Origin of the sequence: Paenibacillus sp. EKM10P (assembly GCF_011800655.1) — a bacterium.
In the GTDB taxonomy this organism is placed as follows: Bacteria; Bacillota; Bacilli; order Paenibacillales; family Paenibacillaceae; genus Paenibacillus; species Paenibacillus polymyxa.
This window is the reverse complement of sequence record NZ_JAALET010000008.1, coordinates 115343-217124: the sequence shown is the minus strand read 5'-3', so window position 1 is coordinate 217124 and position 101782 is coordinate 115343. Positions and strand designations below refer to the sequence as shown.

Genomic DNA, 101782 nt, shown 5'->3' with positions numbered 1-101782 from the left:
CCTACTATAGCAAATGGATTCTGGGGAAAGTGTATACAAGCGCACGTCAAATAGTACATTCCGGCAGCCGATTAGAGCTGATCCAAAACTTGCTGACAACATCGAAAACCATGGTTCATGCCTATCAACAGGTACCTAAAAGTGTTAAAGATAGAATGCTGAGGGAATATAAAGAACAAGAAAAAGCTAGGGCTGAAGCTGCTCTTAAAGCAGAAAAAGAAGCTAGAGCTAAAGCCCTTAAAGCGAAAAAAGAAGCTGCACCACCAGAGCTTACAGATGAAGAATATGAGAAAATTCAAAGAGATTATGTCTATTGGTCTTCATTAGAAAATCGCAGACCTGAAATTCCGCTAGGAAGCTACCGTGCTGAGGACGGGGTTGTTCGTACAGCGAATGGAAATCCAGATTTTAAATACTACGATGACTGGAAACAAAACTATCAAGGAGATTTTTTGATTCTATCTAATCAAGAGGGCATCACACCGGAAGAACAACGATGGATGAGCCATGCAAACATATTTGCAGAGCCAGTGCCACTTGACGGTCGAGGTGGTGAAGGTAGAGCCCTTAAAAATGAATTCTCCAAAATGAGTAAAGAAGGGGCACTTGAGAACGCTAGGCTCGCAAGAGAAAATGTGAGGAGAATCCAACAGCGAATAGATCAGAAGAGCATCACCACAAAAAATGCATCCGAACCTTTTAAGAATACACCAGAAACTGTACCTTCAAAACCTAAATGGTGGCACGCTGGATATGTGGATGACTTAACGGATTCGCAAATTATTCTTGGAGTTAAACAATCACCAAAAGGATTATCCACCCTTGGAAGTTCTACTCGTTCAGAGGCAATGAGCGCTGGTAAAGCATGGGTAGGTGAGAAGGCTGAAAGTATTATTGATAAAACAACAGGTGAAATTATAGGTTTTAAAAGTGCAGATGGAATGAGAGCTTTTAGAATTCAATTTAAGCCAGGAGAAAATATGGTAAGAGCAAACTTCCAAGAAAACACTATGATTAGGACAGAACGAAATTATAACGACTATAATAAGACATGGGCATCAAAGCAGATAAGAAATGTTCATATTGATATTCTAGAATAGGAGGATAATTAAATGCTTATAATAAAGGCCTTAACAAAGATGTATGAGGATTGGGGGGAAGATATAGACGACTTCTATATTACTTATAATGTAGATATCGGACCTGTTGAAATAAATGGAGCATCAGACATGTTTTCATTTGAACTAATAAGTCCTAAAAGGTTAGATAGGATGGCAGGTCAAAATGATATTATTATCGGGCATGGTCATTTTATAGCAAGAGACTTTAATGAAAACATACTTGAAGCAACATTAAATCGTATTATAAATAAGTGCACAGATGATGATATTAATAAGGCATACAAAAACCTATCTGCATATTTTCGTTGGGAGATGGATGAATAATTAAAACAATATTGCGTATATTTCTGTTCTAAGTAAAACCAAAATTAACAATATCACTGATTGGTTTTTCATACCATTCGGGGGGATTCTTTTTTTAATAGGGCTCGTTAATGTCGATTGGACTAAATATTTAAACTAATAACATATAACACATGACCATCCTTGTAGTTTTTATAATTTGTTAATATATACCTCAAAAGACGCTATTCTGCTACAATGAGCCTTGTTTTTCACGTAAAACAATGACTTGCCATCCCTCCCCATCAGAATTAACATACACACACTTCAACCACGGGAGGGAAATATGCGATGTTAAACTGGCCAGATTGGTTTCTGGAAGCATTACGCCAGAGATTTTATCAATTAGAACTCGCCAGTGAACAACAAGCTTCATGTTCATCTGAGGCAACAATCTATCCACTCAAATGAATCAATTCAAAACCAACCAAAACGAGGATATCCAATGTCTGCTATCCGAATGGGAAGAAGCCATAGGCTATCAGCTAAGTCAGGACAAACAGTCCATCTATATGGAAGGAGTTAAAGATGGGATTCGATTGATCCTTCTCATCATACAACCCACAAATATTCGTTAGCACATTGATCGTATTAGCCTATAGTTTCTCTAGCCCCTAAATTCATTTAACAATGATCTATTAATTTTCTATAATTTCATCTTGATTAGTTTAAGTGTACCTAAACATTAAACTTTCAAAAGCTTATTCCAACTTTAATCTATGAGTTGGGATAAGCTTTTTTTCTAAAGATCTAGCTGATTTATATATACATACAGTTAGCCCTATAACAGATTCCACAAAAATATTGTCGTGATCACGATCACGGTTTAGACTGTAAATTTAAGTTAAAATACAAACAATTTTAAATTTATTTTATCTAAAACCAAAGATACTCTGATGGATCACAAAGAAAAAACAAGGAAGTGTACAAAGATGAAAAGAACTGATTTACCTCTTGTCTATTCTTGTTCTGGATGTTCCTCCGCAGCACAAACCGCTAACATGATCGCTATACAAATGGATCGAGAAAAAGTCGCTGAAATGTCCTGCATAGCTGGTGTTGGTGGTGATGTCAAACCACTTGTCAGAACAGCAAAATCGGGACGTGACATCATTGCAATTGACGGCTGTCCCTTGTCCTGTTGCAAGAGTTGCTTAGCAAGACATGAAGTTCAACCCAAACACCATTTCCTGCTGTCTGACTTTGATGTACCCAAAATAATAGGAGAAGATCCTAACCCCGATCATTATAGGAATGCTTACACACAAATCTTAGAACAAATTGGACAATAATTCTTATCAAAATGAAGGTGTGTATCGAAAAATGGCTCACCTTTGTTTTAAGTGTTGGTACAGTATACAGTAAAAGTATAGCTGGCTCATATTATGTAACAATAACGTAAAATAGTTTGTACTGGTGGCTCCTAACACATCTTTAGGGGCCACCAGTATTTTTTTCTCCCAGTTGAATCATTGGATATAAAAATCCTCAAGAATTTGGAGCTCTAATTGGAGTCATTTTTTAAATCATTAAATAGCTCAGTTGCAACATCTGGCAAAGCGTTTTCGAACAATTTTCTTACAAGTACTATATATTTATTCTTGTATTAAATTATTTTCAGATAACTAAGGTTCCCCCCCTATATTACAATATCCCTCGTCTCCTTAGCTGTCTTGTAAAATTACTCGTCGTTACCATCCAAGCAACACAGCACTATATAGCTGCTTACCAGCCTTGAACTGGAGTACTATCTCATTCCCAACATCACGTTTCCTGCATTTGCACTGAACGGGGATTTTATAGCCCTCTTTGCCTTTGAGAATTACTTTGCGTAATAGCGAAGAGCCTAAAAACAAACATAATGATGAAATCGGTGAATATCACAATATGACAACAGATGTTATATTATACTTTGGTTGAAGTTAAACAAAGGAGATGGAGATGCTTATGATGAATCAAGAACCAAATCAGCAATTAGGTGAAATTATTGAGCAGTTCATACATTCATACATGGCAGAAAATAACAATATCCGCTCTCAAAAAGTAATCAACACTGCAGATGAGGATACCATAGCTCATTTACGGGAAATTGGTTTTCCCAAAAAAGGAAGACCGATAAAAGAAGTTGTCAATGAAATGAGGAAAAACGTCTATTCTTATCAAACGTTTATGCAACACCCTCGCTTTTTCGCATTGGTTCCTAGTCCAATGTCTCTTTACTCTTGGCTAGGAGATATCATGACCAGCGCTTATAATACCCACGCCGGAAGCTGGATGCTGAGTTCGAGCGCAAGCCTTCTAGAGGGGGAAGTAATCCGGTGGATGTGTGACCAAGCAGGATATCCCGATACGGCTGGAGGCTTATTTCTGTCCGGCGGATCGTTGTCCAATTTGACCGCTTTGGCAGCTGCACGCAATGCAAAGTTATCTGAGCAGGAATATGCCCTTGGAACTGCTTATGTTTCAGACCAAACTCATTCATCGGTCGCCAAAGGGTTACGCATTCTCGGATTCCGTGGTGATCAGATCAGAAAGATTCCAAGTGATAAAAATTTTCGTATGGATGTTTCAGCCTTAGAAAAAAAAGTAATGGATGATCAGGCAGCTGGCATGAAGCCTTTTGCCATCATTGCCACGGCAGGCACAACCAATACAGGAAGCATTGACCCGCTAAACGAAATTGCTGACCTATGTGAAAAACATAATATTTGGTTACATGTGGATGGAGCTTACGGTGCGTCAATTTTGGCTTCTTCGAAATATAAGTCCCTTTTGAGCGGAATATCGCGTTCAGATAGCATTACCTGGGATGCACATAAATGGTTAATGCAGACCTATTCCTGTAGCGTAGTTTTAGCCAAAGAAAATCAACAGCTCAGAGACTGCTTCAGCACACATCCAGAATATTTGAAAGATGCTGAGACTAATGAAGAACATATTAATTATTGGGATCTGGGCCCTGAATTAACGCGGCCTGCTCGAAGTTTGAAACTATGGGTGACACTGCAAGCTTTAGGAACTAATGCTGTCAGTGAAGCCATAGAGCATGGTGTTCAACTCGCAGAATGGGCTGAAGATGAAATCAAAAAACATAATCATTGGGAAATTGTATCCCCCGCACAGTTAGCGATTGTTAATTTTCGATATGCACCAACTGGATTATCTGAGCAAGAATTAGATTCGCTCAATAAAAGGATTTCCCAAGAAATGGTGACCAATGGATACGCTTCGGTGCTTACGACACAACTTAATGGAAAAACGGTTCTCCGAATCTGTGCAATTCACCCAGATACTACGGAACATGAAATCAGGAATACAATTCAGCTTTTATCGAACATAGCACGCTCATTGAATGAGAAAAAAGCTCTTTTATGATGTTAAATTATGAAAATGAAGTGCTACGCTTTCTGTAAATGAATAAAAATATTCAGCATCACACAAATAAGAGGGGCACGCCACCCCTCTTTGGCCCACTCTCTGTGAAGCAGGTCAAAATATATTTTTGAAATTTTATGTGTATGATGGCTAGTTTCTCAATCGTATTGTATTCGTTCTTCTTAGACAAAGGAAAACTCCCCTTCAAGTAGCAGTTTATTTATTAAACCTGTCTACTTGAAGGGGAGCATGTCAAAATCGGCAGCCTGTTCCGTAATTTATAATAGCGAGGTTACGAACTTCACCTCTGGAAAGCGGCTATCCGGTCCTTTCATTAAGATTCCGCCTTGATTTTTCAGATACATATCAAAGAAATCCAGCATGTAGGCATTGATAACGGAATTCGCTCTTTCGGGTGCAATCTGTCCTGTAATGCCCAGCATTTTAAAAATCGGAGAAATGAACTGTACGTCGGTAAAATTCAAATGCTCCGTATTTTCGATATAGAGGACTTGTCCCCCTTCGTCGACCGTTTCGCGCATCCGTTCAAGCTCCAACTTTTTATCTTCCGTTACTTGATCCTCCCACTCTCTTGTTGATCCCATACGCTTAAGCTCTGCATCCGTGTAGACCCGGTTATCCATCACCATTTTTAATTTTTCGAAATAGCTTTCCGAGTTGATGAACAAAAACGGCTTTCGCAGCCCCTCTCTGTCACGCAGTCGATAAAGCCCTCCATCAAAGTCTATTCCAACCGTGATTCGCGGATCGTAAGAAGCGTCATAGGCCGTTGCTCCACCGATGGAATGGCCGAACACCCCGACATGACCGAGATCAATCTTCCCTTTTAGATGACTTGGAATCTGCCCCGATTGGATGAGCTCGAGTTGGTCCAGCGTAAACGCCACATCACCGGTTAAAACTTTTCCCAACTTGTCACGATTTTCGCTTTCCTTCCGGTAATCATGGTCGGGTGAGAACAAGTCATCGGTTGTACTGGTCGTGATTCGACCGTCCGGAAACTCGGTTGCAAATGTATTGTAGGTGTGGTCGATCACTGCCACGATATATCCGTGACTCGCGAGATTTTCGGCTTGCGACGTGTGGAGGAACCTGGACGAGCCGTTGCCGGGATTCGCAAGGATCAGCGGGTATGAAGTCTGTACCGAAGAGACTTCGGCTCCCGAATAAGCATGACTGGATACGTACTTCAGGTGTTGAAACGTAAACCCGGGAAGCCCATAGTTCTCAGCCATATAACGTAAAATCTCGGGATCGGGAATAAATGGAGCGTACTTGCCGGTGCTAGCTTGAGTCGGATACCAGACCTGAACCATCAATTCCCTCTTGCCTGTCTCAGTTTTGCCAAATGTCTCCCCACGGCTTGGATCGATGAAATGAAAGACTTGTGTGCCTACCTTCAACTCGCCGGTTGGCGCCGGAAAGTTGAATACGGGAAACACATAGAGGAAGCACCCTGTTACGATTAGCCCAATCACGATAAAAAGGCGGCCTAGCATCCTACGGATTCGCGAGGCAGTCCGAACGACTTTCGGCGTTATGAAAACGTCTATGAGCGAAAGCGAAAGTATCAGGATCGTAAATCCGTATAAAAATAAAAGCTGAATCCTATATCCTTCGACAAGCAAATGTATCACTAAAAAAATGGAGCTTGCTCCACTTGTCAGGAGCAAAGCTGATCTTCGGATACGTTGATTGGTAATGAACAGGAGTGCCAACAAACAAGCGCTTGAAAAGAATAGCAGCATTTCAAAAAACCTCACGCCAACTCCCCCTTAACAAATAATCCTATCAATGGATTAGTATAGAGGAGCAACTAGGTTGATACCATTGATCTAGATGACAATTGCCTAACACTCTTGTAAGGTCGCGTGACGATGGCGCAGAAAACGGCATGTAATGTGCTGATTAATACGTTTTACCAAAAAGTGATCGCATGCATTTATTCTCCACTAAAGCTTTTGGCCCATTCAGCAACCCTACGACTGCTTTCTTCTTCGGACAAATCCTCGATCCTGGTCATAATAGACCATCTTACTCCACAAGGATCCAATATACTTGCGAATCGATCCCCTGAAACAAAGTTTGTAACGGGTTCCCTTACTTTCGCTCCTCTTGCTACTGCCTTTTCAATGATCTGATCCACATTCATAACGTAAATTCCGAAAGAATAACACGCATTATCTCCATCTGGCGGCAAAACCAATTGATATGTCGGATTCGCTGCTCCCAGCTGCAAAAAACCATTTCCAAAATCTAATTCCGCATGAACAATGATTGTATTGCCATTCTCATCAGGATATTCAGTAATGTCCTTAACCCTCGCATTGAAAACTGTTTTATAAAACTCTATCGCTTCCGAAGGATTCTTCACGGTAATAAACGGGGTAATAGATGTAAAGCCGTTGGGTATACCCTTACTTGTATATTTACCTGACACTCCCACATATTCTCTGCTTTCAGTCATTTTAACTCCTCCTTTAAATGATCTTAACAGTTCAATTTAATGCGCATACCTTCATTGGATGGAATTCATCAACTCATAGTAATATTTGGATGCACGTGTCTTATTTAGACTATACCAGGCTTCTAATGTTTTAGAAGAAAACACACCCAGAGCTTTCAAAACGTGTACGGTGAATTCCAACGGAGCTGTTCCAGATGCAGTGATTAGTTTTCCATCCGTTACAGCAGACTCCATTTTGTAATACTTTTCGCCCGTGTAGGTGGGACAGGTCATTTGGAGGTATTCCAGATCATTGCTTGTATGTGAACGTGAATTCAGCAATCCTGCCTGGGCAAGTCCGATAGTAGCGCCACAAATCGCTGCAACCCATATACCTTCCTCTAAACACCTCTCAACCATTTTTAAGATCGGTTGGTGAATGGTTTCTGTCCATGTATTTCCACCAGGTAAAATCAATGCATCTGTGCTCTTAATGCTGCACTCATCCAGTTTGATGTCAGGCAGGATTGTCAATCCACCCATGGTAGTGACAGGAGTCCTTTCCATTCCCACAGTAACTATTTTGGATGGGCCCAGCCCCTTTTTATAATATCTTCCTGAGTTCAGTTCGGCAGTTAAGTAACCGATTTCCCAGTCTGCCATGGTGTCAAATACATAAAGATATACCGTACTATTCATTCACAGGTTCTCCTTATTTTATAATTGATCAAGTGATACCAACCCTCAGTGATCCATGATTATCCTCATTATAAAAAAGCTTCACTGACATCTGCTGTCAGTGAAGCTTTTAACGTTGATAATATTCCATTAACTCCGACGCAACCGCAACAAGTTTTTCCTTCAAGCTCTGTGGTTCGATGATCTGAATGGATTTCCCGTAGGGTAGGAGTAAATAAGGGACATATGTATGAAGTGATTTTTCCTCAAGCAAAAAAAATGCTTGATTAGCGCTTCGCTCTTTCAGATGATGCCCCAAAAACCAATGCAGACATAAGTCATCCAATGCCTCTGATCTGCCTTCGATCATTAAAGAAATTAAACCGTCCTTGCCCACTAAATCAGGTAACAGATTTTGCATAAAAAATTCACGAGCTGAAAAAGCCTCAGGACGCTTAAATAGGATTGGAGTGCGTTTGATCTGTAAAATCCGTTCTGCCCGAAAGCTACGGATCTCATTTCTTAGGTGACAAAATGCAACAGTATACCATTTGTTGTTCCAGTAAACCATTCCATAGGGGTCTATCACTCTATTCTTGGGTTGTTCTTCATGGCTCGTGCGATAATCCATTTCGACAGAGAATTGGTTGGCTACAGCCTGCTCCAATTCTGCCAATATCGGCTGAAGAGAAGGATCTCCTATGCGATTTATCACTTCAAATCCGGCTAAATGACGGCTAAGTATACTTTCTTGCTCTTGATTCGAATACATTTTCAATTTTGAGGTCGCACTGCTTAATGCCTCACTTAAAGGAGATCCAGCTTCTTTTGCAAAAACAGCAGCATGAAGGAGTGCCTTTTTTTCCTCCATATCAAATAGTAAGGGTGCTCTAATAAAATTATTCAGCAAGCTATACCCGCCATGATGACCCGTGTCGGATATTATTGGCACTCCACTGGCGCATAGAGCGTCAATATACCGATAAACTGTTCTTATATTTATTTCTAACTTTTCGGATATTTGTTTCGCCGTCATTTTTACACCTGAATTCAGCATCCATAAAATGGCCAGCATATTATCGTTTTTTGGCATAACCTGCCCCCCCTCTCTCATTAAAGCTCAATCTTTTATAAATATCACTTTATACTCCCTCATACCACCTATTATATGCTTTTTTCCATCTTATACTTCCCTCTCATATCTTCTAATTCCAGATTTACACATAGTAAATACCATAATGAATGGGTCATTCTGTAAACTAACTCTCTCTTTTAACCGATAAATACATATGCTGGATTTATAATTCCTCTTTTTAAACACAACTACAGAAGGAGACACCTATGGAAAATATCGTGACATACGGTCATATCGAAATCATGCCTTATGAGTTCGTCCGCCTTCATGAACTTAAAATCTTAAAAACAGTCAATGACCATGCCCGAATGATCTGTACAGGCATCATCTCAGAGAAAAAGCGAGAGCTGTATGTACGTGCTTCTGACGAAGAAACCCAAGTCAAAGCTTTTGTTACAGACAAAAATGGCAATCGACAGCCCCTTTTTCGAGGCATTGCCTTGGATGTGGAGGAAAAAGTCGTCCACGGGGTCCATTACCTGACCGTCGAAGCCATCTCTCATACCTACGAGTTAGATATTAAGCGCCATCAACGCTCTTTCCAGAATCCTAACCTCACCTATACAGGACTGATTGAAAGTATTGTATCGGACTATTCCAAAGCAGAAGCGATGGATGTTGTGTCCCAAAAAAAAACCATCGGCACTTTTATCATGCAATATGATGAAACCGATTGGCAATTTCTGAAACGGATGGCCTCCCACTTTTACTCTCCGCTCATTCCTGCGGTGGGCTACGGAGTTCCCAAGTTTTATTTTGGCCTACCTATGGGACTCAGTAAGGGCGAAATACAATCTACCAATTATAAAGTCACCAAACGGGTCGCGGATTTTCAAACCGCCTCGGAGAACCATATCCCCGGCGTACGTGATGCGGATTTTATCCAGTATGAGGTCGAGACGGAGAAATTGCTGGAGCCTGGCTACGAAGTGACCTTTCAAGGTCATAAACTGATCGTAGCTGAGGTGCTAACGGAGATGAAGGACGGAGTACTGACCCATACAGCCAAGCTGTCACCACGAAGCGGTTTACGTCCGATCAAAGACTACAATCGCTCCATTATCGGCGCTTCCATTCAAGGCAAGGTACTGAGCGTTCGTCGGGACAAAGTACGCGCCCAGCTCGATATGGACGATCAGCAAGATCCAAACACGGATTACTGGTTTCCCTACTCTACCATTTATGCCTCTGCGGATAACACGGGCTGGTATTGCATGCCTGAAGATGGAGACAGCATCCGCATTTATTTTCCCAGTTATAAGGAAGAAGAGGGATATGCGATCAGCTCGGTTAAAAGAGAACCACAACCTTCCGGGGGAAAATCTACTACTTCTGGACATACCACAGCTTCTGCTTCGTCTGCTGGATCAAAGTCTTCTTCGTCACTGTCCGCGGCAGCTCCTGCGCCAGATCGAATGGCTGATCCTGCCATTAAGACGCTGCGAACCAAATACGGCAAAGAAATCATGCTCGCCCCAGATCAAATCGTTATTTCTGGCAATGGCATGTCCATTGTCATTAACGATAAAACGGGCATTGATATTGTAAGCGGAAAAAATGTGAGTATTAGCGCGGCTTCAGATATTGTAATGAGTTCCGGTAACATCCAGCTTTCCGCCGGAAAAATTGAGCTGTCTGGTAAAGGCAATACGATCACGTTGGATGACAAAACCACCTTCTCCGGCACGGAAATTAAGATGAACTAACGGAAGGTGAGAACTAGCAGATGAATAAACAAGCGGCATTACACCATTTTAAAGAGCATCATTTTACACCTTTGCTGGACATTCAGTTGGACAGGCTGGAAGCCATATTTCACCGCTACCAAGCTCAACTGATCTCCGACTTCAAAGAATCGTTCAGGGATTTGTGTATACACATTTTGAACATGCAGCAACAAGGTCAAAAAGAACCCATTGGATATATTCACTATTCGTTCTTACGCACTCAGATGCTGGAGCAATCCTACCTGTATATGGTCGAGGCTTATTCTGCTGAATGGTACGAAGATGATTCCGATTGCAAGTTAACCTATGATGCATCATGGGCTTATGGACCGATGAGTACCATGTTGGAAGCCTTGGAGCAGGAACGAAAAATATATATGGGGACGATCACTTCAGTGGACGTTGAACGATTGATACTGGAATCCGCTCCTTTGTTTCACCAGTTTGTGAACTCCCTCCTGCGCTTAGGCATGGCAGAAGTGGTTCAAATGCCTGAGTATCTCGCTATTCATAAAGCTGATCGTGTAGTCATCCGAACGGGCGAATACAAGGATATCAGCGAGAATCTATACGTCGAAGATCAGGAAGCACTTCTTGCAGATCATGTGAGAGAGCAATTGATTCACTCCAGTGAAGAAGAACCCTTTGTTTACGAAAACCTAAAGCGGCTCTCTCTTCCCCATCTTCAGCTGATGCAAAAAGATTTGCGTTATAACGATTTTAACCATAGTGACTTACGGGAAAGCCAGTTCCATACCTGTATATTAATCGGGAGCAGCTGGCAACGAGCAAATATAGAAGGAGCTAGCTTTCAGGGATGTTTACTGACCGACGCAGATTTTAGATATAGCAATCTAAAGGGTGTCCATTTCTGCGGTGCCAGCGGACAGCCTTATCGGGAACATGGAGTTCGGGTTCCGGGGTTATGTGGCCTTCATTTTGAACACTCCATCCTGGATGGGGCCGATTTTACGAATGTACATTCGTTTGAACATGCGTATTTTGAGGGGGCTTCGATGCAAGGAACCCTTGTCCCGCGAAGGTACCAACAACATTGGAAACTAAGCGAAGCACAGTGTCAATCCATTATGTGGGCGGAATAAGGAGGAATATGTATGCGCCATTATTATGTGCTGGTCGATGATCATCGTGTATCCCGAAACATGGAACCGATGAATTTAGACCTTTTTAAAACGCCATTCGTTGGTATGCCTCCAGCTCAGGTTTTAGATATTCATGCGACAGAAGATGCCGAGTATACGGACTGGCTCCCGTTTTCAACCTCCCAACCACTATTTTCCGATCCTATGAAACAAATTCTAGAATTATACAATACACAAGCTCGTTTTAAGCAGGTGTATATCGTGAACCGGGAACCTAGCCGTCAGGAATTATATTGGATTTTATCCATTTCCTCTGTGGATGGCATTTCAGAGCAGACTGAATTTTATCCGCACGACCAAACCCTAAAACGACTTGTGCTGGATAGTCAAAAGGTGAATGGACACCATTTTTTCCGACTTTCCAACGTGAGAGAACCTTATTTCATCGTTAGCTTGGAAGCGGCTGAAAGCTTGCTGCGGCGGAGCTTGAGTGGTTTTCAGCTACAAAAGCTAGAACTCTTATAAGGAGGTTCAACCTTGACGGAGCATTGGGATGAATTTTTTTTAAAACTGCATCACCAACAAATATTGAAAGAGCAATTAAGTACAGCAGAAAACGATGAAAGCTGGATGATGATATCTATTGAAGAAGCGATGAAGGGAATTTCGAAAGGCTCACTAACGCTGGCAGATGGACAGGAAATTCGGTTTCAAACCCTTCCTGTCTTTGAAAATCAACTCACCATTTCTCTGCCTGACTCTCTTATTCCAGAAGTTCGAGCAGGACAGACGGTAGCTTCGTCGAAAAGCTTCGTTGTTCAGGACAAGCTGGGGGGAATCCTGTTCGGTCTGCACCAAAGCGGGCAAGCACTTGACCCTACGCAAATAGAAATCTATCAACAACAGCTGATTGAGCAAACGAGTCGCGCACAACCAAGTATGAAGCTTGTGGATGAAAAGGCTCTTTCTATTCAAGATACCATCATTGGCTGCTATGAAGCTATTTTTCTAGTTTCCCCCTCTCCCTATTATCAGATTGTCTTTGTGCGTTCCTGGCGTGGCAAAGCTGTGATCGGGAGTTACCAATTTAAGCTGGAGGATGCTCCGCTCTGGGTCCCGTTAACCTATGCCATGCTGCACACTGCGACATGGTCGGAGCTTACTTGATTCTATACCTTTATCCAAGGAGGTACTTATATGTTTTTACCTTTACTTATTAAAGCTTTGGCCCAGGGGGCTCTCAGCGGAGAACATTCCTATGTGGTGAGAGGAGCCAAGTTACAGTGCAGTCAAGGTACAGACCCTGGTGTGCTTAATATGATGTACAGCCATGGTGTCTTCATTAAAGATAAGCCCGTTCTGAACGTGGACGATGCCATTTGTGGAGCCAATATTAGCAAAATCAATGCTTTTGGTCTGTGTAAATTGAAGCATGGTCTTCCTTGCGAACCTGAGATTGCATTTGGGTCCAAGTGGACCGGTGGGAAAGAAGACGTATTGATCGAGGGGGCACCCGCCTTACTCAACAATTCGACCTTAATGTGTAGCTGCCAAGATGTTCTGACTAATACGTTCAATTTCATGATAGACCCCAGTGATGATGGTACCCTCTCTTCTGCGATAGGACCTAGTGGTGGGGGCATCATCTCGATCATCGATGACGGGCAAGACAGTTGACTTTATCAAGCAAGGAGATTCAGGAATGAACATCGTAGCGAAAGACCGTTTTACCTATCAGCATCTACATGTTACCTGGCCCTATGGCAAGCTGCGTCTTCGTAATGTCCATATAAATCACGAGTTCGGAGAACATGCCAGACTGAAGATCACGGGCGTCTTGGAGGGCAATCAAGCAGACACGATCATTACTAAAGCAAGTAGCGACGACGAAGTTGAGCTATGGTATTCCGATGCCAAAGATCAGAAGCATCCCTTATTCATAGGGCAACTATACTGCGTAGATGTGGAGCACACGCACCAGGAGGTCTTGGTGACCCTCGACATCATATCTCATAGTTTCAAGCTGGATACGCAGCTCAAAAACCGTTCCTTTCAACATATCAATCAAAAATATGTGGGGATTGTAGATGCAGTACTGGCCGATTATAAAGGCTCGGATAAGATCGATGAAGCTTTTGAGAAAAAAGCGACAGGCCAGTTTATCATGCAATATCAGGAGACGGATTGGACTTTTTTAAAACGGCTGGCTTCGCATGTGGGAGCCCTGCTCGTCCCCAATATCGTTTCACACCATGCGCAAATTTGGATCGGAATCCCGCAAGCCAGGCAGCATATTCATTTGAAAGAGGTTCCTTTTTCGTTACAACGCAAGATCGCTCCCTATCTGGATCAGGAGGCGAACGGCTGGAGATCTGCAAACATCGGAGATTACACTCGGTATACCTTTGAGTGGGATCAAATGCTGCAATTGGGAGATGAAGTTGAACGCAATCACGAAACTTACGTCATCACCAAACGTGAGGGTCAATTGATTCGTGGCTTGATGACTTGGTCGTATGAATGTGCCCTGTCGGCGGGCTTGAAGGTCCCTAAAATCTATAATCGAACGATCATTGGCGCGGCTATCGAAGGAAAAATACTGGAGGTCAGCCGGAATCAGGTTCGGTTGCATCTGGATATAGACGGTCATCAAAATCCAAGGGATGCCCAGTGGTTCCCCTATTCTGCAGAAGGGAATCAGGTGTGGTATCTGATGCCGGAAAAGGGTGCACAGGTGAAGCTGTATTTTCCAAGTGCAGACGAAGACGATGCGATGGTCATACAATCGGTCCGAACGAAACCATCTAGTGTTGCTGTCTCCTCATCTCACGTAGCTCAAGGTGCCGTGATCGAATCACCTACAGAACGTCACCAGCGTAAAACAGCCGATCCTGGGGTTAAATCCTTTGCAAATCCACAAGGAAAAGAAATTTCCTTAGGGAACTCCGAGCTTTCGATGAGTGCGCAGGAAGGATCACTATACATCTCCATGAATACCCATAACGGTGTCAGCCTGAACAGCACCCAACGTGTACAAATTCAAGCCGCAGGCAGTCTTAGTCTTTCGGCAGGTAGTATTCTGCTGCAAGGAACCAACGGCTTACATTTGAATACAACAACGGATACGCTTGATTTGGAACAGGAAGTCAACAGCGTGAGTTCGGAAATCCAGCTTAAAGCTTCCCTCCATCAATACTACCCAGATCCGATCTTATCTGACTTTGAGAAACAAGTCGCTGAAAAGGGAATCCAAGGTGTAATGGGAGCTCGTGCTAAAGAAAACGTAGGTGCCACCCTCAAGGGAGAATGGGATGCGGGTTTGGAATTTATAGGCGGTGTATGGGACTCGGTTGTCGATATAGTGGATATGGGGACCATGGTAATGACCCCTCTTGTTATGCCGGGAAATTACACTGGTAAAGGTTTTCTGGAGCGCAATGAGACGCTCGAGGGCATTAAGAACGGTGCGAAGTTTGGCTGGAACTATATTGCCGATTCATTCCAAGGGAAGAAAACAAAGAAAGATGTGGTTCACGACCTTGAAACTGTATGGGATGGCATAAAAAGCATACCCGATCCGATTGAGCGAAAATTGAATAATTTCTTCCCTAATCCATTGACCGATACCAAACAGGAAAGTTACGATGCAGGATACGACAGCATCAAGGCCGTTGAACGTGTTGCAGACATTTATGCGTTTGTTAAAGGCGGTACAAAGTTAGTTAGAAAGCTGGGAAAGTTGGGGAAAGAAGAAGCCTCCTTATCTAAGGGACTCAAGGAAACTGAAGAAAAGAAAGCCGGTAAAGGTGGCGCGCCGGGTTTATTCGGAGATTCAGCAAAGGCCGACTCTGCTCTGGCGAAGATTGGAGATGGAAAATTCAAAACAAATGCCATCCGTTTTCCAACCAATTTTGAATCCTTGGGTAGTTACTTGCAAAGTGTATCTAGAAAGATGAATATTCGTTTAACTAAAAGGTCACCCATCTTCGCAACTGCTGGTGGTCATTATCGGTTTCATGATCCTGGTCCTGACATCCCACATTCTAAAGGTTCCGGTGCAAAGATTTCGCCTGAGAGACAAAAGCAGATTGATGCGTTAGAATCAGGAGAGTACACAGGTGGTAAGAGCACTAAAGGCACGGGAGAAGGTGGCAGTGGTAGTAGTAAGCAACCATATTTAAAAAACATTGATGGTTTCTTGTCAGGTAATAAGAATTTTGATGAAGTATTAGATGACTTTGCTACAGTTTATGCAGAGAAAGTTAACTCAAACGTCCCCTGGAAGTGGAGAAATGTACCAGGGGGAGATACTCTAACACAAAAGCAAATTAAGTTAATTAGAGAACGAGCGAAAGAACTAGAGAAAATACCTGATGTACCTATGAAGCCTGGTACAAGACATCCTGATTTTGAGAAAGCTGATTTAATCATAAAGTTAGAGGGGAAACCTGTTATTTTACAGTTGCCGAAAGACTATTGGAAGAAATCTGATCCTAAACAGTTCCAATGGCTTGATTCACAACTTCCAGGTGGAACACGCCCACCTGGAACAACATGGCATCATTCTGAAATTGACGGTAGAATGGAATTAGTACCTTTTGGAATACATAATTCCATAAATCATAAGGGTGGAAGGGCTCCAGGTGGTTGGGCACATGCTAAAAGATAAGAATAGGGAGTGAAAACAGTGAGATTGGATGTTAATACAATTGTTTTTCCATTACCAACCGACGAATTATTGAATGTAGTTGAGCGAAGCTTGAGAGTCTCATTTCCTGAAACTTATAGGAATTTTATTAAGGAAAGTAATGGAGTTGTACCTATCACGAATGTGTTTAGTTTTGGTCATCATGAATATATAATTGAAAAATTTCTTTGTATATTGAATGATAGTGAAGCTGATCCTATTAGTGGATGGTATGATATTGAAGTTATTATTACTCAGATAGGTGATAGATTAACTGATAACGAAGATTTAGTGGGGATGAATGTAGTTCCTATTGCGGCGCTTTTTTCAGGGGATTTTATTTGTTTGGATTTTAGAGAAACGGAAGAGCCTACTGTAGTTATTTGGTTTCATGAAGAGTCGGAGGAGTTTTCTCCTGTGACACAAAGGGTCGCCCCAAATATATCTGAATTTTTTGGAATGCTAAAAGAGTAGTGTTTTTCTAGTTCATGTTAGCACGTGATGAATAGACTACACCCAGCCCAAATAAGTCGGGCGTCTAAGTCCAAGTGGACCTAATTTTGCAGGGGCTGGAAGTGTTGAAGGTGCTACTGATGATATAATGGAATGTTTTATAAAACTTCCTCAAATAAATTGAGAGATGAAATGTACACACGAAAGTGCTAAAAAAGGATATCCTATTTAACAAATACACTGAACAGGTCATTATGGTTAGATACTACCATCATTGGCTTGTTTTTGTTATTGTCTTAGCCCTAGTCCAGTTAGGTATTTCATAACATCACCAAGCATAATGGGGGAAGAACAAAAGGAAACTGGGCAGACGATCCACGACATTAATTTGAGAGGTGAAATATTTTAAAAATACAGAATGAAAGTATAATTTTCCCTCTTCCAGATAGAAATTTAATTATGCGTGTGGAAGAGAATTTCAAAATTAGGTTTCCTAAAGATTTCAAAGAATTTATATCAAAAAAGAATGGTGCTATTCCAATAACTAGATTCTTTGAATATAAATCTAATAGGTATGTAGTTGATCGTTTTCTTTGTTTATTGGACAATCCAGGCGAGCATGACAAAGGGATGTATGACATCAAGGTTGTTTTCAGTCAGTTAGATGAAAGGATACTTTCCGATGGAGACATAACAGGTGCTGAATTAGTACCATTTGCAGCCCTATTTGCAGGTGATTTCATTTGTCTAGATTTTAGCGAAAGTAAGACCGACCCAGTAATTTGTATTTGGTACAATGAGGAGTCAGACGAATATGATCCAGTTACAGAAAAAATCGCTGATAATGTAAATAGTTTTCTTGATATGTTAGAAGAATAATTGAGATGGACATATTATGAAGTTATCACTTGCGTCTAATAATATTATGGTGTAAAAATGTATGCGACCCCAGCGACAAGATCATACATGACTACCGTTAAAACAAACACAAATTAACTTGACTATGAGTTAGGAATAGCCTCTTCCAGCTAAAAATAATGCTTGCCCCCAACAGAGTTAGCATACACACACTAAAACTACGGGATGGAAAATGCGCTACGTCAGATCGGTCACCAAACTCGATGCCTTAATATTTCATATCTACATTTGGTCTAAAATTAAAAGTGATTAAAAACAAAAACCCGCTCAATGAGCGGGTTTCAGTATAAAGACGTGGGGAATTTCCCCTCTGTTCCAAACTTTTTTTACCAGACATTAAAATTTATTATTGTTCCTCAAACTCTACAACAAGACTTTAAGAGCAATTGATTTGTTACCCATTAAACTATCAAGCATTATTTCTTAATGTCAACATGTAATGTTCCATTGATCGTAGTTGAATTTACTGTAGCTCCTAGAACTTCCGAAACAAATCTAAGAGGAACCATAACCCGATTTGGATATTCCGGCATATCGGGAGCACTTGGCATCATCTTTTCTTCATCGTTCACGTATGCAATTTTGCTACCCACGGTTAATCGTATAATTGTACCATTCTTCGATTTAATTGTAACTTCTTGTTTAAGTCTGTTCCACGAGACAGACTCTCCCAAGCCCTCAGATATGAATTTAATAGGGACATATACTGTGTTGGTGGCTCTCTCTATATACGGACTGACGTCTGTTGTCAAAATGCTATTATTTTCGTTTGTGGATTTCTCTCTAAATGGATCTAATGTCAAAGTGCTGTTATTTACAGAAACTTCAACATTATAACTAAATTTAGATCCCGCATGTGCGCTCTCAACTGAGACAGAAGAAAGGAACACAAAGATAAAAGCTAAGGGCAAAATTATACGTTTTAACATAGTGTATCACCTCTCTCCATTCATTAACCAGAACCTCTTCGATTTTTTTGGATCAACTGCCCAATAAACTAAATTTCCAATTATTACATTTAGAATGTTGTAATATTATATTTTATCGGGCATAGAATGAGTACTTCTCGACACTATTACTATTCGTATAATCAATTCTTCCACCATGATCCCACACATCATCATTTAAATTGGTTACATTTTGGGGATATTTCGCGCTAGCGCTGTTATTTACTAAAAGGCGCATATTATTCCAAATAGCAGATGTGAATCCATGCTTAAAAGAAGTAGCACTATTTGATACTCCATTCATAGCTATAGCAGTCACTCTCTTAACAGACCGTCCAGTCGTACCCAGTCCATTAAATTTAACCACATAGATATTGGAATAATTAATTTGCTCTCTAATGGTTAAAGTAGGCTCATCAGATTTTCCAGCATAGTAAAATACTTTGTATCCATTTATAGTAGCACCATTATCAAATCTTTTAGATCTATAAACATAGGTTATATCTCTAGAATTCGGCTGGCTATAGCCGTTGTCATCTCCTTCGTTGACAGTATGGAGTACCTTTGCATGGAAAACAGGATACCACCCGGCTGGAGTAGTCTTAGATCTCAAACCCTCAAACCCAACTTCCGCGACTCCATCTATTCCTGTATACATATAAGCAGCTTCATTATCATCATCGGCATTTGCAATATCGTAAGTTGGTAGGGTGATAGAATCTGCCATTACACCATTATACACGATGGATGAATTGCTAGCTGGCGTTTGAAGTCGATGAAATGCTCCTGTCTCCTTTCCAACAGTATTGCCTCTATTCGATAAAGTAGATTGAAGGGTAATTTTATGGTCGCTCACTTTACACTCACCCAGCTCATCGCTTTTATAAGTTGCATCGGTAACTTTCTTTTCAAATTGGTCTTTAATATCTCCTTGTTTGGAAGAAGTAGCATCAACCAGATCGCCAGTTTCGTCAATATTCAATATAACCACTTCGGCATCCTGCAACTTTTCGATTTTTTGAATTGTATCCTGTTTAAGTACTCCTTTTTCCATAAGGCTATCAACAGAATGATCAAAATCTTTGTTGCTTAATGTTGATATCCCTTTTGCAGCCGCAGGAGCCGCCAGTTGGATTTCTTGCTCAATAGCGTCTTTAATGTATTGGTTAAACTCATTCGACGAAGGTTCTTGACCTTGAGCATTTGCAGCCAAGCTTGGAATGGAAACAGCCATAAGTAGAATAGAAAGAGTAATCTTAGTTTTTTTAACATAATATAAACTCACTCTCCACATTTTAATATAATGCTATAATCGAAAGCTGGCCAGCGAACAACAGGCTTCATGTTTATTAGGAGATAAAGATCTACTTACCAAAATTAACATAGCCTCATCCCCTTCTTGTTTGCTCACTATTTATTTTCTAAGAAGGTCCTTAAGCATCAGCATTCTAATTGTAGCAATTACGCCTACTGCACTTTAAACGTGCACTGATTCATTTATGTATTCCCTTCACCACAAACTAAACTCACAAAAAAATGCCCCCTAGCATTCACCGGACAAACCAAGAGGCTTGTTCCAATGTCTACACTAGGGGGTACTCTTCTAATCAGGGGAATTTGCTTTACCCTTTAACCGACCCGGCTGCGATCCCTTCCACAATCCGGTCACTCATGATGAGGAACACGAGCAAAATGGGCAAAATGCTGATCATCAGCGTGGCTCCGATTGCTCCCCAGTCGGTCGTATATTGTCCGATAAAGTTCTGAACGCCGACGGTCAGTGTTTTATTTTCGTCAGAGCTAATGAACGTATTGACGAAAATAAACTCGTTCCAGTTGTAGATCATATTAATAATAGACGTCGTTGCCATGACGGGGGTGGTCATGGGCAGCACAATCCGGAAGAACATCCGGTTGACGGAGCAGCCGTCCATAACGGCCGCTTCTTCCACTTCACGGGGCAGGGCGTAATAAAATCCCAGCAAGATCATCATCGTTGTTGGCAGATTAAAAGCGACATACGACAGGATGATGGATACTGAAGTATCTGTTAGATGCAGTTTGAGAAACATACTGAATAGCGGGATCAAGGTGGAATGGACCGGAATCATGAGTCCGACCATAAAGAGCCCGAGAACCAGCTGACTCCCTTTCCACCGCATACGTGTAATGGCAAACGTAACAAAGCTGGCAAGCAGCACGGTCAGCGCCACAGATATGACCGTAATCCACACACTATTGAAGAAATACCGTCCGATATTGCCGCTGGTCCACACATTCATATAGTTTTCCCAATGCGGCTGGGACGGGAGTGCAAACGGTGGAAGGTTAAACACTTCCTGATTATTTTTAAGCGAAAAAAGCATCAGCCACACCAGCGGTAAAAGCTGCGTCACCGCTAAGATGATCAAAAGTATATACAAAGCGGCATAACCGACCCGAGTTAACATTTTGCCGCGAGTAGCGACTCCAAGCGGATAGTTGGCGGCTGCCTGGGTTTTCATATCCTTTCCTCCCTCTTCCTGTCCTTTGTTACCCATGATCTAATTGCATGAATGTTCTATGAATACTGGATGGTGTCACTAGTAGCGGTCACCTTGCGAATCACCCACGTAGCAACCAGACAGATGAGCAGCAGGGCAAAGGCTGTAGCGCTGCCATATCCGAAATCGAAGCTGCGGAACGCCTGGTGGTACATGTACGAAGCCATCACTTCACTGGCCCCGTTCGGCCCACCGTCCGTCATAACGTAGATCAGGTCAAAATATTTGAGCGAGCCGACAATCGACAATATGATCGTCACGTTAATCACCTCGCGCAGCAGAGGCAATTTGATACGCGTCGCAATCTGCCAGGCACTGGCTCCGTCGATGCGGGCAGCCTCCATCAGCGTTTCGGGAATGTTTTTCAGCCCAGCATAATAAATCAGGATATAAAAGCCTGCATATTGCCAAATAATCGGGATGAACAAGGCGAGCAGCACCAGCGACGGATTAGCTAACCACTCGGGCGGGTTGTGAACTCCGACTGATGCCAGCAAAGAATTCAGCACGCCGTTGGTCGGATGATACATTTTGAGCCACAATTGAGCGATCGCTACAGAAGACAGCAGCATGGGAATCAGATAAATTTTCCGCAGCAGGTTCGCTCCCTTGATTTTTCCTGACAAAATCATTGCAACGACCAGATAACCGATCAGACTGATGCCTGAAAACAAGGCCAGCAGCAGCGAATGCCAAGCACTTTGCCAGAATGCCGCGTCTGTGAACAAATGTTGATAGTTATCCAGCCCTACGAAAGTCATAGGGCCGATTCCATTCCACTGATTCAGGCCGTAATAGCCGGTCAGTACGATGGGCACATAAATCACGGCAAATAACAGCAGCAGGGAAGGCAACACATAGAGAGCAATGACGAGCTTATTGGACATGACCTTTTCCACGGTCAGACCTCCTTAGGTGGTCAATTTCAATTTCCTTTCTCGATGGCAGCCTTATGCTGGTCGGCAAATTGTTGCGGTGTCACCGCTTTACCAAACAACGCCTGAATCATATTCAAATGTACCTGCGCTGCATTCGGCTTCATTTGTACATCAGCGAACAATGTAATGTTGCTGGCTTGGTTCAGTCCATTCAGCAGGTCGACATACAGCTTGGGCAATTTTTCTTTAGAGGTGTCCACCTTCGTCGCCGGAATAACGCCCGCCTGTGTAACCGATTGCTCTCCCCATTTTTCTACGAAGTATTCCACGAACGCTTTGGCTTCTTCTTTTACTTTGGAATTTTCCGAAACAAACAAGCCGACTCCCGGACCTCCTACCCAACTATTCTCGTTGCCCTTGCCGCCTGCAACCATCGGGAATTTAAAGAAGCCGACTTGATCTTTAAACGCTTGCGGGATTTCGGGATTAGTCGTAAAATTCGGCAGCTCCCAAGTAGCCATCAAATACATCGCCGCTTTGTCGTTCATAAACTCGGATTTTCCTTCATCATTGGACAAGCCGTTAAATCCTTTGTTAAAGGCGTTCATATCCACCAGCGTCTGAATTTCGGAGGCCGCCTGAATTAAACCAGGGTCATCGAATGATCCTGAGCCGTCAATTGCTTTTTTCAGCGTTTCGCTACCTGCTATACGGTCTGCCAGATACATGTACCAAAGCGAACCCGTCCAGCGGTCTTTATTGCCCAATGCAATCGGTGCAACTCCATGATCTACAAGTGTTTTCACCACCTGCTTAAATTCATCAAATGTCGCAGGTACCTTCAAGTTGTATTTTTGGAATATGGCTTTATTGTAATAAATAGGTGTTATGTTCAATTCGATCGGAAGCGCATACGTTTTACCATCCAGCGCATAGGCATCGGTCGTTCCCGGTACGAATTTGTCCTTCAGCTTGGAACCTTGCAGCAGGTCATCCATCGGTGTAAATAATCCACCTTTAACGTAAGGCTCCATGAAGCCCGCTGCCCAAGTGATGCCGATATCTGGCAATTCATTGGAAGCTGACAGCACTTTGAGTTTGTTTTTGTATTGTTCATTTTCCAGCACTTCCTGCTGAATGACGACATTCGGATGATCCTTTTGGTATTGATCTATAATCTGAGTTACAAGCTTGCTTTGCTGTGCCGAGCTTCCCTCTGGCCACAGGTGCATCATTTTGAGCGTAACCTTGCCCCCAGCTCCACTGGAACCGCCTTGCCCATCCTTACCAACACCACAACCGGACAGCACTAGCATGAATGACAGCAGCAGGGTCAACCCAGCAACCCATTTTCGATGTGAACGCTTACGAACTGAATACTCGTTGGACATCGTTAGACCTCCGTTATTGTAATTATATTTTTTGTAACCGTTATCATTTGTAAGTTTAGCACTCTATTTCTGCTTCCAACAGGGTACGCTCATTGGGTATAATTCCACTTTTATTGGGTTGTGAGCAGCCTATATGTCAGTCAATATTCTCCGGTCCTTTACGCATCTGCTGCCTATAGCGGCTGGGACTTACCCCCTCGGTCGCTTTGAATACTTTAATAAAATATTTATCTGTCCGGTAGCCTGAGCGCTCACCGATTTGGGCAATCGTCAACTGGGTATGCAGCAGCAGCTCCTTAGCCCGTTGTATCCGTAGCCTGTGTAGATATTCGCTGAAGGACAAACCACTTTGCTCCTTAAATAAAACACTAAAATAGCTCGCATTCAGGTGTGAATGCGCCGCAGTCTGTGCCATCGTAATAGGGTCGTGAAGATGCTCCGCCATATAGGCGAAGGCTCGCCGTACCGGATCGCTAAGCGTAGTCGCTTGGAGGTCAAGCTCCAGCAGAACAGGGTCAGCCAGCTTGTCCAGCTTCTTGTATCGCTGCCGTTCCTCTTCCAGCTGAAGTGCTTCATTTACCGCATTCAGTAGCTCCTGCTTATCAATCGGCTTGAGCAAGTAATTAACGGCTCCGAGACGAAGCGCCTGCTGGACATAATCAAATTCCGCATATCCCGAGATCACAATAATCGCCGGACGATATGACTCCCGTTCCAGAGAGCGAATTAAATCCAGCCCGCTGAATTCCGGCAAACGAACATCTGTAATGAGCAGATGAACCCTCTCCGCTTGCAGCATATGTAATGCCTCCAGGCCATTCCCCGATGTCATAATTCGGTATTTCCCGGAGGCCCACTGCTCCAGTGTCTGATGTATCCCCTGACGTGTTCTTTGTTCATCGTCCACAATAACAATGGTCTTGGATGAAAAACTCATTCCTACCGCCCCCCGTATTCATCAGGAATTTCAAAAGCGACCACAGTTCCTTCCTGCACAGCACTGTGGATCAGCACGCCGTCCGTTCGATAAGATGCGCTATCATAATAGAGAGCAAGCCTGCGCTGCACATTAACCAGTCCCATACCAGTTCCCTTGCTCTGACAAGCAGATCCCTCCATCAACGCTGTACGCACAGCTGCAAGTTCCTCCTGTGTCATTCCAGGTCCGTTATCTACAACCTCGATCTTAGTCCAGCCCAACCTCGCCGAAGGAGTGATTCGAATTTCAACACGGCCATTGCCGATGCGATTTTCGACACCATGTAAGATTGCATTTTCTAAAATGGGCTGGATCAGCAGCTTAGGAAGCGGAATTCTTGCTGCCTCTGGTGGCATATGAATTTGCCAGCTCAGGCGTTCGCCCAGGCGCATCTCCATCAGTTCCAGATAACGACGGACTTGTGCTATTTCTTCTCCAAGTGTCACCCAAGAGTCATGGTGAGCCGGTTCGATCACATAACGAAACAGCCGCGACATGGACACCATCAGCCCGGCAAGTTCTTCCTCTCCCTTCTCCTGTAGCGACCAGTTAAAAGCATCCAGCGTGTTAAAAAGAAAATGCGGGTTGATCTGCGCTTGCAGTGCTTTAAGCTCGGTCTGGCTTTGTAAAGCCTCCTTCTCGCAAATGACATGGATCAATTCATTGATATCGACAATCATCGTGTTGTACTCTGCATTTAATTCCCGTAGTTCAACCGCTGCTGCCGGTTCTGGATTCAGGGCCAATGCCCCTTCCCGTGAACGACGCATGGCCTGAATCAAGTGACCTATCGGTCTGGTAATCAATGTTGACAACATAAAAGACATGAACAGGAACAATACGGCACCAAGAGACGCCGAAATAATAAGTGTCGTCCGTAAAACCGTAATTCCGTCTGTGACGACGCTAACTGGAATGAGGATCAGCAGCGACCAGCCGGTCCGTTCCGATTGCTGAACTGCCTTCACATACTCGCGCTCTCCAATATGAACCGTCTGTGTCTTGCTGTGCAATACATCTAATAAATTAGTCTGATTCATAGGCTCACCCGATAGCAACTCGCCTCCACGATCTACAAGCAGCATGGTCTCATTTGCTTCTTCATTGGTCGCTGACGTACCATTTAGCCCAAAATAACTTCGGTCCATGCGGGTAATCAGATATCCTCCGCGTGAAAACCAGCGATCTACCAGGCTCACCTGCCGAATCGCCAGCAGCGACTGGGGATTTTCAGGATCTATGCCGATCCAGACCAGCCTGCCTTTCATCTCATTTGCTTCCCGAATGTCCGCCTGTCCGATACGGTCCTCCAGACTGCCTTCTCTAATTGGAAACAACATCTTCCCTTCGGCAGTATACAGCTCCAGCGAGCCAACGCTCGGCATATAGGCCTGATAGCTATGCATCACTTGCAGTAGCGATTGACGCTGTCCGAAAGTCACCTTGCCCCCATTGCGCTCCTCCAGCAAAATATGCTGAACAGATGGATGATTCGCCACTTGTTCCGTCAGGCTGTCCATCTGGCCGATTAATGCATCCAGTCTGCCACTTGCTTGTACTGCGGTCTGACCAATATGCCGCTCGGCGCTGTCTTTTAACAGGTCAGAGACATTGAGGTAAATGAACGCCCCCGCCACACTCATCATAATGAGCATCACCAATATAAAGCCGATAAAAATCTGATTACGCAATGTGTTTAATGGTTGGAACCTTGAACGCATAAGCCTTCTCCCCCTGAATCATTGCAGAAAAGTTGATAATGATAGCGCTTTCTATTTTCTATTCTAGCGCATCGTTCCCCTTTGTTGGCATCTTTTTAACAGAGATTAATGAAAACGACCAGCACTCTTTGGAATCATTACGTTTGAAAATAACACGTAATAACGATATATATTAAAAAAGCCTTAACAAAGATAACACCTTATCCTTGTTAAGACTTCGTTTGCATTACCAATAATAATCCTCAGCATTACATTCAATGACAGGGTTCAGACATTATCTTGTGGATAACGAAGCCCATTTTTGCTCCAGCCACTGATCAAATTCAGCACCCTTATCGCCTTCATATGCGTCATAAATATCAACTCTCATCTTGTGCAGCTTCTCGCGAAAATCGTTATAGGTATGGTCGGCTGGCAGGCTTTTTTTAATCCGCACCAGAATCTTCGTCAGCCCCTTAACAAGCTCACCCTCTTTGCGCACAGGCGGCTGTACGTTTTCTCCCCATTCCTGAAGCTTGTGGTAAGCGGCTTCCTGAACAGCATATACCATATCATTATTCATTCGGTGCGTCAGCAAGTCAATTGTCTGCTGGTTCTTCCATGCACCCAGATCATTCACCGCAGCTAGACGCGCTTTCCAATCGGAGGTTCGGTTTGCAGCCACCTTAAGCTGCTCATATACTTCTGCAAATTCCTGCTGAGTTTCGTTGTTTTCCAAAATAATCTCATCCTTTTCTAAAAATCACTACACTGCTGTTTATCACGATTGCCGTTTGTTAAATATAACATACTTGCAGGTCTTCTTCTAAAAAAGATCAGAATGAAATGTAGCGGATTCCAATTTAATAAGAGCCGTGCTTAGTAAGGAGATTTATAAGAAGTCCGCACGTGCTGGTGTAAATGCATCTAGCAGAATTCCGTCATCCTCCAGCGGGATGCAGCCATGAAGAGTGTCAGATGGAAAATGAATGCTGTCTCCTTCTTTAACAATTTGCACATCCTTGGTTTCGCCATGATCGATCATGAACTTAAAGCTTCCCTTCAATACATAAGTGACCTGTTCATGGACATGCTTATGCAACAGGATCTCCCCAGTTTGAGCTTTAGCAAACATCACTTTGACATACATCAACTGGTCACTGTGGGCCAACACTTTCCGGGTCGTATTATTGTCTACTGTGTCCATTTGAATATCTTGATCGTAATAAAACATGAATCATTCCTCCTCATTTAGAACCCAATCTATTTAAGATGAGTTATTTTTAAAGATTCATAAATCGGTTTAGTTTAAAACCAGCGGAAAATAAGCCAAAGTAATCCGGAAAGGGTAGTAAAGTCGGGATCGGCGAATGTCACTCCTTCGGCACCCAAAAAAGAAAAGAGCGGTAAGGTGAGAGCCGGCAGCAGACAGAGCAAAAATCCATTAAGACAACTGGAAATGACTGCTCCTCTAAAACCACCGCTGGAATTGCCAAATATCGCGGCTGCACCGCCAGCGAGAAAACAGGCCATGATCCCCGGTACAATAACAGGCAGTCCGATAAGTGGGAAAAGAAAGACGCAGGCAACACCTGTGAAAAAGCTGACCAAGAAGCCTACCAACGCGGAATTGGGTGATTTGTCGAACAGTACCAGAACATCTACCCCAGGGATTGCTCCAGGTGCAAACACTTGGGAGAAGCCTTTGAAAGCGGGTACAATTTCAGTCGTGAACAGCTTAACACCTGCTTTTGCGATATACAAGCCGGCAGCAAAAATAGCTGATTGTTCGAGGATAAAGACGAGGTATTCTTTGCCGTCAGATAATTTGCTGACATAATCAGAACCAGCAACCAGTCCAGATACCAACAAAAGCACCAGCATCGTCAAGGTCGTTGCCACATTGGGATCACGCAAAAAACTGATGCGGTCATTTATTTTTACATTTTCGGTGTCATGTTCACGATTGCCTAAAACTTTTCCTAGATAGGTACCGAGAATGTAAGAAGTCATGGAAGCATGAGCAATTGTATACTCATCCGATTTAATAATATTTTTGCTGGCATTCCGGAGCAGGTAAGGAAACACCGCCATGTAGCTCCCAATGACCAAAGAACCAACGATGATTGTAGTCAGCGAACTGAGACCCAGACCTTTCATAACGGCTGTAGCGGCAAAGCTCATGAACAGAATCAAGTGAAGAGACAAATAAATGTACTTGAACTTGGTCAGGCGCGCAAGCACGATGTTAAGGATCATGGAAAAGAGTAAAATGAGTGCAGCATCCGCCCCGATCTGATCAATGGTCAGTGCCATGATAGCTTCATTACTTGGTACGACACCTTTAAGGTTGAACGCAAAAGAAAATATTTGGCTGAAGTTTGTGAGCACGCCTCCTAAAATTCCGCCGCCGACCTTGATCATGGTGAAGCCCATGAAAGAAAGGGTGGTTCCCGTTATGATCTCGGATACTTTCTTCCTCTGGAATACGAGACCGAGTAATGTCACAATCGCAATAATGATGGATGGCTCCCTGATAATGCTCATAAACATTTCCATAGTGATCTCCGACCTTCTTTTATTTATTTTTCATTCTTACTAAATCGATTTAGTAATGCTTGAAAAAAAATTTCCCTTCCGGGAATGTAAAAAGAAGTAGAACTGCCTTTTTGTGAATTTTAGTACAAGTTAAATCGTAAATTTCCGTTTAGGGTTCACTCCTCCCTCTTTTAAGTTGCAGTCATCACTACACTCAGCAACATACATACATACATGAAAGGGTATTCATGACTCGAATCATAAGATCATTATAGCTCTTTATTTTCTTTTTACAATAGAATCCATAAAAACGTTTTCAAAAAGAAAAAATACTTATTCCAACTATTCAGTTTAACTTTTGGACAGATTCTCTGTGGTTAATGACCGGATTCAAACGGATGATTTCTGAGGGCTGCTCCTGCTCTTTTTGATCGATTTTATCGAGCAGTAGCCTCGCACTTCTTTTCCCCATTTCAAAACTCGGCTGGGAAACGGTAGTGATCGGCGGATTATAAAAAGATGCAAAGGATACATCATCTATCCCAATCAAGGAAAAATCGTTAGGTATGGTCAGATGATTATTTTTGGCATAGATCAGCACCTGCTCCAAAATCATGTCATTCGTAGCAAGAATTGCGGTAGGCGGGTTCTCCATATGAAATAGTTGTCTAATAAGATCAGGCATTTCATCCAGCCTGCCGCTTTTGATATAGTTTTCATGCACGGATATATCATGTTTGCCGAGTGTATTCCTATAGCCGGATAGCCGCTCACTTCGTGTAGTAATCGCTTTTTTGCCTAGAGGAAACGTGATGATGCCAATGTTTTTGTGACCATGCTCAATCAGTGCTTCAATCGCAAGCTCGCTAGCTTTTTCATTATTCAAAAGCACCGTGTCTACGCTGATTTCATCAATTTTTCGGTCCACAAACACGAACGGATAGCCACTTTTGACAAGGGAAACATATAATTTTTTGTTCTCTTCTGTCGGAAAAATAATAAGTCCATCCACTTGCCGAGCAATCATCGACTGGACGTACTTTTTCTCTTTGAGGGAATCATCATCGGTATTGCAGACAATGACCTGGACATTTTCCATTTGGCATTCATCTTCAATCGCGCGCACAATCTCTGTTGTAAATCTCGACAAAATAGTTGAAGAAATAACCCCCACAATAAAAGTCTTCTTTTGCTTGAGACTGCGCGCCACCTCATTGGGAATATAACTGAGCTCCTCAATCGCTTGCTCAATCTTCTTCTTGGTGCTTTCACTCATATAGTTGTATCTTTTATTCAGAAACTGCGAAACTGTGCTCTTCGACACCCCTGCACGTTCTGCGACTTCTTTCATCGTTGTTACCATGATTCCCCCCCTTTCTATATTTGCGTATTAGGCATGTGCTCATTTTCACTATATCTGTACTCTGCAACCTGTATGTAATGTGAATTTCCTTTATTATATACCTTCTTTTACAGGAGGAAAATATAATAAATATGAGTTGAAACGTGCCTTCACCCCATACCCCTACCCCATAAATGCTGGACTCCTAACCTAAATATACCTTGTTGCAAATCTAATAATTTCGAACAAAATCTTAAAAATATACGAATTTTATGAACTTGTTTGATGGAAGATTTGAACATAAAATGAAAATGTAATCGGTTACAATATCATTTATATAAAGGAGGAAGCAAGAATCATGAAGAAAAAAGGGTTCAAAAAAACATTTTTCGTCATTGCCTCCCTCGTCATGGGCCTCACACTGTATGGGTACACTCCACCTTCGGCAGATGCAGCCAGCGTGAAAGGATATTATCACACCCAAGGAAACAAGATTGTAGATGAATCCGGGAAAGAGGCCGCATTTAACGGTCTGAACTGGTTCGGTCTGGAAACCCCTAATTACACCTTGCATGGACTGTGGAGCCGCTCAATGGACGACATGCTGGATCAGGTGAAAAAGGAAGGCTATAATCTCATCCGTCTGCCTTACAGCAACCAGTTATTTGATTCCAGCTCCCGTGCTGACAGTATTGATTACTACAAAAATCCTGATCTGGTCGGATTGACTCCGATTCAAATTATGGACAAGCTGATCGAAAAAGCTGGACAACGCGGTATTCAGATTATCCTTGACCGTCACCGCCCAGGCTCAGGTGGACAATCCGAGCTATGGTATACCTCTCAGTATCCTGAGTCCCGCTGGATCAGCGACTGGAAGATGTTAGCTGAACGTTATAAAAACAATCCTACCGTCATCGGTGCAGATTTACACAACGAGCCACACGGTCAGGCAAGCTGGGGAACAGGCGATGTCTCCACAGACTGGCGTCTCGCGGCGCAGCGTGCAGGGAATGCCATTCTGTCCGTGAATCCAAATTGGCTGATTCTCGTAGAAGGTGTGGACCATAATGTACAAGGCAACAACAGCCAATATTGGTGGGGCGGCAACCTGACAGGTGTGGCTAATTATCCTGTCGTACTGGACGTGCCGAACCGTGTCGTATATTCACCACATGATTATGGTCCTGGTGTGTCTTCGCAGCCATGGTTCAACGACTCGACCTTCCCGTCCAACCTGCCAGCAATTTGGGATCAAACCTGGGGCTACATTAGTAAGCAAAACATAGCTCCAGTGCTGGTTGGTGAATTCGGCGGTCGCAATGTGGATTCGTCTTCCCCTGAGGGTAAATGGCAAAATGCACTCGTAGACTATATTGGTGCCAACAACCTGTACTTTACGTATTGGTCCCTGAATCCGAATAGCGGCGACACAGGCGGTCTGCTGCTGGATGACTGGGTTACCTGGAATCGTCCAAAGCAGGATATGCTGAGCCGGATTATGAAGCCTGTTGTTTTCGTAGCGGAGCAAGCTAAAGCAGCAGCCGAATAGGCACAGGACTTCAATCCGTTTATTAAAAAAGCTAATTTCCCTCCTTCAGTCCAGTTTGTGCTGGAACTACGAAAGGGTGGAGAAACGAATGAAAACAGGACAACGCTATCGAATAGAAACCCAGCACAGTTTGTTTTTTATCCCTAAGCATTATTGGGGCCCTGCTGGTCTAGTGATCGGAATTGTTTTAATCGTTGCATCTATATTTGTATAACGTGGATTGGAAAACACGAGCGATTCCAAACACCGCAATGCGAGCCAGTCACTCCCATTACGGTGTTTTTTCTTTTTGAAGGTCAATCTAACCTTTTCGTTGCACTCGCCATTCGAGGATCAGCGAAGCGAGCTGATGCCGAGTTGTTAAGGGGAGAGGATCTAGCACTGTGTTTGATTATTTAGCCGAGTCATAGCCTGTTATGGTTTTCGTCTCCAAACATTCCTCCAGCCCATGTAATCCGTATTCTCTGCCGAGACCCGATTGCTTGAATCCCCCAAACGGTGCCTTCATTTCAAAACCTGCCCCGTTAATGAGTACAACACCAGCAGCAATTTGGGTTGCCATTTCATTGGCTTTCTCAATGTCCGAGGAACTCACGTAGGCACCGAGACCATAATCTGTATTGTTAGCCATTTCGATGGCTTCCTCTTCCGTCTCGTAAGTTAAAATGGATAAGACGGGACCGAAGATTTCTTCCTTGGCGATCGTCATGTCTTCTGTCACCTGAGCGAAAACCGTTGGTTTAACAAAATATCCTTGTTCCATCCCCTCTGGATGCCCCAGACCTCCGATGACCAGTTCAGCACCCTCATCAATACCAGACTGAATATATCGCTGAACTTGATTGTATTGCTTCTCTGTTATGATTGGGCCAAGTTCTGTGCCTTCTTCCCAGGGATTACTGACTTTGATGCGTTTCACAGTTTCTTTAGCTATCTGTTTCACTTCTTCCAGCCGTTGCTTGGGAACCAAAAGGCGGGTCCCTGCAACGCAAGCTTGCCCATTATTGTTATAACACTGTCTTACAGCGGTCGGAATTGCCGTGGAAAAATCAGCGTCATCTAAGATGATATTCGGCGATTTGCCGCCTAGTTCCAGCGTGACCCGCTTCATCGAATCTACAGCACCTCTCCGAATTTCTTTCCCTGTTCGAGTGGAACCAGTGAAGGTGATCATTGCAATATCCGGATTGCGGGTCAGTTCGAATCCAACCGTTTGGCCAAGACCATGAACTACATTAATAACACCAGTTGGAATATCAGCCTCATGGAAACATTCAGTGATCAGATGTGCCTGAATCGCGCTAAGTTCACTTGGCTTGATTACCACTGGACAGCCGGCAGCTATGGCAGAAGCAAGCTTTGCAGTAATCTGAGAGTAAGTTGCATTCCAGGGAGTAATAATTCCAATAACTCCAATTGGCTCTGCTACTACTTTCGCTTTCCCGATATACTTAACGAAATTGAATTCCTCAAGTGCTTCTTTCGTGTCCAAAAAATTCGTAGCCGCCAGTTTAACTCGGCCAATGGCAGCGGTCTTCGGAGCACCATATTCATTGATGTTAGCCTCCATCAGTACTTCTAATTTTCTCATAACTGCGTCATGTAGTCTTTGCAGTATTTGTCTGCGCTCTTCCACTGAAGTTCGTGAGAAAGTCTTAAAGGCTTTCTTTGCTGCCGCGATTGCTCGTTTGGCATCCTCTTCGTTCCCTAAAGTGACACGTCCGATGATTTCCCTAGTTGAAGGATTAATAAGTTCTTGTACCTCTGTGCCATAAGGCTTTACAAATTCCCCGTTGATATAAACTCGATTAATTGTTCTCATTTAAATAACTCCTTTTGAATTCATTTAGGAGATGTCCCATTCGTGCTCTTGCTAAAAAGAATGATAGCACACAACAAAAACAAAGTAAACAAAATACATATAAATTGTCTATATTGTATAAATCGTTTATACCCTATTGGAAACGTGTATAATAGAAGGAACAGATAAGGGGGAGCGTAAATGTCAATGGAGAATCAGCAAGATAAAGCAAAAAACAAGCTGCTGAAAAAACTGATTCCGTCCCTCATGAAGGACGGGTTTCAACAAATGAGGATGGACGATATTGCTAAATTCATGGATGTTAGCAGAGCAACGATGTACAAGAATTTTTCTTCAAAAGAAGAAGTCATCGAAGGCGTCGTTCGCATTTTTGTTGACTATATAGAACAGCTAGAGGATCGTACCAATGAGGATGACGATCGATCATTCGGGGTTTGGTTTCAGCAATTGTTTGAACAATCGGTATCGTTAGTTGGCAAAATATCTGATGTGTTTCTGAAGGATTTACAAATGGTATTTCCAGAATTGTACGAAGTTTTGAAGACTGCATTGGATAAAAGGGAGCAGCAGACCCTTAAATTTTATCAAGATGGGAAAGACAAAGGGGTTTTTAATCCGATTAATGAGAAGTTCATTTTACTTCAAGACGATATTTTGCTCCGGGAAATCATGAATGTGAAGTATTTGCTTTATAACCAAATAACCATTCAACAAGTCCTCAATGATTATTATTATTTTAAAAAAATTCAATTGTTCAAACCGGAAAAGATGTCCTTAGTGGACGACTCACGAATTCACCCCGTCATTGAACATTTTGTCGAGAAATTCAATCGTGCTTTATAAGTCAAGGGGCTGTCCCTAACTACTATGACTTAACGGCCGCCACCATGAATGAAAATGAACTGGGCCTGTGAATCTGTATGTTCCATACTGGAACTGTAGGTCACAGGCCGTTACTTTTGGTTAGGACAAACACGCTGGTCCCAAACCGGCAACCTAGCTCATGCTTCGACCTAGCTGCTCGATCTTGCTCAGCCATTCGTTACGCTGTTGATCTGTCCTCTTATTCATAAGATCAATGGTCGTAGAACGCACTGGCTTGACACCGCATAAATGTAGTGTGGAATCCTTCATCATCCGATGCCCAGGCTGTCCCTGGAAAAATCGATAGTACCAGTGCGGACCGTCCATCGTTGTAATGAGGCGGGCTGTTCTTCCTTTTAGAAGCTTGTCAGGCAGGGGTTTTCCTTTTTGATACTTAAACGCAAACCCCGGCATAAAGGTACGGTCAATGAATCCTTTCATTAATGCAGGCAAGCTGCCCCACCAGATTGGAAAGACAAAAACAAGATGTTCTGCCCATTTAATCGACTCCTGTGCTTGGATCAAATCAGGTTCCAACGGCAATTTATTACGGTATCCACCTAATAGATTTGGATTAAAGTCCAACGCGGATAGCTGCAACAAACGAACCTCTGCTCCTGCAGCCTTCGCTCCTTTTACATAGGATTGAGCCAGCACTTCTCCATAACTACCAGCGACCGGATTCCCTTGAATCACCAATATTTTTTTAGACATATAAGCCACTTCCTACCTTCATATTATGACTTTAGTTAGAAAACACTAACTTTATATTTAAAAAGAAAAGGTCACTACAGACCTTTTCTTAATAAAGCAGTTAAACGTTGTTTGACCTCTGCTGCCAATGGAGCCAGTTGCTGTGGAAGTTCCCCTTCCAGGCTGGACACGGACAAGCGTGTAATGGCTCCAATGATGAGCACACCGGATAGCTGAACATCCTGCTTCGGCAGTTCACCTTGTTGAATCCCCTGTTCGATGAATTCAGTCAACGCCTCCAACGGCTGACGCACATTCTGGCTCTGGCTTGCTTCAACATACAGCTCATGATGCTGTGATAGTAGAAGCAATCCATACTGGTCCTCATCATGCATATTCAGCACTTCATCCACCAGTTGATGGAAACGGCTGACGAAGCTCCCACTCTGCTTGCGATAGAAGTCAATTAAGGTGGTGTAGCTATTACAATATTGCCCGAATACCTCCAAGGCCATTGCATCTTTACTCTTAAAATGCTTATAAATCGCGGCATCCGTCACACCGGCAGCCTCTCCAATTTCTTTGACTGAAATCCCGTCAATCCCTTTGGTTGCAAATAAGCACATCGCTGCCTGCAGAATATCTTTCTTTTTGCTGTCTACATGTGTTTTCTTGTTCATAAAATTATAGTAAGTTAATACTAACTAAAATGCAAGTCATGTTTATGCATGCTCATCCTGTCTATGTGCTTAATTTAAAATCCATCGTAATAAACCTAAAATACCATGTTTTTATAAGTGAATGTTCATGAATATGTTAAATGATACGTGTATTGCCTCATTTTATTCCTATAAAATACATATGTAACCGAAATAAGGCGGGCTTTAGAACCGTTAATAAAAAGGAGTGAACCCAATAGAGATTACTGTTTCAACCACTTCAAATACGCGATGTAGAGCTAAAAAATCGGATTATGATGTCTCCCATGGGTACCGTCTCAGCGGCAGAAGACGGAAAAGCAACCGGTTGGCATACGCTGCATTACGGCGCTTGGGCGCTAGGACAAGTGGGGCTAATCATGCTTGAAGTGCATGCAGTCACCCAGCAGGGAAAAGATTCGGGCAGCCCTGGCATATGGAACGACGAGCACATTTCCCCGCTGCAAAAGTGGTGCAAGCCATTCATGACCAAGGCTCTAAAGTCGGTCTCCAGCTTTGGCATGTCGGACGCAAGGGCTCGTTGCCTCAAGAAACAGCTGTATCCGCCTCTGGTTTGCCTCACCGCGAACGGGCGACCTCCGCACTATCTTTAGAAGAAATCCATAATCTTGTGCTTGCCTTCAGAGATGCCGCTGTACGGGTCTCGCAAGCTGGAATAGATGTCATTGAATTTCGTCAGACTGCTGGTATAGCTACCGCAGCCGTAGGCTTGATTACTCACGGTATTCAAGCCAAGGAAATTTTGCGTAATGGCCGGGCGGATCTGGTTGCGGTAGGCCGGGCACTGCTGCGTAATCCATTTTGGCCCAGACAGGCAGCCGAACAACTCGGTGTTCGTATTGAAGGACCTGCACCCTATAACCATTTTTGGTTTTAAAATAATGCCCATCACTTGAAGTATTTATCGCGAGCGATGTCATGCACTGTATCGCACACTAAATTGAACAATTTCCACAATAATAGGTGTGCCGGAGGAAATTGTCTCCCCTTCGCCGAGGTGAATCGTCAGCGATGAAGGTGTCAAACTGAACAACTTTCTTTCTTGTAACATCCCGTTAATATACAGATTAGCATAACTATTGCTTCCGACATGAAACCTCTGAGAAGCTCCCTGCACACCATCTACAGAAAATTGATCCGCCATAATCGTGACTGAAGATTCAATCGGATCAGGAGTAAAATAAAAATACCGCTCAGCCATAGGGACAATTTCAATATTGGAGATGTCAGGTGCCGGACCGGTTGGACCCGTTATACCTTGGGCTCCAGTAGGACCGGTTACGCCCTGTGCTCCGGTTGGACCGGGTGCACCTGTTGCGCCTGTACTACCTTGAGCTCCAGCTGGACCGGGCACTCCCGGTGCTCCCTGTGTTCCTGCAGGACCCTGTATTCCTGGTATTCCCGCAGTTCCCGGCACTCCTGGTACTCCTGACGCTCCTGTCACCCCGGCTTCACCTGACAGACCTGCTGAACCTGGCAGACCTTGCTTTCCTGTCTGCTCCATTCTCCTCCTCCGTTTGGCAGGAGTATTTCTGAAGCGCCGTCGTATAATAATTAGCTTTGGACGCTTTTGGGCATGCAGCCCCGTTTTTGTTTTACCTTTGAATGGATACCTGAGCTTACACTTCTTTCGTTTGTTGATCTTACAATGTACCGCTCTCTTTCCTTGCCTTCTTAGTGATGCATCGCGTCTCCTCATACCAGCCGTATACACCTCCTCCTCTCATGCTTATGTATTGTATGCACATCTCTCATTAGGGTCTTAGGCATTTGTAATATGCAGATTCCAAGTATTCGCTTTCATTTTTTGTGCAGTAAAATAGGGCCTTCTCCATTTACCCTATTATTATAGAAAGGTTCATATGCCGTTTCCGAATAGGTTGAAAAATCATTTATTGATTAAGAGCTACTTAGTGGCTCATACCAGTATAGAAAGGAGATGAGAACTATGCCAATCATAAAACCTGTGTACACAGCAGTAGCTACTGCTCCCGTAGCAACGGGTGGCGCCATAAGCACGACTGTAACCCCAGCCGTGACTCGTTTTTTTGCAACCATTACAGCCGGGATGATCGGAGCAACAACAACAACTATTCCTGCTGCTAGCTTCGTAGATGACGCCGATACTCCAGTTGTTGCTTTGCCAACATTAACGGCTACTGATTCTGCTAATTATTATATTAATGGAGTTATTCAGCAGAGCTCCTTATTCACCCTAACCACGGCAAGTCTGGTCATTGCCTCCGTAGATATTACACCAGGTGTCCCCGCTGTCATAGAAATATCTGATTTTAGCGGCACAACCTCTACCATCACCACTCAGCCTACCATCTCGGCCCCTACCGTAACGATTATCACATAAGGCGTTTCAATGATTTTAAACCAAGCCGGACTGAATGGTCATTCACGCTGTACACTACCCCGTATACGCTAGAAAAAGACCGATTCAGATGTCGATATCTGAATCGGTCTTTTAAGCTCAAGATTAAGGCAAAATAGCAAAGGAGCGCACCGGAAAACCGGGTGAATCCTGAATGCTCGGAACGATATTATAAATGATTGCGCCCGTCGGAGGCAGCTTGTCCAAATTTGTCAGCACCTCAACTTGATATCGATCCTGTTCCAATATGTAATATTCCCCTACCAGTTTGCCCGCTTTTCGATAAGCTACAGAGGAGTCCGTATCCAGTGTTTCATGCCCGATAGCAGCAACATTCCGTTCTTCTACCAAAAAGCGCAGCGCATCCAGCGACCAGCCTGGGCAGTGTGCATCTCCGGCATTGTCCTTGTTCGAGAAGGCATCTGGATTAGGCCAGCGCTTGCTCCAATCACTGCGAAAGGCGGCAAAGGACTGTTCGGCAATGCGTCCGTGCTCTTTTTCAAAATCCAGAATATCAGCGACCGTAAGCTCATAGTCGGAATTGGCTGCAACGGCTGCTGAACGGTCAATGACAACCAGCGGTAAAACCAGTTCCTTCAACGAAAGCTCATGTAAATAACGTTTCCCCTTCACAAAATGAACGGGAGCGTCAATATGAGTTCCATACTGCCCTGGAAAGCAGTATTGTTTTACAAAAAAGCCATCGTCGTGGGTAAACAAGGTATCCACCTGAACGTTATCGAAAACTGGAAAATGGGGAATTTCAGGATAAAAGGCATGGGACAAGTCCACCCACTCTTTTTGCTTCAACAACTTCAATACATTTGCTAAATCCTCTGCCATGATGCCGATTCCTCCTCAGCTTTATTACAAGCATTGTACCTGAGGATACTACAAAAATCCATAATTCTCCTGTCATTTTTCATCACTTTTTGACTTGGAATCGTTAACATTATCAGAAAAACTATTTTTTCTTTATTCGCTGAAATAACTCCATATAATCATATATACAATTCCCATTTCCTATGATTGTTAACGTTTTCATTTATATATATGCATTTTGATTGGAAAAAGAAGGTCTCTATTGAATTATTTAAAAATTCGACAAAAATTTTAGTATGTAACTTTTATTATATTAACAAATACTGGTACACAAAGTATGATAGAACATGTAGAAACTACAGGAGCACCCGGGACTCCCTCGTTCGTCTACTCCATTTATCCAATATACGGAGGTATTTTATGAAAAAGAGATGTTCACTCGGAATCGCAGCCGTGTTATTGTTCGCTACTCTGGCTCCTATGGGTGCACCTGCTCATGCAGCAAGCGATATTGGCAAGGAGACACTTGGCAGCAAAAACGGTTGGGCCGCCTTTTCTACAGGCACGACAGGTGGAGCTACTGCTACTTCCTCCAATACTTTCACCGTAACGAACCGCAAACAACTTGTCGATGCGTTAGGCAAAAGCAGCAACACTACACCTAAAATTATTTATGTCAAAGGTACAATCAATGCCAATGTCGATGACAATAATAAAGCGCTAGGATTGAACGATTACAAAGACCCTAAGTATGATTTCAATGCGTATCTCCAGGCGTATGATCCGTCGACATGGGGTAAAAAGGTTCCTTCTGGTACATTGGAAGACGCACGTAAGGCATCACAGAAGAATCAAGCTAGTCGTATCGTTATTGAAATCCCATCCAATACAACGATTGTCGGTCTGGGCAACAATGCTATCATTAATGGTGCAAACTTCCAACTGAAAAAGGGTACAGACAACGTCATTATCCGTAATATTGAGTTTCAGGATGCCTACGATTATTTCCCGCAGTGGGACCCAACTGACGGCAGTACAGGCAACTGGAATTCAGAATATGACAGCATTACCATTAACGGAGCTACGCATGTATGGGTGGATCACAATACGTTCAATGACGGGGCTCACCCCGATAGCGGAAACGGCACCTTCTACGGTCAAGAATACCAACATCATGATGGACTGCTCGATGTGATTAACCAGGGTGATCTGGTTACCGTTTCATACAATCACTTTTACGATCATGACAAAACATCCATTATCGGCAACAGCGACAGCAAAACAGCAGATGAAGGGGCTTTACGTGTAACCCTGCATCACAATTATTACGAGAATACAGTACAACGCACACCGCGCGTACGTTATGGACAAGTCCATCTCTATAACAATTACTATACAGGTGATGTAAAACGCTCTGAATACCCTACGCTGTATATATGGGGCGCAGGCAAATCCTCCAAAATCTTTGCTGAAAACAATGTCATTGACGTTGCGGGACTATCCGCAGCCAAAATTGTGACTGTTTTTGGTGGGACTGCCTTGTCAGATACTGGCACACTTCTGAATGGACAGGCCGTAAACGCAGGCTCCAGCGCGGGTCTTAGCTCCTCTGTAGGCTGGAAGCCATCCTTGAACGATAAAATTTCCCCATCCGCCAGCGTGAAGGCAGAGGTCACTTCCCAAGCCGGTTCCGGCAAGCTGTAAGCGCTACCGTATAATACAAATCACCACAGACTCATGCAACCTGTGGTGTTACACCAAAAAGGCTGTTCCTCCGTAATATTATTCCATACGGAGGAAACAGCCTTTTTTTATTTATCATCTGTTTATTTATAAATTATATATTGCTTTAACTGCCGTATTGTTCAACTAAAACCGGCTTTTCAAATGCGTTATCCAGCTTGCGAAGTTTAGCCTTCACCGCTTCTGGTGGCTCAACTGCAGGTGCATCTGGATGAAGCAACCATGATTTCACAAAGTGTGTATCAGACAATTGATAGAGCGGAGGCTCTTTCTCAAAGTCAATTTTCATGGCATAAGAACTGCGGGCTGCAAACGCATCCCCTACAGGTGGGTGAAGCAGATCCGGTGGTGTTCCCGGGATCGCAGCCAGCTTCTGACCATGGCTGTCCAAACTAGGCATGGAAGCAAGGAGTCCCCATGTATATGGATGTTTTGGGTTATAGAAAATTTCATTAACCGTACCTGTTTCCACGATTTGCCCTGCATACATAACAGCAACGCGATCCGCCATCTTCGCCACAACACCGAGGTCATGAGTAATAAAGATGATAGAAGTATCAATCTTTTTCTGAAGATCCTTCATCAGTTCCAAAATTTGAGCTTGAATCGTTACGTCCAGCGCAGTCGTCGGCTCATCGGCAATCAGAAGTTTCGGATTAGCAGCCAATGCCATCGCAATGACGACACGTTGACGCATACCGCCACTAAATTCATGCGGATATTGGTTAAAACGCTGTTCAGGATGCGGAATACCTACCAGATTCAGCAATTCAATCCCCCGCTTGCGAGCAGCGTCCTTGGATATCTTTTCATGCTTGAAAAGCACTTCCGTGATCTGCTTACCGACTTTCATCGTCGGGTTAAGTGAAGTCATTGGGTCCTGAGAAATCAGGCCAATTTCCTTACCACGAATTTTTTGCATCTGCTTTTCCGTTTTATTAATCAGCTCTTGTCCGTCAAACATAATTTGACCCTTTTGATAAATGCCTGGAGGGGTCGGGATCAGCTTCATAACAGCTTGTGAGGTTACGCTTTTGCCTGAGCCGGATTCACCGACAATCGCCAGCGTCTCTCCTTTATTGACATGAAAGTTTACGCCACGAATGGCCTGCACTAGTCCCTGACGGGTCTTGAAAGATATCGTTAAGTCCTTCACTTCCAAAAGGCGGTTCATCTCATCACTCTTTCATTTATTATTCATCACTATTATTGACCACTATCTAAAAAAACGACGTTCATGAGTCAAGGTATATACGAATAATTTTACTCATTTTAGTACCTGCCAGTCAAGCAATATCTAAAATATCACCAAAAACCTTTCATGATATGTCACGTTAGTGGTATATATAAGCGAAAAAGTGATCATTTTTAACCATTTTTGCCTCATTTATAACATGTGTTGAATGTAACTGAAGCGTGCACCACCTAATGGCGATCGTGTACAAAGTAGTTCTCCATTCAGTCGGGAGGCTATTTGACGGCAGATGGCCAATCCTAGTCCCGTGACGCCATTTGATCCTGTATAGAATCTTCCAAACACCTCGGCTGCTTCAGACTCGGTTAGTCCTCTCCCATCATCATCTACATGCATAACCCACACAACCTCCGCCGTTGTCCCCGTCTCCAAATGAATGACAACCTCCGTAGAGGTGTGTCGAACTGCATTTTGCAGCAAATTCAATATCATGCGAAATAATTGCTCAGCCGGAACGGCCACATGCAGACCCTCTCCCTCCACTCGAAGCGAGATTGAGCGTTCACTGGCCATCGGCATCAATAGATGAACAGCGTCCTCCGCCATACTTCTCAGATCAATCAGAGAGACAGGCCATTCCTCATTCAACGCCTCCAGCCTCGATAGCTGAAGCAACTTTTCCACCATATCAATTAATCGCTGGGATTGCACTTTAATGATGCTCAGTCCCTCGTCCTGGGATACTACTTGATCCTGAATGGCATATACATAACCTTGAATGGACATTAACGGTGTCCTTAGCTCGTGTGATACATTTTGCAGAAATTCAATTTGGCTGTGGTGGTGCTGTTGAATGCGGGCGGACATGGAATGAAAGGTGCCTATTAGTTCGCCAATTTCGCTTTTGTCCGCCTGCGGAAACTCACTATCTTGTGGCTGATTCGGCTCATAGTTGCCTACCGCCTCTTTCAATCGTTTGAGTGGACGCACCAGACGTGAAACAATCATCAGACCAATAACGAGAATCACCAGAAAACTCGCTACGATCGATAGTAACGTAGTTCTCATTAACGGTACATATAGGGCTCTCAAAGAAGATAAGGGTGAGTATACAAAGATGCGGAAAGGTTGTCCGGGCAATTCTTCATTCGTAAACAACACCTTTTTACCTTGAAGCACCGCAACGCCTTCATGTGTAGTAACCAGATCGTGGGCAGAGGGATGAACCGATGCAAAAAATCCTTGGCGGGTCAAAAGCAAATGCTCGATCTTTTTGCCTTCCATCCCAGAGACGCTGGAGTCGATGATGCGGTTATCCGTGCTTAAAATAAAGTAATCGGCAGATAAAAGCACACCCTTGATAACATAGTTAAATTCGGCATTATCCAGTCGATCAAAGCCTCCGTCACTCATAATATGGACGGCTTTGCGTGCCTGCTCATGAAGCTTGGATTTGGCCTGATTCACCAGAATGTCATCGATGAGCCTAATAAATAAGACCACCGTAATACAGACAGTAATCAGCATGGCAATGGACAGGGACAGCAGAATTTTGGCTCTCATCGTACGCATGGCTACATCTCCTGAACCGTTGCTTTATATCCAAATCCCCATACCGTGTTAATGACAAGCGTGGAGTGGTACTCTGCCAACTTTTTGCGAATACGTTTGACCAGATCATCTACGACTCTCACATCACCTATAAAGTCATAGCTCCACACCTGCTGAATCAAATGCTCTCTGCCAAAAGGCCGTTCCAGATGATTCGCAAGAAACAGCAACAGATCGAATTCACGTGAGGTCAAATTTAACGTTTGTCCGTCTACTGTAACTTTACGAAAGTCAGCAAAAATGCACAGATTGCCTGCATGGCAAAGATTTGTGCTCTCTGCTGCTTGCTTGTCATCGGATGCAGACGTGCCCGCCTTGCTCAGTCTCAGCATCGCTTTGACCCTTCCCACCAGCTCTCTTGGATTAAAGGGCTTGGTCAAAAAATCACTGCATCCCAATTCCAGCCCGTGGATACGGTCACTTTCCTCTCCGCGGGCGGAGATCATAATGATCGGCATTTCTGTAAACTCACGAAGCTGAGTCAATAGAGAAAGCCCGTCAATGCCCGGCATCATAATATCAAGCACGAGGCAATCTGGACGGTTTGTTCGGATATGCTCTACCAATGTTTTCCCACTGGAAAAGGAAGTTACCTCGTAGGACTCTTTTTTCAAATATTCAGATATTAATTGCAAAATGAACACATCGTCATCCACTACTACTATTTTTGTCATGGCCTTAACCCCTTGCCGTTGTTCTGGATGCTAGCATCCTTTCTTTAAGCTTAACAGAAGCCCAGCAGAATAGACAAAAGACGGGTATACCGTTCCCGGTCCCGTCTTTTCTTATCATGAATCGCTGCTGTATATGCCAGGTGAACTGAAAGCTAACTACACTTCTACCTTATTTTCTACCTTATTTTCTACCTTATTTCTTAGTTGTTACTACTTTAGCTGCTGCCTTTGGAGCAGTTTTGGCTGGGACTGCTTTTTTTACTGGAACTTTATGGGTTACTTTTTTAGCTACGACATGTTGTGCACGAGTTTTATGTGCTGCTACCTTGTGTTGAACAGCGTTATGTTTTTTCACATGATGTTTAACTGTGCGGTGTTTTGCTTTCACTGCTTTTGCTTTGTGGCTTGCCACTTTTTTCGCAATGGCTTTTTTGGCAGGAGCTTTTTTTGCTTTGGTTGTTGCTTTATGAGCTGTTGCAGCTTTTTTAACAGGTGCTTTCACCACAGGTGTTTTCGTTGCAGGCGCTTTTGACGGTGCTTTGCTAGCAGGAGTCGTAACCGCAGGAGTTTTGATGGCTGGTGCAGGGGTGGCTGGAGTTGTGGTTGCTGTAGCGGCGAATGCGCTGCTTGCTCCTCCCAGTACGCTTACTACGGTCAATACGGCTGCTGCATTTTTAGTCCATTTTTTCATGATTGAATCACCTCTCCTTTAAAGTATCTTTAGCTTATCAGGAGAATTCGGGATAATTGTGGAGCAAATATGTGAAAAGTATATGAAAAAGCGTGCAGCTCTGTATCTGGAAAACACATGAGTCTGCACGCTATAAGTGTTGCAACCATCATCTCCACTAACCGATGGCAATCCAGGAAATAATACCGTAGTTATGCGCGGTTTCACTCCACTTGGTTACAACGATCACCGCTCCATTAGTCGTCTGGGATTTCAGTGTTGCATGAAAGAGAGGATGGTTCGTCATCGCTACCAACGTGTAGTCCGGGTTCACAAATGGCTCCCCAAATACAATGGTTACTTCCGTCTCTCCTTCGCTTCCTTTTAAAAGAAACGGCGCTCTGCCAAACTGCTGTAATGCAGGCTGGTTCGCACAAGTACGAACCGGGGTGATGCTCAAATGCTCCGGTGTCACTGCATTCAGTTCCAGCTCACGTGAGCCAACGGAACCTTCTGCCAGATGATGACCTTCGATGCTCTGCTCTGCCATATGATGACTTTGTACCGCAGCAGCCTGTAGATGCTCTGGACCTACAGCTTCTGGGCTTAGCACCTCACTGTTGACGACCTGATCCTGCAGATGGCCGCGGGATATACTGTTTGCCTGAAGTTTGTCGCCACTGATCCCTTCCTCCGGTAAAAGCCCCGAGAGATGAATATCTGTGGATAATTGATCCAGTGTCACCGAGCCGGGCTTTATGTGGTGCGAATCAATGACTTCCTTTGCAATATGCTGACCTTCAATTGCCTCCTCAGCCACATGGCGGGACTCCACCGTTCCATCTGCGAGTTTGCCGGACGTCACTGCTCCATCCTGTATAGCTTGCTCTGACACCGCCTGCCAGCCGATATGCTGTGACTGAATAGCTCCTGCTTGCAAATGCTCAGATTGAACAGAATCCGGTGAAATGTGACGGGACTGCACAGCCCCCTCTGCCAGTGCTGACTCTTGAATCGCCCCATCGGACAAATGCTGGGAGTGCACGGCATGCTCTGTCAAATGTACGGAGCTTACACTGGCTTCCGCCAGATTCGAAGCACGCACCGCGCGAAGCGCAAGCTTCTCAGCGTTCACGCTGCCTGCCTGGAGCGCGTGAACAGATACGCTCCCTGGCGCAATATGCTGGATCGTCACTGCCGAAGGCTGCAAGTGGGCTGAGGTGATAGATTCCGGCGCCAGATGGCTCGACTGGATGGTCTCTTCTGCCAAATGATGGGCTTGCACGGCTTCGTCCGTAATGTGCCATGGCTGGACGGAATGTGGAGATATTTTGGCAGCTGTCACAACCTCATCTGCCAGTTTGTCGGACGTAACGGACTCATCCTGTAAGGCCTCCGTCGATATTGACTGGGACGCCAGATGCTCGCCCTGAATGGTTCCAGTGTGCAGATGGTGCGACTGGATCGATTCCGGGGCAATATGCACGGACTTCACTGCACCTTTTGCCAGCGCTGTATCCTGTACTGCGCCAGTTGCCAAATGCAGGGTGTGTACCGACTGTGCGGACAAATGCGAAGGACCCACGCTGCCTTCCGCAAGATTCGCCCCTTGTACCGAGTGGACCGCCAACTTCTCCGAGGTGACGCTTTCCGCTTGTAGCGCACGACTAGACACACTATCCGAGGCCAGATGGCTCGCAAGCACAGTCGAAGACTGCAAGTGGGCTGAGGTGACGGACTCTGGCGCCAGATGGCTCGACTGAACGATCTCTTCTGCCAAATGATTGGCTTGCACGGCTTCATCCGTAATGTGCCATGGCTGGACGGAATGTGGAGATATTTTGGCAGCTGTCACGACCTCATCTGCCAATTTATCAGACGTAACGGACTCATCCTGTAAGGCATCGGTCGATATCGACTGAGATGCCAGATGCTCTCCCCGAATGGTTCCAGTAAGCAGATGGTGCGACTGGACCGATTCCGGGGCGATGTGTACCGACTTCACTGCCCCCTCGGCTAGCGCTGTATCCTGGACTGCACCGTCTGCCAGATGCTGGGTGTGTACCGAATGTGCAGACAGATGTGACGGGCCGACGCTGCCTTCCGCAAGATTCGTTCCTTGCACCGAGTGGGATGCCAGCTTCTCTGAGGTGACGCTTTCCGCTTGTAGCGCACGACTAGACACACTATCCGGAGCCAGATGGCTCGCAAGCACCGCCGAAGACTGCAAGTGGGCTGAGGTAACAGATTCCGGTGACAGATGGCTCGACTGGATGGTCTCTTGTGCCAAATGATTGGCTTGCACGGCTTCGTCCGCAATGTGCCACGGCTGTACCGAGTGAGCCGACAGCTTGGCGGCAGTCACACCCTCATCCGCCAATTTATCAGACGTAACGGACTGATCCTGTAAGGCATCGGTCGATATCGACTGGGATGCCAAATGCTCGCTCTGAATGGTTCCAGTTTGCAGATGATGCCGCTGGATCGATTCCGGGACAATGTGTACCGACTTCACTGCCCCCTCGGCTAGCGCTGTATCCTGGACTGCGCCGACTGCCAAATGCTGAGTGTGTACCGACTGTGCGGACAAATGCGAAGGACCGACGCTATCTTCCGCAAGATTCGTCCCTTGCACCGAGCGCGATGCCAGCTTTTCCGAAGTGACGCTTTCCGCTTGTAGCGCAAGACCGGATACACTTTCTGGTGCCAAATGGCTCGCAAGTATCACCGAAGGTTGTAAGTGAGCTGAGGTGACAGATTCCGGCGCCAGATGGCTCGACTGAACGGCCTCTTCTGCCAAATGATTAGCTTGCACCGCTTCATCTGTAATGTGCCACGGCTGTACGGAGTGAGCCGACAGCTTGGCGGCAGTCACACCCTCATCCGCCAATTTATCAGACGTAACGGACTCATCCTGTAAAACATCAGTCGATATCGACTGGGATGCCAGATGCTCGCCCTGAATGCTTCCAGTGTGCAAATGGTGCGACTGGATCGATTCTGGAGCGATATGCACAGATTTCACTGCTCCCTCTGCCAACGCTCTATCCTGTACCGCTCCGGCTACCAGATGCCGGCTGTGTACGGACTGTGCCGACAAATGTGACGGGCCGATGCTGCCTTCCGCAAGATTCGTCCCTTGTACCGAGCGCGCTGCCAGCTTTTCCGAGGTGACGCTTTCCGCCTGTAGTGCACGACCGGATACACTATCTGGCGCCAAATGGCTCGTAAGCACTGAGGAAGCCTGCAAATGGCGAGAGGTAACGGATTCCGAGGCCAGATGGCTTGACTGGATGGCTTCTGTCGCCAAATGATTTCCTTGCACCGCTTCATCTGTAATATGCCACGGCTGTACCGAGTTGACCGACAACTTGGCGGCAGTCACACCCTCATCCGCCAATTTATCAGACGTAACGGACTCATCCTGCAAAGCATCGGTCGATATGGCCTGGGATGCGATATGCTCGCCCTGAATGCTTCCAGTGTGCAGGTGATGCGGCTGGATGGACCCCGCGGTAATGTGTACCGACTTCACTGCTCCCTTTGCCAGCGTTGTATCCTGTACTGCACCTGTTGCCAGGTGCCGGGCGTGTACCGACTGTGCAGACAAATGTGACGGGCCGACGCTGTCTTCCGCAAGATTCGTTCCTTGCACTGAGTGGGCTGCCAACTTATCCGAGGTGACGCTTTCCGCTTGTAGCGCACGGCCGGACACACTATCCGGGGCCAGATGGCTCGTGAGCACTGACGAAGACTGCAAGTGGGCTGAGGTTACACTTTCCGGCGCTAGATGGTTCGACTGGATGGACTCTTCTGCCAAATGATTTCCTTGCACCGCTTCGTCTGTAATGTGCCACGACTGTACCGAGTGGGCCGACAGTTTGGCGGCAGTCACACCCTCATCCGCCAATTTATCAGACGTAACGGACGCATCCTGCAAAGCATCGGTCGATATGGCCTGGGATGCGATATGCTCGCCCTGAATGGCTTCAGTGTGCAGATGGTGCGGCTGGATCGATTCCGGGGCAATGTGCACGGACTTCACTGCTCCCTCTGCCAGCACTCTATCCTGTACCGCTCCAGCTGCCAAATGCCGCGTGTGTACGGACTGCACAGATAGATGTGAAGGGCCGATACTGCCTTCTGCAAGGTTCATTCCTTGTACCGAGCGGGCTGCAAGCTTTTCTGAGGTCACACTTTCCGCTTGAAGCGCACGACCGGACACACTATCCGGGGCCAAATGTCTCGTAAGCACCGAGGAGGCCTGTAGGTGCACCGAGGTGACCGCTCCAGATGCCAGGTGGGTCGAGTCCACAACTGCCACAGCCAAGTGGTTGCTTTGTACAGCTTCATCCATAATATGCCCGGACTGCACTGCATGGGCTGACAGCTTAGTGGAGGTTACACTTTCCTCTGACAGTTTAGCAGAGGTAACCGCTTCATCCTGTATGGCCGGAGTCGCTATAGCTTGCAATGCAATATGTTCTCCCTGAATGATCCCGCTTTGCAAGTGCTCGGATTGGATGGATTCTGCTGCAAGATGCTCAGACTTCACAGCATTCTGGGCTAATATCGTGTCCTCTACTGCTCCTGCGGCCAAATGTCTGGTGTGTACGGCCTGTGCAGCCAAATGTCCGGGTCCCACGCTGTTTTCCGCCAGGTTGGAAGCCTGCACAGCCCGAGCCGCTAACTTCTCGGAAGTGACGCTTTCCGACTGAAGGGCATGGCCGGACACACTATCCGGGGCGAGATGTTTGGTTTGGATCGAAGCAGACTGCAAATGGTTGGAGGTGACGGATTCCGGAGCAAGATGATTCGCCTCCACTGCCTCAACAGCCAGATGGTTGCTTAGCACCGCTTTATCTGTAATATGCCATGGCTGCACAGAACGAGCAGACAGCTTGGAGGAAGTGACACTGCCCTCAGCTAACTTAGGCGCAGTAATTGCCAAATCATTAATTTTATCCGTAGCCACACTTTCCGGCGATAGTTTCAACGAAGTAACGGCATGATCCTGCAAATGGTGGGAGTATACCGCACCGCTGGCCAAATGCGCGGTTTGAACAGCGCCTTCGCCTAGTATGTCTGCGGTAACGGACTGTTCTTGCAACGCCGCGGTTCCGACACTATCTTCCCCAAGATGCTTGCTCTGTACAGAGCTCTGGGCCAAATGAGTTGAATCCACCGCTTGAGCCTGTAACGCCTTTCCGCCCACACTATTGTCGGCAAGGTGGTTTTCACGGATGACTCCCGTTGCAATGTGTACGTGGGTAATGGCTTGAGACGCAATTTTATTTCCGGTTACCGCCCCTGTGCTAATTTTAGTTTCTATAACCGCCTCGTCAGCGATTTTGTCAGACTTAATAGCGCTCGAAGCAATGTGATTTTCCTTGATAGCCTGATTCGCCACATGGTGATCCAGAACTGCACCTTTCCCTATTTTCTCGCTTGTCACAGCCCCGGAATGCAAATGTTGCTCCGTAACCGCCTCTGATGCGATATGATCCTTCCGAATAATTTCGGATTGAAGATGCACGGAAGAGACTGCCTCTGGAGAAATCTGGGGTCCTTGTATGGCTGCTGTTGCAATATGTCTGGTAAGTACCGCCTCATCGGCAATTTTGTGCGGGAGAATACTCTGATCCGATATTTTGGATGAAGTGACGGATTGATCGACAATTTGCAATGAGCCTACAGACTGATCTGCCAGTTTATTGGACTGAATACTCCGATCCGCGATATGCCGTGCTGTCACTTGGCCCGTTCCAAGCTGCTCTTCCCCGATGGAGCCGGGACTGAGATGCTTTCTTTCAATCGCTCCTGCCTGAATGTGCGTACTGGTGACTGCCTCAGACTCCAGATGACGTCCGCTGACAACGCCTTCCTCCAATTGTTCTCGGCCTACAATACCGTTGGATAGCTGCTTGCGATTAATCGAACCCGGAGCTAGATGCCGGGCAAGAACGGCATGCTCGGTCAGGTGTGCGCTCTCAATGCTGCCTGCCTGGATTTTAGCTCCATCCACAGCCCCATCCCGCAGTTTGGAGGTGGTCACAGACTGATCACCCAGCTTGGAGCTATCAACAGCTTCATTCGCCAAATTGTTCGATTGAATCGTACCACTGCGAATTTTATCTGAGGTAACCGACTGATCTTGAAGCATATCTGAAGACACGATCCATTGCTTGAAGTGACGACTCTCAATCGAGCCATTGGCAATATGATCGCCGCTAATAATTTTATCCGCCAGCTTTTCTGGAGTGATGCTGCCATCCCGAAGTTTTTCACCACTAATAGAGCGATCCTGCAATTTACTGCCTGCCACTGATGCGTCCGACAGATGCTCGACCGTAATGGAGTCGGGAGCAATCTTCGAAGCAGTCACAGCACCGTCAGCTATTTTAATGGTATGAACAGCATAATCTGCTAAAGATTCCGTTTGAATACTCTCTTGTTTCAGCTTGCTGGAATCTATGGAAGCGGGAGCGATCTTCTCACCCGTCACAGCGAGATCACTCAAATCGTCTGTATAGATGAAAGCATTGTTTACATGTGGAGCCTTCTTATTGTTCAAAATTTCTTCCACATCAATTGGATCTGGTTCTGGCTCTGGTTCAGGTTCAGGTTCCGGCTCCGGTTCTGGATCTAGTTCTAGCTCTGGTTCTAGCTCTGGCAGTGGAGGTTCTTCCATCAAAGCTGGAGTCTCCTCTACATCTGCAACCTCAATCTCTTTCTCTTGCAGAGCCTCGACTTCAGGCTCGACAACTGTCTGTAGCTCCGACTCCTCTGTAGTTGGGGGAGGCGGAGAAGCAACTTGATGAAGTCTTGCTTCTGTCTCCCTCTCCGCAGGCAGTGGCTTTGAGCGTTGTATCATACTTAACTCATTCATATCCGGGTCAATTACACGATAGAGCGGCTTTTTGTTTCTGTTGGTTTTGCGGCTCTTGTTCTTCAAGCAGCTCTCTCCCTTCTCATGTTTATCGTTACAGCATCATATGCAGACTCTTAGGCACTTGCCACCCTGTACAGGGATTCACTTTTGGGTAAAAAGGATACTTACTGAAATCCACGTTTGAAAAAAAATTGTTAAAAGTTAAAATAGTAAGGGTGAAGATTGCTACAAGAAGAGAGGAATTACAATAACATGATTATCAAACCAAGAACACGTGGCTTTATCTGCACCACTGCTCATCCGGTGGGCTGTGCCCAACATGTTCAGGAGCAAATTGACTATGTACAAGCCCGTCCTGCTATCCACGGACCTCGTAATGTGCTTGTGATCGGGGCATCTGCCGGATATGGGTTGGCTTCTCGAATTACGGCCGCTTTCGGTGCGCGTGCCAATACAATTGGTGTATATCGTCCTAGCAATGCTACGGCTACACGCACAGCATCAGCAGGCTGGTACAATTCTGCTGCATTTGAAAAAGCCGCTCAGGAAGCTGGGCTTAAATCTTTAAGCGTGACAGGAGACGCCTTCTCGGATGAAGTCAAAGCCAAAACGGTGGAAGCCATTCGTGAAGAACTGGGACAAGTCGATCTGGTGGTTTACAGTGTTGCTTCAGGTCGCCGTACCCATCCCCGCACAGGCGAAACGTCTAATTCCGTGCTCAAACCTATTGGTGAGCCCTATACGAATAAGACCGTTAACTTTCACACCGGTGAAGTCAGCAGCGTGACGCTCGAACCGGCTACAGAAGAAGAAGTACAGGGCACTGTAGAGGTTATGGGTGGTGAGGATTGGAAATTGTGGATTGACGCTTTGCGTGCAGGCGGTGTACTCGCTGATAACGCCACTACCTTCTCTTTTTCGTATATCGGTTCAGATATTACCCAAGCCATCTACAGAGAAGGCAGTATCGGAAGCGCAAAAGATCATCTGGAGGCGACAGCACGCCAACTGAACGACCAGCTGAAAACCACAGGTGGACGCGCCTTCGTCGCAGTCACCAAAGGACTCGTTACCCAATCCAGCTCGGCCATCCCTGTCGTTCCTCTGTATATTTCCGCTTTGTATAAGGTGATGAAGGAGAAAGGGCTGCATGAGGGGTGCATAGAACAGAGCTACCGCCTATTTGCCGAGCGTCTGTACGCCCCAGAAACTACTGTAGATGAAGAGGGTCGCATTCGCATTGATGATTGGGAATTGCGCGAAGATGTGCAGGCAGAAGTTGCGAACATATGGGAGGAACTGACGACCCAAAATATCTATGAATTATCCGATCTTGAAGGATATCGTCGCGAATTTTTCCAGCTGTTCGGCTTTGAATTCGAAGGTGTAGACTATGATGCTGATATTGATCCCATCGTAAATATTCCTAACGTGCGCTAAGCCTTTTAGTGCCGCCATTCGTTTAGAAAAACATAAAAAAGCTGTCTCCGGCAGAAGAACATTTCGTTCTGCATAGGGACAGCTTTTGTTTTTTAATTAAAAGGAACACTTGGGTCTGTTTTGATCTACAACATGGCGCAAACATTGCAATTTTAAAATTGTTTTGATATTGTACAAGTAGGCATAGCAAAATCCCTCTTCTTACCAAGAGGGTACACACAGCTGGACAAGTCCTACCTTGACTGACTGTGATTGTATTTGCTCAGCCCATCACATTCCTATAAGGAGGTGAACAATATGGCAAAAGACGTTCTGTGCGAAGTCAACTCATGCACGTACTGGGCTCAGGATAATAAATGTAGCGCAAGCTCCATTTATATTGTAAGCAACAAGCCTGCAAACACTCACACGTCCGAAGAAACAGACTGCAAAACCTTTGAAGCAAAGTAGACCTTAGTTTTCAAGCCAAACCATAGCTTTATCATGAAGGAGCCCCTGCCAGGGTTCCTTCTTTCTTATGATTCTAACAAGAATGATAATTATTATCAAGTTCTTTTTGAGCTATATTATAGAAAATACTACCCGCTCCTATACATTCACTTCCTTGAAGTTTTTCGACTTCGCTTAAGACAAAAAAAGAAGCGTCACCCTGAACGAGTCGCTTCTTGTGCTTGACCTTTTGTAATTGTTCCTGCTTGGTCGGCTTCATTCGCGTGTGCTGTGAAATCTCGCCATAATGATCATTCGTTTTGCGGCTCTGTGCCGCGCAATAGATCCCGGCGCGTTTCGCCTTGCTTAACGCTTTTTGTGTTTGAGTACGTGCCATACAGCTTCACTCTCCTTGATTGGACTCCCTCTATCATAACATCCAATAGGCAAATCGTGAATGGTTGGTCTGACTCAAGCATTCTTTAATTCATTAAATGTCTGAAAAAATATCCGAGTCGCCACTGGAAGCCGCCACAACAAAAACAATAACCAAGAAAATGATAATCAGTGCATAAATTAGTGTGCCGATAATACTACATACCAGTCCAGCAATAGCCATGCCTCTGCCTTGCTCACCATGACGATTAATTTCCTTCAGGGAAAGACTGGACAAAATAATACCTACAATTCCGATGATCAACCCAAGATAGGGAATGACAACAGATAAAATCCCGAGCACCATCGACGCAACAGCTTTACTATTTGTAGGTGGGACCACTGGGGGCTGGTTAAATGGGGCGTTATAATCGTTCGGCTCCTGAAAGGGATCGGAAGATCGAGGCTCCTTGTACAAGTCACTCATCTGTTTAATTCAACTCCAATAATTATAATAACAATATATAAGTTCTAGGGTACCACAATCTTACAAATCAGGACAGTACTTATTTCAATTTTTCAAATTAGAACGTTAAAAAGTAGCAGCATAGCATCTTAGCACTTTTTGAGATAACCGGGCATACAGTATTGTACCTATTACAGATAAATTGCGCTCCATGAGAGCATCCTGCCAAGGAGGACGGAGCTATGTTATATCGTGGAACATCCCGCAGAAAGGGCTCGCCTCACCAACGTTTACATGCAGAGACACTTCGGAAAATATCCGCCGCCATGCTGCCATTTTACAAAGCTATTGCGACCCGACGTGCTTTTGCCGTCCAATGGTCACGAGCTGTCGTTCAGGGTAATTTGGATCGGATGAAATCCCTTCTCTGCTCAGTAGCGCCATTTGCCGCCAAGCAAGGCTTAGGCACGAATGGGATCGGCTACTTTGTTTCCTTTTTAGCTCAGCCACCAATGCTTTATTATACGAACGGTACGACGATTCCACCCGGGATGGTGCAGTTTACATTTGAACCGAAGGTTCATCGCGCCATTGCCAAAGCCGTTTTTCCGCTGTATCGCGAATTGGCACGCAATGAATGCTTTGCTTCTGCCTTAGCCAAAGCGATCTACAGGCAAGACCAGCGTGCAGTTCAGGTAATGATCCGTAGTTTAATTCCATCCTCTGCGCTAAAATCTGTAGACATTGAGGATAATGGATTTGCATTGCTCTTTAAGTATCCCTTTAGTAAATATCCCTATCGCAATCTACTCTTTCAGGAGTTCACTTAAAAAGGTCCCTACAAGCGTACTTGATTAAGTTCTTCAATGAGCTCTTTTCCCATTTGTATAGCCATGTCTGTCAACATTCGGATTTCGTCCTTGGTTGCATGATCCAAATGCGTCCCGCAGCAAATGGCGAAGTTACCCGCAAACTCTTTACGCAAGCGAACTGCAATTTCTTCAGTAATATAAAATTCCTTGTGATTTTGCAATTGCACGGTTTGAATCGGCTCAAGCCTAGCCCCTGCTGTAATCGTCCCCAAGTGAGGCTGATCACCGCCTGATATGAGCACAACGATATCTTCTCCCATAAAATAGGCATCGAGTACAAGACGGATACGTCCGCTTTCTTTTTCCAAATGAATCATATGATCCTCTCCTGCTAAAAAATATTATTGTGAAACGATTCACTTTATAGAGTACTATTCATTGTATCGCTTCCTGAACTGTTGGACAAATTCAAAAAGGCCCACAGCAGCCTCTATTAACAGTGGCTTGCTGTGGGCCTGCATTGCATTCTAAAAAATCTTCTATCCCCTGCTCTTACTTGCTGTTAACGGATCGTGATGGTGTGCACTGCCTTACCGTTTGCGCCGTCATTATCCGTCACTGTTAGCTCCACGGTATACGTTCCGGCTGTGGTGAATTTATGCTTCACTTTCGAACCAACCGCCGTATCGCCATCGCCAAAATTCCAACTGTAGCTGACGATCTCACCATCTGCATCACGGGAGGCTTTGGCGTTAAATTGTACATTTTTGTTCTTCTTGGCTGAGTCATTCGCCTGGATAATAGCTACCGGCTTTTCATTCGATGTAGGTGGATTCGGACCAGGGCCCTCTCCTCCACCATGGGTTACATACAATCTTCCCGGCGCCTCCGTTTCCACTTCATTCCCCGCTGCATCCCTTACCCGGATCACGATGACTCCGCCTTCCAGGTTCAGAGAAGATGAAGTGAGATAAATACCTTCATAGTGACCTGATGAAGTTTCATTTAATGGAATTTCATTACGGGCCAAAGTGGACAGGTTAAAGGGCAACTCCACATGGAAGGATGCCTCCAAACCAGATGCACTGTCAAAAGATACCCGTACCGGCTGCCCTGGAGTGATACGTACATCCTCAGCAGGACTAATATTTTCAAGTTTCGGCAGCGCTGTATCGACATACACCGAGCGTGTAACACTCGTTTCGTTTTCGGCAAGATCTTTGGCCGTTACCGTAATTTGGTTTTCACCTTCGTTGATAAGCAAACGTTTGTTAAAGCTGCCGTCGCTTCCGAATTCAGCAGGCTCGCCGTTAATCGTCAATTCACTGAGGAACTCGTCATACACCGTACCGGTTACACTGACCACACCTGCGTTCGTACGTGCTCCCTCACCAGGCGAAGTCAGGATCAGACCCGGTTTAGTCTGATCGAGCGTTACAACCACCGGCTCGGAACGATCCGTTACTTTGCCGTATACCGCTGCTTGAACACTTAGCGGATTAGCACCTGGCTGAAGATCGACCGCCAAACTGAACTGACGATCCTTCACTTTCGTTGTGCCAGCCAACTCTTTGCCGTTAAAGAGCTGAATATCAGCCCCTTCTGCCGGAGAAGTTCCTGTTACGGTAATCGTATCCTCCTGCGTATACGTTGCCTTCGTAGGAGTTGTAATCGTTGGAGCGTTGACCGGATATCTGACGATCGCCCGGATCATGTAGTTCCCTTCCTCTTCAGGGGATTGGCTCCATGTGCCGCTTACACCTTGCCAGCTACGAAGCGCATTGGGGCTGTTTTCATCTGTAGCAAGGCCCGGCGACTGTGTGCCTACCGCAGACTGTGTATATACAATATAGAAATCGCCTTGAACCGTCACCGGCTCTGGAAGCTGTACCGTCGTCCATTGTGTCTCATCCCGTACAGCTGTTCCGTCGAATGGACCAGCCAATAGACGTCCAGGTGCTCCTGCTGCACCGGAGGCGTCATAGACAGAATATTGGAATGCTGTTCCTCCCGGATTCGGGAAAGCAGAGTTCCAGAACAACAGTGATGCTCCTGTCACCTGTGCCACTTCCGACTCAGGTGTCATTCTCACTGCCCATGAATTGCCTGCCGCGTTAAAGGCTCTGGCATTTTCTCCTGTACCGTCATCATAGGCGATGCCTCCTTGAAAACCGATGAAAGGCTTCAACGTGACATTCGCTTCTACACTGCCGTTTGGAGGAGCCGTAACGGAAATACTGTCACTATAGTAATTTTCGGCTGCGATGGACAATGTGTATGTTCCTTCCAGCACGTCCAACGTAAATTCTCCAGCCTCATTCGTCTCTGCAGGAGCAATACGTGCATCCTCCAGCACCAATACTTTCGCTTTTTGGATCGGTTCACCAGATTGCTTGTCGGTGATGACCCCGTGAATCGTACCGTGTGGGACAGCCTGGAGACTAAAGTTTGCTCTGATGACTTTGTTATTTTCAATCGTAACTGCCTTCGTCTGAGGCACGTAACCGTAGGCTTCGGCCTTCAGCGTATAGTCACCCGCTACATGAGTGAAGCTGTATTTGCCCGTGGTTGGGTCTGTTTTCACCGAACGTCCGGTTTCCAGTACCGTAACCGTAGCACTAGCTGGAAGACTGTCGAGACCGACACGTCCACGATCCACTGATGCTTCTGCCGGCTTCACTTTTTCCTGAAATTCACTCTTTTCAGTGCTTGTAATTTTGTACAGTGGGAATTGTTCTTCTGCTTTTTCCAGCTTGATATTGGACTCAGGTACGATATCCTTGGTCACTGTCGAAGCTGGAACACCTAGCACACGGAAATCGTCAATATACCAGCCATTCTTGTTCACACTGTTATCCGATTTCAAGCGGAAGCGAACTTGAATCTCATTGCCGGTATAGCTGTCCAGATTGTAATAAACAGGTGCCCATTTTTTACCACTTGTATTATGCGAGAACTTACCCAGCTCACTCCACGTGTCGCCATTGTTTTTGGACACTTCTACATATCCGTAATCATAGCCGCCTTCAATTTCAAACCAGTGGTTGAAGGTCAGTGTTGCGTTGCGTATACCATTCAAATTAATTTTTGGAGAAACCAGTGAAAAATCAGCACCGTTCTCATAGTTGCTATCGAGATCGGTGGCCCACACATTCGGTTTGGACACTGCGCTTTCCGGTCCTACTTCCTTAGGAATGCCGCGTTCCCACTCATCCTTGGTCCCGGAATGAGTCCAACCATTGTCTGAACTGCCATCAAAATGATCGCTATACAGCGTATCCGGCACGTCCACTCTTAGTGAAGTCTCGTTCGACTTGACACCTTCGTTACCGCTATAATCCTCGGCCGCCACTGCATAATGATAGGTCGCACCACCGACAGTGATCGTATCCGTGTAGGTCAGCCCAGAGGTTGTACCGATGGAAGTATAATTTTTACCGGACTGGGTTGAACGATACACCTTGTACTGCTTCACATCTTCATCAGAGGAAGCACCCCAGGCGAGTGTAACGTTGCCCACAGTATCTGCTTCAGCAGTCAAATGACCAGGGGCAGCAGGTGCAACGCTGTCTGGTTCCTGAATGGAGAGATCGTCAATATACCAGCCATCTTTCACGATTGTATTGTCACTAGTAAAGTTGAACAGGAGGTATACCTTTTGACCCGCAAACGCTCGCAAATCAAGATATTGTGTTTTCCAGCCATTGCTGGTGCCAGTAAACGATAATACCTGCTCAAACGCATTCTGATTGTTTGTGGTCGCTACATACACTTTGCCGAAATCAGAATTGTTTTCAAGATCGTACCAATGCTTGAAGCTGACCAGTGCCCCTTTGGAACTCTCAGTCAGATCAATTGGAGGGGCCACAAAATAACTGTTGGAGTTGGTCTGGTATTGGCCTTCGAGATTGGTCGCGATGACCTTTGTACCCGAATGTGCGCCTTTAGGGCCGCTTGTCGGGGTTCCCCATTTCCAAACACTACCCTGACCCCCGATATTAATACCGGCAATGTCTTTTTCAAAGTCTTGTGTGTAGCCTGGTTTAACACCTTTGGAGACATTCACCTTATATACTTCCGTTTCAAAACCATTATTACCGAAATCATTTACACGGATATAGTATTCCAAACCTTTGCTATCCACCAAAAAGGTTGGAATGGACGCTTGATATGTACCATCTTTGCTGTCTCCAGAGGTCCGCTCCAACGGAATATACACATAGTTTGACGAACCCGCTGTTTTGGCAAAGGCCTCAACGGCTGTTACGCCGACATCGTCCGTTACATGTGCAGTCAAAGGGATATCAATACCCTCAAATGCAGCTGCAGGCGGTGTATGCTCAAGAACAGGCGCTTCCAGATCGTCGCCACCCGTTACGACTTTACCGGATACAGAGCCCAGACCCTGCATGACAGACCCGACTGCATCAAGCGCATTAATGACGCCATGTCCATATCCATTGTTTGGCGAAGTAGGATATGTACTATCTGTCCGAGGGGTAGCTGTGTTTTCCAGAATTTCCTCCAGCTGATCCACGGTAAGAGAATGATTCGCTTGCAGCAATAGAGCAGCAAGACCCGCAACATGAGGACCCGCCATGGAAGTACCGTTATATCCACCTTTATAACCGCCACCAGCTACGGATGATCGGATATTTACTCCCGGTGCGGAGACTTCGGGCTTGATCTCACCGTAAGGTGAGGGTCCCAGCAATGAAAAGCTTCCCAGTTTATCATTGATATCGGTTGCCCCCGTGGCAAAGGATTCTGGGTAGTTGGCCGGATTGGCTACCGATCCAGGTCCGCCCGGATTGGAGAGGGAGGTATTCCCTGCGGAGAATTCGGGGAAGATTTGAGCATCCCGCCAGGCCTGAACTACAGGCCGGAACCATTCATCAAGACCCGGTCCGCCTCCCCACGAGTTGTTCACTACGTCTGGAGCAAGCTCGGGATGAAGATTACCTTGGGCATCTTTTGGCGCAAGCAGCCATTGACCGCCGTCCAGTATAATCGCATCCGTCGTTTCCGGATTAAAAATTCGCACCGCAATCCACTTCGCACCGGGGGCAACGCCCACTCGGTTTGTTCCATTTTCCTCGGAGCCAACCATCGTGCCCATCGTATGCGTACCATGGGAATCGTCTTCCTGATCGACCGGAAGCGCCGCATGACTATGCGGATCATACCAGCTCAGCTCTGGATTCACGACATTGCCTGCCGCATCCAGACCACGCCATTTGCGATGCAGGGCCGGATGCGTGTAGTCAACGCCTGTATCGAGGTTGGCGACCACGATTCCGGTTCCGTCGATTCCTTTTTCCCACACTTGTGGTGCGTTAATATGGGATATGTTCCATTCCACTGTGGACGGGTCCACAGCGTTCTTGCCTGTATTACCGGGCAATGCCGATGTTTTGCCATCGCCCTTTTCCGGTTCTACAGCTTTCTGGGCTGTGTCAGACTTTGCCGTTCCTGCTGTTGCTGCCGTTGCGGTTCCAGCCGCTTTGGTGCCTGTGTCCTCTGGCTGCTTATCAACCGTTACCTTTTGCAGATAACGTGTTTCATTCGGTACAATTTTATCGACCTCAGGCAGCTTCGAGATATGATCCAGCACCTCCTTGGTGCTCGTGACAGCCAAAGCATTGACTATAAAATAGCTTTTATATTCCTTTACTCCGCCGCTCTCCGATTCCTTATCCAAATAACTTTCAAGCCCGTATTGGGTTCTGGAAGCCGTTTCACGTAGAGAGCTGATCACATGGCTGCGCACAGCCATTTTGGCAGCGGAAGGTGTTATTTTCTCAAGTGAAGCCTTTTGAAGAGCATTTTTGGAAACCTTGTTCGTATCTACCTGTTCTTTTAATTTGACCAAATAGGTAACATAGTTGTTCTCCTCAAACTGTTTGGTCAGCTTCGCGGATACCTTCGCGGTCGTGACCTTGTGCGAGGCTGATTTCAGCTCCAGCTTAGAGCCATCCGGGGTGTTTTTCGCCAAAGCGGGTTGAACAAATGAAAAGGCCATAAGCAAAGAGAGTCCAATAGATAACGGTTTCTTGAAACGTCTAGGTTTAATCAATTACTTCTCCACTCCTTTTACTAGGTTTAATGATTCTGGAATAACCTGTACAAGAGTCAGACCTCATGCCTTGCACATCAAACACGCGGGTTGCGCAATACGATGTGTTAGCCACCACCTCCTTCATAGATTATAGAGAGGCTCAAAAAGATATTTGGCTGTTCATAGATGGCAGTACTTCATAGGTGAGTTTACAATCCCAATAGAGAAGCGATGAAATTCAGTAGATACCTAGGAGAAAAAGCAGAAGCATTTCGAAGGAAAAAACATGTTATATCATTACATTTTATATTAAAAATTGATATATAATCATATATTATGGATAGTATAAAGTTATCAAAACAGATATACAAGTCATTTTTTTGCAATTTTCTTGAAATTCTATGACTTTTATATTCATTTATGTAGGAAAACCCCTTTTTAGCAGCTACGCCTTAGTGCAACACACGGTTAGCAGGTGCATGCATCCTTGTACGAGCCGCCCAAAGGGATTTTCGGGGATCTTTCTTAAACCTGTATGATTATGATTATGATTATTTTTAGTTAAGTACGGAGTTCACCGCAGCAAGCGCATCGATCAGACCATTTCCATAGCCGTTGTTGGGTGAAGTCGGATACTGACTGTCTGTCAGCGGTGTTGCGGTTTTCGAAATAACATCCTCCAATTGATCCACAGTTAATGATGGTTTAGCCTGAAGCAGTAATGCCGCTAATCCAGCCGTATGCGGACCTGCCATAGAGGTACCGTTCCAGCCTCCCTCATAAACTCCTCCCGGTACAGAGGAACGAATGTTTACACCAGGAGCCGAAATTTCTGGCTTCACTTCGCCATAAGGAGAAGGACCACGCAACGAGAAGCTTGCCAGCTTGTTATTGATATCGGTGGCTCCTGTGGCATAGGCTTCTGGCAAGTTAGCCGGATTGGCCACAGACCCAGGTCCGCCGGGATTCGATAGTGTTGTATTGCCTGCGGAGAACTCAGGAAAAATTTGTGCTGCTCTCCACGCCTTGGTCACTGGGCGATACCATTCGTCCAGGCCAGGTCCACCGCCCCAAGAATTATTCACCACATCCGGTGCAAGCTCAGGGTGCTTTTTGCCGTTTTTATCTACAGGTGCAAGAATCCACTGCCCACCATCCAGCAAGATGGAATCTGTGGTATCTGGATTGAATACTCGTACGGCAATCCACTTTGCCCCTGGAGCAACACCGATTTGATTCGTACCGTTGCTGTCTGAGCCAACGCTTGTCCCCATCGTATGTGTACCATGTCCATGGGAATCTGTTGGCAGCGATGCTCCATTAACCGCATCATACCAGCTCAGCTCTGGATTGACGACTTGACCGGAAGCATTCAGCCCGCGCCATTTTCTTTTCAATGCCGGGTGAGTATATTCAACACCTGTATCCAGATTGGCAACGACAATGCCTTTGCCATCAATACCTTTGGCCCACACCTGTGGTGCTTTAATCTTAGAAATATTCCACTCCACACGACTTGGCGTTACTGCATCTTTATACACGGATTCTTGCACCGATTTTTGTGCATTTTCTTCCGTCACAGCCGGGTCAACAGCAGTTTGATCTGCCACTGCTTGGCCTGCTGTTGATTGCTCCCCTATCGGCTGGGTATCCTTATCGATTTCTACCTTTTGCAACTCGCGCTTTTCATCTGGTAAAATTTTGTCGATCTCAGGTAGGGTGGCGAGATTTTCCATGACCTCTTTGGTACTGGTTACCGCAAATGCGTTTACGATAAAGTAACTCTTATATTTTTTGACGTTTCCGTTATTGACTTCCTTCTTTAAGTATTCTTCCACGGATTGTTGAGTTTTTTCTGCGGTATCCATGAGAGAGTTTACAACCGTTGTACGTACAGATAGCTTAGCAGCAGCGGGGGAAATCTGCTCGGCAGAAGCCTTCTGAAAAGCGTGCTTGGCAACAGACTCCGTGTCTACTTGATCTTTTAATTTAACCAGATAGGTGACATACTCGCTGGCGCTGAATTGCTGGTTCAGCTTGGCTGAAACCTTGGCGGAAATCGACGATGCTCCTGCTGAGGAGGTTGTGCTGGAATCTGCATACACCGGAGAAATCAGAGAAAAAGCAAGAATAGCGGTAAAACCGACCGACAGTGTCTTTTTGATATTTTTCGACTTAATCAATACTTTTAATCTCCCTTTACTTGGTTTTTTTGATTCTCAAAGACAACCTTCCGACAGCAGCGTCAAAAGCTCACAAATAGCCTCTGGTACTCACCTCCTTTAAAAATATAGATACTGGGGTGAAATCCATAGGTCGTATTCTAAGGTGAATAACCTTTGGTGCAGACCGCAAGGAACGACATTCAATTCAGAACTGTGGACAAGTCTGGAAGAAAGTAAGTGAAAAAAATGAAGAAAAGGGTAGGGTAAGATACTAGAAGTGATCGAGGAGGTTGATAAGCATATTATTAAAATACAATTTAAAACAAAAGAATGAATCATTTGGTATCTTTTGAATCTAGTATAGTGTCATAAAAACAGATATTCAAGCATTTTTTTGAATTTTATTCCTTTTTTTTCTTGAAGAAGTGAAAAACCTCTTCTATAATCCGCAACCAAATGCACCGAGAAAACTCGCATTTGTTTCGAAAATAAAAGAGGTTTTAGGAGGCAATCAGCAGCAAATGTAGAAGAATGCTATCTGCCGCTATTTACAGGTATGGGAACCGAAACGGCTTCTGGAAAGGAAGATTTAGTTTCCTGGGTTCTGCGACACAGGCTCGTACATTCTCTAAAAGCCATTTGCCTGCATCCCCTGCATCGCTCCTGATTCACCATTGCAAGAGCTGCCGTAAGGGCCTCTCCTGTATGTTCGAAAAAATGATTTTGTCCGATCATGTCGTAGCATCCGGTTTTCCGCAGTAACTCCAGCGGTTGGGGCTGGAGTCCGGACACAAGCACTGTCCCACCAGACTTCCGGTACTTGTGAATTAATGCGGTAAAGTTAGCTTCTCCCGTCATATCCATAAAAGGGACCTTTCCCATTCGCAACAACAAAATCCCTTGCAGGTGGCCAGTCTGTCCCCCTACACCTGAGTTCTCCAACGTCGAAGCTGCACCGAAAAATAGGGGCCCTTCCACATTGTAAATAGCCACCTGTGGGCAATCATGCTGCTCTGTGACCATATGTGCGCCTACTTTTTCATGCTTCACAGAAGGGTCAGGAAGCACCTTATCGACTGAAAGTGTACTGCTCATACGTTTGACGAACAATACAACTGCCAGAATCAGACCTACCTCCACAGCCGTTGTCAACGTCGTAAAGACCGTCAGCAAAAAGGTGACGACCAGCACAATAGAATCCGCTGTCCGTGTTTTGAGAATGTGCGCAAAATGCTTGCGCTCACTCATATTCCAGGCGACTACCATCAATACCGGTGCCATACTAGCCAACGGAATATTAGATGCATAAGGTGCAAAAAGCACCAGAATGAGGAGCACCACGATCCCATGCACAATGCCTGACATAGGAGAAACCGCGTTGTTGCGGATATTGGTGGCCGTACGGGCAATGGCACCTGTCGCAGGAATGCCGCCAAACAGTGGTGTCAGCAAATTAGCAATCCCTTGTCCAACCAATTCGCGATTGCTGTTATGCCGGGTTCCCGTCATCCCGTCAGCTACTACCGCTGAAAGCAGCGATTCAATAGCCCCGAGCATGGCTATAACAAGTGCTGGCGGCAACAGCTTCACGATCAATTCCCACGTCATCACAGGAATATGCAGCTCAGGCAATGATGCCGGAATTGCGCCATAAGCAGAGCCAATCGTAGCCACCTGCCCTGGGAAAAGCAAAGCTGCCACCAACGTTGACAAGAGCAGGCCGACCAGTGATCCAGGTATCTTGGGCCATTTTTTAGGCACTAGAATAAGCGCAGCAAGACAGATACAAGCTGTCAGGATACTATACACATTGAGTGAAGGAAGTCGATGGACGAGCTCTGCCATCGAAGGCAGAAAAGTTTCATGTCGCTCTACCCCACGCAAACCGAGAAAGTTAGCAATCTGACCACTGAAGATCGTCACGGCAATCCCGGCTGTAAAGCCAATGGTTACGGGCTTGGGAATGAACTTGATCAATGCCCCCAGCCTTAAAACACCCATTAAAATGAGTATGATGCCTGCCATAAACCCTGCTATAAGCAAATTCTCATAGCCGTATTGCATGACAATAGCCAGCAAAATTGGAATAAACGCACCTGTAGGTCCTCCGATCTGAAATTTGGACCCACCCAGCAGTGAAATCAAAATCCCCGCTACAATGGTTGTGTACAGACCATATTCCGGCTTTACCCCCGATGCAATGGCGAACGCCATACCGAGCGGGATGGCCACAATCGCTACAATGCTTCCAGAAATTAGATCCTTTCGTAAAGCCCCTGCGTTATAGCCTTCGAACCTTCCTATCCACTTCATTCCTGTAACCCTTCTTTTCTGTAGTAGCATTACTTCTCGTTACGTATTCCTTCCAGCAACGAGATAGCTTCGACTAAATGATTGTCAAAAATCTGCCGCGCCACCGCTAGCAGCTCCGTTAAGAGCGGATCACGTAGTGAATACACGACCGTTGTGCCTTCCTTAAAGCTGTTCACCAAATTTTTAGCCCGTAAGACAGCCAATTGCTGCGATACGGCAGAACCTTCGGAACCGAGCGCAGTCTGCAACTCGTTCACATTCCGTTCCCCTTCACTCAGCACCTCCAAAATGCGGATGCGCAGAGGGTGAGCCAATGCTTTGAAAAAGTCAGCCTTAAACTTCTGGAGATCTCCTTCCATGCCTGCGCCGTCCTCCTCACAGATTGTTTTCATAACGATCAACAATATCTGAATATTTGAATATTCAGTACAATAACAGTTTTGGGTCAATTGAACTATGATGTTACTCACACTTCACCATGCGTATAGTCACATTTTTCCACACTTTTATCTTTCAGGGTTGACAGCTTCCACAGGTTTCCATTAACATAACAATTAACTTTAAGAAAAGGGGGCCGACAGACATGACCAAGCTTTACACGATAATGACAATCAGTCAGCATGATACAATCACATATTCGAAATTTCGTCTCATCGGCCCCGTTCGGGCGACATGATGGGTATGTCACGCTGTCTGACGGCGTGATGAACCAGGCTTTTTTATTTTTATATGCTATTGAAAGAACAGGTTATTTATGTTTTTATGATGTACTGTATGATGTACTGATCATAAAATGTAATGACACTTTCGGTGCACGAAGCCGTAGACGACAAGTCTGCGGCTTTTTTGTTTTTTTCGAATCTTTTTATAGGATGTTATAAATTTACATGAAGAAGGGAACTACCCATTTATTATGAATATACGACCTACGACCAACTCATCTTTTCATGAAGGACCATACAGCCACCTGATGAAGCTTCCGGCAGGGGATCTGACCGTGTACGCTTCGCAGCAACTCTTCTCCTCACTGGATTACAAAGTGTTCGAGATGGCTAATAACAATTTACAAATTCCAGGTATCCGCTATATGGGATATACACCAGATGTACATGTAGGCGTCGGAACCTGCATCGGTACAACTGCGGTATGGGGAATGGAAGACGGCTATGTATCTCCCTCTATCGTTGGCAGCGATATTGGCTGCGGCATGCGCGTACACCTGACCAATCTGCACAAGGATGCTTTGAAGGAAATCAAGCTGCGCCGCAAGCTGGTTAAGACAATCGACAAATACTTGCCGATGGAAGCCCACCAACGCGGACATTATTCGGATATACGACTGGAGCATATTGTACGTAAGGGTTTGCATGGCTTACCTAATAAATATATTCCAGATAGCTACACTCCTAAGAAATCTACCTCACTGACTCATGTAGAGCACAGTAAGTTCTCCTTTGACGAGGAAGTGCTGAATCTCGTCGAAGACCGTACTTGGCACCGGGCTCATCGACAGCTCGGCACGTTGGGTGGAGGCAATCATTTTGTCGAAATTCAGGCGATTGAAATTGCGGAAGAAAATAGAGAAGTCGCTGAAGCTTGGGGGATGTTCGACGGTCAGGTGGCTGTGATGATTCATTCCGGATCACGTGCTTGGGGTGGAGCAGTCAGTCAGTCCAGTTCATCTGCCATCGCCAAAGCGATGAGCCGTCTCGGTCTCGGCACCTCCGACCCGAGACTCGTATTCGCACCGCTGGATCATCCCGAGGCAGCACATTATGTGGATATGATGTATTCAGCGCTGAATTATGCTGTGGTGAACCGACATCTGATTGCATACTCCGTGCGAGAAGCCTTCCGCGATGTCTTTGGTACAAAGTGCGAGTTGCGTACGCTGTACGATCTGATGCACAATTATGCTTGGGAGGAGTCCCATCCGGATCATGGCAGCGTGTTTGTACATCGTAAAGGTGCAACGCGCGCGCTTCCAGCAGGACACCCTGACAATCCGCGGCCTTATGAGGCGACTGGGCATCCGGCCCTGATCCCCGGCTCAATGGGGACTGCCTCTTATATTATGGTAGGTTTACCGGACGGTCAGGATAACTTTCACTCCATTTGTCATGGAGCGGGCCGTATTCGCTCGCGTTCTGCGACCAAGCGGCTTGTAAGTGTAGACGATTTTGCAGGTGCCCTGGGTGTAGGGACAGACGACGAAATTGTGGTCAACCAGGCATCTCTGGAAAGTATTATCGACGAATCTCCACAAGCCTACAAAAATGTAGATGATATTATTGAAAGTGTCACCGGGGCAGGACTCGCAGCCGTTGTAGCCAAATGTAGACCGCTGGCCGCCCTGAAAGGAGCAAAATAATGTTGAGTATAGACATCCCAGCTATTTATGAATTTGACGAACGAACAGATGGACGCATTACCGGTTATGCCGCTTATGCCCGTCTGATCGACGGTATTAGTGAAGCACTCTATAACCGCTATGGCGTAAAATACGAGCTGTATGCCAGTGATGATCCCAATATTGAATATTGGGATCTGCTGGAGGAGGATATTCGTTCAGGCAGCCCTGATCTGGAGCATGTGGCACGGGTCTTCGATCGTTTGGAGGAACGCACCATTCAATATGACGATGACGGGCCAACGCCTGAATATGGTGTGCATCTGTCGATGCGTAACAATGTATTCGCCTATCCCAAGTGGGGGATCGCACTGGCACGAGTCCCCTTTTTCCGTGAAAATGGCGTATACAATGAAGATTACGTATTTGCCATAGGAGATCAGGAGCTGCAAAGCTTCCTCGCAGGCGTACGCGGTCGTGAACGCAAGCAAAATATGAAGCGTGTCACCGTCTTTACCGATACAAGCCGTGGACTCTCTCGGCAAGCAGAACCGATAACCCGCGCCATTACGCGGGATGACGTGATTTTGAAGGCAGAAATCAAGCGGGATATCTTCCGATCACTTGATCAGTTTTTTGAAGCGGATCGTACCTTCTATCAGACTTATAACATTCCTTACAAGCGTGGGATTCTGCTATACGGCCATCCAGGCAACGGTAAAACAACTCTAGTGAAATCAATTGCCAGCAGTGTACCGGGTCCGGCTGCTTACTGGCAAATTACAGAATATACAACCAGCGAATCGGTCAAAGAGGTGTTCGAGGCAGCTACTCGCCTGGCTCCGATGGTGTTGGTCATTGAGGACATTGATTCTATGCCTCAGGAGGTTCGATCCTTTTTCCTGAATACGCTCGACGGCGCTACATCCAAGGAAGGCATCTTCCTGATCGGAACGACCAATTATCCCGAGAAAATCGATCCGGGTCTGATGAACCGGGCGGGCCGCTTCGATCGAGCTTATGAAATCAGTTTGCCTGATGAAGCGCTGCGACTGGCGTATCTTAAACTGCGTAACTTCCTTGTTTTTGCAGGTGAGACAGGTACACAGAAGGCGGCAGCGATGACGGACGGCTTCTCCCTGGCTCAGCTCGGAGAACTATATGTCAGTACGGCTCTGGAATGGCATGAGCAAGGAAAAGCCGATATTGAGCTGATTATTAAAGGCATGCGAGGCGAGCTTGATAAAAGCCGCAAGCAGGACTGGCTAAAAAATGTCTCCGAAGGAAGAGTTGGATTTTTCTAATCCATCCTTTTATTGCCTTATTATGAAATTTATGTTACGATGATAAACAATAAAGTACCGAAAGGGTGACCTTAAGCCAATGATCTACTAATCCTATTTCCAAAGAAAAAACGTAATCTTACGAATTTTCTGGATAGGATTAGTGTAGGCTTTTGGGTATTAACGATAAGAACATTGCTTCTTTGACGGGAGCAGTGTATCTTCTTGTTCGTATGTCTGCCTCCTATCCAGAACTAATGGATAAGGAGGTTTTTTGTATGAAAAGAATACTCGTAATTCTCATGATTAATATATTCATTGTGATGGTCGGCGTTGGTTTGATTACCCCTATTCTTCCGGAATTGATCATTGAATTTGGTGCCAGTGGGCGAGCCATCGGTTTATTGGTAGCAGCCTATGGAATAACGCAATTCTTGCTCTCTCCCATAACTGGACAGCTGTCTGATCGATATGGGAGAAAAGTTTTTATCGTCGTAGGTGTTATTATTTTTGCTGTAGCTAAATTTATGTTTGCTATTGGGGATGAGCTGTGGATGCTGTACACCTCAAGACTTCTGGAAGGAGTTGCAGCAGCCCTGATTATTCCACCCATGATGGCATATGTAGCTGATATTACAACAACCGAAGAACGTGCCAAAGGAAATAGCCTGCTAGCGGCAGCGATGTCATTTGGATTTGTCATTGGTCCAGGACTTGGCGGCCTTCTTGCAGGATATGGAACGAGAGTGCCGCTGTATACAGCAACAGGTACAGCTATGATTGCAGTTATTTTTTCAATCGTTTATTTACCTGAAAGCTTATCGAAAGAACAAATGAAGGCAGCACGGGCAACAACTCATCGAAGGGAATCTATTTTCAAACAATATGCAAGATCATTAAAGTCAAAATATGCGATGTTCTTTGTCATTGTCCTGGTGATGACTTTTGGACTCGCTAACTTTGAATCCGTTCTTGGTTTATATGTAACGAATCGCTTCCAATTCTCACCACAACATATTTCAGTCCTTCTAACTGTAGGTGCTGTGATCGGCGTCGGTATGCAGGCTTTGGTTGTGGCTAAAATGATCAAGCAGTTTGGTGAAAAAAGGTTGATCAAAGGCTCGCTTCTATTCACCTCTGCCGCTTATATTTTACTTCTCTTTGCCAAAGATTTTTGGAGTATTTTTCTTGTGACTTCCCTTATTTTCTTTGCCACAGCTATGCTTCGTCCAGCTCTTAATACACAATTGTCGAAGATGGCAGGAAATGAGCAAGGATATGTAGCTGGTATGAACAATGCCTATATGAGTGTGGGGAATATTTTGGGTCCTACTCTCGCGGGATTTTTATTTGATGCGAATATGTTCGCTCCATTCCTAACAGGCTGTTGTATTCTTTTGATTACCTTTCTGATTACATTAAAAATTAAAGTGAAATAAAAGAGGACTACTGATGGATAAAAGGCAGCTACTGGCCTGGGCGTTATTTTTAACCCCCGGCTGTAGCTGCCTTTCTGTTCAGTTTATTCCGTTTCCCCACTCAGTCGATTCAAAAACTGGATGGCCCGTGGACTGGTCGGCTGCTCCAGCACCTGATGTGGCGTACCCTGTTCAATGATTACGCCCTGATCCATCAGGATTACATGATCCGCAACCTCTGCCGCAAATTTCATTTCATGGGTGACAATAACCATCGTCATTCCTTCGGCAGCCAATTGCTTTATAACCTTGAGCACCTCACCTACCAACTCGGGATCAAGAGCAGAGGTCGGCTCGTCGAACAAAAGCACCTCAGGTTCGACCGCCATTGCCCGGGCAATACCGACCCGTTGTTGCTGTCCTCCCGACAATTGATGCGGATAGGATTCTGCTTTATCAGCCAGTCCCACCTTCTTCAGCAGCTCCAATGCACGTTTGCGCGCTTCGTCCTTGCTTTTTTTCTGAACCGTGACTTGCCCCTCCATCACATTTTGTATCGCAGTCATATGCGGGAAGAGGTTGTAGGATTGAAATACCATCCCTGTCCGCTTACGCAGCGCCAAAATGTTTTCTTGTCGAGGCTTCGTTCCTTTCGCAAAATTCAGGGCAATATCACCTACCTGAATTTCTCCCTGATCGGGAACCTCTAGCAAATTCAAGCAGCGTAAAAGCGTTGTTTTACCAGAACCGGAAGGACCGATAATCACAAGCACTTTTCCCTTATCGAGCGTCACGCCAATCCCCTTAAGCACTTCCAGCGAGCCGAACGACTTGTGTATATTCCGAATTTGGATCACCGGTACAATCTCCTTTATCTAATGGAATAACGGCTGAGACGCTTTTCCAAATCATTTTGCAGCACAGTCAATATCGTGCTAAATAGCAGGTAAATAACTCCAGCCTCGGTATAAACTAATAGCGGTTCGTAGGTGGTAGCTACAATCTGATTAGCCGTTCTGAACATTTCCACATAGGTGATGGTGGCAGCCAGTGAGGTATCCTTTACCAAGCTGATGAATGAGTTGGCAAGCGGGGGTACGGATACACGGGAAGCTTGAGGAAGCACGATCCGCCGCAGCACTTGCCAGCGTGTCATCCCCAAGGAATATCCCGCCTCCCATTGACCCTCTTGAATGGAAATAATAGCGGCACGCATAATTTCAGAACTGTAGGCCCCCACGCTAAGCGTAAAGCCGATCACTGAAGCAATAAACGGGTCCAGTGTAATACCAACAGAAGGTAAACCGTAGAAAATAATATACAATTGCACCAGCAAAGGAGTTCCTCGAATCACCCATACATAGAAGCCGAAGATCAGCTTGAGTATTCTCCATTTGGACAACCGGGCGAGTGCAGTGATTAGCGCCAGCACAAGTCCCAGAGCAAATGAGATCAGTGTGAGCGGAATCGTAAAAGAAACCCCTGCTTTTAGCAGAGGCAATAATGAATCCATAATAATTTGTATTTGGCGATCATCCATTGTACAGACATCCTTTATTATTTGGACACATCGGCTCCAAAATATTTTTCAGAAATTTTCAGATACGTACCGTCAGCCTTCATATCAGCCAACGCTTTGTTGACTTCCTTGATCAAATCTTCGCTACCTTTATTAAATACTGCTGCGCTGTGTGAAGCATCCGAAGATTCGTCCACCTTTTTGATTGGAGCATCAGGCTTTTGCTTTTTCAGATCCAGATAGGATAATCCGTCGTTGACGGTCGCATCTACCCGTTTGGAAGTGAGGAGGTCAATAGCTTGGTTGAATCCTTCGGTTGCTACAATTTCCGCCCCGTTGCTTTTTGCGATTTGAGTCAGGTTGCTAGTCAGAGATTGCCCTGCCTTTTTACCTTTTAGATCAGCAAATTTTTGGATGTCCGTATTATCTTCACTCACGATCAGAACCGCCTTGGAGACAATGTACGGATCGGAGAAATCATATTTTTGCTTACGCTCATCTGTAATGGACACTTCATTGAATACTGCGTCAAACCGCTTGGAGTTCAAGCCTGCAAATATTCCGTCCCATTGTGTCTCGATAAATTCCGGTTGCACACCCAGCCGCTTACTTACTTCGGTTGCAATATCGACGTCAAAGCCTGTTAATTTGCCAGCAGCATCATGGTACGTAAACGGAGCATAGGTACCTTCCGTACCAATTCTCAGCTTGCCGCTCGCTTTTACAGATTCAAGGGTAGCTGCAGCCGTTGTATCTGCTTTTCCATTATTAGAACCGTTCCCTCCGGTAGATGCATCATTCGTGCTAGCGCCTTTATCATTGTTGCCGCAAGCCGAAACCAGCAATGCCATCACGATGAGTACAATCGGTAAAAAACTAAATTTTTTCATGTTGTCCACACTCTTTCCCTTTTTCTTGATAACCTAGCACAGGCTGGTCATTGAATAGTACATCATTCATTTTCGCACGTCAATGCTTTTATCCAATAATCCCTATCCAAAAGGTAAGTTATATTTTTTATCATCTAATTCTATTCTAGGTTGACTCCATCATAGGCTGGCTATTCATCTTCACTGCCCTCGCAGCAACTTTTTTGTGTACCATTACATAAGAGATTTCGTATAATAGATTTTAATATACAGATTAGAAATATTTACCGGAGTGTGATCATGGATACCCAAAATACAACTTTATCCCCTGAAGGAAGGCACTCGGCCTGGGCTACCTTTACTTCACCTTTAAAACAATCCAAAGCGTTCACCCTCTTATGGCTTGGACATTGGATCGCGATGTTAGGAAGCTCCGTCACGACAGTCATTTTGCCACTGGTTATCTATTCTTTGACAGGCTCGACCACCATCATGGGATTGGCGATGACGGTTTATATGCTGCCAAATGTACTTATTCTTCCTTTCGCAGGAATGATCGTGGACAGAATCGACCGAATTCGCCTCCTTCTGTTCACGAATGTCGCCCGCTTTGGTCTGATGTTCGTTGCTTCGGTGCTGATGTTTACGGACGGGATGAAGTTACCGTTCCTATTCGTTGGGCTTGCGTTGTACGGATTGATGGATGGTATCTTTAATCCGGCTTATTCGGCCTTACGTGCACAAGTGTTTACACCGGACATCCGCAATGCTGCCAATGCGCTAAGTCAAATCAGCATACAAGCTGTTCGTCTACTCGGTCCTCCGCTAGGAGGCTTTATTGTATCCTTTTCCTCTCCCGGCGTCGGCTTTGGACTGGATTCTATCGCTTACCTGGTATCATTTGCCTGTTTTTGGATGCTAAGTGCTCATTTGGCTTCCATCATCGGCAAACGTCAGACCAGTTCAGAACAGGAAGATCAGGGTGGACAACATTTTCTCAAGGATTTTATAGCAGGCTTTGCTATTCTTAAAAGCCATCCTTGGCTATGGATTACGATACTCGCCTTTTCTTTCATTAATATCTGTTATTCAGGTATTATCGCTGTGCTCATCCCATGGCTGTTCAAGGTGCATCATGGCTATAATCCAGTCGTATACGGCATCGCAATGGCAAGTAGTGGCATTGGTGCCATGTTGGGAGCCTTTGTGTATGGATCACGCAAGCATTGGAAACACCGCGGTCTGCTCGCTTACTTAGGAGCTTTTGTCAGCGGTCTTGCCTTACTGCTGTTGTCTATAGTCACCTGGATGCCAGGATTGATTATGAGCATGATGCTCGAAGGATTTGGTATTATGATTTTTGCGATCATCTGGGAGACCAGCCTGCAGGAATTAGTTCCCGCTGAATCCTTTGGACGTGTAGCCAGTCTGGATTTGATGTTTTCCTTCGCACTGCTTCCTGTCGGCTATCTGGCCGTAGGTGCCGTGGCGGACAAGCTTGGCGGTATCCTCACCATTGGTATGTTTGCAACCATCGGCATGTGTATCGTGCTAGGGGTTCTCATTGTTCCTCATATCAGGCGTTTTCAATAGAACACGGTGTAAACTTCTCACAAAAAAAGCTGCTCCCACAGGTTCATCTTGTGAACCTTGCAGAAGCAGCTTTTTCCATTTTGCCTGCGCCCCATAGGGGCAAGTCTATTCACTGATTCGTAAAGTTAGCCTCTGCTCCGTCCAACGGAACGGAAGATCAAGCTTACAATTACGACCAGCACAATCGCACCAATTAATGCAGGAACGATGTAGAACGATCCGATTTCAGGACCCCAGTCTCCCAGAATCAAGCTACCCAACCATCCACCGATAAAACCAGCGATGATGTTACCAATCACACCACCCGGAACATCACGACCTGCGATAATTCCTGCCAACCAACCAATAATACCACCAACAATCAATGCCCATAACCAACTCATTTTGCGTCACCTCGTTTTAGTTTTTATCGTTGTGTTCTATTATTAACCACTCGAACTCCTTTTGAACACACAGAGACCAAATGGTTAATATTACCACTCAATGGTACGCTGATTTGGGGGCTTGATACCATCCTACGTGCCTCCCAGATTATTTATGCTCTTTGTGTGAAAAGTGTGTCTCCTATCCGTTTATCCTTGTATTCCTGCTTTTTTTGTGCCATCCTCACATTATGGCTTCACTGAAGTCACTTCATGCATAGGTTACAAAAATAACAGATTATTAAGGAGTGACCCCCTCTGGAGTGTCGAGTAGGATGTGCTGCATGTTGCATTGCCATTACGATTTCTTCCCCTATTCCCGGCATGCCAGACGGAAAACCCGCTGGTGTTCCTTGCCCTCAACTCACGCCTGATTACCGCTGCCAATTATTTGGAAAACCTGAGCGTCCTGCTGTATGCAGTGGCTTTCATGCGGATAAGGATACATGCGGAGACACTAATGAAAGAGCATTTGAACTGCTGAGCGAGCTGGAGAAATCCACTTTACCGAGTAATGCCTAAGAGAACTCATTCTATATGAAGGAGAATTTTTGATTATGAATGTTATTGAAAAAAGAATTGCCGAATTGAAGCAGTACGTTCCCGATCTTACCACCCCTAAAGATATGAATTTATTTTGGGACAAAACACTGAAAGAAGTTCACGCCAAACCTGTACGTGCATTCAAAACGCCCGTAGAAACACCGTATCCTCATATGATGGCCTATCGGGTCACTTTTGAGGGGATCGATGATACGCCTCTGCATGCCTGGTATGTACGTCCCCGATTTGCAGGAGATCAGAAGCTGCCATGCATCGTTCTGTTTCATGGCTACACAGGCGGAAAGGGCTATCCTGAAGATTATTCATCTTGGCTAATGCTTGGTTTTGCTGTATTGGCGTTAGATGTTCGTGGTCAGGGAGGAGAAACGGGGGACCGTCGGAATGACCCTCACGGAACCGTTAAAGGCTGGGTCACGAAAGGAATATTGGACAAGGATACCTGCTACTACAAAACGATTACAACCGATGCCCTTAGAGCCGTAGACTGGGCGGCGGAGCAAGCCGACGTCGATTCGGCTAAAATCGCAATCAGTGGCGCCAGCCAGGGCGGTGGACTTGCATTAATGGTGGCTGCGCTCAGCGATAAAGTTGCTACGACGGTAGCGGATATTCCCAATATGTGTCATATGGATTTTGGCATGATGAATTCTACCAGTTCACTGACAGAAGCTGCCGAATTCGCAAACCGCTTCCCCGAGCATTTGGAGCAGGTACTACATACATTGAGTTATTTTGACGTGATGAATCTAGCTCATCGCATTCGTATCCCTGTCATGGTATCTGTAGGGTTGAAGGATACAGTGTGTATGCCAGAGACGATTTTCGCTGCTTACAACCGCATTGAATCACCAAAGACGATTGAAATTTATCCGTTCACGGGACATTGGGTTGAAGGTTTCCACAGACGCAAGACGGCTGAATTTTTAGTTCAAACCTTAGCATTACATTGAGTTAACGGTTTCCTCCGGTGCATAAAAAAAGAACACCACGCATCCATCTGCGCAATGTTCTTTCTACTGCATCGGAGCCAATCTCGCTTCCATAGACAAGCTCCTCGACAGTTCACAGCGAAGCACCTCTCCTGTAAAGTTTACGATGCAGTTCTCTGTTCTGCTGTCGAATCCCCTGTCCATTTTCGCACCCAAACAAAATCCATAATCATTAGACCAAACGGAATGAAGGATGCAAACATAATGAAAAGAGGCCGCCGTAAAGGCCAATGCAGTGCGGTTTTTCCATAGATTAAAGCGACGAGGAGCAACAGAAAGCTCACCCGGTATATGTTACCAATCACCATAACCGTCTGGGTCATGCCCGCAGCTTGCAGCGGCTGGTGGGTGAATAGTATCGCCAAATACGCTATAGCTTGAATCCAGAGCATGAGCCGGACACGCCCTAAAGGTGTTCTTAACACAAATGTAATCCCCTCTCCATGAGCAGAGATGTTCTCTCATCCCTTATGCATCCTTTATTATAACGAAAAGATGCCCAAACTCCAACCTATCCAGTTTTGAATTTTGACCAAATGGGTTGTGTTTGATACAGTTGTGTAAGAGGTGATTGTAAAATGCTTAAACTGGGTATACTGGACCAGTCTCATATTCCTGAAGGCGGTTCTGCTCAAGATGCATTGTCTAATACAACAGATTTAGCGCGTGAAGCTGATCAACTGGGGTACAGCCGTTATTGGGTATCCGAGCATCATGCGTCCAAAACACTAGCACACTCCAGTCCCGAGGTATTGATTGCCCATTTGGCTGCTCACACATCGCGGATTCGTGTGGGTTCAGGCGGCATTATGCTGCCACACTATAGCGCCTATAAAGTAGCTGAAAACTTCCGGTTACTGGAGGCGCTCCACCCTGGACGCATTGACTTGGGAATAGGACGTGCTCCAGGCGGCTTGCCGCTGGCTACTCGCGCATTGCAGGAAGGGAAATACCAAGCTGTCGAACAATATCCACAGCAGATTCTAGATTTAATCGACTATTTCCATGATTCGGTGCCTGACAATCATCGGTTTGCTGGCCTTCATGCCTCCCCGATGATATCAACCGTTCCTGAATTATGGTTGCTTGGCTCCAGCGGGGAGAGCGCCAGATTGGCCGCGATGATGGGTGCCTCCTACGCCTTTGCCCAATTTTTCGGTACTCCGGGCGGCGTAGAAGCTACCGCGCGTTACCACGAGCAATTCATGCCTTCGATTTTAGGAGATAAGCCTCACTCCATGGCGGCAGTTACGGTAGCCTGCGCTGAAACTGAAGAGGAAGCTGAGCAGCTGGCATCCAGTGCTAGTTTGTATTTCCTTTTACTCATGCAGGGTAAAGAAATGAATTCTCTTCCATCGGTGAAAACAGCCATGTCCTATCCCTATACAGAATTTGATCGTGAACGACTGCGCCAATCTGCAGCATGGCGAGTTGTTGGTACTCCTGAGCAGTGCAAGGAACAGCTGCTAAGACTGGCTGAGCAGTATCGTACCGATGAATTACTGGTCGTTTCTTCCATTCATGACTTCAATAAACGTGTTCAGTCCTACCGTCTGCTGGCCAAAGCTTTTAATTTGGTATAAACACAGATGAACAGAGGCTCATTTTCATTAACATTAAAACCCCCGCCTGCCTATAAAGGCAACAGCGGGGGTTTGTTGTAATATAGATACCACAAAAGTCGAATGTCATATGGTACTTTAGTAGTATATCCATCGGAACTGAAGTATAAGTTGTTTACTTCTAAAGTTCCATCATCCATATACCAAAGGCGCATACGCTATACTTTATTTCTTCAAAAGAGTGCAACCAAAAGTCCCATCTCTTTACTCATTCCAGCCAAGTTTGTCATGGCTGAATTCTAGGGTTCTATACCCCATACCAGCTTACCTTGCTGATATACGGTGCCATGGTCCCAGTCTGTGAATGCTGTTTGGGTAGCACCATAGGAGTAATCGTTGGTCTCATCAAAATTGCTCCAATTTGCAGCATGAATACGGGATTGAATTTCCCTAGTTTCGCCACCGGGCTGAATCGTTCCTGCTCCATCTGTGAAAGAAATTTCTACATATTTATCTGCCTTGACCTTCGGCTTTGGCAATGTTACAAAAGTCGCTTTTACCTTTTCGTTGCCAATCTTGGCCCAGTCTACAAAAAACTGCTGAGCTTGTTTGCTCTCATCTGTATAATAGTAGCGAATTTTCAGATCACTCAGCTTCACAGCTGTTTTACCCGTATTTTTGATATTAAATTGAGGTCGGATCGCATTATCCTTGGCATTCGTATCATCGGTGCGATATTGAAGCACGATCCCTTCATTATTACCGCCTGGTGTACTTCCACTGTGATCGTTACCATTGTTTCCACCGCTATTTCCACCATCGTTACTACCGCCATTGTTGCCGTTTCCGCCGGTATTTCCGCCGTTGCTTCCTCCTCCACCATAACTGCTGGAGCCTTCCAGAATTGCCTGTTTTACGAATTTGCCGGAAGCTGTTAATTGTGAATCAGGCCATCCACCCTTGCGATCGGCACCAGGCAACAGCGCAGCCGAGGTCTCATTTTTGTCAGCAAGCGACCAATTGGCCCAACTGATTTTACGGCTAGCCAGAAAGTCAGTCCATACTTTGGATTCATTCAGGAAAGGGCCACCGTTACCCGAAGCGTCGCTTGTCCCCCACTCGGTAGCAAAAATGCCTACACCCTTGTTCAGTGCATAATCAACCCGATCGCGCAAATATTGTCCATGTGTTCCCGCATAGAAATGCACGGTATACATTGTATTTTTGTCTGGAAGTGGATGGTCTGCTGCATCATGTACATCCTGACTCCAGGTACCTGTTCCTACAATAATAATATTATCCGGGTCCTTAGCTCGAATAACCTGAGATACCTCGGATGCATAAGGTCGAATTTGATTGTTCCAGTTCACATTCCCATTCGGCTCATTAGCAAGTTCATAGATTACGTTAGGCAAATGACCATACTTAGTGGAAAATTCATTAAAGAAAGCTTTGGCTTCATTTTTATGAATGTTCGGATCGCCATCTGAGAGAATGTGCCAGTCAATAATGACGTACAGACCCAATTTCTGTGCTGCCTCAATGGCTTCCTTCACTTTATTTTTCAATGAAGGATTGGCAATATAACCGTTTTCTTCAGTGTACAACGCAACTCGAAACACGGAAATGCCCCAATCGTCCCGCAACCATTTCATAGTGTCCTGATTCACCAGATCTCCAAACCATTGGACGCCATGAGAACTAATGCCCTTGAGCTGTACAGGCTGTCCATTTTTATCCACCAGTTTACCGCTCTTTACTGAAAGTTGTCCGTAACGTTCCACAGGGATCGTCCCGGCCGCCTCTGCTGTTGACGCATTCCAGTTAAACCCATTCGTTAACGTTAATAGCAACACTGCTGTTAGCAGTACTGCTACTCTTTTTGCGATCCTTGGCAGAATCCATTGCCTGTTCATCATTTACACATTCCTTCCTTTTAATAAAGTAGATGAGACTTATCAGTACGTTGTTCTCCGCTTTTTCGCCCCTTCCTTCATACAATAAAAGGATCAGGTCCAACATTCGATGTCACTTACCTGTATATGGATGTTACTACTATTATAGTTAGTTACATGTTACATTTCGACTTTATGCTAGAAAATGAATAAGAAGTCACGGTTTTGGGATATGTACCCTTAGTTGGCTACTGTAGAGTACTGAAAGGACAAAAGTCTCATTTAGCTATTAGAAAATTTGGTCAATTTTGGCTGGTTAACAGGTTAAAAAGAGTCTTAATTGCAACTCTTTAACTTAAAAAAAGACTGCTTCCCGATGCCTAGGCTCGGTACAGCAGTCTTATCATGATCTTGTATATGATCGGATAATGTTAACAATATCGTCTTAACGTATGATGTCCTTATTACCCCTTAGCGGCAGCTTGAGGTTCTTGGGTTGCCTGATCTTCGTTCATATCGCCGCCATCCGTCGCTTGATCTGTCAGTACAGTCTCAGATGAGTTACCCATTACCTTGTCTATAAGTTGTAGCCAAGGTTCTTCACTGCCTCCACAGCTCTCAATATCACCGAGCAGGGACTCTAGCGTGGTTCCTTCTTCTGGCAAATCAATAACTAAACTGTCTTCGTCAACTTGGATGGTGCAGCAGGTTTTCATTGTAAATCCCTCGCTTAATTCTTATTTGAGCATGCAAGTATGCTTGCTCAGATGGGATGAACTCCCACGGATCCAGGGATAAGCCTTTTGAATCCGTCTGAAATTATAAACCTAATGCATCCCAATTGCAATGAACAAACCTTGAATTTTTAAGAATTAGCGAATTAGTTCAAACATTCAGCAAGCTCCGTAAAAATCACTCCAAGCGCATAAGCCCCCGCGTCTGGATAACCAAGGCTTCTCTCTCCGACCGCTCCGGCACGTCCCATACGCGCCACGATGTTTTCTGTCTTTTTGGCCCCTAGGACAGCGGCTTGAGCACCTCGCACAAAGGCTTCCTTCACGTCAACATTTGATTTCGCGCTCTCTACCCAGCTATCCGCACATGGCACTAATGCATCAATAAGCGTTTTATCACCCACGACGGCTCCTCTACCGAAAGAACGTTCACCTGTCGATTGTATGCCTTGCACCGCAGCCTGCATCATATCTGCGAATTCGGCAATGGTCAGTTCGCTTCGTTCACCCGCAGATCGTGCTGCCGCGCGAAATGCTGAGCCCCAGATCGGACCCGAAGCCCCACCGCAGTATTCCATGATGACGAGCGAGCATGAATGGAGAAAGCTTCCCATCGTCAAGGAATCTTGGTGTAGGATGTCGCTCCATTCCCGTTTCAGCTGACGGAACCCCTTGGCAACACTCATGCCAAAGTCGCCATCGCCTGCATGAGAATCAAGATCGCAGAAAGGCACCTCATTCTTAATGATAACCTCACTCATTTTGTCAACCAGGTATATCAGATTGTTCAACGTAATCTTGTTATCCTCAATAACTGCAAAAGCAGGGGCAGTTTCCACCTCGAAAGATACTTGCCGATTTTCGTCTGCTACAGTTGATAGATCTGTGAACACGACTTGATCAGCAGGTCCAGACACCTTGAACGCAGGCGTGTTGCTTTCATGGGAAAGTAAGGTTTGCAGTTCGTCGTCCAGCTTCATGATTGAAACTGAGATGCCCGCCATATCGATACTTGTCATATAATTGTTGACGAAAGATCGATTGATCTTGATTCCCTTCGCTGCTAGTTCGCGAGTGACCGCATAATTGAAAAGATACAGTTCTTGCAGAGGCGTACCGCCAAAACCATTGATCAGCAGTGCAATTTCTCCGCTGAATCCGTTTTCGATCTGCATGTCTCGAAGGAGGTCGGTTACCATTCTGCGTGCCAGCGTATCCGCATCTGTCAGCTTCTCGCGTCTGATTCCAGGCTCGCCGTGAATACCAACGCCGTATTCGATTTCATCAGGCCCGAGCTCAAACGTTGGCGAGCCCTTCGCCGGCACGGTGCACGACGTCAATGCAAATCCGATACTGCGTACATTCGCAGCGGCTTTCTCCGCCACTGCTTTGACTTCTGCCAAACTACGCCCCTCTTCTGCCGCTGCACCCGCGATCTTATGCACAAGTACCGTGCCCGCTACACCGCGCCGTCCGACCGTATATAGACTGTCTTCTACAGCGATGTCGTCTTCGACCTTTACATAGTCCACTTCCAAACCATCTTCAGCAGCCAGATGAGCGCCGTTTCTAAAGTTCATGATATCGCCGCTGTAGTTTTTGATAATCAGCAGTGTGCCTTTTTTCCCAGCTGTTGCTCGGATGGCCTGATACACTTGAATTTGCGAAGGAGAGGCAAAAACATCACCGCAGACCGCCGCATCGAGCATCCCCTTACCGACAAAGCCGGCGTGAGCGGGCTCGTGTCCGCTGCCACCACCGCTGATGAGCGTTACTTTCTCCGTGTTCAGTTCCTTTTTCTTGAGCACTTTATATTTTGGTAGAAATTCCAACTCGGGATGCGCGAGCGCGATACCACTGCACATCTCAAGAACCAAATTTTCCGTACGGTTGATGACCTTTTTCATGCTATTTTACCTCCGCTTTGTACTGGCTGCCGATCCGGTCGGCCGCAGCAATTGCCGCTGCAACCTGCTCTACCGTGATCGGAAACGGCATGGCATGAATCGATTCCTCCTCAATGCAGGCTTTAGCAGCTACTTCCATGAGTTCTTCCTGGCTGATATGATCGACACCGATATCGGCCAAGCAGACCGGCAAACCGATGGTTAAACAGAAATCCAGTACCTGATGTAATTCTTCCGTCGGTGCGTTTTCAAGCACCAGCTGTGCGATCGTACCGAACGCGACTTTTTCTCCATGGTAATAGTGATGCGTGCCTTCCAGAATGGTGAGTCCATCATGAATCGCATGGGCCGCAGCAAGTCCGCCGCTTTCGAAGCCAAGACCTGAGAGTAAAATATTAGTTTCAATGATATTTTCGAGTGCTTGTGTAACATGATTTTCATCGCATGCCGCTTTTGCTTTGGCACCGTCTTTTAAGAGCATTTCATAGCATAACGTTGCAAGTGCCAACGCCGCATTCGTACCTACGGCTGGCGCACACTGTCCCTCGCGTACTCCATTAGGCAGTCCAGCGTTGACCCTGGAGTAAGAGCGAGAGGTCGCACGGGCTTCAAAGTATGTCGACAGTGCATCACCCATACCTGATACGAGGAATCGGGTTGGTGCATTGGCAATTACAGTGGTGTCGACTAATACGACACTCGGGCTTTGTTTAAAATAGGCGTAATCGTCGAATGCGCCTTCTGGAGTATAAAGAACGGCCGAGTGACTTGTCGGCGCATCCGTCGCAGCAATCGTCGGACAGATGATAAGCGCTTCCCCTTGTGCCACACATTTCGCCGCGTCAATCGCTTTGCCGCCGCCGAGACCAACGATGCAATCACATCCATTCGCAGTGGCGATTTCTTGGAGTCTAGACACTTCTTGTCTGGAGCACTCACCCATAAAACCGCTTTCAATAAAGGTTACGTTATACTTTTCCGTAGTGGAATCAAGCTTATCTTTCACCCGCTCCACATCGGCTGGATGCGCGATCAGTAAAGCAGATTTGCCAAAGGTACTCACATAGTAACCCAAATTCAACAATTCGTTTTCACCTTGTACATATTTGCTTGGGCTGATAAAAGCTTTTCTCATCTATAATTCCTCCCTTTAATGGTGTTGGTTTCGTTCTGATTAAAACTATAAACGAACCATGTGAACTTTACATTGGAGGAATCAAGGAATATATTATAATTTGCAATCGTATTTTTTTGCACTGAAGCATGTAAATTGTACTTTTTTGTTGTTGCTTACAGGATAATTTACTATTAAGGGATGAGAATCTTGATACGTGAACATTTGAGCATCCAGAAAATCTTTGATTTGAAAAAGTGGGAGCAGTTGCAGGATTCATTAGCATCCGTTACCAAATTAGCCATTCTCACCGTCGATTATAGAGGGAATCCCGTAACTAGTCACAGCCAATGTCAATCGTTCTGCAAGAAGGTTCGCCAAGATGAGAATCTCCTTCCCTACTGCCAGAAATGTGACTCTCGTGGTGGACTTGAAGCGGTGCGTTCCAACAAACCTTATATTTATCTCTGTCATTATGACATCGTTGACATCGCGGTACCAATCATTATCGACGATAAGTACATTGGCGCCGTCATGGCAGGTCAGGTTCGCCTAGCCGATCCTTCGAACGCTTTACAGCTGGAACAAATCCTCACATCAAAAAATGAAAAACTGTACAGCTCCAAATGGGAGGAACTTAAGGACTACTATGCCGATCTGCCGACGATGACCTATCAGGAAATTCAGATGATCTCCAACATGTTATCCTTATTGTGTAATTATATTGTTGAAGAAGCAATGAACAAAAATCTTCTCGCGGAAATGTTCGAAAAGGCTTCGGCCATACAGTCCAGTCCGCAATTGTCTGATATCCTTCCTGGCTACTCGCTGAAGCATATCGAAAGCCTTAAGAAAGAAATGAATAATTTCTTAGCAGATGCCTATCTGAACTCCTCAGGGGATGAGGATATTCCGTGCGGAAATCCTGTACTCAAACCCGCCTTTGAATATATTTATGAGCACAAAGGTGAAACTTTCTCTCTAAAAGCCATGGCTGACTTGTGTCACATTAGTCCGAGTTATTTTAGTCGGCTGTTTGCGAAGGAAACGGGTGAGAACTTTTCCAGCTATCTTGCCCGCTTAAAGATGAAATGGGCGAAGCAGCTGCTCGAAGCTACAGATATCCCTGTATCCCAGATCAGTAGTGAGCTCGGCTTTAATGAGCCAGGGTATTTTATTAAAATATTCAAAAAATATGAAGGCACAACACCCGCGGTATACCGAAAGTATTACAAGGGATAAATATAAAAAAACAGATGATTCATGGGCCTATCATTACCATGATCATCTGTTCATAATGTTCTTGCCCATGCTACCTCTTCAGTGTGTACTGATCAGGCTGCCTGACCTTTTTGTTAGTAATTATATTATGGCGTGTTTCTTTAGAGCTACTGTAATGTTTCTGACTGATCCTGAGCATTCGTTTCATTGTGCATAGATTCTGACTTTTTCTTGCGAAATAATTTGGCAAAAAACTTGCCTATCACACCAAACACACCTACACAAGCAGCACCAATGAGGACAAGCACCTTAACTCCCGCGCCCTTAATAAAAGCAAGGATTAATGCCAACAAGCCTACCTTTTTAGCTACTGCCAAGCCGGCCCCTCCCAAAATCAGTCCGGTCAGGCCATACTCAGAAATTTTGTCCGTTGAAGCATTAAAATCTTCGTATCGCTCACCTGATTTGACTGTCAGCTTGGGTAATATTTTCTCATTCAAGAACTTCTTATCCGCGTCCAAATGTGCAGGATCGGACACTAATATGGCAGAGATATAACCCTGACGAGTGAGCACACGAACATTATAATTAATCAGCTTTTCCTTGTTCCCATCCTCCGCCAGCATAGACCAGGTTAAATTATGGGTCGCTTCATTATAAAAAGGCTCCACATCCCAGCCTGTAACATACAGACGATCACTTTCCGCTTTTTCCTTGTTACTCTCTTCCGTACCCTCTTTATAACTATCTAGAATGGCATCTGCATCGATGTCTTCTTTTTCATCATCCTTGATATGTCCAAGTTCATAGTATTCAAAAACAACTTCCCAATTTTGATTTTCATCCTTCGGAAATATACTCCCAATTTCCTTGCCAGATGGCTTTTCGTGATTCATCTCGCTTACCTTCGCAGTGTTAGCCGCATCCAAAAAAAGAAGAGATGAGTCTAAATCAACCGCAGCTACATTTCCCAGGTCTACCTTTCGGCCACCCTCAATCCATTTTAATTGTTCACTAGATGAAGCCCACGCATTTCCTCCACTGAGTAACACCAGACTAAGCGCCAACAGCGCTCCCAAAATCGTTTGGCCCCATCTCATTTTGTAGTTACATCTGTTATCTAGTCTCTTATTCAAAACTCATTACCCCTTTATAAATTCCAATATCTCCCGTGTCCTCAACCATATTAGCCACTGCTTCATATTTTGTCAATTCACCGTAGCAAAGGGCGCTTCCACGACTTTATACTCATTTTTATACATATGTATGCAAATTTTCTACTCTAATCGGACTGGTTTGACAAGGTATGGATGAGCGATATAAAAAGACTCATCATGGACAAGCACAATTGCGCAATCGCTGCAACTTATCCGTTCAAGTCTCTCTCACTTATAATTTCTTAAAAGACGTATTCCTTGATATGACAATCTTGTTGATCTCAAGCCTAGTCTCAAGCACATCCATCTAGCCTATAAAATGTCGAATTTCAGCAGGTTAAGGAATGCATACTTCACCAAACAAGCGACTATAGTCTTAGTGACTTTATTCCTGTTTTTATACATATGTCGTCTTTTTTATTTAAAAAAATGTATAGGCTTACACCGGATTGATTTAACAAATACTGGGGCATAGAAGTAAAGATAGAGGGGATGCATACTCCACTCCTCTATCTGATGTTCTAATCCACAATCATCCGTCCAGCTCCACCGCCCTGCCAGCGGCCTGTTGTGCGCTTCCCCCGTCCGGCTCCTTCCAAAATCAGCACTAGTTGCCTATGGAGCTGAGCATGTGAATATTCCTTATATTCCGCACCACTTCGGTTTGCAATATAATGCTGGATAGATTCTCTGTCCACAGCCTCCAGGTTCAGGCACATCATAGCAAACATACAATCCATCGGATCGGTTGTACCGCTTTTGAGCAGCTCGGATGCAAAATAGCGCAGCGTTTCTGGGCGCAACGTACTTTGATACAACCCCGCAAAGGGGGCACGGATATCACTCCATGTATTGAATTCAGTAGCCATATCAGCAAAATCCTGATAATTGGAGCGAAGCACAGCTCCATCTTTGAGTTTGAATCGGCCCAACTCCAGTTCATCCAATCCGATCTCAGCCTCGGCCTCTAGCACAATATCTGCATGATGCACGGTGAAATCCGGGCGATCGGTTTGTTCCAAAAAGAGCAGCTTCAACACCGATAGCCGCCCCGTAGCCACATATGAAACTTCCTGCTCTTGCTCCAGCAGGTATAATTTATTTTTATGCTTTACAATGCCTCTGCCTACGGTCAGCGCATGTTCCCCGACGGTCACATTCATTCCGGTAATAATACCATCCGAATAATCCTGATACCGGATATCCAGAAAGCTACGGGGGTAATCCCGCAGATTTTCCAGCATCTCGGTTTTGAGAATGCGACCTTTTTCAAACTTTGGAACGATATGCGTTAACATGGGGTTTCCTCCTTTCTCTATTCTTCTTTATTTAAGGGAACAGATAGCCGATTCACACCAGGCGCAGGAGGCGGAACAATAACTCCATCATCGGTGGTGGGTGGAGCTTTACTTACTCCAAGTAATCCAATAAATAGGCGAAAATTCTTTTCTATACATCTGCGTATATCCATCGTGCTTCCCCCGATTGAAGACTGAGGTTTAATCTCAGAGTTTATTGATCTACCTTTACATCCCGGCTCCGCGCCCAGCCTGCTCGCGCAGTATATAATTCAGCTCGCGCTTGTCCACAACATAGGTACGTGCAATCAGATCGTGAAGAGCCTGTTTTCTAGCTGTAAAGCCTGCCATGATAAAACCGATCCACAAAATGATACTCGATACAATTTTACTCCAGTAGCGGGCACTCGCACGTCCAAAGCTCAGCTTTTGGTTAAATTCATCTACTACAACGATACCAAGAGCCAGCTTGCCCACCGTAGCTCTGCATTTGGACGATTCCATGATCGCAAAATACAACCATGAAGCCCCCAAATTCATCAAAGTTTGTCCTAATAATTGCATAGTAAAAATAGCAGTCGGCCCGTCTGTCAGCATAGAGGTTTCTGCCGGAAATGGCACCCAATCTCCAATGGCCTGAATGATGATCCAGACCAGCCCGATGATCATAAACACAAATCCTAAAATAAGGCTGTCAATGATATAGGCCAAAGTTCGTTTCCAAAAACCTGCATACAGCATGTTATTCCCTCCAAGTGTTGTGTGCTTTTCTGATTTCTGCATTTGAATAATTCTTAATTTATTATTTTGTGCCGTCAAAGAAATCCAGCTCGGAGAGATCATTTTCGAAGGCAAAAAAGCGCTTGGGACCCAGATACAGCAATTCATCACGGCGGGTAATCGGTACTACATAAAAGCCCCAACGACTATCCCTGACAAAAACAAAATATTTCGTTTCCTCATTGCGGATGGAGTCCGTATCATCCTGCGGGATATCCCGACCGTACAGCTCTGCGATTTCCTCATACGGCATGGGTTCAAAAGCATCTGGCCGACTGCGGTACACATGGCGCTGACGCAGCTTACCCCCGTTGGCCGTCAGGAAGAATTCCACTTCGACCGCTTGAGACGGCCGGGAAATCGAACCGCGTACCCGGCTGCTTTCCAAACTCGCAATCAGTTCCTTCTCACGCCCCGTATGCGTCCATGCGCTGACCGTATACGGAATCGCTGGAATATGATTGGTAATGACAGGCTCAATGGTTCCCATTTTTTTAGCGTTCAGGTAACGGATAGCCCCGCGCAGACAGGCCATTTTCAACTCAGGTACTCGGCTCAGGTCTTCTGCCTTTTGTCGAAACTCAATACTGCGCCCCGGTACAAATTCCTTGAGTGCTTCGCGGAACACGTCAATCCGGCAGGACTGCCCGGTTAGCTTGATAATCGAATAATCCTGCAAGCGTCCCTCCAAATAAAAATCATCCAGAAACTTGCGCACAATATTGTAGATATCTGCCTTAAGTAGCTGCTGTACTTCACGAATATTAAACACTACATCAGGTAGACCATATTCATCACGGAACCGTCCATTCTCAATGACCGAAACCAGCCAACGATCCATTACGGCAATGTTCAGGTCGCTTTCAGCAGATAATACCTGCTCGGATTCAAAGCGGCTGCGCAATATCCCCGTACGTAGAAAAAATTCCTTTTTCATATTTTCTGCCGCACTCCACAGCAGATGAAAATTACTCAGTACCCGTTGATATTCATCCCGTGTAGCATGCTCATACCGTTTGAACGCGGTAGGCAAGATCGCCTCTGCCTCACGATACCGTTCCTCCAGCCCTGCATATACAGCATCTACACCAAACTCATCCACATGACGGTACAAATCTCCCGAAGGAATGCCGATTAGAGCATCAATATCAGTGTCAGGCAAACGCGTCTCCGCAGCGTAATAACCTGCAAATACAATTTTCATAAACTGCATAATCCGATACGTCAGATTATTTCCGCCAAAATTGGTATCCCCATTTTCATACGTTGTGTGAATATCCAGCTTGTAGGCAATACGCCCATCTTCAATCCGGAAGCGGCAGGAAGACAAATCTGTCGTGCCCCCACCACAATCAATGACAAGTGCCTGATACTCCTCACCGTCCGCAAAAGTTCCTCGTTCCATCTGGTCTGCCAACGTGTTGTACAGCACTGCCAGCCCTTCGTCCAGCGCATCCTCCGCTTCAATCCGGTAATCAGGCAAAATATCGCTAAACATCTCAATAAACTGGGGCTGCAGCTTGACAGGAGCAGAAAAGTGTAAATTGCGAAACCGACACTTAAATTGCTGCTCGGCTGTAGCAATCACATAACGGATAAACGCCGCTAAAATATCGCTGCGGGAAGCGGTTGCTGTATTCCCCTCAGAATCCATTAATTCTTCGATTCGCTTATAGTCATTGACCCAACGTTTAATTCCCCGCAATACCGTGGCACGGCTGCCTGCCACATCGCTTCCACGTAGTGCCTCCTCCCCAAATGCATAAACGATATGCTCGGGATTGGAGCAGTCCGCGACGCGAATGGCAGTCGGCAGCACTTCGATCCAGTCGCCTTCCGTACCTTCTGGACCAGGGAATGACACATAATTGATAGCGTCCAGCCTTACTGTGCTGCTCATCCCTGTATCAGGGGCCGTAACGTAGGAACTATCCAAATAAGCACCTGCCGTGGTGTTCGAGGTGCCAAAATCAATCGCCAGTACCGCATCGGTTGTTTCCGTGCCCCGAATGATCAGCTCTGCCACCGGGATTCGGTGACCCTGAAGTTTCAGCGGTAGCATTGGCTTATCTCCATAGTAGAGGTTATAAAAATATTCTGATTCCTGTCTTCGCAGAAACAGCAAGCTATAGCTATGATTGGACGTCTCTCGCAGTTCAGCATCGCGGTGACGAGAAAGATAATATACGCCTGTTCGTCCCTCATCCTTCACCAAATTTAAAACACCACATAATTCCCCTGTCGCATTCACCAGCAGCACATTAGATGAGCTCAGCCAAGGCAAATCGGATTCGATCCGATAGTTGTCCATGCGACCTGTGCGCACCCCCTGATACAGCGTGATTTTGGCGGGAACCCGGATACCGCCGTTCTCCTGCGGGCGGTCATTCCAGTTGCGCTGTAGTGCCGATTGCATACGTTCAAAACCGTCAGGATTGGGTCTGGTAATGAGTAGATGCTCCTCCGCGCTTCGAAATCGCAAAATTACGCGAATCAATTCTTCACGTGCCAGACGATTCGCAAAGCCCTCGACCAGTCGCTCTTTATCACATATCCCGCGCAACTGAAAGGTCGTCATTTGCTCCAATTCCGCCTGCGTGTATTTGGTCGTGAAGCGAGCGCTTTTTCGATCAGTGAGCGGGTCTAGCAACCTGTATGTATAGGGTCCGTTCATCGTTCACATGTCCTTTCTTAGCCATTTAGCCTTAATAGAGGGCGATAGCGTCAATTTTCATCGTAGGGTCTTCCTCCAAAATGCCGAAATGACTGGTCCAATACAATTCCGTCGTAAACCGTGCTGGAAGAAACAAATCGAGAATCAAATCCACTTTGATTCGTGAGAGCATCGTCTCCTCCTGGCCAATATATATGAGTAGTTCGTCTTTTTCCTCACAGTTGGTGTAAATGATCGAGCGATGGAATACGCGACGCATCGTTTGTTTTAGCAGATGAACAGCTTCCCCCGTCTCGTACAGGCGCAGCAGCCCTTCAGCAATCGCGTCCTGTTCCTCACGGTTTAATTGTCCAAAGGCTTCCTTTACCTTCGGGCCAAAGATGCCATCCGCAATATCACGCTGAACAAACCTTATATGATACTCTCGCCGATTCATCCCTTGATACAAATCGATCTCCGCCAGAAAATGCATCATAATATCAAATAGCGATTCTCTCAGCTCCAGATCCTCTGCTGCATCCGGTGGAAACAGATCCCGAAAAATAGAATAAAAGCGGTAGTACGGATTAATCTCCACTACCTGCTCCAAATGGGACGTATTCAGCTCAGCCAAGCTAAGCTCCATATACGGAGAATAGCTGACAGCGGGTACGAAGCGGAATTTATCTACATCCAGCCCCTGTTTCCTTGCGCGCATGAGCAAATCCCAAACGTAATTCACACCCATTCTCCTTCACACTTGTACTCTGGAAAATACATCTGCACTTCCGATACCAGAAAGCTCATTAAATCGGATAAAATGTAAGCAGGTGCGGTTGGCAAAATATTCTCAGAACCACGTCTGAACCCCAATCGCATGATCTGCTTGCCATCCTCTGTCCGTACATTATCGCTGACAAACGGATTTAACGGATACGTCTGAGTTTTGGTTACAAGGTTGCTTATATCATTTCGCCCTGCACCTCCCCAGATGTCCACACGCTCTAGCTCTAGCCCCTGTGCCGCTTCAAACGAATTGACGATGCGCGTGATCTCTGCTTTAGCCCGGACAATCACGGCCTGTTTTCCTGCATAGCGACCCAAAAAGCTGTCCTGCCGCCGATTAGACAATACCGGAAAAGTCTGACGACTAAGCTTGGTTGTAAATGGTTTCGTAACCTTCAACACATTCCATTCGCCAGATTTATCACGTGGTGTGACAATCGTCAGTTCCTCTTCTGTCCGCTTGATATAGCGGATATCACTTTCAGTCCCGTCAATCAGGTAACCATGCTCTGATCCTGTTTTACGCAAAGGCAGCACATGCTCATAGTTCACACGATCCATAGCTGGTATAGGAAAACCGCTGTTCTTTAGAGCCAGTCTTTCAATGTTCCACAGCGGAAAAACATCGGCTTTCTTATAAACGTCGAATTCCTCCAACGAAATCGAGATTTCACGGATTTCTTCATGAGCGGCCGGCTCGCCGTCCCCACCAATCAATACACAGTCCACAAATTTATAAGCGTATGGATGATTAATCGTTTTCCACGGCATACCATTTTGCATAAATGTATGATACAACTGCTCAATCTCCAACATATAAGATCGGTTATGCTCCAGACGAAAACGAATCGGGTAATTTGCAGTTTCCGTGACCAGCATTCCTAAGAAAATTCGTTTGCTGCGTACCAGTGCCGAGATTTGTTCGGTCTCCATTTCGAGAAAAAGCGTAAATAGCGGCATCTCCCCGCCTTCGCGCACCACCTCTGCCACATGACTGATGTCTACCTGTTTTTCTACTGCATCGGAGGGCAACACAGGATATAAAAATTCATGAATCGGGTCATAGTCCTCACGCGATGTCAATGACACATACACATCAAACTTTTCTTCCGTATTCTCAATTTCCTCAAATACCCGCCGTTCTAGCTGGCGGGTCATTTCTTCCTGATATTCGACGAGGTTCATAAATACCCCCGCCATCATATTTTTCAGTAAACGTCTCTGCTCTAAATCGTCCATCTTGCTCAAACGATCTTGTACCAGCTCTTTCACGACGTCTCACTCCCTTCCGGCTCCAGCATTCAATGAACATAAAAACTTATTTCCCGTTCGCAGCAGCCTGATCTTGACTCTCTGAATTCGACGCCCCGGCTGCTTTAGAAGCAGAATCAGCAGTTCCTTGCTCTTTGCTGGTGTCCGCCTTGGTCGAAGCGGCATTGCCATCCCCCGTACCACCGCTTTTTGCAGTCGGAGAGGCTTCCCTCTTCGCGGGCGTAGTACCCGCTGAAGCCGTCGGCGCAGCCTTCGCTTGCGATGCTGTGGCAGAGGTTGCCGCAGCGGAAGATGAAGCTTCACTCGCTGCGTCTCCAGCATCTGTGTCGTTCAACACTCCGTCAGACAATCCCAATCCAGCAGGAAGCTGTCCATTTTGCTGCTGCTCCGCGCTCTGCTTTTCCTCCGCCTTGGCTATGCTCCGCTCCAGCGCCAGAACACTTTCGAGCTTATCAATCTCCTGATAAATCTCCTGTGCCCCGCTATAAGCATCAATGGCCCCTTCATAATCGAGATCTTTCATCAGCCGATCCCCTTTGGCCTGAAGCTTGCCAGCTTGAATCTCCTTGAGCTGCTGCTGAATAGCTGTCAATTTATCATTGGTCTCTGTAATCTTCTTCTCCAGCTCTTTTTGCGCGGACGTATAGCCGGATTCCATAGCAGCCTTATTTGCTTTTTTGTACAGCTTGAGTGCATTTGTGTAATCGCCACCCTGGAATTTTAAATCTCCGTCCTTCATCCAGCTCGCCGTCTCGGCATAGCTGTCCAGTTGGTCGATTTTATGCTCAATGTCCTTCACATTAAAGGGTGGATATAGCCCGGCGCTTTTCCGTGCTTTATCGTAGCTGGCTTCAGCTTTGGTAAAATCGGCCTTTTCCACATAACCGTCTCCGTCGACCATCAATTGAGATACTTTCTGCTCTGCCGTGTACAACCGCTTGTGAATTTTATCATTAATCTTAACTGCCGCGTTTTTCGCTTCGCTGTAGGATTTGAGCGCTTTTGCATAATCACCAGCTCTTGCATAATCATCCGCGGCCTGAGCCGATTCGATCATCGTTTCCAGCGCAGCCGCTTTGTTCGCAGCCATACGCGCCAGTGTAATCCATGCTCCCCCGCCCACGATTACAAAGGCGAGCAACGCAATCAAAATCCGTTTGATCAGCTTACGACGGTTTTTAGGCTTTTCCTGGAAAACTTTGTTTACATAAATGGCGGCAGCCGTGTAATTATTCACCGTCCGGCGCTGTTTGCTCAGCAGGACCTCTTCCAACGTATCCGTCAGCATACCCGGGTCCTTCGCTTCCTCCAGCGCACCCAGCATTTCCGCCAGTTCAACGTCCTCCCACATCCCAGATGTAGCGAGCAGCATGACATCTCCATCTGCAAGCTGTGTCTTTTTGGCGTAATGGGCATGAACCCCATTCGGATTCCCCAAGTATTCCAGCAGATTCCCCCGTTCCTCGTGTGTACTGGTCGCTTCGTCTGGAATACGACCATCATCTGCCAGTGACTGAGCCAGGCTATGATCCTTACTGCGAAAATTAAGCCTTCCATTGCGAAAATGATATAGCCGCACATTACCGCACGAAACGTACACCATTTTGTTGTAGTTGGTCACTACCATCAGTAGACTGGCCTTAAGCCGGACACGACGGCTTTCAAATTGCAGCCATTCCTGCGCTTCACGCAGATCTCTCATCAAACGCCGCTTGGACATGGAAGGCTTCTCCATAAAGTTTTCCAGCACCGTTTTGACTACCATTTCTGCGCTGCGCAGCTCCTGATCCGAATCCAGACCGTCTGCGAGGACATAACAGGCCATGTCGTCCGTCTCCATGAATGCAAAATAGTCCCGGTTATCTATATAAGAGCCCGCTTCCGACACAAAGGCGGTACTAAAATCGCTGTTGTCCTTGCGCATCGCTACCCCCGTCTTTCTTGTTTCATCCTATCGCCAAAATAAGCACTGTCGCATTATCCTGACTTTTAAACCCTTTATCGTTAATGGTGTCGATCATGGCATCCGCCATTTCCTGCGGTGTTCCGCCCTTGCGCATGATCTCTTCCTGCTCAATCTCAGTCAGCGCCTCCTGAATGCCATCACTGCACAGCAGCACATAATCACCCGAATACAGGCGAATCGGTGCATTCCCCAGTTCCATGCTCTCAAAGCCTTCATAACCTAAGTAGTTGACCAGTTGATTGCGTACAGGACTCGTTTTAGCTTCCTCTGAGGTCATTTGTCCAGCAAGCACTCGTTCCTCCAGCAGTGTTTCCGCTGTATGCTTGGAATTGACTGTCTGAAAGTGACCATTGCGGTAAATTGTAATCAAGCTGTCGCCCACCGCTCCGTAATACAGCTGATAGCCGCACACAATGACCGCCGCGAGCGTCGTTCCCCCGCCCTGCCCATTCAAATTTTGCAAAATACCGCGATTGCTTTGGGTTGCAGCCTCTGCAAAATATCCGTTCAAATTCGTTGCATCTTCTAACTTGGCAAATGCCTTCGTAAAAGTCGTCACAGCCAAGGTACTGGACATACGTCCATTAGCCAGCCCACTGATCCCGTCTGCAACAACAGCCAGCGTACCCACAGGGGTGGTCATACTGGAGAAATAATCATCCTGCTCGCTCCGGCTCCCGATCGTTTGACCATTTCCAATCTCAATTCCACTCACGGTACGGCTGCCGGAACTTCGCGTCAGTCGTATACGGATGATGAGAAGAACAGCGAACAGCACCGCAGCTCCACATACAACAAAATAAGGCTGCATCTCGTTACCTCCCTGCACCATTGCCCACTTCCGTTCTAATTTTCGTTATCCCACTCGAAATGAGCGCCGCACAGCGGAATAAAGATAAATTTGCTGCGTCCGAGCTGAATCACGTCATAAGCAGCCAGCTCCACTGGTGAATATACCGCCTCGTTATTGTGATACGCCAAGCCTGACGAATCGCCTGGCAGCAAGTAAAAGTTGCGTTTCTTCGGATCATACACAATGACCGCATGATTTCTGCGGGAAATCGTGTTGTCTCCGATAATACGGACATGCATTTCCTCTGCGCGCCCGATAAAGTTTTTTTCTGCCATAATGCGATAGTCCTGACCCACCTGTGCTCCTTCGATACATACCAGCCATCCGGTTACCGGGTGAATCCCTACCGTCTCGCCTAAATACGGCATGGTTTTGTCATCGTCTCCCGCAACGTTTGTTTTCGCTGCTGGTTCCGCGCTCTTGGGTGCGGCTATATTTACTACCGAATTACAATAAGGACACGTATTTCCGTGCTTTCGTGTACTGAACATGTGTCCGTTCGGGCATCTTGTCAAACTCATAGTCGGTTCCTTCCCCCATTGTCTTGATTGTCTTTACAGCGATCTACGTGTTATGCAATTTCTTCTATTTAACGAGCAGCCTAGTATTGGCAATATATAACAAATCCCCTGAGTAAATTCGGTAAGGTTCGCCACTTTCCAGTTTTTTGGTGACACTTTCGTTCGCAGACCGTAGCCCGGTACCGTTGCCGGAATCCACATCCTCCACAAACCAGTCGCTGTTTACCCGGTTGAGTACCGCATGCTCCACACTTACCAAGGAAGCATAATCTGTACCTGCTAAATCAATATCCGCTTCAGAGCGTGATGTTGTTTTGCCGATTAACAATGAGGTTTCGCTTTCAATATACCATTCTTTAACAGACTCACCCTCTTCATCAATCAACACCAGCTTGGCAATCCGTTTATGCTCTGCCTTTGGCTTGGGCACAGGTACCACGGACACCAGATTGCGTAGTATGTATACAAGCACGCTAATCCCAATACCTATCGCGACCACAGTCTTCAAACCGCTGTAGCCTGTACGATTAAACACATAAAAGGCGATCGCCAGCATCAGCCCGAACATGGCAACATCTATGATGAAAACCCATCTGCTCTGCGCCGTTTTCACTGCTTGCTTCCCCCGTTTCTATCCTGAAATCATCACTTTTTACGAATACCAAAAAATTGGTTGAACATGGCTGAGGTATCCGTCGGATCACCGGATTTTTTCGTTTTTTTCCCTGGTGAGCCCTCCTTCGTTTTCGGATGAAAGCCGAAAAATTGCTCAAAATCAGTGCCTATGTCAGCCGGATTGAATCCTTTAGCTGTCCTACGCGTACCGCCTGAAGGTGCTGCCCCTCTCGCTTTATCTTGCTGTTCTCCGCTAGTTCCCGTAGCTTTTCGGATGAGCTCAGCATCGTATGCCTGCCGCAATGCTTCGTCACGCAAGGTATTGTAAGCCTCGTGAATCAGCTTGAACTTGCGCGTTGCTTCCTCGCTTCCCTGGTTGGTATCAGGATGATACTTTTTGGCCAGTTTACGGTAAGCTTGCTTAATCTCTGCCTCCGAAGCATCCCGGCCGACACCGAGCAGCTCATAGTAGTTGGTCATTGTCTGATGTTCCCCTCTCCGAAAAAAATAAATATTAAGAGACCCGTAGGCCTCTTAATATTTATCCACCCTTCACGTATGCGCCGGGTGAGTGTGTGTTTAAGCCGCGCTTAACATTAAGACGTTAAGCTTAAACCGGATATCCGCCGTCGATAGTAGCCAACTCGGTTTTGTCTTTCTTTTGTTTGATGTAGAGTGTAAACGCACCTACACCTTCTGTGTCGCCGAAGTGCTCGTTGTAGTCTACAACGAAAGCATTCGGGAAGTAGATTTTACGCACCACTTGATCGGCTGCGATAACTTCCAGTGTTACTTTACGGTAGCTGTCTGCTTTTTCAGCAGGAACCAGAGACCACAAAGCCAGTTTCAGCGTGTCATCCGCGCTGTCACCGTCTACTGCTGTGATGATTTTACCGCTGATGCGCAGCGTGGAGCCTACGTCAGTGGAGCGTGCATTGGAATCGTCCGGTGTATCGGTGTCATAAATAACCGTTTGGATGTTATCCAAGCCCAGCTCGATTGTTTCTTGTCCTTCTACTTTCAATCTGAATCCCATGTGTGTTGCCTCCTTGATATTAGGTAAAATGATGGCGGAAGAAGCAGGGCTTCTCCGCGATTTATGTATAAAGGCGGTTCTGGATAGAAACGCCTCTACCATCTTTCGTAGTGCTCGGATCATGATTTGACCGAGCTGGTTCCCTTAGTGATCATGACTTCCAGGTTCTTCACATTACCATTGAAGACCAGATCGATATGACACATATTGCTTTTCTCGTCAATAATGAAGCTCATATCATCTCCGTCCTGAATGATCGAGTTCACAGATCCTCTGCTGCTCAGCCACTTGCTCTTCTGGCTGCTCGGATTGTTACTAAAGAAGCGGACGATATTTTCGTGTTTGAAGTCACCTGTTTGGTAGCGCAAAATACGTTCAATGTACGTGCTGACCAGCGTTTTGTAGATGGAGTCAAAGCCGTCCTCGGACATCGCCATGCTTCTTGCCTTGTAGACAGTAATCCGGCGGATATCCTTATCCTGAATCTGAGCATTCTCGGACGAGAATACAAAGCCAAAGTTTTTACGGTTGATGGCATCCTTGATCGTGTTGGTGAACCCAGTGATTTCCTTGGCCATCGTCGTCACCGTGCGCAGACTGTTGTCTCCAGCTTCAATGTCGAAGCGTACACCCGGGAAGTTTTTATTGACCGTTTTGAACGTCTCACGCAGGTATTCAGGACATTGATAGGAAGCGACCAAGCCAGCGGCCACATAGGCAGCGCCCACATATACGCCCTCGATCCACAGCTTGAGAATATCTTCTTTTTCCTTGGAGAGCTGCACACCGTCTTCGGTCTGTAGCATTTTGCTATCAATAATGACACCCGATTTATCCTTCGGAATAATGGTAAAGTTCGGTACACACGGAATCGCAAATTCGCTATATTCTCTGCGTACAAGACTGGCGCATTTATCGACATATTTATCGATGCCTGCTGTCGCCATACTGTTGAAGGTCGTCTCTTCACCGGATTCAAAGTTAAAGAACATTTGAATTTTATAATCCTTCACGACTTGCAGCAGCATCGAAAGCGATTCCATCGAATTTCCGCCCTGCTTTACGACCTTCTCGTTGCCCTTAAAGCGTTCACGAGAAACTTTTACCTTACCGGCTGCTTCAAGCTCGATAGATGGAACGATCCCGAACCAGATGGTGTCGCTGAATTCATTTTTGGCATTTACGGTGTTCAGGTACGTTTCCAGACGCGGGATATTGCTACTTTTCACCAGCATGTCCAGCTTGTTATTCGCTACCAGCATTGTCGGCAGCATCCCTTTGCTCTTCGTCGCATATTGATCGAAGAACATTTTGACACCGAGGATTTTTTCTACCAGCGGCTTAACCGCCTTTACGAAATCATCCTTGGCATTTTTATAGAACTCCAGATACGTGTTGTAGTTCTGAACTTCAACCGCTGTGTCAACCTTAGTCTGAACAGCTGGCAGTGGCACAAACGTGCGAACCACCAAGTCTTTTACATAGTCAGAAGGCGTATCTGTAATAGAGTTGTAATCTTCTTCGAATACTTGGGAGAGATCGCCAGTGCTGTTCTCATCCAACAGCATCAGTTCAGTACTTTCGCTCTTCGGCGCTTCAATAATTTTCAGTTCGCCGCTTTCCCCAATGGAGAGCATACCCACCTGAATCAACTCACCGGCGTTTTCCTCTTGGGCCCCACCGAGCAGAAGTCGGGTTTTGATGTCCTCAATGGCCAGTGGCAGCATAGCCATAACGTTGTTATAGTTCTGGCTCGCTTCCTCGAACATGGCATTGAGCTTGTCACCCATATCAAGTTTCTTCGGATCGCCATCATCCAGCTTGTCGTATTCACCGTACATATAGTGAATTTCTTTGCGGACTTGACGAATATCGTCCATAACCTTTTTCGGTGAAATCATATCCAACAGATTTTCAAATTTGAAATCTACATTGGTGATTCCTTGACTGCGCTTAGTATCAATGAGCGTAAACAACATTTTCAGAAAATCATTGCTTTGATTGATACGAATTTCAGAAATGCTATCCTCATCAATTCCCTCAGGCTTTTTAAGGGTGTAGACGACCTTTTGATTGGCCGCGTTAAAAAATGAATACACGGTCGGTGAAAACTTATCCAAAAATTCGTCAAAGCTGCGCACCAGAAGGTGCTGATTAATTTCCTTGATCTTCTCATCGCTCAAGCTGTCGATACCCTTCACATCACCTACAATGGTGATCAGGTCCAGCTTTTCCGGGTTAATCTCTTCAAAAAGCATTGTCCGGTTGGTTTGATAAATGATTTCCATCGCTGTCGACAAATGAATAAAGTTTGAGTATAGGTCCATTGCTCCATATTCGAACATGGGATGTCCAATTTGAAACGGACGAATATTCATTTTTAGTTCATTTGCCTCCTCCCCCCTACTTAACATTTAAATTCGTCAAAGGATTGAGCTTATACCACATTTACGGTACAGGCATATAACCTCGAAAATCGGTCCGAAGCGCTATTCGGCTTTTAACGGCAAGGCATTCAAATGAGATAAAATTCAAAATCAAAAGTCATATAACACAGAAACTTCAAATTTATGATTTCGTATTCCTAACTTCAATCCCAATTTTTGCCGTTGATACGAGAGCTATCATACAAAGCACCCTTTAGTTTTGTCAATTTCTGTAGTCTCAGATTGAAATAGGGCATTTTGGCTCATTTTATGCGTGAATACGTAATTTTTATGATATGTTAGACCTGTTTCTTCAGGGAAATATTCACAAATGGAATCCAATTGCCGATAGAAGTTCATTGGATATTTCTGATAAGCGTAAAAGTATCAAATTCATGGCTAATGTGAGGGTTTTCAGCTGTTTTGATCCTTTATCCCTTATATACCAAGGATTAGGAGAGTTGGCACGCCCACATTGGTCTCGCCGATGGAGGAGCTTATGTTCAGAATAAGGAAACTAGGAATTATCATTTTCATGACTTTTGTACTATTTTTCCAAATGGGCTTAAACGGGGTCATTTGCACTGTAAATCAGGCTAATGCAGCATCTTCGGGGACTGCTCCGATTGAGGGTTACGATGCTGTTTTTGTACTGGATACCAGCTATTCCATGAGAGACACGGATCCCGAGGGTATTGCCGCCGAAGTCATTAGTATGTTTATGGACTTAAGTGATGCAGACCGTACACGCGTGGGTTTCGTCGCCTACAACCATCATGTTGTCGCCTCAAAACCACTTACCTCGATTGGCGTGGCAGCGCAAAAATCGCAAATTCAGCAGGAAATCAGAATGTTGAACCGTTCTGGCTATACAGATTTGGGACTTGGGCTGCGTAAAGGCTCAGAACTGCTAGCTGCCGGAGCATCCCAAGGGCGTCAGCCTTTTATGATTTTATTGTC

The 101782-nt window shown here is 45.6% G+C and carries 83 protein-coding genes and 2 pseudogenes (1 of these 85 only partly in view); 30 read left to right on the top strand and 55 right to left on the bottom strand.

Annotated features, from left to right (window positions below; all coding sequences use genetic code 11):
- From HFE01_RS18690 to HFE01_RS18670, 5 genes and pseudogenes are all read left to right on the top strand, one after another.
- Positions 1–1100, top strand: a pseudogene (locus HFE01_RS18690) (contractile injection system protein, VgrG/Pvc8 family); the annotation flags it as partial.
- Positions 1101–1112: 12 nt separating this feature from the next.
- Positions 1113–1445: an Imm8 family immunity protein gene (locus tag HFE01_RS18685; RefSeq protein ID WP_016821877.1), complete on the top strand. Its 333-nt coding sequence runs from the start codon at positions 1113–1115 to the stop codon at positions 1443–1445.
- A 425-nt stretch (positions 1446–1870) separates the two neighbouring features.
- Positions 1871–2041 (top strand): hypothetical protein, encoded by a 171-nt coding sequence (locus HFE01_RS27380; RefSeq protein ID WP_167442865.1) that lies wholly within the window; start codon positions 1871–1873, stop codon positions 2039–2041.
- A 354-nt stretch (positions 2042–2395) separates the two neighbouring features.
- Complete coding sequence (locus tag HFE01_RS18675) at positions 2396–2755, top strand: putative zinc-binding protein (protein WP_013311396.1); 360 nt, start codon at positions 2396–2398, stop codon at positions 2753–2755.
- Positions 2756–3413: 658 nt separating this feature from the next.
- Positions 3414–4838, top strand: a complete 1425-nt coding sequence (locus HFE01_RS18670) for a pyridoxal phosphate-dependent decarboxylase family protein (protein ID WP_243208217.1) — start codon at positions 3414–3416, stop codon at positions 4836–4838.
- Positions 4839–5116: 278 nt separating this feature from the next.
- Here the strand turns inward: HFE01_RS18670 and HFE01_RS18665 are convergent, their stop codons facing one another.
- From HFE01_RS18665 to HFE01_RS18650, 4 genes are all read right to left on the bottom strand, one after another.
- Positions 5117–6622 carry an alpha/beta hydrolase family protein gene (locus HFE01_RS18665; protein ID WP_107734650.1) on the bottom strand — a complete coding sequence of 502 codons (1506 nt, stop codon included), beginning with the start codon at positions 6620–6622 and terminating at the stop codon, positions 5117–5119.
- Positions 6623–6801: 179 nt separating this feature from the next.
- A complete protein-coding gene (locus tag HFE01_RS18660) occupies positions 6802–7326 on the bottom strand; it encodes a VOC family protein (RefSeq protein ID WP_016821881.1) in 525 nt (174 codons plus the stop codon).
- 51 nt (positions 7327–7377) lie between these two features.
- The gene (locus tag HFE01_RS18655) at positions 7378–8004 is read right to left on the bottom strand and encodes a type 1 glutamine amidotransferase family protein (RefSeq protein ID WP_107734648.1); all 627 of its coding nucleotides are present in this window, start codon (positions 8002–8004) and stop codon (positions 7378–7380) included.
- Positions 8005–8113: 109 nt separating this feature from the next.
- On the bottom strand, positions 8114–9076 hold the full coding sequence (locus tag HFE01_RS18650; RefSeq protein ID WP_107734646.1) for a helix-turn-helix transcriptional regulator: 963 nt from the start codon (positions 9074–9076) through the stop codon (positions 8114–8116).
- A gap of 248 nt (positions 9077–9324) precedes the next feature.
- On the opposite strand from HFE01_RS18650, the gene HFE01_RS18645 reads away from it, so the two are divergent.
- From HFE01_RS18645 to HFE01_RS18610, 8 genes are all read left to right on the top strand, one after another.
- Entirely contained in the window at positions 9325–10824 is a 1500-nt protein-coding gene (locus tag HFE01_RS18645) for a hypothetical protein (protein ID WP_044787569.1), read from the top strand.
- Positions 10825–10844: 20 nt separating this feature from the next.
- Positions 10845–11948, top strand: a complete 1104-nt coding sequence (locus HFE01_RS18640) for a pentapeptide repeat-containing protein (protein ID WP_107734644.1) — start codon at positions 10845–10847, stop codon at positions 11946–11948.
- A 12-nt stretch (positions 11949–11960) separates the two neighbouring features.
- The gene (locus HFE01_RS18635; protein ID WP_107734642.1) at positions 11961–12473 is read left to right on the top strand and encodes an imm11 family protein; all 513 of its coding nucleotides are present in this window, start codon (positions 11961–11963) and stop codon (positions 12471–12473) included.
- A gap of 12 nt (positions 12474–12485) precedes the next feature.
- Positions 12486–13115, top strand: coding sequence for a hypothetical protein (locus HFE01_RS18630; protein ID WP_107734641.1), 630 nt, complete (start codon positions 12486–12488; stop codon positions 13113–13115).
- 30 nt (positions 13116–13145) lie between these two features.
- Positions 13146–13625 (top strand): DUF4280 domain-containing protein, encoded by a 480-nt coding sequence (locus tag HFE01_RS18625; RefSeq protein ID WP_031461996.1) that lies wholly within the window; start codon positions 13146–13148, stop codon positions 13623–13625.
- A 25-nt stretch (positions 13626–13650) separates the two neighbouring features.
- On the top strand, positions 13651–16617 hold the full coding sequence (locus tag HFE01_RS18620) for an HNH endonuclease signature motif containing protein (RefSeq protein WP_167438610.1): 2967 nt from the start codon (positions 13651–13653) through the stop codon (positions 16615–16617).
- Positions 16618–16626: 9 nt separating this feature from the next.
- Positions 16627–17109 carry an SMI1/KNR4 family protein gene (locus HFE01_RS18615; protein ID WP_243208216.1) on the top strand — a complete coding sequence of 161 codons (483 nt, stop codon included), beginning with the start codon at positions 16627–16629 and terminating at the stop codon, positions 17107–17109.
- 438 nt (positions 17110–17547) lie between these two features.
- Positions 17548–17967: an SMI1/KNR4 family protein gene (locus tag HFE01_RS18610; protein ID WP_044787578.1), complete on the top strand. Its 420-nt coding sequence runs from the start codon at positions 17548–17550 to the stop codon at positions 17965–17967.
- 455 nt (positions 17968–18422) lie between these two features.
- Here the strand turns inward: HFE01_RS18610 and HFE01_RS18605 are convergent, their stop codons facing one another.
- The 11 genes from HFE01_RS18605 to HFE01_RS18555 form a co-directional block, all read right to left on the bottom strand.
- Positions 18423–18935, bottom strand: a complete 513-nt coding sequence (locus HFE01_RS18605; RefSeq protein ID WP_031462000.1) for a stalk domain-containing protein — start codon at positions 18933–18935, stop codon at positions 18423–18425.
- 112 nt (positions 18936–19047) lie between these two features.
- Entirely contained in the window at positions 19048–20247 is a 1200-nt protein-coding gene (locus HFE01_RS18600) for a hypothetical protein (protein ID WP_044787580.1), read from the bottom strand.
- A gap of 328 nt (positions 20248–20575) precedes the next feature.
- Positions 20576–21457 carry a carbohydrate ABC transporter permease gene (locus tag HFE01_RS18595; protein ID WP_043886031.1) on the bottom strand — a complete coding sequence of 294 codons (882 nt, stop codon included), beginning with the start codon at positions 21455–21457 and terminating at the stop codon, positions 20576–20578.
- A gap of 56 nt (positions 21458–21513) precedes the next feature.
- Entirely contained in the window at positions 21514–22395 is an 882-nt protein-coding gene (locus HFE01_RS18590) for a carbohydrate ABC transporter permease (RefSeq protein ID WP_013372488.1), read from the bottom strand.
- Between the two features lie 26 nt (positions 22396–22421).
- Positions 22422–23765 (bottom strand): extracellular solute-binding protein, encoded by a 1344-nt coding sequence (locus tag HFE01_RS18585; protein ID WP_013372489.1) that lies wholly within the window; start codon positions 23763–23765, stop codon positions 22422–22424.
- Positions 23766–23901: 136 nt separating this feature from the next.
- A complete protein-coding gene (locus HFE01_RS18580; RefSeq protein WP_167438609.1) occupies positions 23902–24702 on the bottom strand; it encodes a response regulator in 801 nt (266 codons plus the stop codon).
- A gap of 2 nt (positions 24703–24704) precedes the next feature.
- Positions 24705–26465, bottom strand: coding sequence for a cache domain-containing sensor histidine kinase (locus HFE01_RS18575; protein ID WP_167438608.1), 1761 nt, complete (start codon positions 26463–26465; stop codon positions 24705–24707).
- Between the two features lie 274 nt (positions 26466–26739).
- Entirely contained in the window at positions 26740–27183 is a 444-nt protein-coding gene (locus HFE01_RS18570) for a HEAT repeat domain-containing protein (RefSeq protein ID WP_016821892.1), read from the bottom strand.
- 153 nt (positions 27184–27336) lie between these two features.
- The gene (locus HFE01_RS18565; RefSeq protein WP_167438607.1) at positions 27337–27678 is read right to left on the bottom strand and encodes a cupin domain-containing protein; all 342 of its coding nucleotides are present in this window, start codon (positions 27676–27678) and stop codon (positions 27337–27339) included.
- A 74-nt stretch (positions 27679–27752) separates the two neighbouring features.
- A complete protein-coding gene (locus HFE01_RS18560) occupies positions 27753–28991 on the bottom strand; it encodes a PTS ascorbate transporter subunit IIC (RefSeq protein WP_243208215.1) in 1239 nt (412 codons plus the stop codon).
- A 337-nt stretch (positions 28992–29328) separates the two neighbouring features.
- Positions 29329–30345, bottom strand: a complete 1017-nt coding sequence (locus HFE01_RS18555) for a substrate-binding domain-containing protein (protein WP_167438605.1) — start codon at positions 30343–30345, stop codon at positions 29329–29331.
- 337 nt (positions 30346–30682) lie between these two features.
- Here HFE01_RS18555 and HFE01_RS18550 point away from each other — a divergent pair, with 337 nt between their 5' ends.
- A complete protein-coding gene (locus tag HFE01_RS18550) occupies positions 30683–31876 on the top strand; it encodes a glycoside hydrolase family 5 protein (protein ID WP_102998986.1) in 1194 nt (397 codons plus the stop codon).
- A 391-nt stretch (positions 31877–32267) separates the two neighbouring features.
- On the opposite strand, the gene HFE01_RS18545 is transcribed toward HFE01_RS18550, so the two are convergent.
- Entirely contained in the window at positions 32268–33698 is a 1431-nt protein-coding gene (locus HFE01_RS18545) for an aldehyde dehydrogenase family protein (RefSeq protein WP_167438604.1), read from the bottom strand.
- A gap of 180 nt (positions 33699–33878) precedes the next feature.
- Between HFE01_RS18545 and HFE01_RS18540 the strand changes: the two genes are divergently transcribed.
- Positions 33879–34541 (top strand): TetR/AcrR family transcriptional regulator, encoded by a 663-nt coding sequence (locus tag HFE01_RS18540; RefSeq protein ID WP_016821898.1) that lies wholly within the window; start codon positions 33879–33881, stop codon positions 34539–34541.
- Between the two features lie 153 nt (positions 34542–34694).
- Here the strand turns inward: HFE01_RS18540 and HFE01_RS18535 are convergent, their stop codons facing one another.
- Entirely contained in the window at positions 34695–35276 is a 582-nt protein-coding gene (locus HFE01_RS18535) for an NAD(P)H-dependent oxidoreductase (protein ID WP_167438603.1), read from the bottom strand.
- Between the two features lie 74 nt (positions 35277–35350).
- Entirely contained in the window at positions 35351–35935 is a 585-nt protein-coding gene (locus tag HFE01_RS18530) for a TetR/AcrR family transcriptional regulator (protein WP_016821900.1), read from the bottom strand.
- A 305-nt stretch (positions 35936–36240) separates the two neighbouring features.
- On the opposite strand from HFE01_RS18530, the pseudogene HFE01_RS18525 reads away from it, so the two are divergent.
- Positions 36241–36851 (top strand): annotated as a pseudogene (locus HFE01_RS18525) (oxidoreductase).
- A gap of 39 nt (positions 36852–36890) precedes the next feature.
- Here HFE01_RS18525 and HFE01_RS27640 read toward each other — a convergent pair.
- Complete coding sequence (locus HFE01_RS27640) at positions 36891–37478, bottom strand: DUF4183 domain-containing protein (protein WP_167438602.1); 588 nt, start codon at positions 37476–37478, stop codon at positions 36891–36893.
- A gap of 444 nt (positions 37479–37922) precedes the next feature.
- Here HFE01_RS27640 and HFE01_RS18515 point away from each other — a divergent pair, with 444 nt between their 5' ends.
- Positions 37923–38336, top strand: coding sequence for a DUF4183 domain-containing protein (locus HFE01_RS18515; RefSeq protein ID WP_167438601.1), 414 nt, complete (start codon positions 37923–37925; stop codon positions 38334–38336).
- A 123-nt stretch (positions 38337–38459) separates the two neighbouring features.
- On the opposite strand, the gene HFE01_RS18510 is transcribed toward HFE01_RS18515, so the two are convergent.
- Positions 38460–39197: a cyclase family protein gene (locus HFE01_RS18510; RefSeq protein ID WP_017426786.1), complete on the bottom strand. Its 738-nt coding sequence runs from the start codon at positions 39195–39197 to the stop codon at positions 38460–38462.
- Positions 39198–39596: 399 nt separating this feature from the next.
- Here HFE01_RS18510 and HFE01_RS18505 point away from each other — a divergent pair, with 399 nt between their 5' ends.
- A complete protein-coding gene (locus HFE01_RS18505) occupies positions 39597–40880 on the top strand; it encodes a pectate lyase family protein (RefSeq protein WP_031462016.1) in 1284 nt (427 codons plus the stop codon).
- 145 nt (positions 40881–41025) lie between these two features.
- Here HFE01_RS18505 and HFE01_RS18500 read toward each other — a convergent pair whose 3' ends face one another.
- From HFE01_RS18500 to HFE01_RS18480, 5 genes are all read right to left on the bottom strand, one after another.
- On the bottom strand, positions 41026–42093 hold the full coding sequence (locus HFE01_RS18500; protein WP_016821906.1) for an ABC transporter ATP-binding protein: 1068 nt from the start codon (positions 42091–42093) through the stop codon (positions 41026–41028).
- A 213-nt stretch (positions 42094–42306) separates the two neighbouring features.
- Complete coding sequence (locus HFE01_RS18495) at positions 42307–43686, bottom strand: sensor histidine kinase (protein WP_016821907.1); 1380 nt, start codon at positions 43684–43686, stop codon at positions 42307–42309.
- 2 nt (positions 43687–43688) lie between these two features.
- The gene (locus HFE01_RS18490) at positions 43689–44399 is read right to left on the bottom strand and encodes a response regulator transcription factor (RefSeq protein ID WP_016821908.1); all 711 of its coding nucleotides are present in this window, start codon (positions 44397–44399) and stop codon (positions 43689–43691) included.
- Between the two features lie 193 nt (positions 44400–44592).
- Positions 44593–45090, bottom strand: a complete 498-nt coding sequence (locus tag HFE01_RS18485) for a hypothetical protein (RefSeq protein WP_167438600.1) — start codon at positions 45088–45090, stop codon at positions 44593–44595.
- Positions 45091–45247: 157 nt separating this feature from the next.
- Positions 45248–52024 carry a WIAG-tail domain gene (locus HFE01_RS18480; RefSeq protein WP_167438599.1) on the bottom strand — a complete coding sequence of 2259 codons (6777 nt, stop codon included), beginning with the start codon at positions 52022–52024 and terminating at the stop codon, positions 45248–45250.
- 189 nt (positions 52025–52213) lie between these two features.
- Between HFE01_RS18480 and fabV the strand changes: the two genes are divergently transcribed.
- On the top strand, positions 52214–53401 hold the full coding sequence (gene fabV / locus HFE01_RS18475) for an enoyl-ACP reductase FabV (RefSeq protein ID WP_016818703.1): 1188 nt from the start codon (positions 52214–52216) through the stop codon (positions 53399–53401).
- 297 nt (positions 53402–53698) lie between these two features.
- A complete protein-coding gene (locus tag HFE01_RS18470) occupies positions 53699–53851 on the top strand; it encodes a DUF1540 domain-containing protein (RefSeq protein WP_017426780.1) in 153 nt (50 codons plus the stop codon).
- A gap of 73 nt (positions 53852–53924) precedes the next feature.
- On the opposite strand, the gene HFE01_RS18465 is transcribed toward HFE01_RS18470, so the two are convergent.
- Together HFE01_RS18465 and HFE01_RS18460 are read right to left on the bottom strand one after the other, a co-directional pair.
- Entirely contained in the window at positions 53925–54227 is a 303-nt protein-coding gene (locus HFE01_RS18465) for a hypothetical protein (RefSeq protein ID WP_016818701.1), read from the bottom strand.
- Positions 54228–54320: 93 nt separating this feature from the next.
- Complete coding sequence (locus HFE01_RS18460; protein WP_016818700.1) at positions 54321–54692, bottom strand: DUF4190 domain-containing protein; 372 nt, start codon at positions 54690–54692, stop codon at positions 54321–54323.
- Between the two features lie 221 nt (positions 54693–54913).
- Between HFE01_RS18460 and HFE01_RS18455 the strand changes: the two genes are divergently transcribed.
- Positions 54914–55501: a hypothetical protein gene (locus HFE01_RS18455; protein WP_167438598.1), complete on the top strand. Its 588-nt coding sequence runs from the start codon at positions 54914–54916 to the stop codon at positions 55499–55501.
- 8 nt (positions 55502–55509) lie between these two features.
- Here HFE01_RS18455 and lpdD read toward each other — a convergent pair whose 3' ends face one another.
- From lpdD to HFE01_RS18430, 5 genes are all read right to left on the bottom strand, one after another.
- A complete protein-coding gene (lpdD, locus tag HFE01_RS18450; protein ID WP_016818698.1) occupies positions 55510–55860 on the bottom strand; it encodes a prenylated flavin chaperone LpdD in 351 nt (116 codons plus the stop codon).
- Positions 55861–56045: 185 nt separating this feature from the next.
- Positions 56046–61559: a S8 family serine peptidase gene (locus HFE01_RS18445; RefSeq protein ID WP_167438597.1), complete on the bottom strand. Its 5514-nt coding sequence runs from the start codon at positions 61557–61559 to the stop codon at positions 56046–56048.
- 539 nt (positions 61560–62098) lie between these two features.
- The gene (locus HFE01_RS18440) at positions 62099–63724 is read right to left on the bottom strand and encodes a S8 family serine peptidase (protein ID WP_025365563.1); all 1626 of its coding nucleotides are present in this window, start codon (positions 63722–63724) and stop codon (positions 62099–62101) included.
- Between the two features lie 516 nt (positions 63725–64240).
- The gene (locus HFE01_RS18435; protein WP_019688262.1) at positions 64241–66019 is read right to left on the bottom strand and encodes a SulP family inorganic anion transporter; all 1779 of its coding nucleotides are present in this window, start codon (positions 66017–66019) and stop codon (positions 64241–64243) included.
- Positions 66020–66048: 29 nt separating this feature from the next.
- Positions 66049–66378, bottom strand: coding sequence for an ArsR/SmtB family transcription factor (locus tag HFE01_RS18430; RefSeq protein ID WP_016818694.1), 330 nt, complete (start codon positions 66376–66378; stop codon positions 66049–66051).
- Between the two features lie 554 nt (positions 66379–66932).
- On the opposite strand from HFE01_RS18430, the gene HFE01_RS18425 reads away from it, so the two are divergent.
- From HFE01_RS18425 to HFE01_RS18415, 3 genes are all read left to right on the top strand, one after another.
- Positions 66933–68390, top strand: coding sequence for an RtcB family protein (locus HFE01_RS18425; protein WP_016818693.1), 1458 nt, complete (start codon positions 66933–66935; stop codon positions 68388–68390).
- Positions 68390–69673: an AAA family ATPase gene (locus tag HFE01_RS18420; protein WP_017426772.1), complete on the top strand. Its 1284-nt coding sequence runs from the start codon at positions 68390–68392 to the stop codon at positions 69671–69673. Before HFE01_RS18425 ends, HFE01_RS18420 begins: the two co-directional genes overlap by 1 nt.
- A 257-nt stretch (positions 69674–69930) precedes the next feature.
- Positions 69931–71091: an MFS transporter gene (locus tag HFE01_RS18415; protein ID WP_045244267.1), complete on the top strand. Its 1161-nt coding sequence runs from the start codon at positions 69931–69933 to the stop codon at positions 71089–71091.
- 83 nt (positions 71092–71174) lie between these two features.
- On the opposite strand, the gene HFE01_RS18410 is transcribed toward HFE01_RS18415, so the two are convergent.
- From HFE01_RS18410 to HFE01_RS18400, 3 genes are read right to left on the bottom strand one after another with little or no spacing between them, the layout of a single operon-like run.
- Positions 71175–71927, bottom strand: coding sequence for an amino acid ABC transporter ATP-binding protein (locus HFE01_RS18410; protein ID WP_044787609.1), 753 nt, complete (start codon positions 71925–71927; stop codon positions 71175–71177).
- A gap of 14 nt (positions 71928–71941) precedes the next feature.
- Positions 71942–72610: an amino acid ABC transporter permease gene (locus tag HFE01_RS18405; RefSeq protein ID WP_044787610.1), complete on the bottom strand. Its 669-nt coding sequence runs from the start codon at positions 72608–72610 to the stop codon at positions 71942–71944.
- 17 nt (positions 72611–72627) lie between these two features.
- Positions 72628–73479: an amino acid ABC transporter substrate-binding protein gene (locus tag HFE01_RS18400; RefSeq protein WP_167438596.1), complete on the bottom strand. Its 852-nt coding sequence runs from the start codon at positions 73477–73479 to the stop codon at positions 72628–72630.
- Positions 73480–73758: 279 nt separating this feature from the next.
- On the opposite strand from HFE01_RS18400, the gene HFE01_RS18395 reads away from it, so the two are divergent.
- Positions 73759–75051 carry an MFS transporter gene (locus HFE01_RS18395; RefSeq protein WP_167438595.1) on the top strand — a complete coding sequence of 431 codons (1293 nt, stop codon included), beginning with the start codon at positions 73759–73761 and terminating at the stop codon, positions 75049–75051.
- 125 nt (positions 75052–75176) lie between these two features.
- Here HFE01_RS18395 and HFE01_RS18390 read toward each other — a convergent pair whose 3' ends face one another.
- A complete protein-coding gene (locus HFE01_RS18390) occupies positions 75177–75434 on the bottom strand; it encodes a GlsB/YeaQ/YmgE family stress response membrane protein (protein WP_013372531.1) in 258 nt (85 codons plus the stop codon).
- 297 nt (positions 75435–75731) lie between these two features.
- Between HFE01_RS18390 and HFE01_RS18385 the strand changes: the two genes are divergently transcribed.
- Both HFE01_RS18385 and HFE01_RS18380 read left to right on the top strand, forming a co-directional pair.
- Entirely contained in the window at positions 75732–75995 is a 264-nt protein-coding gene (locus tag HFE01_RS18385; RefSeq protein ID WP_174822001.1) for a YkgJ family cysteine cluster protein, read from the top strand.
- 35 nt (positions 75996–76030) lie between these two features.
- Positions 76031–76987 (top strand): acetylxylan esterase, encoded by a 957-nt coding sequence (locus HFE01_RS18380; RefSeq protein WP_167438594.1) that lies wholly within the window; start codon positions 76031–76033, stop codon positions 76985–76987.
- A 140-nt stretch (positions 76988–77127) separates the two neighbouring features.
- Here the strand turns inward: HFE01_RS18380 and HFE01_RS18375 are convergent, their stop codons facing one another.
- The gene (locus HFE01_RS18375; protein ID WP_031462029.1) at positions 77128–77451 is read right to left on the bottom strand and encodes a DUF3817 domain-containing protein; all 324 of its coding nucleotides are present in this window, start codon (positions 77449–77451) and stop codon (positions 77128–77130) included.
- Between the two features lie 153 nt (positions 77452–77604).
- Between HFE01_RS18375 and HFE01_RS18370 the strand changes: the two genes are divergently transcribed.
- The gene (locus tag HFE01_RS18370) at positions 77605–78609 is read left to right on the top strand and encodes an LLM class flavin-dependent oxidoreductase (RefSeq protein ID WP_016818684.1); all 1005 of its coding nucleotides are present in this window, start codon (positions 77605–77607) and stop codon (positions 78607–78609) included.
- 278 nt (positions 78610–78887) lie between these two features.
- Here HFE01_RS18370 and HFE01_RS18365 read toward each other — a convergent pair whose 3' ends face one another.
- From HFE01_RS18365 to HFE01_RS18350, 4 genes are all read right to left on the bottom strand, one after another.
- The gene (locus tag HFE01_RS18365; RefSeq protein WP_107734606.1) at positions 78888–80507 is read right to left on the bottom strand and encodes a cellulase family glycosylhydrolase; all 1620 of its coding nucleotides are present in this window, start codon (positions 80505–80507) and stop codon (positions 78888–78890) included.
- Between the two features lie 440 nt (positions 80508–80947).
- A complete protein-coding gene (locus HFE01_RS18360; RefSeq protein ID WP_013372537.1) occupies positions 80948–81199 on the bottom strand; it encodes a hypothetical protein in 252 nt (83 codons plus the stop codon).
- Positions 81200–81363: 164 nt separating this feature from the next.
- Entirely contained in the window at positions 81364–83124 is a 1761-nt protein-coding gene (gene dhaK, locus HFE01_RS18355) for a dihydroxyacetone kinase subunit DhaK (protein ID WP_107734604.1), read from the bottom strand.
- Position 83125: 1 nt separating this feature from the next.
- Positions 83126–84259: a glycerol dehydrogenase gene (locus tag HFE01_RS18350; protein ID WP_016818681.1), complete on the bottom strand. Its 1134-nt coding sequence runs from the start codon at positions 84257–84259 to the stop codon at positions 83126–83128.
- Positions 84260–84448: 189 nt separating this feature from the next.
- On the opposite strand from HFE01_RS18350, the gene HFE01_RS18345 reads away from it, so the two are divergent.
- Positions 84449–85480 carry a PocR ligand-binding domain-containing protein gene (locus tag HFE01_RS18345; RefSeq protein WP_029514300.1) on the top strand — a complete coding sequence of 344 codons (1032 nt, stop codon included), beginning with the start codon at positions 84449–84451 and terminating at the stop codon, positions 85478–85480.
- Positions 85481–85626: 146 nt separating this feature from the next.
- On the opposite strand, the gene HFE01_RS18340 is transcribed toward HFE01_RS18345, so the two are convergent.
- The 14 genes from HFE01_RS18340 to HFE01_RS18275 form a co-directional block, all read right to left on the bottom strand.
- On the bottom strand, positions 85627–86559 hold the full coding sequence (locus tag HFE01_RS18340) for a DUF2167 domain-containing protein (protein ID WP_107734603.1): 933 nt from the start codon (positions 86557–86559) through the stop codon (positions 85627–85629).
- A gap of 578 nt (positions 86560–87137) precedes the next feature.
- Positions 87138–87914, bottom strand: a complete 777-nt coding sequence (locus tag HFE01_RS18335; RefSeq protein WP_107734600.1) for a DNA and RNA helicase — start codon at positions 87912–87914, stop codon at positions 87138–87140.
- Positions 87915–87931: 17 nt separating this feature from the next.
- Entirely contained in the window at positions 87932–88087 is a 156-nt protein-coding gene (locus HFE01_RS18330) for a hypothetical protein (RefSeq protein ID WP_162835280.1), read from the bottom strand.
- 55 nt (positions 88088–88142) lie between these two features.
- A complete protein-coding gene (locus tag HFE01_RS18325; RefSeq protein ID WP_107734599.1) occupies positions 88143–88655 on the bottom strand; it encodes an RDD family protein in 513 nt (170 codons plus the stop codon).
- Positions 88656–88716: 61 nt separating this feature from the next.
- A complete protein-coding gene (locus tag HFE01_RS18320; protein ID WP_107734597.1) occupies positions 88717–91368 on the bottom strand; it encodes an Hsp70 family protein in 2652 nt (883 codons plus the stop codon).
- A gap of 31 nt (positions 91369–91399) precedes the next feature.
- Complete coding sequence (locus HFE01_RS18315) at positions 91400–92089, bottom strand: hypothetical protein (RefSeq protein WP_016818675.1); 690 nt, start codon at positions 92087–92089, stop codon at positions 91400–91402.
- Positions 92086–93405, bottom strand: coding sequence for a normocyte-binding protein (locus HFE01_RS18310; protein WP_107734595.1), 1320 nt, complete (start codon positions 93403–93405; stop codon positions 92086–92088). Before HFE01_RS18310 ends, HFE01_RS18315 begins: the two co-directional genes overlap by 4 nt.
- 46 nt (positions 93406–93451) lie before the next feature.
- Entirely contained in the window at positions 93452–95329 is a 1878-nt protein-coding gene (locus HFE01_RS18305) for a serine/threonine protein phosphatase (protein WP_107734593.1), read from the bottom strand.
- A 22-nt stretch (positions 95330–95351) separates the two neighbouring features.
- The gene (locus HFE01_RS18300) at positions 95352–96182 is read right to left on the bottom strand and encodes a PP2C family protein-serine/threonine phosphatase (RefSeq protein ID WP_025676108.1); all 831 of its coding nucleotides are present in this window, start codon (positions 96180–96182) and stop codon (positions 95352–95354) included.
- A gap of 35 nt (positions 96183–96217) precedes the next feature.
- A complete protein-coding gene (locus HFE01_RS18295; protein WP_025365579.1) occupies positions 96218–96745 on the bottom strand; it encodes an FHA domain-containing protein in 528 nt (175 codons plus the stop codon).
- A 64-nt stretch (positions 96746–96809) separates the two neighbouring features.
- Positions 96810–97358, bottom strand: coding sequence for an FHA domain-containing protein (locus tag HFE01_RS18290; protein WP_107734591.1), 549 nt, complete (start codon positions 97356–97358; stop codon positions 96810–96812).
- A gap of 32 nt (positions 97359–97390) precedes the next feature.
- Positions 97391–97840, bottom strand: coding sequence for a J domain-containing protein (locus HFE01_RS18285; protein WP_016818669.1), 450 nt, complete (start codon positions 97838–97840; stop codon positions 97391–97393).
- Between the two features lie 130 nt (positions 97841–97970).
- The gene (locus HFE01_RS18280; RefSeq protein ID WP_007431573.1) at positions 97971–98396 is read right to left on the bottom strand and encodes a hypothetical protein; all 426 of its coding nucleotides are present in this window, start codon (positions 98394–98396) and stop codon (positions 97971–97973) included.
- Between the two features lie 119 nt (positions 98397–98515).
- On the bottom strand, positions 98516–100684 hold the full coding sequence (locus tag HFE01_RS18275; protein ID WP_025365581.1) for a hypothetical protein: 2169 nt from the start codon (positions 100682–100684) through the stop codon (positions 98516–98518).
- A gap of 637 nt (positions 100685–101321) precedes the next feature.
- Between HFE01_RS18275 and HFE01_RS18270 the strand changes: the two genes are divergently transcribed.
- Positions 101322–101782 carry the start of a vWA domain-containing protein gene (locus HFE01_RS18270; protein ID WP_243208214.1) on the top strand. It continues 1630 nt past the right edge of the window, so the window shows 461 of its 2091 coding nt (coding positions 1–461); it begins with the start codon at positions 101322–101324; the stop codon falls past the right edge of the window.

Excerpts from the sequence above, each read along its gene's own strand:
- HFE01_RS18535 (WP_167438603.1), bottom strand. The coding sequence starts at position 35,276 with ATGTCTAAAAAAATATTGGTGATTCAAGGGAATCCGGTCGCTGGTAGT.
- HFE01_RS18425 (WP_016818693.1), top strand. The coding sequence starts at position 66,933 with ATGAATATACGACCTACGACCAACTCATCTTTTCATGAAGGACCATAC.
- HFE01_RS18380 (WP_167438594.1), top strand. The coding sequence starts at position 76,031 with ATGAATGTTATTGAAAAAAGAATTGCCGAATTGAAGCAGTACGTTCCC.
- HFE01_RS18325 (WP_107734599.1), bottom strand. The coding sequence starts at position 88,655 with ATGCTGTATGCAGGTTTTTGGAAACGAACTTTGGCCTATATCATTGAC.
- HFE01_RS18420 (WP_017426772.1), top strand. The coding sequence starts at position 68,390 with ATGTTGAGTATAGACATCCCAGCTATTTATGAATTTGACGAACGAACA.
- HFE01_RS18300 (WP_025676108.1), bottom strand. The coding sequence starts at position 96,182 with ATGCAGCCTTATTTTGTTGTATGTGGAGCTGCGGTGCTGTTCGCTGTT.
- HFE01_RS18565 (WP_167438607.1), bottom strand. The coding sequence starts at position 27,678 with ATGTTTTATTACGATCAAGATATTCAAATGGACACAGTAGACAATAAT.
- HFE01_RS18530 (WP_016821900.1), bottom strand. The coding sequence starts at position 35,935 with ATGAACAAGAAAACACATGTAGACAGCAAAAAGAAAGATATTCTGCAG.
- HFE01_RS18460 (WP_016818700.1), bottom strand. The coding sequence starts at position 54,692 with ATGAGTGACTTGTACAAGGAGCCTCGATCTTCCGATCCCTTTCAGGAG.
- HFE01_RS18650 (WP_107734646.1), bottom strand. The coding sequence starts at position 9,076 with ATGCCAAAAAACGATAATATGCTGGCCATTTTATGGATGCTGAATTCA.
- HFE01_RS18555 (WP_167438605.1), bottom strand. The coding sequence starts at position 30,345 with ATGGTAACAACGATGAAAGAAGTCGCAGAACGTGCAGGGGTGTCGAAG.
- HFE01_RS18540 (WP_016821898.1), top strand. The coding sequence starts at position 33,879 with ATGTCAATGGAGAATCAGCAAGATAAAGCAAAAAACAAGCTGCTGAAA.
- lpdD (WP_016818698.1), bottom strand. The coding sequence starts at position 55,860 with ATGATTCATTTGGAAAAAGAAAGCGGACGTATCCGTCTTGTACTCGAT.
- HFE01_RS18670 (WP_243208217.1), top strand. The coding sequence starts at position 3,414 with ATGAATCAAGAACCAAATCAGCAATTAGGTGAAATTATTGAGCAGTTC.
- HFE01_RS18585 (WP_013372489.1), bottom strand. The coding sequence starts at position 23,765 with ATGTCCAACGAGTATTCAGTTCGTAAGCGTTCACATCGAAAATGGGTT.
- HFE01_RS18430 (WP_016818694.1), bottom strand. The coding sequence starts at position 66,378 with ATGGAAGGAGATCTCCAGAAGTTTAAGGCTGACTTTTTCAAAGCATTG.
- HFE01_RS18545 (WP_167438604.1), bottom strand. The coding sequence starts at position 33,698 with ATGAGAACAATTAATCGAGTTTATATCAACGGGGAATTTGTAAAGCCT.
- HFE01_RS18605 (WP_031462000.1), bottom strand. The coding sequence starts at position 18,935 with ATGTTAAAACGTATAATTTTGCCCTTAGCTTTTATCTTTGTGTTCCTT.
- HFE01_RS18295 (WP_025365579.1), bottom strand. The coding sequence starts at position 96,745 with ATGAGTTTGACAAGATGCCCGAACGGACACATGTTCAGTACACGAAAG.
- HFE01_RS18320 (WP_107734597.1), bottom strand. The coding sequence starts at position 91,368 with ATGAACGGACCCTATACATACAGGTTGCTAGACCCGCTCACTGATCGA.
- HFE01_RS18455 (WP_167438598.1), top strand. The coding sequence starts at position 54,914 with ATGTTATATCGTGGAACATCCCGCAGAAAGGGCTCGCCTCACCAACGT.
- HFE01_RS18655 (WP_107734648.1), bottom strand. The coding sequence starts at position 8,004 with ATGAATAGTACGGTATATCTTTATGTATTTGACACCATGGCAGACTGG.
- HFE01_RS18610 (WP_044787578.1), top strand. The coding sequence starts at position 17,548 with ATGCGTGTGGAAGAGAATTTCAAAATTAGGTTTCCTAAAGATTTCAAA.
- HFE01_RS18435 (WP_019688262.1), bottom strand. The coding sequence starts at position 66,019 with ATGAAGTGGATAGGAAGGTTCGAAGGCTATAACGCAGGGGCTTTACGA.
- HFE01_RS18550 (WP_102998986.1), top strand. The coding sequence starts at position 30,683 with ATGAAGAAAAAAGGGTTCAAAAAAACATTTTTCGTCATTGCCTCCCTC.
- HFE01_RS18280 (WP_007431573.1), bottom strand. The coding sequence starts at position 98,396 with ATGGGATTCAGATTGAAAGTAGAAGGACAAGAAACAATCGAGCTGGGC.
- HFE01_RS18395 (WP_167438595.1), top strand. The coding sequence starts at position 73,759 with ATGGATACCCAAAATACAACTTTATCCCCTGAAGGAAGGCACTCGGCC.
- HFE01_RS18595 (WP_043886031.1), bottom strand. The coding sequence starts at position 21,457 with ATGAAAACCCAGGCAGCCGCCAACTATCCGCTTGGAGTCGCTACTCGC.
- HFE01_RS18490 (WP_016821908.1), bottom strand. The coding sequence starts at position 44,399 with ATGACAAAAATAGTAGTAGTGGATGACGATGTGTTCATTTTGCAATTA.
- HFE01_RS18560 (WP_243208215.1), bottom strand. The coding sequence starts at position 28,991 with ATGAGCATTATCAGGGAGCCATCCATCATTATTGCGATTGTGACATTA.
- HFE01_RS18620 (WP_167438610.1), top strand. The coding sequence starts at position 13,651 with ATGAACATCGTAGCGAAAGACCGTTTTACCTATCAGCATCTACATGTT.
- HFE01_RS18660 (WP_016821881.1), bottom strand. The coding sequence starts at position 7,326 with ATGACTGAAAGCAGAGAATATGTGGGAGTGTCAGGTAAATATACAAGT.
- HFE01_RS18495 (WP_016821907.1), bottom strand. The coding sequence starts at position 43,686 with ATGCGTACGATGAGAGCCAAAATTCTGCTGTCCCTGTCCATTGCCATG.
- HFE01_RS18275 (WP_025365581.1), bottom strand. The coding sequence starts at position 100,684 with ATGGAAATCATTTATCAAACCAACCGGACAATGCTTTTTGAAGAGATT.
- HFE01_RS18600 (WP_044787580.1), bottom strand. The coding sequence starts at position 20,247 with ATGTGGAGAGTGAGTTTATATTATGTTAAAAAAACTAAGATTACTCTT.
- HFE01_RS18515 (WP_167438601.1), top strand. The coding sequence starts at position 37,923 with ATGCCAATCATAAAACCTGTGTACACAGCAGTAGCTACTGCTCCCGTA.
- HFE01_RS18350 (WP_016818681.1), bottom strand. The coding sequence starts at position 84,259 with ATGAGAAAAGCTTTTATCAGCCCAAGCAAATATGTACAAGGTGAAAAC.
- HFE01_RS18415 (WP_045244267.1), top strand. The coding sequence starts at position 69,931 with ATGAAAAGAATACTCGTAATTCTCATGATTAATATATTCATTGTGATG.
- HFE01_RS18500 (WP_016821906.1), bottom strand. The coding sequence starts at position 42,093 with ATGAACCGCCTTTTGGAAGTGAAGGACTTAACGATATCTTTCAAGACC.
- HFE01_RS18360 (WP_013372537.1), bottom strand. The coding sequence starts at position 81,199 with ATGAAAACCTGCTGCACCATCCAAGTTGACGAAGACAGTTTAGTTATT.
- dhaK (WP_107734604.1), bottom strand. The coding sequence starts at position 83,124 with ATGAAAAAGGTCATCAACCGTACGGAAAATTTGGTTCTTGAGATGTGC.
- HFE01_RS18465 (WP_016818701.1), bottom strand. The coding sequence starts at position 54,227 with ATGGCACGTACTCAAACACAAAAAGCGTTAAGCAAGGCGAAACGCGCC.
- HFE01_RS18485 (WP_167438600.1), bottom strand. The coding sequence starts at position 45,090 with ATGAAAAAATGGACTAAAAATGCAGCAGCCGTATTGACCGTAGTAAGC.
- HFE01_RS18305 (WP_107734593.1), bottom strand. The coding sequence starts at position 95,329 with ATGCGCAAGGACAACAGCGATTTTAGTACCGCCTTTGTGTCGGAAGCG.
- HFE01_RS18330 (WP_162835280.1), bottom strand. The coding sequence starts at position 88,087 with ATGGATATACGCAGATGTATAGAAAAGAATTTTCGCCTATTTATTGGA.
- HFE01_RS18675 (WP_013311396.1), top strand. The coding sequence starts at position 2,396 with ATGAAAAGAACTGATTTACCTCTTGTCTATTCTTGTTCTGGATGTTCC.
- HFE01_RS18370 (WP_016818684.1), top strand. The coding sequence starts at position 77,605 with ATGCTTAAACTGGGTATACTGGACCAGTCTCATATTCCTGAAGGCGGT.
- HFE01_RS18340 (WP_107734603.1), bottom strand. The coding sequence starts at position 86,559 with ATGAGATGGGGCCAAACGATTTTGGGAGCGCTGTTGGCGCTTAGTCTG.
- HFE01_RS18285 (WP_016818669.1), bottom strand. The coding sequence starts at position 97,840 with ATGACCAACTACTATGAGCTGCTCGGTGTCGGCCGGGATGCTTCGGAG.
- HFE01_RS18575 (WP_167438608.1), bottom strand. The coding sequence starts at position 26,465 with ATGCGTTCAAGGTTCCAACCATTAAACACATTGCGTAATCAGATTTTT.
- HFE01_RS18580 (WP_167438609.1), bottom strand. The coding sequence starts at position 24,702 with ATGAGTTTTTCATCCAAGACCATTGTTATTGTGGACGATGAACAAAGA.
- HFE01_RS18640 (WP_107734644.1), top strand. The coding sequence starts at position 10,845 with ATGAATAAACAAGCGGCATTACACCATTTTAAAGAGCATCATTTTACA.
- HFE01_RS18635 (WP_107734642.1), top strand. The coding sequence starts at position 11,961 with ATGCGCCATTATTATGTGCTGGTCGATGATCATCGTGTATCCCGAAAC.
- HFE01_RS18470 (WP_017426780.1), top strand. The coding sequence starts at position 53,699 with ATGGCAAAAGACGTTCTGTGCGAAGTCAACTCATGCACGTACTGGGCT.
- HFE01_RS27640 (WP_167438602.1), bottom strand. The coding sequence starts at position 37,478 with ATGGAGCAGACAGGAAAGCAAGGTCTGCCAGGTTCAGCAGGTCTGTCA.
- HFE01_RS18510 (WP_017426786.1), bottom strand. The coding sequence starts at position 39,197 with ATGGCAGAGGATTTAGCAAATGTATTGAAGTTGTTGAAGCAAAAAGAG.
- HFE01_RS18645 (WP_044787569.1), top strand. The coding sequence starts at position 9,325 with ATGGAAAATATCGTGACATACGGTCATATCGAAATCATGCCTTATGAG.
- HFE01_RS18335 (WP_107734600.1), bottom strand. The coding sequence starts at position 87,914 with ATGTTAACGCATATCGTTCCAAAGTTTGAAAAAGGTCGCATTCTCAAA.
- HFE01_RS18685 (WP_016821877.1), top strand. The coding sequence starts at position 1,113 with ATGCTTATAATAAAGGCCTTAACAAAGATGTATGAGGATTGGGGGGAA.
- HFE01_RS18390 (WP_013372531.1), bottom strand. The coding sequence starts at position 75,434 with ATGAGTTGGTTATGGGCATTGATTGTTGGTGGTATTATTGGTTGGTTG.
- HFE01_RS18505 (WP_031462016.1), top strand. The coding sequence starts at position 39,597 with ATGAAAAAGAGATGTTCACTCGGAATCGCAGCCGTGTTATTGTTCGCT.
- HFE01_RS18625 (WP_031461996.1), top strand. The coding sequence starts at position 13,146 with ATGTTTTTACCTTTACTTATTAAAGCTTTGGCCCAGGGGGCTCTCAGC.
- HFE01_RS18365 (WP_107734606.1), bottom strand. The coding sequence starts at position 80,507 with ATGATGAACAGGCAATGGATTCTGCCAAGGATCGCAAAAAGAGTAGCA.
- HFE01_RS27380 (WP_167442865.1), top strand. The coding sequence starts at position 1,871 with ATGAATCAATTCAAAACCAACCAAAACGAGGATATCCAATGTCTGCTA.
- fabV (WP_016818703.1), top strand. The coding sequence starts at position 52,214 with ATGATTATCAAACCAAGAACACGTGGCTTTATCTGCACCACTGCTCAT.
- HFE01_RS18405 (WP_044787610.1), bottom strand. The coding sequence starts at position 72,610 with ATGGATGATCGCCAAATACAAATTATTATGGATTCATTATTGCCTCTG.
- HFE01_RS18400 (WP_167438596.1), bottom strand. The coding sequence starts at position 73,479 with ATGAAAAAATTTAGTTTTTTACCGATTGTACTCATCGTGATGGCATTG.